This window comes from Streptomyces sp. NPDC058008, from assembly GCF_042886395.1.
Lineage (GTDB): Bacteria > Actinomycetota > Actinomycetes > Streptomycetales > Streptomycetaceae > Streptomyces.
In genome coordinates this window covers 57,672-147,977 of sequence record NZ_JBHVQX010000010.1, presented here as the reverse complement: position 1 = coordinate 147,977, position 90,306 = coordinate 57,672, and the positions used below count along the sequence as shown (strand labels likewise).

The following is a 90,306-nucleotide window of genomic DNA, read 5'->3' as shown; positions in this document are numbered from 1 at the left end:
GAAGGCGGGTGGCTGGTCGGTGGACCGGCATCCCCGGTTCCTCGCCGACACCACGGGGGACGGCAGGCTGGACATCGTCGGCTTCCACGACGACGGTGTCCGGGTGTCGCTCCAGGACGAGGAGGGCACGTTCGCACCGGTCGCCGACGAACCCGCTCTGCGGGCGTTCGGCCACGACGAGAAGGCGGGTGGCTGGTCGGTGGACCGGCATCCCCGGTTCCTCGCCGACACCACGGGGGACGGCAGGCTGGACATCGTCGGCTTCCACGACGACGGCGTCTGGGTCTCGTACCAGGACGAGGAGGGGACGTTCGCCGAACCCTTCTACGTCCACGACGACTTCGGGACCGACCAGGGATGGAGCTCCGCCGGGGAGAACCCCCGGTTCCTGCTCAGGACCACCGCCGACGGGGCACCGGACATCGTCGGTTTCGGTCCGCTGGGCGTCGTCGTGTCACGTGGACGCGGCGACGGCACGTTCGCACCGTCGAAGCTCGTCCTGAACGACTTCGGGACGGCCCAGGGCTGGACGGGCGGGAAGCACCTCAGATTCCTCGCCGACGTCACCGGAGACGGCGGCCCCGACATCGTGGGCTTCGGGAACGAGGGCGTCTGGGTGGCGCACGGCCTCGGCGGCGGCCGGTTCGAGCAGGCCCAGCTGGTGTGCCGGGGTTTCGGGTACGACGACGACGCGGGTGCCTGGCGGGTCGGCCGCCACCCCCGCTTCCTCGCCGACGTCACCGGTGACGGGCGCGTCGACATCGTCGGCTTCGGCGGCCCGGGGGTCTACGTGGCCCGCAACCTCCACCGCCGCTTCAGGACCCGGTAGCGCCGCCGCCCGGCTGCCTCCCACCGGTGCGGATCGGGCTTCGGCCCGGCTGCCTCCCACCGGTGCGGATCGGACTTCGGCCCGGCTGCCTTTCGCCGGTCCGGATCGGACTCCGGCCCGCCCGCGTCACCGGTCCGGATCGGACGCCGGTCGGGATCGGAAGGGGCGGGCCGTCCAGGTCCGGCCCGGCCGCGGGCGCCGGGGGCCACTCGTGTCCCCGGGCGCCCGCGCGTCCTACCGGTCCCGGTCCTCGGGAGCGGTGTGCCGGACGACGCTGTCGGGGCCCGGGGACCTGATCGATTCGTGCCCGTCCTCGAAGCGCAGGCGGTACGGGGGGCCGCCCCCGTCGCCCAGCACCTCGACGATCTCTGCGACCCGGTCGTGCTGCCCCACGGTCCTGCCGTGCGTCAGCAGACGGTCGCCCGCATGTGCCTCCATCGGGAGTGACCTCCTCACGGGTGGCGGTCCATGCCGTCAATTCTATGACCGGACGGGCGTGTCGGCTCCCGTGCGGCGCGTGCCTCGGCCCGCGCGCTGGGTGACGGCGATGCAGACCAGGACGGCTACCGCGGCCACCGGAGCGGCGGTGGACACCTCCTCACCCAGGGCGAGGAACGACCAGACCAGGGTGAGCAGCGGCTGTGCCAGCTGGAGCTGGCTCGCCCGGGGGACCCCGATCTCCGCCATGCCCCGGTACCAGACGTACAGCCCCAGGAAGGTCGACACGGCGGCCACCCAGACCAGACCGACGACCCCGTGCGCCGTGAGGCGCACCGGTTCGAAGGGCAGGGCCACGGCCGCGCCGGCCACCGCGAGGGGGAGGGTGAGGACGAGGGCCCAGCCGACCACCTGCCAGCCGGGCATCACCCCGGCCAGCCGGCCGCCCTCGGTGTAGCCCGCCGCGCAGACCAGCAGGGCCCCGAACAGGTAGAGGTCGCCGCCGGACAGCTTTCCGCCGCTCTGCTGCACCGTGAAGGCGATCACCACGGCCGCACCCGCGAACGCCGCGATCCAGAAGGCGCGCGGCGGGCGCGAGCCGGTGCGCAGGGCCGAGAGGAGCGCGGTCGTCAGGGGGAGCAGACCCACCACGACGGCCGCGTGCGAGCTCGTGGAGGTCTGGAGGGCCAGGGAGGTCAGCAGGGGGAAGCCCACCACCACGCCGCCCGCGACGACGGCGAGTCCCGTCCAGTGGCGCCGCTCGGGCACCGGGACCCGGCCCGCGAGCAGCGCGCCCCCCGCGATCAGTGCGGCGAGCACGCTGCGCAGCGCGACCAGGGACCAGGGGCCGAAGCTCTCCAGGCCCCACACCGTCGAGGGGAAGGTCAGGGAGAAGGCGAGAACGCCCAGCCCGGCGAGTACCACCCCGCTCCCGGGGCCACGGCGTACGAGCTGCCGGTCGGTGTCGACCGCTATCGCGGTATCGCCGGTAGCGCTATTGTCTGCTGTCATGCATGAGCGTAGCAGTGTGGCGGAGCTGGCCAACTCCCTCAGGGGTGAGCTGAACCGCTACTCGCCAGGTGGAAAGCTGCCGTCCAGTCGGGCGCTCGTCGAGCGTTTCAAGGTCAGCCCGGTGACCGTCTCCCGGGCCGTCGCGCAGCTCGCCGCGGAAGGCCTGGTCGTCACCCGCCCCGGTTCCGGGGCCTTCCGGGCCGGGGCCCGGGCCGCCGCACCCGCCCCGGGGGACACCTCCTGGCAGGAGGTCTCGCTCAGCGGGGACGGCGGACCCGAGGTCGTGCCGCGCACCGTCGACGCCTCGGGCGTCCTGGTCACCCTCGCCGCACCGCCGCCCGGGGTGATCGAGTTCAACGGCGGCTACCTCCACCCCGCCCTCCAGCCCGAGCGGGCCCTGGCCGCCGCCCTGGCCCGTGCCGGACGCCGGCCGGGGGCGTGGGGCAGGCCGCCCACCGACGGACTGGCCGAGCTGCGCGCCTGGTTCGCCCGCGAGATCGGCGGCACGCTCACCGGGTCCGACGTCCTGATCACGGCCGGAGGGCAGAGCGCCCTGGCCACCGCGCTGCGGGCGCTCGCCCCGCCCGGCGCCCCCGTCCTCGTCGAATCGCCGACCTACCCCGGCATGCTGGCCGCCGCCCGTGCCACCGGACTGCGACCGGTACCCGTGCCCGTGGACGCCGACGGGGTACGGCCCGACCTGCTGGAAGCCGCCTTCCGGGCCACCGGGGCCAGGGTCTTCGTCTGCCAGCCGCTCTTCCAGAACCCGACGGGCGCCGTCCTGGCCCCCGGACGCCGCGAACGGGTCGTGCGGGCGGCCCGGCAGGCGGGCGCCTTCGTCGTCGAGGACGACTTCGCCCGCCGTCTCGTCCACGCGGACTCCGGCCCGCTGCCCGAACCCCTCGCGGCCCACGACCCGGACGGCGTCGTCGTCCACGTGCGCTCCCTCACCAAGATCACATCGCCCAGCCTCCGGGTCGGCGCGCTCGCCGCCCGCGGCCCCGTCCTGGAACGGCTCCGCGCCATCCAGGTCGTCGACAGCTTCTTCGTCCCGCGACCCGTCCAGGAGGCCGCGCTCGAACTCGTCGGCTCCCCGGCCTGGGAGCGTCATCTGCGCACCGTCGCAGCCGAACTGGGCGCCCGCCGCACCGCCATGACGGCGGCGGTGCGCGACCGGCTGCCCGAACTCGCCCTGCCCCACGTGCCGTCGGGCGGCGGCAGCATCTGGCTCCGCCTCCCCGGCCCCGGAGCCGGCGAGCCCGTCCTGGTCTCCGCCGCCCTGCGGGCCGGCGTCGCCGTCGCACCCGGCCGCCCCTACCACTGCGCCGAACCGCCCGCGGGGCACGTCAGGCTGAGCTTCGCGGCCGTCTCGGGCGCCATCGAGATCGCCGAGGGGGTGCGCAGGCTGCGCACCGCCGTCGACGAGCTGCTGGGCGAGGGCGATAGCCTCCCGGGATGACCGACCACGACAGCGCCGAGCGGCGCTACGAGATCTCCGACGACCCCGCGCGGCTGGACCCGGCCCGCATACACCGCTGGCTGTCCACCGATGCCTACTGGGCCCTGGGCCGGACCCGCGAGAGCCATGACCGGATGATCGAGGGCTCGCTCAACTACGGTGCCTACGAACGCGGTTCGGGCGACCAGGCCGCCTACGCGCGCGTGGTGACCGACCGCGCCTCCTTCGCCTGGATCTGCGACGTGTACGTCGACCCCGCGGCCCGCGGTCACGGCCTCGGGACCCGGCTCGTCACCGCCGTGCGGGACGACCTGACGCGGCTGGGCGTGCGCAGGTTCCTGCTCGCCACGAAGGACGCCCACGGGGTCTACGCCAGGCTCGGTTTCACCCCTCTCCCCGAGCCGGACATGTGGATGTCCCTCCAGGCGGTCTGAGGACGGCCGGGCGGGCGGTCCGGGCGGCCCTCTTGACCGGCGGGGCGCGCGGCCCCACGATCGCGCCCATGAGTGTTCGGGTGTCCCTGGTCGCCGCAGCGCGCAGTTCCGCCCTCCTCGCCGAGCGTTTCGACGACGACCGGCCGCTGGACCACGCCGGCCGTCGCGAGGTCCAGCTCGCCGCGCACACGCTGGTGCGGCTCGGCGCCACGGCCGAGCTGCGCTACTGCTCGCCGGCGCCGCGCAGCCGTGCCACGGGTCACGCCCTCGGCTTCGCCCCGCTCGTCCAGCCCGCCCTGCGTGACTGCGACATGGGCCGCTGGCGGGGGCTGACCCTGTCCGAGGTCGCCGCGGGCGAGCCGGCCGGTGTGGACGCCTGGCTCGCCGATCCGCGCTCCGCCCCGCACGGGGGCGAGTCCCTGTTCGCCTTCATCACCCGGGTGGGAGGCTGGCTGGACACCCGCCCGGTCCGCGAGGGCACCGTGGTCGCCGTCGCCGAACCCTCCGTCGTGCGCGCCGCCCTGGTCTACGTGCTCAGGGCCCCGCCGCCGACCTACTGGAACATCGACGTCCGCCCGCTCGCCGCCGTGACCATCACCGGCCTGCCGGGCCGCTGGAGCCTCAGCCTCGAAGCCGCCCCGCGCTGAACGCCTCACCCGGTGGAAGGAACGGGCCGTACGGTGCCTTCCCGACGGTCCGACCAGTCGGTATGGTGCGGGGCACCGAGACGAGGAGGGATCCGTGCCGCAGATCCGAGGCCACTGCGACGACCGGTTCGCCGCGGTACGCGACGCGTTCGCGGAGAACTTCGCCGACCGTGACGAACTGGGGGCGGCGGTCACGGTCCTGCTCGACGGGCACCCCGTGGCCGACCTCTGGGGCGGCTGGGCCGACGGGGACCGCACGCGCCCCTGGGAGCGGGACACCGTGGTCAACGTCTGGTCCACGACGAAGGGCCCGACCGCGCTCTGCGCCCACATCCTCGCCGACCGGGGCCTCCTGGACCTGGACGCCCCCGTGGCCGCCTACTGGCCCGAGTTCGCCGCCGAGGGCAAGGGGGAGGTACGCGTACGCCACCTGCTCTCCCACCGCTCCGGGGTCGCCGGCCTGCGCGATCCGCACACCCTGGCCGAGCTCTACGACTGGGAGCTGACCACCGCCCGGCTCGCCGCCACCGAGCCCTGGTGGGAGCCGGGCACCCGCTCCGGCTACCACGCGATCTCGTACGGGTTCCTGGTCGGCGAGGTCGTCCGCCGGATCACCGGGCTGCTGCCCGGGGAGTTCCTGCGGCAGGAGGTCACCGGGCCGCTCGGCATCGACTTCACGGTGGGCCTCCCCGAGAAGGACGCGGACCGGGTCGCCGAGCTCGTCCAGCCGAGGGCCGTCTCCCACGAACAGGCCGCGCTCTTCGCCCGGATGGAACCGGTCGCCATCGCCTCCCTGCTCAACCCGGGCACCGGCACCGCCGCCGCCAACACCCCCGCCTGGCGGGCCGCCGAGATTCCCGCCGCCAACGGCCACGGCACCGCCCGCGCGGTCGCCTCCCTCTACGGCATCCTCGCCGGGCGCGGCAGTCTCGGCGGCACCCGGATCCTGTCGGAGGAGGCGGCCGAGCGGGTCCGCGAGGGGCAGGGCAGCTGCCGTGACCTGGTACTCGGAGCCGGCTTCGCCCACGAGACCGAGCTGGGACTCGGCCTCTGGCTGAGCGGCCCCACCGGCTCCTACGGCCCCAACCCGCGTGCCGTGGGCCACGACGGGGCGGGAGGCTCCTGCGGTCTCGCCGACCCCGAGGCCGGCATCGCCCTCGGTTACGTCATGAACCGCATGGGGCCGCACATCGCCGACGACCCGCGCAAGATGGCGCTGGTCGGCGCGGTGTACGACTCCCTGTGAGCCCCGGTCAGTAACCGGCCGGACGCACCAGCCCCGACTCGTAGGCGAACACCGCGGCCTGCGTCCGGTCGCGCAGGCCCAGCTTCACCAGGATCCGGCTCACATGGGTCTTCACGGTCTGCTCCGCGACCACCAGGGACACCGCGATCTCCGCGTTCGACAGGCCCTGCGCGATCAGCGAGAGCACCTCGGTCTCCCGTTCCGTCAGGTCGCCGACGCGCTCCCGGCCGGGCGCGCGGGGACGAGAGCTGACCCGGGAGAACTCGGCGATCAGACGCTTGGTGATGTTCGGCGCGAGCAGGGCGTCACCGGCCGCCACCACCCGTACGGCCTGGGCGAGTTCGGCGGCCGAGGCGTCCTTCAGCAGGAACCCGGAGGCACCCGCGCGCAGCGCCTCGTACACGTACTCGTCCAGGTCGAAGGTGGTCAGCACGAGGACCCGGACGGCGGCGCCCGGCGCCCGGGTGAGCCGGCGGGTCGCGTCGATGCCGCCGAGGCGGGGCATCCGTATGTCCATCAGGACCACGTCGGGGGCCAGTTCGGCCGCCCGGTCGAGGGCGTCCAGGCCGTCCACCGCCTGACCGACGACCTCGATGTCCGGCTCGGCGTCCAGCAGCACCGTGAAACCCTGACGGACCATCATCTGGTCGTCGGCGATCAGCACGCGGATGCTCATGCGGGGTCCTCCAGGGGGAGTGTCGCCACTACTTCGTAACCCCCGCCGGGGGTGCGGCCGTGGGTGAGGTCGCCGCCCAGCATCGCGGTGCGTTCCCGCATGCCGAGCAGCCCGTGCCCGACTCCGCCCGCCGGTGCGGGGGACGGGTCCGGGGCTGTGTTGGTGACCCGGACGGTGACGGCGGCGGAGTGGTAGCCGACCTCCACCCGGGCGTGGGCTCCGGGGGCGTGCCGCATCACGTTGCTCAGCGCCTCCTGCACGATGCGGAACGCCGAGAGGGCCACCCCGGGCGGCAGCGGCCGCCGTGTCCCCGTCGTCTCCTCCACCACGGTGACGCCGGCGGCCCGGACCTTTCCGACCAGTTCGCCGAGCCGGTCGAGCGTGGGCTGCGGGGCGTGCCGCAGCCCGTCCGCCACGGCGTCCTCCGAGCGCAGCACCCCGAGCACCCTGCGCAGCTCGGACAGCGCCTCCACGGCGTTCTCCCGTATGCCGGCGAGGTTCTCCCTGAGCTCGTCCGACGGGTTCTCGACCAGATGAGGGGCGACCTGCGCCTGGATGGAGATCACCGACATGTGGTGCGCGACCACGTCGTGCAGCTCGCGCGCGATCCGGTTGCGCTCCTCCAGGAGGGTGCGCCGGGCCCGCTCGCCCTCCGTGAGCCCGTACTGCTCGACCAGCTCGGTGCGGGCCACGCGCAGGGCGCGCAGTACGGCGCCGATCACCACGGCCGTGACGAAGCCCAGGGCGCCGGCCCCCAGGGAGAGGGGGTGGGCCCCGGTGGTGAGGCCGCCGGACAGCAGCCCCGCGAGCAGGCTCAGCGTGAGCGCGAGGGCCGCCCGGCGCGGATGGACCCGCAGCGCCAGCAGGAACAGCGCGCAGCTCTGGAGGGCGATCTCGGGACCGGTCCACGGGAACAGCCCGCCGGGCGCCATCGCCGACTCCACGACCCGCACACTGACGGTCATCAGGCCCAGCGAGGCCCACCAGGCGTACAGCGGGTGCCACATCGCGGTGAGGAGCGCCAGCGCCTGGGCCACGACGAGGAGCACCGCGTACTCGGGCACGGCGGCACCGTGGGGGACCAGGTCGGGCACGTGCCACACCGCCACGACCGTCACCCCGAGCGTCAGCAGCATCCCGAAGGCGGGCCGCCAGACCGGCGAGCCGGGCGCGCCCACGGGCGGCACCGGATCGACGGGAGCGCTCCACAGATCCTCGCGCAGCACGCCCGGCAGCCCGCGCAGCCCCGCCCTCACCCGGCCCCAGGCCCCCGCCCCCGTCATGGCGCCCAGCTTAGGCATGGTGCGTCTCCCCGGTCGGTACGGGGGGCCCGGACCGCACGGCCCTCCGAGGACCGCCCCGCCGGTGCTCGTACAGCCCGAACGCGGACCGCAGGAGCAGCAGCACCAGGGTGAACACCGGCAGCCAGGCCAGCCTGGCGAGCACCCAGCCGGGGCCGTCGGGTGCCGTGTGCAGGCCCGGCAGCGGACCGTACAGGAACAGGGCGGTCGAGGTGACCACGATCATCGCGGTCTGGTGCCACAGGAACACGGTCATCGCGGACAGGTTCAGCAGGGCCACCACCGCCCACACCGCGGGCCGGGCCAGGACCCGGCGCAGACGTCCGAGCAGCAGCAGCGCCGCACCGCACTGGGCGAGGCCGAAGGTGACGGCGGCGAGCGTCGGCGGGTCGAGGTTGGAGAGGGTACCGCCCGGCACCCCGACCATGGCGGCGGGATATCCGGCGAACAGCACCAGCCCCGCCGTGGCCGCCGCGCCCCCGGCGAGCAGGACCCAGCCGGTCCGCCGGTCGGCGAGAGCGCCCCGCGCCCACGCCGCCCCGAGGCAGTACGGGACCAGCCAGCCGGCCGCCACGTTGATCCAGCCGAGGGCGGCGGGGCCGTCGAGGCCGAGCCGGATGAGGTCGGCGTACAGGACGACGGCGAGCGGCCACAGCGGATGCAGCCGCGCCACCAGAGGGGTCGCGGCCGTCAGCGCCGCGAAGACCAGCAGGAACCACAGGGGCGACCACACCAGCTTGGCCAGCGCGCGTACCGTCGCCTCGTCCACGCCCGAGGCCAGCATCACCCCGGCCGCCACGGACCACACGGCGCACAGGGCGACGACCGGCCGGAACAGGCGGCCCGCCCGGGCCGCCAGCCAGTACCCGTAGGACTCGCCCCTCGCCCTCGCCGAGGCGTACCCCCGCGCGGCCACCCGGCCGCCCACCAGGAAGAAGACCGCCAGGGTCTGGAACACCCAGGAGACCGGGGCGAGTCCGGGCATGTGCCGGAGCGGGCTGGCGCCGTGCACCGTGCCGCTGTCGGCGACCAGCGCCGTCACCAGCCAGTGGCCGCACACCACGCCCAGGACGGCGAAGGCGCGCAGGGCGTCGACCGCCCGGTCGCGGTCCGGCGGCGTCACCCCCTCGATCCGCCGCACGAGCTCACGCACGACCGCCCCCGGCCGTACCCGAGACGATCGCGGCCAGGCCGCGCAGCGACACGGAGCCGGGTTCCAGATAGCCGCTGTGCCCCGCGCCGCCCGCGTCGAACACCTCGGCGCCGAACTCCGGCGACGTCGGGTCGGGCCCGAACCCGACCGTGACGAACGGCAGCGCGAGGGCGGTGTGCGGGACCCGGGCCACCCAGTCCTCCCCGCCCACGCCCGCGTGCACCGTGGCCCGGGTGCGCAGGGCGGCGGCGCTCCCGGCCCCGGTACCGGGACTCCCGTAGAGCACGATGTCCGCGACGTCGAGCCCGGACGCGGCCCGCGCGCAGACCACGGAACCGTAGGAGTGGCAGAGGAGGGAGATCCTGGCGGCGGGCAGGGCCGTGCCCAGTTCCCCCGCGAACGCCCGCAGCCCGGGGGCCGCCTCGTCGGCCCGCCCCGCCGTCAGGGACGAGGGGCCCAGCAGGGCGGGCGTCCGGTAACCGAGCCAGGCGACGACGGCGGAGCCGCCGCCCAGTCCGTCCAGGAGCGCCTCGGCGCCCCGCCGTAGGCGCCCGTAGTGATCGAGGTCCACACCGGCGCCCGGCACCAGTACGGCGATCCGGCGGGCCCCGGACAGGTCGCCGAAGACCTCCGCCCCGCGGCCGCCGTCCCGGCCGTCGAAGCTCAGGAAGGTGCGGTCCGGGCGCGCCATGTCCGCGAGGGCTGCCGCCCGCCGCCGGTCGCCGTGGCGGGCGGCCATGTCACGCGCCGCCCCGATCTCCGTCCGCGCCGCCGCGTACCTCGCCTCCAGCACCGGGGGCCGCGCCGAGGCCAGCGGCGCGGGAGTGGCCGGGACGGGTGCCGGAACGGCGGCGGGGCGGGCGGCCCCCGACACCGGCAGCGCCACGGCCGCCGTGACGAGTGCGGTGAGCAGGGCGCGCCGCGCGCGACCGCTCCATGGGCGGGACGCCATGGTGAAGTCCTTCCGTACCGGATGGTCTCGTTGAATCCGGTACAGAAGCTATGGAGAGGGCCGTGTGGTCGGCGTCCCGCTCAGGAGTGCACCTGGCGGGTAGCTCGCAAGTACTACGGGCGGGGGTGCCGTACGCGTTACGGCCTGCGGCGCGGCTTCCCGCGCCGGGCGCCGCCCTTGGGGTTCTTCGAGCCGCCGGAGCCGGCGGAGCCGCCCCGGGCGGTCCCGCCCGCCGCCGGCTTGTGCGGGGCCCCGCTCTTCTTCCCGGCGGGCTTCGCCTTGGGCTGCGGCGGTGTCGGCGGACGGCCCCGGGTGCTGTTCACGGTCCGTCCGCGGACGATCCCGATGAACTCCTCCACCAGGTCCGTGGTCTTCTCCTCGGGCCAGGACAGGGCGATCCGCGACTCGGGGACGCCGGTCAGCGGCCGGTAGGTGAGGTCCTTGCGGTGGTGGAGGCGGGCCAGCGACTGCGGGACGACGAGCAGTCCCACCCCCGCCGCCACCAGTTCGACGGCGTCGGCCGTGGTGGCGGGCCGCTCGAACGCGGGCCGGCCCGGCGGGCGCTCCCAGTCGAGGGTGTCGTCGAGGGGGTGGAGCACGATCTCGTCGGCGAGGTCCTCCACCGACATCTCCTCGACCGCGAACGCGGCGTGGTCCTTGGGGATCACGACGACCGTCGTCTCGGTGTAGAGGGGGATCGCGCTGAGGTCCGTACGGTCGACGGGCAGCCGCACGAACCCGGCGTCGGCGCCGCCGTCGCGCAGCAGGGCCGACGCGTCGGCCGCGGGTACGCCGACGAGGGTCAGCGGGGTACCGGGCAGCCGCTCGTTCCAGATCCGCACCCACTTGGTCGGGGTCACGCCCGGGACGTAGGCGAGCCGGAACGCGAGGGGTACTTCCGAGCCTGTCACCCCGCCAGGTTACCGGCCGTGGTCGGAGGCGCCGCACATGCTCGATACCCTGGACACCATGACGTCGCACCAGACCACCCAGACGATGAAGCCCGCCACCGCGGCGAAGAAGCTGGGTGTGTACCTCGAAGCCACCCCCGCCGAGTTCCAGGAGGGCGTCGTCTCGCGCGCCGAGCTGAACGCGCTGCAGTCCGACCCGCCCCAGTGGCTCCAGGAGCTGCGCCGCGACGGCCCGCACCCGCGGCCGGTGGTCGCCTCGAAGCTGGGCGTCTCCATCGCCGGCCTGGCGCGCGGCGGTGTCACGGAGCCCCTCACCACCGAGCAGATCGACGCCCTGAAGCAGGACGGCCCGGAGTGGCTGCTGAAGGAGCGCGCCACCCAGGCGGAGGTCCGCAAGGAGGCGGCACGCATCAAGGAGCGCGACGCCGCCCGTGCCGCGCAGGCCGCCGACCGCGACTGACGTACGGCGGCCGGGGACGGTGCCACGCGGACCGGAGGCCGCCGGTCCCGCCCCTGCGGCCCGCGGTCATTCCCCCGTGTAGAACGCGACCGTCGCCACGGTCGTCGCGGTGACGGTCTCCGCGTCCGCGCCGGACGCGGCGAACGCACGGCCCCATTCCTCCCCCGAGCGCGCCACGAAGGCCTTCGCCTCGGGCGAGGTCTGCCATTCCACCGCGTCCTCCTTGTCGATCCCGCCGCCCGTCAGGTGCCAGCCGAGCCCGAGGAGGGCCAGATCCCAGCCGACACCGACCGCGCCGGGACCGTACTGGCTGCGGAACTCCTCGGGCAGCACGGAGACGTGCTCCAGCTCCAGCACCGTCCGCCCGCCGTCCTCCGGCGCGAGGCGTACCTCCACCTCGCTGAAGCCGGGATCGGGGCCGATCAGCCAGGAGACGCGCAGCCGCTCCGGGGGGACGCACTCCAGGATCCCGCCCCCGGCGTTGCCCTCCAGCCGGTAGTTCCCGCCGGCCCGGAGATCCCCGGTCACCGGCAGGAACCACCGGGCGATCCGCTCCGGGGAGGTCACCGCGCTCCAGACCTCGGCGGCACCGGCGTCGAAGGTGCGCCGCAACAGCACCGTCCCGGCCTCCTCCGACCCCACACGGCGCGTGCCGACCTCCCGCCGCACCCGGCCGATCTCGTCGACGATCTCGCCCATGGCCGCCCATCCCTTTCCTGCGGGTCCGTTCCCGCCGTACTCCGCCGGGTCCCCAGGCCATGTAACCGAACTTCACCCGCGCCCGCCGCAGCAGGCGCCGGAGGCCACCCGGTCGCACCACCGGGTGACCGCCCCGGCGCATCCGGAGGCCCTGCGCGAGGCGCGTCACGCCGTGCGCACCTCCACCGCGCCACCGCCCCTGACCAGCCGGAGCCCCGAAAACTCTTTGCATAAAACTGCATAGATGCGTATAGTCATGCCATCGATGAGGAGGAATTCCGATGGTGGTACGTGCGGCAGTGGCAGGGGCGAGCGGGTACGCCGGCGGGGAGCTGCTCCGTCTGCTCCTCACCCACCCACAGGTCGAGATCGGGGCCCTCACCGCCCACTCCAACGCCGGCGAACGGCTCGGCGCGCTCCAGCCGCACCTCAGGCCGCTCGCGGACCGTGTCCTGGAGCTGACCACGGCGCAGGTGCTCGTCGGCCACGACGTCGTCTTCCTCGCCCTGCCGCACGGACAGTCCGCCGCCGTCGCCGAACAGCTCGGTGACGAGGTGCTCGTCGTCGACATGGGCGCCGACTTCCGGCTGCGGGACGCGGCGGACTGGGAGAAGTTCTACGGTTCGCCGCACGCCGGCACCTGGCCCTACGGCCTGCCCGAACTGCCCGGCGCCCGCGCGGCACTCGAGGGCAGCAAGCGCATCGCCGTGCCCGGCTGCTACCCGACGGCCGTCTCGCTCGCGCTCTTCCCGGCGTACGCGGCAGGCCTCGCCGAGCCCGAGGCCGTCGTCGTCGCGGCCTCCGGCACCTCCGGCGCGGGCAAGGCGGCCAAGCCGCACCTGCTCGGCTCCGAGGTCATGGGCAACATGACCCCGTACGGCGTCGGAGGGGTCCACCGGCACACCCCCGAGATGATCCAGAACCTCGCAGCCGCCGCCGGTGAGCCCGTGAGCGTGTCCTTCACCCCGACCCTCGCGCCCATGCCCCGCGGCATCCTCGCCACGTGCAGCGCGAAGGCGAGGCCCGGGGTGAGCGCCGAGTCCCTGCGCGCGGCGTACGGGAAGGCCTTCGCCGACGAGCCGTTCGTCGACCTGCTGCCCGAGGGGCAGTGGCCCTCCACCGCCGCGGTCCACGGATCCAACGCCGTGCAGATCCAGGTCGCCCACGACGAGGCGGCCGGCCGGATCATCGTGATCAGCGCCATCGACAACCTCGCCAAGGGCACCGCCGGAGGCGCCCTGCAGAGCATGAACATCGCCCTCGGACTCCCCGAGGACACCGGTCTCTCCACGATCGGAGTCGCACCATGAGCGACGCACGCGCAGCCGCCGGGCTGCGGCCAACGACCAGAGCCGCCCTGTCCCACCGCGTGGGCGGAGAAGCGAACGAGGAGATGCAGTGAGCGTCACGGCAGCCAAGGGATTCACGGCGGCGGGCATCGCCGCCGGGATCAAGGAGAGCGGTAACCCCGACCTGGCCCTCGTGGTCAACAACGGGCCCCGCCGCGCCGCCGCGGGCGTCTTCACCTCCAACCGCGTCAAGGCCGCGCCCGTCCTGTGGTCGGAGCAGGTGCTCAAGGGCGGCGAGGTGACCGCCGTCGTCCTCAACTCCGGTGGTGCCAACGCCTGTACGGGGCCCCAGGGCTTCCAGGACACCCACGCCACCGCCGAGAAGGCGGCCGAGGTCCTCACCGGCCACAGCGCCGGCGAGATCGCGGTCGCCTCGACCGGGCTGATCGGCCTGCTCCTCCCCATGGACAAGCTCCTGCCCGGCATCGAGAAGGCCGCGGCGGCGCTCAGCGAGCACGGCGGCGAGAAGGCCGCCATCGCGATCAAGACCACGGACACGGTGCACAAGACGGCCGTTGCGGGCGGCGAGGGCTGGACCGTCGGCGGCATGGCCAAGGGCGCGGGCATGCTCGCACCCGGCCTCGCCACCATGCTGGTCGTCCTCACCACGGACGCCGACGTCGAGGCGCCCGCGCTCGACACCGCGCTGCGCTCCGCCACCCGCACCACCTTCGACCGCGTCGACTCCGACGGCTGCATGTCGACCAACGACACCGTGCTGCTGCTCGCCTCCGGGGCGAGCGGGATCACCCCCGCGCCGGAGGCGTTCGACCAGGCCGTGCAGAGCGTCTGCGCCGACCTGGCCCGGCAGCTGATCGGTGACGCCGAGGGCGCCTCCAAGGACATCCGCATCGAGGTGATCAACGCGGCGACCGAGGACGACGCCGTCGAGGTCGGCCGGAGCATCGCCCGCAACAACCTCCTCAAGTGCGCCATCCACGGCGAGGACCCCAACTGGGGCCGGGTCCTCTCCGCGATCGGCACCACCCGGGCCGCCTTCGAGCCCGACCGCCTGAACGTCGCCATCAACGACGTCTGGGTGTGCAGGAACGGCGGCGTCGGCGAGGACCGCGATCTGGTCGACATGCGCTACCGGGAGGTCGCGATCACCGCGGACCTCGCGGCGGGGGACGAGTCCGCCGTCATCTGGGCCAACGACCTGACCGCCGAGTACGTCCACGAGAACAGCGCGTACAGCTCATGAGCGCCGCGAGGAAGCACACCGCGCTGCCGAAGGCCCAGATCCTCATCGAGGCGCTGCCCTGGCTCACCCGGCACAACGGCAGGACCGTCGTCATCAAGTTCGGCGGCAACGCCATGATCGACGACGAGCTGAAGGCCGCCTTCGCCCAGGACGTCGTCTTCCTGCGGCACGCGGGCCTGAAGCCCGTCGTCGTGCACGGCGGAGGTCCGCAGATCAACGCCCAGCTCGACAAGGAGGGCCTGGTCAGCGAGTTCAAGGCCGGGCTGCGCGTCACCACGCCCGAGGCCATGGACGTCGTCCGCATGGTGCTGGCCGGGCGCGTCCAGCGTGAGCTCGTCGGGCTGCTCAACGAGCACGGCCCGCTGGCCGTCGGCATGACCGGCGAGGACGCCCACACGATCACCGCGGTCCAGCACCGCCCGGTGATCGACGGAGAGGCGGTGGACATCGGACGGGTCGGTGAGATCACCGCCATCGACGCGGGGGCGATCCAGGCACTGCTGGACGACGGCCGGATCCCGGTCATCTCCTCCATCGCCCGCTCGGCCGAGGACAACCACGTCTACAACGTCAACGCCGACACCGCGGCCGCCGCACTCGCCGCCGCGCTGAACGCCGAGACGCTGATGGTCCTCACCGACGTCGAGGGCCTCTACGAGGACTGGCCCAACAGCGACGACGTCATCAGCCGCCTCACCGCCACCGAGCTGGAGAAGCTGCTGCCCCAGCTCTCCAGCGGCATGGTGCCCAAGATGCGGGGCTGCCTCCACGCCGTACGCAACGGTGTCGAGACCGCCCGTGTCATCGACGGCCGGGTCCAGCACTCGATCCTGCTGGAGATCTTCACCGACGAGGGGATCGGCACGATGGTCGTGCCCGACACCGCCCCCGTCGCGGTACGGCCCGACGCGCAGGGGGAGTCATGAGCAACCAGGAGTTCGCACAGCGCTGGCAGGGTGCGCTGATGGACAACTACGGCACCCCGCAGCTGCCCCTGGTGCGCGGCGCGGGCGCCCGGGTGTGGGACGCGGACGGGGCCGAGTACCTCGACTTCGTCGGCGGGATCGCGGTCAACGCGCTCGGCCACGCCCACCCCGCGGTGACCGAGGCCGTCTCCACGCAGATCGCCACCCTCGGCCACGTCTCCAACCTCTACACCGCCGAGCCCCCCATCGCGCTCGCCGAGCGGCTGCTTCAGCTCTTCGGCCGCACGGGCCGGGTCTACTTCTGCAACTCCGGCGCCGAGGCCAACGAGGCGGCCTTCAAGATCGGCCGGCTGACCGGGCGTACGCACATGGTCGCCACCGACGGCGGCTTCCACGGCCGGACCATGGGCAGCCTCGCCCTGACCGGACAGCCGGGCAAGCGCGACCCGTTCCTGCCCCTGCCCGGTGACGTCACCCACGTGCCGTACGGCGACGCCGAGGCGCTCCGGGCGGCGGTCACCACCGACACCGCGCTGCTGATCATCGAACCGGTGCAGGGCGAGAACGGTGTCGTCGTACCGCCCACCGGCTATCTGGAGGCGGCCAGGGAGATCACCCGGGCCACCGGCACGCTGCTCGTCCTCGACGAGGTGCAGACCGGCGTCGGCCGCAGCGGCCACTGGTTCGAACACCAGGCGCACCAGGGCGTCGAGCCCGACGTGGTCACCCTGGCCAAGGGCCTCGGCGGCGGCCTGCCGATCGGCGCCGCCGTCGCGTTCGGCGCCGCGGCCGACCTGCTGAAGCCCGGTCAGCACGGCACGACGTTCGGCGGCAACCCCGTCGCCTGCGCCGCCGGTCTGGCCGTGCTGGACACCCTGGCGGCCGACGGCGTCCTGGACGGCGTGAAGCGGCTCGGCGAGCGGATCAGGGACGGTGTCGAGGGACTGGGACACCCGCTGGTCTCCCACGTCCGCGGCACGGGACTGCTGCTGGGTATCGTGCTCACCGGGCCCCTCGCACCGCAGGTGCAGCAGGCGGCTCAGGGAGCCGGACTCCTGGTGAACGCACCCGCGCCGGACGTCGTACGGCTCATGCCGCCGCTGATCATCGGTGACGCCGAGGTGGACGCGTTCCTGCGGATTCTGCCGGGAGCCCTCGACGCGGCTAACGGGGACGGACGATCCGGCGAGTGACGAACCGGAGAATGAGGCGACGACGATGACCGAGGCGCAGGAATCCGACCACGGCGGGCCGTCGGTGCCACAGACCCGCACGGCACGCCACCGCAGGATCGTGGACATCCTGAACCGGCAGCCGGTGCGCTCGCAGAGCCAGCTGGCCCGGCTGCTGTCCGACGACGGGCTGAGCGTCACCCAGGCGACGCTCTCCCGCGACCTGGACGAGCTCGGCGCGGTGAAGATCCGCAACACCGGCGGCGAGCTCATCTACGCGGTGCCGAGCGAGGGCGGTTTCCGCACCCCGCAGGCGCCGCTGGGGGGCTCGGCCAAGGAGGAGCGGATGCGCAGGCTCTCCGCCGAGCTGCTCATCTCGGCGGAGGCGTCGGCCAACCTCGTGGTGCTGCGTACGCCCCCGGGCGCCGCCCAGTTCCTCGCCTCGGCCATCGACCAGGCCGAACTCCAGGCGATCCTCGGCACGATCGCCGGGGACGACACGCTGATGCTGATCAGCCGTGACCCCAACGGCGGCCAGGCGCTGGCCGACCACCTGCTGAGGCTGGCGCAGAACGACCGCGGCCCTCAGTAGCGGGTGATGGCGGTCGGGCCGGACGCCGTCCCGACCGCGATGTGCGGACGGCGGACCGGGTCGGCCCAGCGCAGGATCCGGTCCATGGCGGCCGCCGGCACGGACACACAGCCGGCGGTCGCCCCCTTCCCGTCGACGTGGAGGAAGATCCCCGCGCCCCTGCCCCGTACCGGCCGGTGGTAGTTGAAGCCGATGACGAGCGCGCGGGCGTACTGGGTGGCGTAGCTGACGAGGTGTTCGGCCTCGTCCGGGCGGCAGTCGGCGGGCCGCGGCTCCACCCAGCGGTTGTAGGACCGGGACGCGTTGTCCTGGCACCACCACGCGTCCTCACCCGCCCGGCGGTAGGGGTAGCGGATGCCGGGCGGCGCGCTCCCGGTCCCGAAGGCGTACGGCAGGTCGTACAGCCCCGTCGGCGTGGTGTTCGTGCCCTGGACGCGGGTGTCCCCGTCGGCCAGACCGTTCGCCCCGAAGCGGGCGGGCGCGGAGCCCGCCGCCACCCAGCCGCTCCCGCGCCGGTCCCACCAGGTGAGCGTGCCCGTGGTGGAGTCGGTGCCGGGGGCCTCGGCGGTGAGGAGCTGGGTGCCGCCGCCCGTGTCGGCCAGCCGCTCCGGCAGGGGCGGGGGACCGGCGGGCCGCGCCGCGAGCGAACCGGCCAGAGCCAGGAGGACCGATGCCGTCACCAGGAGTCTGCGCATGCTCCGGACCGTACGGGCAGCGGCGTACCGCCCCCACCGCGCCTGCTCCGTACGGCCCAGCCGTCCGCGTGCCCCGGGCCGTTCGCCGGAGCCGGCGGTGAAGGTGTCCCTCTTCCTCCGCGCCTGACCTGACCAGCCACTTTGACAACCTATACGAGATGCCGCATAGTTATGCCGTCCGTGGCGGTCAGGCGGACGCACACCCCTTGCACTCCCGAGGAGCACCGCAGTGAGCAACGGCACCGGAAACAGCGACGTACGCCTCTGGGGCGGCCGTTTCGCGGACGGCCCCGCCGAGGCGCTGGCCAAGCTGTCCGCCTCCGTCCACTTCGACTGGCGGCTCGCGCCGTACGACATCGCGGGCTCCCGGGCGCACGCGCGGGTGCTCAACGGCGCGGGACTGCTCACCGACGACGAGCTGACCCGTATGACCGACGGGCTCGACGCGCTCGAAGCCGCCGTCGCGGACGGCTCCTTCACTGGCACCGTCGCCGACGAGGACGTCCACACCGCGCTGGAGCGCGGGCTCCTGGAGCGCCTGGGCCCGGACCTCGGCGGGAAGCTGCGTGCCGGCCGGTCCCGCAACGACCAGGTCGCCACGCTCTTCCGCATGTACCTGCGCGACCACGCCCGGATCCTCGGCGGACTCGTCGCCGAACTCCAGGACGCGCTGGTCGGGCTCGCCGAGGCGCACCCGGACGTGGCCATGCCCGGCCGCACACACCTCCAGCACGCCCAGCCCGTCCTGTTCGCCCACCACGTCCTGGCGCACGTGCAGGCCCTGTCCCGGGACGCCGAGCGGCTGCGCCAGTGGGACCGGCGGACCGCGGTGTCGCCCTACGGGTCCGGCGCGCTGGCCGGATCGTCCCTCGGGCTCGACCCGCAGGCCGTGGCCGCGGACCTCGGCTTCGAGGGCGGCTCCGCCGCCAACTCCATCGACGGCACCGCCTCGCGTGACTTCGCCGCCGAGTTCGCCTTCATCACCGCGATGATCGGCGTCAACCTCTCCCGCGTCGCCGAGGAGATCATCATCTGGAACACGAAGGAGTTCTCCTTCGTCACCCTCCACGACGCCTTCTCCACCGGCTCCTCGATCATGCCGCAGAAGAAGAACCCGGACATCGCCGAGCTGGCCCGCGGCAAGTCCGGCCGCCTCATCGGCAACCTGACCGGGCTGATGGCGACCCTGAAGGCCCTCCCGCTCGCGTACAACCGCGACCTCCAGGAGGACAAGGAGCCCGTCTTCGACTCGCTGGACCAGCTGGAGGTCCTGCTGCCCGCCTTCACCGGCATGATGGCGACGCTCACCGTCAACCGCGAGCGCATGGAGGAACTGGCCCCGGCCGGCTTCTCGCTCGCCACGGACATCGCCGAGTGGCTGGTCAAGCAGGGCGTCCCGTTCCGGGTGGCGCACGAGGTCGCGGGCGAGTGCGTGAAGGTCTGCGAGCAGCAGGGCATCGAGCTGGACGAGCTCACCGACGAGCAGTTCGCGAAGATCTCCGAGCACCTCACCCCGCAGGTGCGCACCGTGCTGAACGTGCCGGGCGCGCTCGCCTCCCGCGACGGGCGCGGCGGGACGGCCCCCTCGGCCGTCGCCGTGCAGCTGGCCGAGGTGAAGGCCGACCTGGTGACGCAGCACGCCTGGGCGACCGCGCGCGGATGATTCGCAGGCATCGCGGGCTACGTTGACGGGAAGGCGTTCGGAACCGACCCAGAGGAGCCCGCGATGCCCTTCGCCCGCCTGAACCGAGCGACCACCCCGACCTCACACATCGGGCTCGGCCTGGCTGCCGTCGGCAGGCCCGGCTACATCACCCCGCACCGCGACCGCGACCTGCCCGGCGACCGCGGGGTGGACGCGCTGCGCGCCCGCACCCACGAACTCCTGGACGCGGCCTACGCCCAGGGCGTGCGCTACTTCGACGCCGCCCGCTCCTACGGCCGCGCCGAGGAGTTCCTCGCCGAGTGGCTGACCGCCCGACCCGACGCGACGGACGTGGTCATCGGCAGCAAGTGGGGCTACACCTACACCGGCGACTGGCGGGTGGACGCCGAGACGCACGAGGTGAAGGACCACGGGCTCGCCGCCTTCGAGCGCCAGCGCGCGGAGACGGCCGGACTGCTCGGCGACCGGCTCGACCTCTACCAGGTCCACTCGCTGACCGCCGACAGCCCGGCACTCGGCGACAAGGACCTGCACGCGCGCCTCGCGGAGCTGGCCGCCGAGGGGACCACCGTCGGCTTCTCCGCGAGCGGCCCGGGACAGGCCGACGCGATCCGGGCCGCCCTCGCCGTGACCGTGGACGGCGAGCCCCTCTTCCGTACCGTCCAGGCCACCTACAACGCCCTGGAGACCTCCGCCGGGGCGGCCCTCGCCGAGGCGCACGACGCGGGGGTCACCGTGATCGTCAAGGAGGCGGCCGCCAACGGACGGCTCGCCGGGACCGAGGCTCCCGCCGTCGTCCGGGAGATCGGGGCCGAGGCCGGACTGGACGCCGACGCCGTCGCCCTGGCGCTCGCACTCCACCAGCCGTGGGCCGGAGTCGTCCTGTCCGGCGCGGTCACCGCCACCCAGCTGGCGGCCAACCTGCACGCGCCGCTGCTCGACCTGGACCCGGACCGGCTGGACCGGCTGGCCGCCCTGGTGGAGGAGCCCGAGGCGTACTGGCGCCACCGCGCCTCACTGCCCTGGAGCTGATCCGCGCGCCGTACTCGCGCCCGCTCCGGAACCCGCCGCGCGGCGGGTCGGGCCCGGCCGGCTACGCCACCCACCCGGCGAGGGCCTCGAAGTCGGCCCGCGTCAGCCCCACCCAGGGGTCGATCCGCCGCAGGAGGGCGCGCCCCGGGTGGTGCGCGGCGACCCACGCCGTGTCGAGGCCGGATATCTCGTCGTCGATCCACGCGAACGGCCTGCCGTCCGCGTAGTCGACGACCGGACGCGTCTTCCAGTACGTACCGTCCGCCGGGACCACGGGCACGGCGGGCCAGTCGATGTACGGCAGCGGGGGCAGCCCGATGCGCGGGCCGACCCACTCGTTGGCCTCGTCCATCCAGGTGGTCGCCCAGACCAGTTCGTAACGGCGGGCGAGCGCCCGCAGTTCCTGCCCGTGCCCGGTGCTGAGCAGGACGGGCAGCGCCACCCCCTCCTTCCACCCGGTGGGCCGCATCCGGTGGAGGGTGTAGCCCTCGGGGGCGGTCGGGCGGGCCAGCGCCGCGTACGGGTTCAGCGGACCGTCGATGTCGATCAGCAGCAGCGGCTTCATGCCGCCATGGTGCCCCGCCCGCCGCCCGGGTGAAATGCGGGAGGGACACCGTCCGGCCCGCCCACGGGGGGTTATCCAGGAAGGGAAGCGGTCGGAAGCGCGTGGCGAATGAGACATCGACGTCTCAAGTGGGCTAATGTCGTCTCATGACTCTTGACCGCGAGCAGGTGCTGCGCAGCGCCGCCGCCCTGCTCAGCCGCAGATCCACGGCGACCATGGACGAGGTGGCCAAAGCCGCCGGAATCGGCCGTGCCACCCTGCACCGGCACTTCGCCGGGCGGGACGCCCTGGTCGGAGCGCTGGAGAACCTCGGCATCCAGGAATTCGAAGCCGCCCTCGACGCCGCGGGACTCGACGAGGGCAGTGCCGAGGACGGGCTGCGGCGGCTGATCGCCGCCGTCCAGCCGGGTGCCGGACTGCTGTCCTTCCTCGTCACCGAGAACCAGCTCTTCGAGGGCGATGACGTCAACGAGGGCTGGAGCCGTCTCGACGCCCGGGTCTCGGCGTTCTTCCGGCGCGGCCAGGAGCGCGGCGAGTTCCGGATCGACCTCACCCCGGCCTGGCTGACCGAGGCCCTCTACGGCCTCATCGGCAGCTGCGCCTGGTCCGTCCAGGCGGGCCGGGTCGCCGCGCAGGACTTCCCGTACATGATCGTCGAGTTGCTCCTGGGCGGAGCACGCCGGAGCGTGGAGAAATGAGCAGCACCCCTTCGAGGGCGGGCGTCACGGGCGACCCGCACCACCCCGGCCGGTGGATCGCCCTCGCCGTCCTCGTCCTGGCCGTGCTGCTGGTCGCCGTCGACGCGACCGTCCTCGGCCTGGCCACCCCGTTCCTCAGCGAGGACCTCGAACCGACCGCCACCCAGCTGCTCTGGATCGGCGACGTCTACTCCTTCGTGATCGCCGGACTCCTGGTCTCGATGGGCAGTCTGGGTGACCGCATCGGCCGCAAGAAGCTCCTGCTCACCGGCGCCACGGCGTTCGGAGCGGTCTCCGTGCTCAACGCCTACGCGTCGAGCCCCGAGATGATGATCGCGGCCAGGGCCCTGCTCGGTGTCGCCGGCGCCACCCTGATGCCGTCCACGCTCGCCCTGATCCGCAACCTCTTCCACGACCCGCGCGAACGCAGCCTCGCCGTCGGCATCTGGGGCGCCATGGCCTCGGCGGGCGCCGCCGTCGGCCCGGTCGTCGGCGGGCTGCTGCTGGAGCACTTCTGGTGGGGCTCGGTCTTCCTCATCAACCTGCCCGTGATGGCGGTCCTCGTCGCCGTGGGCATCAAGATGATCCCCGAGTCGAAGAACCCCGCGCCCGGCCCCTGGGACCTGCCCAGTGTGGGCCTGTCGCTGGTCGGCATGATCGGTGTCGTGTACGCGATCAAGGAGGCCGCCGCACACGGGGTGAGCTGGGAGAACGGGGCGGCGGGTGTCGGCGGTGTGCTGGCGGTCACCTGGTTCGTGCGCCGCCAGCTGAAGCTTCCCGCCCCGCTGCTCGACATGAGGCTCTTCCACCACCGGGGCTTCTCCGGCGCGGTCCTCGCCGACCTCCTGACCATCCTGGGCCTGTCCGGGATCGTCTTCTTCCTCTCCCAGTTCCTCCAACTGGTCCAGGGGAGGGGGCCGCTGGAAGCCGGCCTCGCCGAACTGCCCGCGGCCGTCGGCGCGGTGACGGCCGGGCTGCTGGCGGGAAGGGTGGCACGCCGCTACTCCGTGCGCTCCGTGGTCGCCCTCGGGCTCGGCGCCATCGGCGTGTCGCTCGCCGTCGTCACCGTGATCCACAAGGAGACCGGCTACCCCCTGATCGGGGTGCTCCTCCTGGTGGTGGGCGTCGGCGCGGGGTTCGCCTTCACGGTCACCTCCGACGTGATCCTCTCCAGCGTCCCGAAGGAGCAGGCGGGCTCGGCGTCAGCGGTGTCCGAGACGGCGTACGAGCTGGGCGCCGCCCTCGGCATCGCGCTGCTCGGGTCCATCGTCACCGGTGTCTACAAGGGCTTCGGAACACCCGAGGGCATCTCCGCCTCCGCCGCGGCAGCGGCCCACGAGTCGCTGGGCGGGGCCGTGGAGACGGCGCAGCACCTTCCCGCGCACCAGGGGAGCGAACTCGTCGTCGCGGCCCAGGAGGCGTTCGTCAACGGACTGCGGGTGTCGGCCGCGGTCGGCGCCGTCGTCCTGCTGGCGACCGCCGTCTCCGCGTGGTTCCTGCTGCGCGACCAGCGGCTGGAGGAGGGCATCATCCCCGACGAGTGAGCCGGCCGGGGGCGGCGGGGCGGGGCCGCCCCGGTCAGGCGGCCTTGGCCTTCGTCGCGTACATGTCCACGTACTCCTGTCCGGACAGCCGCATCACCTCGGCCATCACGGAGTCCGTGACCGCCCGCAGGACGTAGCGGTCGCGGTCCATGCCCTCGTAGCGCGAGAACTCCATCGGCTCACCGAAGCGGACCGTGACCTTGCCCGGACGGGGCAGTCCGGCGCCGCCCGGCTGCAGCTTGTCCGTGCCGATCATCGCGAACGGGACGACCGGCGCACCGGTCATCAGGGTCAGCCGCGCGATACCCGTACGGCCCCGGTAGAGCCGGCCGTCGGGGGAGCGGGTGCCCTCGGGGTAGATGGCGAAGGCGTTGCCCTCGTCCAGCACCCGACGGCCCGTCATCAGCGCCGCGACACCGCCGCGGCCGCCGTCCCGGTCCACCGGGATCATGCCGCAGCCCGTGAAGAACCACGCCATCAGCCGACCCTTGAGGCCCTTGCCGGTGACGTACTCGTCCTTGCCGATGTAGAACACCGGCCGGTCGCAGCAGACCGGCATGATCATCGAGTCGATGAACGTCAGGTGGTTGCCCGCGAGGATCACCGGACCGGACCCCGGGATGTTCTCCACGCCTTCCACCTGAGGCCGGAACAGCAGGCGCAGGATCGGTCCGAGCACTGCCTTGATGACCGTGAGTCGGGACAACGCATCCTCCGGTGTCGTGGCCGGATGGCCGGGGCGGTAATTCGCGAGGGTCTGTGCAGGTGAGGACGATACTCGCGGGTACCGCCTCCGCGCACATCGGGTTCACCGAGCCGATACGCAGTGTTGACGTGTGTTTCCGCCATGTTCGTCCACGGGCCGCCCCACCGATGGCGTAGCTGCCTACGATCAAGCCTCCCCCGAAGGTGCCGGACATCACAGGCGAGGAGCATTCATGACAGAGCGCGCGCAGACCGCACCCGGTCGGCGGACCCTCCTGGGGGCCGCCGTCCTCGGCACGACGGCCCTCGGACTCTCCGGCACCGCGCACGCCGCCGGGCGTGGCGCGCCGAAGGGACACGGCGGCGGACACGGCTCGTACCGGGACCTTCCCGTGCCCACCGTCATCGGCCACCGCGGCGCCAGCGGCTACCGGCCCGAGCACACCCTCGGCTCCTACCAGCTGGCCCTGGACATGGGGGCGCACCTCATCGAGCAGGACCTCGTGCCCACCAAGGACGGCCATCTGGTCTGCCGGCACGAGAACGACATCACCGGTACCACGGATGTCGCCGAGCACCCCGAGTTCGCGAACCGCAGGGCCACGAAGCTGGTCGACGGGGTGAAGCTCACCGGCTGGTTCACCGAGGACTTCACCCTCGCCGAGCTGAAGACGCTGCGCGCCGAGGAGCGGATCCCCGGCAACCGCCAGAGGAACACCCTGTACGACGGCCGCTGGGAGATCCCGACGTTCGAGGAGGTCCTGCGCTGGGCGGACACGGAGGGCCGCAGGCGCGGTACGCCCGTCTGGCTCTACGTCGAGACCAAGCACCCGTCCTACTTCAGGGGCCTCGGGCTCGGCCTGGAGGAGCCGCTCGCCCGGCTGCTGCGCCGCCACGGCCGCCACCGCGCGGACTCCGCGCTGATCCTCCAGTCCTTCGAACCCGGCTCGATCCAGCGGCTGGCCCGCCTGGTCGCCACCCCGCGCGTCGTCCTGCTGTCCGGACCCGCCGAGCGCCCCTGGGACTTCGTGGAGGCAGGCGACCCCCGCACCGTGGCCGATCTGGTGAAGCCCGCGGGGCTGAAGTGGATCGCGTCCTTCGCCCAGGGCATCGGCCCCACGCTGGACCTGGTCATCCCCAGGGACGGTGCGGGACGGCTGACCACCCCCACCAGCCTGGTCGCGGACGCGCACGCCCGGGGGCTGGTCCTGCACCCCTACACGATGCGCAACGAGAACACCTTCCTGCCCGCCGACTTCCGGCGGGGCACGGACCCGAACGCCTACGGCGACGCGTTCGGCGCCCTGCGCGCGTACTTCGAGGCGGGGATCGACGGCATCTTCTCCGACAACCCCGACACCGCCCTGCTCGCCGCCGCCGACTTCGCCGGCAGCTGAGACGGGGACGCGTCGCCCGCGCCCCCCTCGCGGAACGGGCCGGGGCGGACACCGCGGTCGGGGCCCCTCGGGTCCGCACGCGTCAGCCGTCCGGGCCGCGTGCCCCGGTCGGGTGGAGCTCCCGGCGCGCGGCAACCGGCCGCGCGCGGGGAGCGTTGAGGGGGCATGACTCTTCTTGATCATGCTCCCGCCCCCGCCGCCGCGGCCGGGAGGGCGGGCGACCGGGTACGGGAGGCCGTCCGCGTCCTGCGCCCCCTGGTGCGGGCCGAGGCGGGGGCCGAGGCCCAGGGCGCCGGTGTCGAGGCCGCGGACCTGGAACAGGCGGTGTGGGTACGGCTGTTGGAGCGGCCCGGTCCGCAGTTGCCCGCCGACCCCGCCCGCTGGGTCCGCGCCGCCGTCCGGGCCGAGGCGCGTACGGCCCGCCGCAAGGCCCGGCGCGAACGCGCCTACACGGCGGGCGGACCCCCGGATGACCGGGCCGGCTGCCCCGAACGGATCGCGGTGGGAGCCGACGAACGCAGGGCGCTGCGCGCCGCGGTGGGACGGCTGCCCGGGAGATGTCCTCGCTTACTCCAGGCGTTGCTGGCCGACCACGACCCGACGTACCGGGAAATCGCAGGGGAGTTGGGTATGTCACAGGGCAGTTTGGGCCCTATGCGTTCCCGATGCCTTGGATGTCTGCGCAGAATGCTCGCGGCGGAGGTTGTAGCTCCTGACCCGCGGGGAATGGAGCGGTAGACAACCGGGCGGACCAGGTGAGCGGGAGGCATGCACACATGGGCATGAGCGTGATCATCTCGGCGGCGACGGCACAGGACGTCGAGCAGATCTTCAGACTCCAGTACCTCTGTTTCCAGAGCGAGGCGGAGCTCTACGGCAACTACCGGATCGACCCACTCGTCCAGACCCTCGAATCGGTCCGGGACGAAGTGGGCACGGACCTGGTGTTCGTGGCCCGGCTCGGCGACGAAGTCGTCGGTTCGGTGCGGGGCTTCACCGACGCGGACGGCACCGGCCGGATCGGCAAGCTCTGCGTCCACCCCCGGCTCCGCAACCACGGCCTGGGCGGGCGCCTCCTGCGCGCCGCGGAATCCGGTCTGGCGGACGGGCGTTCGGCCACCCGCTTCCGGCTGCACACGGGGGAGCGCAGCGAAGGGAATCTGCGGCTCTACCGCAAGGCGGGCTACGCCCGGGTGGGCAACGCCACCGGAGGCGACGGCGTCCGGCTGGTCCTCCTGGAGAAGGACGCCACCGCGCCGGAGTACGCGGCGAGCGCCTGACCGGCTCCCGCGACCACGGCCCGGCCCGGGGTGCCCGACCGGCTCCCGTCACCGCGGGACCGGACGCCGCGGTCTCAGGCGGTACGGGAGCGGCGCAGCCAGATCATCCCGGTGACCGGAAGGATCACCGGGATGAACAGGTAGCCCATGCCGAATTCCGACCACACGGTGCTGTCGGGGAAGGCGGACGGCTCCAGGCGCGTCCAGGTGCCGACGACCAGTACGCCCGCGAGCTCGGCGGCGCAGCACAGCAGCGCCGCCCTGCGCGCCTTCTCCCCGCCCCGCACGAGTGAGTACGTGATGAAGCCGTATACGACGGCGGCCACGGCCGACAGGACGTACGCCAGCGGCGCCTTGCCGAAGTCCATGATCATCTCGACGACGGAGCGGGACGCGGCGGCCACGGTGAACACCCCGTAGAACCAGACCAGTACCCGCCCCGGCCCGGTGCCGAGCTCGAACTGCTGCTTCGGCGGAGGGGTGTCGTGCGGGGCGGGTGAGGCGGGCGCTCCCGTGCGGTCGGTGTCACTCATGGTCAGTTTCCCCAGATGTCGTAGAGCCGCACTTCGAGGACGGCGAGGACGACCGCACCGGCCGCCACCGTCGCCGAACCCCAGCGGGTCCGTTCCGACAGCGACAGGAAACCCGCCGCGGGCACGGCCGCGAAGGCGCCGATCAGGTAGGCGATGAAGATCGTCATGCCCTGTTCGGGCCGCTCGCCACGCGCCAGCTGCACGATCCCCACGACCAGCTGTGCCAGCGCCAGCACGGAGACGACCGCCATGCCGATGAAGTGCCAGTCCTTCGTGGGCTGGTCCCGGTAGGCGGCGAATCCGCACCAGGCGGCGAGGGCGAGCGCGGTCACGCCGACCGCGACCGTCAGGACGTCAAGCATGGAGTGAGGGTATTACGGACCGCCGGGGCCGCCGCGTGCGGGCCCGGCTCCCGGGCGTACGCGCACGGTGTCCAGGAATCGTGGCCTTTGCCACAGGGCACGTCGCGCATGATCCCGGAGCCACCGCTGCGACGGCCGGACCGGGGCGGCGTTCACGCAGGTCACGGCGGTGCACGAGGTGCTCGTGGCCCGGGGAGGCACACGGGGCACGCCGTCCGCTATACGGACACGGCGGGTTCGCCGAACGTTACGTCTGTTTTACTTGGGGCATGACCACGACGAGCTACCGCAGCCCTGCGACCGAGGCGATCCTGACGCCCGGTGCTCGTTGTATGTGTCGAATGCGCGCCTTCTGAGGGCCCCCGACCGAAACCCGCGCCCCGAAGCGGGACCGAGTCCGTGCCGTCCGCACCGGTGGACCCGGTCCGCCCGGCCACGCCCCGTGCCCGGCGGATCCGCCTGAGCCGGACCGTGCCGCGACTCCCACCGGTCGACCACCGAGAACGGTCCCACCAGACGAATGCCCCGTGCCCGGCGGACACCGCGCCGCGCACTCGACAGTGACGGAAACCCTGTGATCACCACTTCGGGCCTCACGAAGGTCTACCAGTCGCGCGGCCGGGAGGTCACCGCCCTGGACGGCGTGGACCTGCACGTCCGCGAGGGCGAGGTCTACGGCGTCGTCGGACAGAGCGGCGCCGGAAAGTCCTCCCTCATCCGCTGCGTCAACCTCCTCGAACGTCCCACCTCGGGGACGGTGACGGTCGCCGGCCAGGACCTCACGGCCCTCGCCGGCCGGGGCCGCCGCGCGGGCAAGGAACTCCGCCGGGCGCGCAGCCGCATCGGCATGGTCTTCCAGCACTTCAACCTGCTGGACTCGCGCACCGTCCGGGACAACGTCGAACTGCCCCTGGAGATCCTCGGGGTCTCCGGACAGGCCCGCACCCGCAAGGCGCTCGAACTCCTCGACCTCGTCGGACTCTCCGACAAGGCGAAGGCCTATCCGGGTCAGCTGTCCGGGGGCCAGAAGCAGCGCGTCGGCATCGCCCGCGCCCTCGCCGGCGACCCGAAGGTGCTGCTCTCCGACGAGGCGACCTCCGCGCTGGACCCCGAGACCACCCGCTCCATCCTCCACCTGCTGCGTGACCTCAACAAGGAGCTCGGCCTCACCGTCCTGCTCATCACGCACGAGATGGACGTCGTCAAGACCGTCTGCGACTCCGCCGCTCTGATGAGGAAGGGCCGCGTCGTCGAGTCGGGAACCGTCGGCGCGCTGCTGGCCACCCCCGGCTCCGAGCTCGCCCACGAGCTGTTCCCGGTCGGCGGCACCGCCTCCGGCCCCGGGTCCACCGTCGTCGACGTCACCTTCCACGGCGAGGCCGCCGCGCAGCCGGTGATCTCGCAGCTCTCCCGGACGTACAACATCGACATCTCGATCCTCGGTGCCGCGATGGACACCGTCGGCGGCAGGCAGATCGGCCGCATGCGCATCGAGCTGCCCGGCCGCTTCGAGGAGAACGTCGTACCGATCGGCTTCCTGCGCGAGCAGGGCCTCCAGGCCGAGATCGTGGACGGCGGCCCGGCCGCCGTCCCCGCCCCCGCCGCGATCACCGAGGAGGCCGCGAAGTGACCTGGTCCGAAATGCAGCCGCTGCTCTCGCAGGGCACCGTCGACACCCTCTACATGGTGCTCTGGTCCACGCTCGTCACCGTCGTGGGCGGGCTGCCGCTCGGCATCCTGCTCGTCCTCACCGACAAGGGCGGACTGCTCCAGAACACCGTGGTGAACAAGGTCATCGGCGTGATCGTGAACATCGGCCGCTCCCTGCCGTTCATCATCCTGCTGATCGCCCTGATCCCCTTCACCACCTGGGTCGTCGGCACCTTCATCGGCCCGTCCGCGATGATCGTCCCGCTCGCCGTCGGCGCCATCCCCTTCTTCGCGCGGCTCGTCGAGACGTCGGTGCGCGAGGTCGACCACGGACTCGTCGAGGCCGTCCAGTCGATGGGCGGATCCATCCCGACGATCGTCCGCAAGGTCCTGCTGCCGCAGGCGCTGCCCTCCCTCGTCTCCGGCGTCACCACCACGGTCATCGTCCTCATCGGCTACTCCGCGATGGCCGGCGCGGTCGGCGGCGAAGGGCTCGGCTCCAAGGCCGTCACCTACGGATTCCAGCGCTTCGACAACCAGTTCATGCTCATCACCGTCGTGCTGCTCGTCGTCATCGTGACCGTGGTCCAGCTGATCGGCGACGTGGCCGTGCGCCTGCTGGCCCGCCGGGGCCGCGCCACCTCCTGACTTCTCTCCCCCAGAAGCCCGAACTCCTTGTCCGGGCGCACCACCGTCACCACCGGAAAGAGGCACTCTTCGTGCGTAGGAACATCAAGATCACCGCTGCCGCCGCAGCCACCGCCGCCCTCGCCTTCGGGCTCAGCGCCTGCGGCACCGACTCCGACCCGGCCGCCAAGGGCGGCGCCGGCGCCGACACCTCCAAGGCCCTCGTCGTGGCCGCGTCCCCGACGCCGCACGCCGACATCCTCAACTACGTCAAGAAGAACCTGGCGGACAAGGCCGGCCTCAAGCTGGAGGTGAAGGAGTTCACGGACTACGTCCTGCCGAACACCGCCACCGAGAACGGCCAGGTCGACGCCAACTTCTTCCAGCACAAGCCCTACCTGGACGACTTCAACAAGAAGAACAAGACCCACATCGTCCCGGTGGTCGACGTCCACCTCGAACCCCTCGGCCTCTACTCCAGGAAGGTCAAGGACGTCAAGGACATCAAGCCCGGGCAGACCATCGCCGTCCCGAACGACACCACCAACGAGGGCCGCGCGCTCCAGCTGCTCGCCGAGAACGGGCTGATCACCGTCAAGGACGGCGTCGGCACCAACGCCAAGCTCAGCGACATCACGGACAAGAAGGGCCTGGAGTTCAAGGAGATCGAGGCCGCGACCGTGCCGCGCGCCCTGGACGACGTCGACGCCGCCGTCATCAACGGCAACTACGCGATCGAGGCCGACCTCAAGCCCGGCCAGGACTCCCTGGTGCTGGAGAAGGCGGACGGCAACCCGTACGCCAACTTCCTCGCCGTCAAGGAGGGCAACGAGGACGACCCGCGCGTCCAGAAGCTCGCGAAGCTCCTGAACTCCGACGAGGTCAAGAAGTACATCGAGGACACCTACAAGGGCTCGATCATCCCCGCCTTCGGCGAGCCCGCCAAGTCCTGACACACCGGCGCCACTTGCCCCACGAGCCCCGCACGCCCGCATCCGGGTGTGCGGGGCTCCGCCGTGCCGACCCGGCCATGCGCGCCCGCGGTCCGATGCTGCATGCTGGTGGCTTTACACGGTCTTCGGCATGGAGCTGCGCATGAATACCACCTTCCCGTCCATCTCCATCAGCACGGACAGGTTGGTGCTGCGCCCCTTCGACATGGCCGACGTCCCCGCGTACATCGAGATGATGAACGACGAGCTGGTCACCGCCTGGACCGACGCACCGCACCCCTACACCCAGGTCGACGCCGAACGGTGGGTCCGCAGGATCGCGCCCGCCGAACGCTCCCAGGGCAACGGCATCGTCTTCGCCGTCACCGAGTTCCTCACCCAGCGCCTGGTCGGTTCCGTGCGGCTCCTCAACACCGACCGGCGCACGCTGGCCGCCGAGGTCCGCTACATCACCGCCCCCTGGGCCCGGGGCGAGGGGTACGCCACCGAGGCCGTGCTGGCCGTCGCCGAGTGGCTCTTCCGCGACCAGGGCTTCGAGCGCATCGAGCTGCGCACCCCCGCCGGGAACACCGCCTCCCAGCAGGTCGCCCAGAAGCTGGGCTGCATCAGCGAAGGCGTCCTGCGCAACGCCCGCATAGCGAGGACCGCCACCGAGGACGGGGGATGGACCGACATCAGGACCGACCTCATCGTCTGGGGACTCCTGCCCGAGGACCTGGAGGGCGTGGCGGAGCAACTGGCCGACGCGGGCGGCTACGGCACGTACGACGACTGGAACTGACCCCACTCTCCCGGGCCCCGGGAGCCCCCGGCGGGCTGTTCGTACGGACCGGATACGCTCACCCTTGCTCCGCCCGTCCCGCGCGGAGATCCCGCCTGCTCACACCCCAGGAGACTGACGACGATGGCCGACCGGGTCACGGTGATCGGCTGGGACGGCTCGCCACTGACCAGGGCGGCCACCGCCGCGCTCTCGGCCGCCACGCTCGTCGCCGGTGCCGGCCACCACCTCGCGCTCCCCGAAGTCCCCGAGCGCGCGGAACGCATCCGCCTCGGCAGCGTCGACCTGGCCGCCCGCAGGATCGCCGGCCACCGGGGGAGCGCGGTGGTCCTCGCCGACGGCGACCCCGGCTTCTTCGGCGTCGTACGCACCCTGCGCAAGCCCGAACACGGCCTCGAGGTCGAGGTCGTCCCCGCCGTGTCGTCCGTGGCCACCGCCTTCGCCCGCGCCGGAATGCCCTGGGACGACGCCCAGATCGTCGTCGCCCACCCGCGCACCCTGCGCCGCGCGGTCAACGTCATCCGCGCCCACCACAAGGTCGCCGTCCTCACGTCCCCCGGGGCGGGCCCCGCCGAGCTCGCCCTGCTGCTCGACCACGTCCACCGCACCTTCGTCATCTGCGAGGAGCTGGGCACCGCACGCGAGCGGGTCACCGTCCTGACCTCCGACAAGACGGCGGACCACACCTGGCGCGACCCCAACGTGGTCATCGCGATCGGCGGCGGCCCCGAGACCGCCGCCGCCGGAGCCTGGATCGCGGGCCGCCGGCCCGCCGGGCCCGAAGGCGTCCGCGGCTGGGCCCTGCCCGCCACGGCGTACGGCTCGGCGGGGGAGCGGGGCGAGGGGGAGTCGCCCGGTCTGCGCGCCGCCCAGCTGGCCCGACTCGGTCCCCGTACCGGTGACCTGGTCTGGGACATCGGCTGCGGCGGCGGCGCCCTCGCCGTGGAGGCGGCCCGCTTCGGCGCCGCGGTCCTGGCCGTGGACAGCGACCCCGAGGCCTGCGCGCGCACCGCGGAGGCCGCCCGCACCTTCCAGGTGGGCCTCCAGATCGTCAGGGGCACGGCCCCGCACGTCCTGGAGAGCCTCCCCGAACCCGATGTCGTACGGATCGGCGGCGGCGGGGCCCGTGTGGTCACGGCGGTCGCCGAGCGGCGGCCGGAACGCATCGTCACCCACGCCTCCCACCGTGACGAGGCCGAGGTGCTGGGCGCCGCCCTCACCGAGAACGGATACACGGTCGAGTGCGCGCTGCTCCAGTCCGTCGAACTGGACACCTCCGCCTGGGCGGAACGCGAGCGCTCCGTCGTGTTCCTGCTCTCCGCGGTGCGTTCCGACCTCGCCCCCTGAACCGTTCGCGGGGGAGCGCGAGGTAGGCTGACCGATTGTTGTACCGCGCCCGGCTGTTCGACGGTTCGTTCGTCAATGTCCGGAAAAGTGGACCGTTTTGGTCCGCGATGTGGTACGGCGCAGCCGGGGGACGCGCAACGTGGCGCAGTCCACAGCGAGCCGGGGCAGAACTGTCTGCCGCGGCGGCGAACGACCGCGAGAATGTATACCTCCGCGCGCGTTTCGTGCCGCGCGGGGAGCCCGCTCGTTCTTGTTGACGAGCACCGGCGTCCCGTGGTTCGGGCATCCCGGGCTAAGGGCGAAGGAGCACTGACGATGGGCGAGGGGTACGCATGACTGACACCGGCCAGATCCCGGGCGAGGGACTGCCGGAGAACGCAGGCATGGTGGAGCAGCCGGGCATCCCCGCCCCGGGCGCGTACACCTACCTCGAACCCTCCGAGCACGCAGCCGAGGACGACGACCTCCTCCTGATGCCCGCGGCCCAGGGCGCCTGGAGCGACGCGCCCGCCGCACCGGTGGGTGCGCACGAGCAGATCCCCGCGCAGGGCCACGCCGCGCACGGCACGCACGGGTCCGGTGTCACGGACGTCAACGGCGTACGGATCCCCGCGCACACGCCCGTCCAGGTCCCCGTGGCGGCCGCGCCGGCCCGGCGCCCGCTGCACCGTGGCCCCTCGTCCACCGAGGCGCCCACCTACGGGGGGCCGCCGACCGGCGGTGTGGTCCGCTCGCTCGCGGACCGGGGACCGGCCGGCCCGCAGCACCCCGCGCCCGTGCGGCACGCCGGACCGCCGACGGCGGGCCCCGAGTACCTCGACGTCCCGGTGGCCGACGCGTCCGCGCTGCCGGGTCCCCAGCTGGGGGAGATCCCGCCCCAGGGCGCTCCCGCCTGGGACTCGCCCGAGCCGGCCGTGGCACCGGAGCCGGTCGCGGCGCCCGCGCCGGCCGTCGTTCCCGAGCAGGCGGCGGAGCCGGAAGCGCCCGCCGCCCCCGTCGAGCCCGAAGTGCCCGCCGCTGTCGCCCCCGAGGCGCCCGCCGCTGTCGCCCCGGTCGAGCCCGAGGCGCCCGCTGTCGTGGCCCCGGTCGGGCCCGAGGCCGCCGCGCCGGTCGAGCCCGAGGCGGCCGTACCCGCCGAGCCCGCCGCATCCGCAGAAACGGTCGCCCCGCAGCCGGCGGCTGCCGCGCCGGAGGTACCGGCCGAGCCTTCGCAGGCCCCGGTCGAGCCTTCGCTGGTCCCGATAGTGGCCCTCGCCGAGGAACAGCCCCCCGCGGCCCTCGCCGAGGCCCCCGCCGCCGTACCGGCCGAGGCTCCCGTCGAGACCGCCGTCGAGCAGCCGGGCGAGGTCCCCGTCGAGGCCGCAGCCCCGGCCGAGCCGGTGGTTCCCGCCGCGCCCGCGGAGGTTTCCGGAGCGACCGTCGCCGAGCCCGACCCGGCACCCGTGGCCGAGCAGGCCGCCCCCGCGCCCGCACCGGACCCCGTCGCCGTGGCGGAGCCCGAGCCGGTCGCCGTCCCCGAACCGTCGGCGCCGGAGGTGCCGGAGGTGCCGGAAGCGGCCACCGCCGAGCAGCCCGCGGCCGAGGCCGCGCCGGCTCCCGAGCCCGTCGACGTACCGCAGGCCGGTCCGGGGGCCCCCGCCGAAGCGGAGCCCGGCACCGCACCCGAGGCCGTCGGGATTCCGCAGGCCGAGGTCCCGGAGGACGGGACGGCCGAGGTCCTGCCCCAGGAGGCGGAGACCCCGGTGGCGGAGACCCCGGCAGAGGTCCCGGACGCGGAGGTCCCGGCCGGGGCCACCGCCGAGGAAGCCCCGGCCGACGAGGCCGTGGACCGGCCCGCGGCCGCCGGGTCCGAGGCCGCCGAAGCAGGGGCGGCGCCCGCCGACGGAGCCCAGGCCGGGCCCGAAGAGGCACCCGCCGAAGCCGAGGAGCCCCCCTTCTCCCCTCCGGCCCCGGGCTACGACGACGCCGAGCGTGAGGCCGTCCTGCGGGTGATGCGGGAGCGCCGCGACATCCGCAACGGCTTCCGCGGCGACCCCATCCCGCACGAGGTCCTGCTGCGGGTCCTGGAGGCGGCGCACACCGCACCGAGCGTCGGCCACTCCCAGCCCTGGGACTTCGTCGTCATCCGTTCCGCGGAGACGCGCCGCTCCATGCACGAACTGGCCCAGCGCCAGCGCGAGGCGTACGCCAAGTCGCTGCCCAAGGCCCGCGCCAAGCAGTTCAAGGAACTGAAGATCGAGGCCATCCTCGACACCCCGGTGAACATCGTCGTCACCGCCGACCCCACCCGCGGCGGCCGGCACACCCTCGGCCGGCACACCCAGCCGCAGATGGCCCCGTACTCCTCGGCGCTCGCCGTGGAGAACCTCTGGCTCGCCGCCCGTGCCGAAGGCCTCGGCGTCGGCTGGGTCAGCTTCTTCGACGAGCGGGAGATGGTCCGCGCGCTCGGCCTGCCCGAGCACCTCGAGGTCGTCGCCTACCTGTGCGTCGGATACGTCGACGAGTTCCCCGAGGAACCCGAGCTGATGCAGGCGGGCTGGTCCAAGCGCCGCCCGCTGTCCTGGGTCGTCCACGAGGAGACGTACGGCCGGCGTGCCCTGCCCGGTGAGGAGCCGCACAACCTCCTCCAGGAGACCATCTCCAGCATCCGCCCCCTGGACGCCAAGGCACTGGGCGAGGCGTGGGAACGCCAGAAGCGGATGACCAAGCCCGCCGGCGCGCTCGGCATGCTGGAGATCATCTCCGCCCAGTTGTCCGGGCTGTCCCGGCTGTGCCCGCCGCCCGTTCCGGAACCCGCCGCCGTGGCGATCTTCGCGGGCGACCACGGCGTTCACGCCCAGGGCGTGACGGCGTGGCCGCAGGAGGTCACCGGCCAGATGGTCGCCAACTTCCTCGGTGGCGGCGCCGTGTGCAACGCCTTCGCCGCCCAGGTCGGCGCCGAGGTCTGTGTCGTCGACGTGGGTGTGGCGACCGAACTCCCCGCCACGCCCGGCCTGCTGCCCAGGAAGGTCCGGCCCGGAACGGCCGACTTCACCACCGGCCCCGCGCTCACCCGCGAGGAGGTGCTCGCGGCGATCGAGGTGGGCATCGAGACCGCCCGCGATCTGGTGGCGGCGGGCAACAAGGGCCTGCTCACCGGTGAGATGGGCATCGCCAACACCACCGCGTCGGCCGCACTGATCTGCGTCTACACCGGCATGGACCCGGCCGAGGTGACCGGTCGCGGCACCGGGATCAACGACGAGATGCACGCCCGCAAGGTCGATGTCGTCCGCCGTGCCCTGGACCTCCACCAGCCCGACCCGACCGACCCGATCGGGGTGCTGGCCGCGGTCGGCGGCCTGGAGCACGCCGCCATGGCGGGCTTCCTGCTGGGCGGCGCCTCCCTGCGTACGCCGGTGATCCTGGACGGCGTGAGCGCCGGTGCGGCCGCCCTGGTCGCCCGGGCCATCGCACCCGAGGCGCTCGCCGCGTGCATCGCGGGCCACCGCAGCGCGGAGCCCGGTCATGTCGCCGCCCTCAACAAGCTGGGGCTGCGCCCGCTGGTCGACCTGGACCTCCGTCTCGGTGAGGGCACGGGCGCGCTGCTCGCGCTCCCCATCGTGCAGAGCGCGGCCCGCGCGATGCACGAGGTGGCGACGTTCGACTCCGCGGGCGTCACGGAGAAGTAGCCGACGCCCTGCCCGGACGTGCCCGACCGGCCGTTCCGGGCAGCCGTCCGGCGTCCCGCCGGTCCGTTCCCGTGGGGCATGCGGGCCCGCCCGGCCACCACCCCGCCTCGCGGGGCGCGCGGGTGCCTCGGCGAGGCTCTGCGCGGGGTGCGGACCGGCCCGCGGTCACCGGGACCGGCCGCGCGGGGGTCCGGCCCGCCACCGGGGCCGGACGGAGGCCTGTCGCCACGGCCCGGACGAAGCCCGTTCCGCGGTGCGTCACGCACCCGGTCCGGGGTGTGTCACGGGCCGGGTCCGGGGTGCGGCGTCGCAGCCCGTTCCGGGCGTGCCACGGGTCCCCGACCAGGGGTGCCACGGATCCCGGACCAGGGGTGCCACGGATCCCGGACCAGGGGTGCCACGGATCCCGGACCAGGGGTGCCACGGAGCCCAGGTGGGCGGCCCGCGGCCCCTTCGTACCGCCCCGGTACCCGCCCCCGCCACCCCGTATCGTGGTCCCACGCGCTACCGCCCCACCCCGCCCACGTCACCGCCGCTCCACCGCCGCAGCGGCCCGCAGCACACCGCACCCTGCACGAGGAGCCCGCACGACCATGGCCGAGCATGACGATCACCCTGCCTACCCCGTCGGACTGCGCCTGAACGGGCGCCGCGTCGTCGTCGTCGGCGGCGGCCAGGTCGCGCAGCGCCGGCTGCCCGCCCTCATCGCGGCAGGGGCCGACATCACCCTGGTCTCCCCGTCCGCGACCCCGTCGGTCGAGGCGATGGCCGACACCGGTGAGATCCGCTGGGAGCGGCGCAGGTACCAGGACGGCGACCTCACCGACACCTGGTACGCCCTCGTCGCGTCGTCGGACGCCGAGGCCAACGACGCCGCGTCCGCCGAGGCCGAGCGCACCCGCACCTGGTGCGTCCGGAGCGACGACGCGGAGGCGGCCACCGCCTGGACCCCCGCCACCGGCCGCAGCGAGGGCATCACGGTCGCCGTCCTCACCACCACCTCGCAGGGGCGCGACCCGCGCCACTCCGCTGCGGTCCGCGACGCGATCGTCGAGGGGCTGCGCGACGGCACCCTCGCCGCCCCGCACCACCGCACCCGGGCTCCCGGCGTCGCGCTGGTGGGCGGCGGCCCCGGCGACCCCGACCTGATCACGGTCCGGGGCCGGCGCCTCCTCGCCGAGGCCGACGTCGTCATCGCCGACCGGCTCGGCCCGCGCGATCTCCTCGACGAACTCCCGCCGCACGTCGAGGTGATCGACGCCGCGAAGATCCCGTACGGCCGGTACATGGCGCAGGAGGCGATCAACCAGGCGCTGATCGACCACGCCAAGGCCGGCAGATCCGTGGTCCGCCTCAAGGGCGGCGACCCGTTCGTCTTCGGGCGGGGCATGGAGGAGGCGCAGGCGCTGGCCGCCGAGGGCATCGCCTGCACGGTCGTCCCGGGGATCTCCAGCTCGATCTCCGTACCGGGCGCGGCCGGGATCCCGGTCACCCACCGGGGTGTGGCGCACGAGTTCACCGTGGTCAGCGGCCATGTGGCGCCGGACGATCCGCGCTCCCTCGTCGACTGGAAGGCCCTCGCGCGACTGCGCGGCACCCTGGTCCTCCTGATGGCCGTCGACAAGATCGGCCCCATCTCACAGGCCCTCATCGCCCACGGGAAGTCCCCCGACACCCCGGTGGCCCTGGTCCAGGAGGGCACCACGGCAGCCCAGCGCAGGGTCGACGCGACCCTCGCCGACGTCGGTGAGAGGGCCGTCGCGGAAGAGGTCCGCCCCCCGGCCGTCATCGTCATCGGCGACGTCGTCGCCGTCGGCACGGACCGGCCCGTCGGCACGGACCGGCCCGTCGGCACGGACCGGCCCGTCGGCACCGAGGACTGAGCGGCGGACCTCCCGGCCCGGCCGGGCGGCACCCCCCTCCCTCACCCCACACGATCCCGACAAGGCAGTGGCAACCCCGTGGCTGAACTCATCACCGTCGACGACCCCGACGACCCGCGTCTGGGCGACTACACCGGCCTGACCGACGTCGAGCTGCGGCGCAGGCGGGAACCCGCCGAGGGACTCTTCATCGCCGAGGGCGAGAAGGTGATCCGGCGCGCGGCGAACGCCGGGTACGCGATGCGGTCGATGATGCTCTCCGCCAAGTGGACCGACGTCATGCGCGATGTGATCGACGAGGCCACGGCACCGGTCTACGCGGTCACCCCCGCCCTCGCCGAGCGGGTCACCGGGTACCACGTCCACCGCGGTGCCCTCGCCTCCATGCAGCGCAAGCCGCTCCCCGGCGTCGGCGCACTGCTGTCCCCCGAGGAGGGCGACGTACGGCGGGTCGCCGTGTTCGAGGACATCGTCGACCACGCCAACCTCGGAGCGGCCTTCCGCAACGCGGCCGCACTGGGCGTCGACGCCGTCCTGCTCACCCCGCGCTGCGCCGACCCGCTCTACCGGCGTGCCGTGAAGGTCTCGATGGGATCCGTCTTCCACGTCCCGTGGACGCGTCTGACGTCCTGGCCCCAGGACATCGCCCTGCTGCGTGAGGCCGGTTTCACCACCGCGGCGCTCTGCCTCAGTGACACGTCGATCACGCTGGACGAACTCGTGGCACGGCGGCACGAGAAGCTCGCGCTGGTCTTCGGCACGGAGGGCGACGGCCTCACGCCCGGAGCGCTCGCCGCCGCCGACGCCCACGTACGGATCCCGATGGACGCCGGGGTCGACTCGCTCAACGTCGCCGCGGCCTCCGCCGTCGCCTTCTACGCGACCCGCGCAGCGGCCTCCTGACCTACGAGGGTGCGTCCGCCCGCGACACCGGGTGGACCGCATCCCCGTCGTACGTCCGTGACGGTGTGTGCTCCGCCCCGCGCGCCGGGCCCTGGCAGCCCTGGGCGGCGGCGATCCCCAGCGCGACCAGCAGCGTCACCACGACGAAGACGACGAGCCTCTGCCGCAGCAGCCGCGGATTGGCGGGCCGCCTCTTGCCGCCCTTCCCGGCCGAGGTCGTCCGGACACCCGCCCGTGAGGCCTGCCTGCCGTTCGTTCCCTTCGGAGCGTGGTCCTGCCGTCCGGGCCGGGACCCGTTGCGCGGCGCCCGGGACTGCGAACCACCGGTGCGCGGGGGCGCCGGGCGTGAGGAGGCCGGGCGCCGCCCCGGGCGCGACGCCTGCGCGGGCCCTCCGGCCGTGCGCCGCGTCGGCTGCTCGGTGTACGGGCCCTCCAGCCGGCCGGTCGGCCGGTCCAGCTCCTGCGCGCTCCGCTGGGCGGGCGGCCGGCGCTCCTGGAGGCCCTGGGCCTCACGCGCGGCGATCTCCTTGAGCCGCATCGAGAGCTGGAGCGTGCTCGGCCGGTCCTCGGGGTCCTTGGCCAGACACGCCCGTACGAGTGGGGCGAGCGCGTCGTGCACGTCGTACAGGTGCGGTTCCTCGTGCACCACGCGGTAGAGCATCACCTCGGAACTGCCGTGCCCGAAGGGCGAGTCGGCCGTCGCCGCGTAGGCCAGCGTGGCGCCCAGCGAGAAGACGTCCGTCGCGGGCGTCACAGCCGCTCCGCGCACCTGCTCGGGCGCGAGGAAGCCGGGCGAGCCGACAGCCGTACCGACATGGGTGAGGGTGCTGGCCCCGGTGGACCACGCGATGCCGAAGTCGATGATCCGGGGGCCCTTGGGGGAGAGGAGGATGTTCGACGGCTTGAGGTCGCGATGGACGACACCCGCCTCGTGCACCGCCACCAGGCCCTCCGAGAGCGCGGCCCCGATCGACGCCACCTCGGCGGCCGGCAGAGGACCCTCCTCGGCGACCTTGTCGTGGAGCGAGGGGCCGGGCACGTACTGCGTCGCGAACCACGGGCGGTCCGCCTCCAGGTCGGCCGCCACCAGGCGGGCCGTACACCCGCCCCGGATCCTCCGGGCGGCGGACACCTCGCGCGCGAAGCGCGAACGGAACTCCTGGTCCTCCGCCAGATCCGGGCGGATCACCTTCAGCGCCACCCGCTGGCCCCGCCGGTCGGAGCCCAGATAGACGACACCCATGCCACCCGCGCCGAGCCGCCGGTGCAGCCTGAACGAGCCGACGACACGCGGGTCCTCGCGCCGGAGCCGCATCATCGCCATCGTCTGCCCATCCCCGCTGCCGGTCCGCCTGACGAGGCACAGCTTACGTATCCCTGGCGCGGCGCGCTCAGAGGCCGCGCCCTCGCCGCCCCACCGATTGTCAGTGCCCGGTGGGAGAATTGAAGAGTGGTCAGGGAGCCGGAGATCCAGGCCCCGTGGCCCGTGCGAGATCTCAAAGGACCGTCGCAGAAGGGGGATTGGATCAATGAAGGGCGATCGTGTGGAAATAGTCGTGGACGCCGGTGACACGACCAGGACGTACGAAGTGGTGGCCTCCAGGGCAGGCCGCCGGGTGGAGACAGCGGTCCGCCGGGGGGTGGTGGAAGTGAGTGAAGTCACCCGAAGTGGATCAGTTGTCCGTACCGCCCGCTTCATGGCGACCAGGGTGCTCGCCCTGGTCGAACAGCCGGTCCCCCGGGAGGACGCCTCCGAACGCCCCGTCACGGGCGCCGCCTCCTAGACACGCGCTCCGGTGCCCGCCGGGCCGGGCACGGACACCCGCACCGGCCCGGCGGGGTGATCCTCTCGGTAGCGATCCGCAGCCCCCGGACCACCACGGCCGGTGGACCGGGGGCCGCGCCCGTCCCACGAGGACCTCCGTCGCGCGACCGGGCGGGACGCCTCCGCCGCACCGGAAGGCTTCGCGTGACGGGGGTTGTCGCGCCACTGCGACGGCCCCCGTCACGCGGATCCCGGGACACGGCCCCGCAGGCCCGGCCCCCGACGTGCACCCACGCCGCCGATTCCCCGACGAGGCCGCCTCCGATCCGGCCCAGGCTGCCCGGCCCGTGCCCTGCGCAGGCCGCGAGGCCCGTGCCCGGCCCAGGCCTCCGGCCCCGCATCCGGCCCGGCCGGTATCCCGGCCCCGCAGTCCCTGCCCGCAGGCTCCAGCTCGTGCGGGCAGGCTGCGAGGCCCGTGCCCGGCCCAGGCCTCCGGCCCCGCATCCGGCCCGGCCGGTATCCCGGCCCGCAGTCCCTGCCCGCAGGCTCCAGCTCGTGCGCCTGCCGAGCCCGCGTGCACGTCGACGGGAACGCCTTGAACGCCCCGTTGCCGCCCGCGCGCCTGCCGAGCCCGCCGCGTGCGCGGCGCCCGGCCTGCCTTCGGTTCGTCCGTACCCCGGCCGCGTGCCGGGTCGCGGCCCCGCTGCCCTTGGTCGCCCGTACTCGGGCCCCGTACCCGGGCTGCCGGCCGGCCCCGCGCTGCCCGCGCCCCTGGCGCGCCCTCCCGGCGCCTTGCCAAGCCGCGACCGGCCGGTACGCACCCGAGCGTGCCCGGCCGGTACGCACCCGAGCGTGCCCCTGCCCTGCCGGTGGGCGCCGGGCCGCGCCCTGCCGCTACGCGCCCGACCGTGCTCCGCCGTTATCCGCCCGACCGCGCCCCTGCCCTGCCCTGCCGCTACGCGCCCGGCCCGCGCCCTGCCGGCCCGCGCCCGACCGTTGCCCCAGTCAAGGACGTCCCGGGCCGTGCCTTGCCGACCCGTTCCCTGTCGGCCCGCGCCGCGCCCGACCGTCGCCCCGCTCAAGGACATCCCGGCCCGCGCCCGGCCGCGCCCCGCTCAAGGACCGCCCGATCCCATCGCGCCCGAGGCCGGCCCGGGACCGGCACACGCCGTGGGGACGAATCTCCGGCACACCCTTGACACCTGGTCGACGCACCCGCATTCTTTCGCCAGAAAACGCAACGGCGTTGCGATTTCCGCACCGATATCCCGGTCGGCGACAGCCGACGGCACCCGTCGGGGCACGAACCACCAGCACGGAACGAAGGAGGCCGGCCCATGGCGGACCACGGCGCTGACACCACCACGGTCGAAGCCGCGCCCACGGTCGAAGCCGCGCCCCAGGCGCCCGGCGTCCTACAGACCGTGGACCGGGCCCTGGCCGTCCTGCTCACCTTCACCGAGCAGCGTCCGGAGTGGGGCGTCAGCGAACTCTCGCGCCACCACGGCTGGGACAAGGCGGTCGTTCAGCGGCTGCTCACCACCCTGACCGCCCGCGGGTTCCTGATCTGCGACGACATCAGCCGCCGCTACCGCCCCGGTCCCGCCCTCTCGCGGCTCGCACGGGTCGGCGAACACAGCGGTGTGCTGCCCTCGCTCGCCCGCCCGATACTCGCGCGGCTGCTGCGCGAGACGGGCGAGAGCATCGTGCTGAACGTTCCGCACGGCTCCAGCTACCGCTGCGCCGCCGCGGTCGACGGAACCGGACCCGTCCGCTACACCGCCATCATCGGGGCGGTCATGCCCGGCCACGCGGGAGCGTCCGGCCACACCGTCTTCGCGTACCACCCCGAACGCGAGATCCGGCAGATGTTCGGCCCCACGGGTCTCGCCCGGTTCAACGACCGCACCATCACCGACCTGGACGCGCTGCTCACCTGCTACGCCCAGGTCCGCACCGAGGGGTACTGCGTCAGTTACGGCGAGTACGACGAGGCCGTCACCGCCGTGTCCGCCCCCGTCCTCCAGGGCGGTGCCGTCGCGGCCTCCCTCACCGTGATCGGCCCCTCCCACCGTGTGGACCGGGCCGTCGACACACTCGTACCGCTGGTGCGCGCCGGGGCCGCGGAGATCTCCGCGGCGCTCGGCGGCTGAACCGGCCCCACCGCATACCGCTCGATCCCGCGGCGCCGCGCGCCGACGGTGCGCCCCGCCCTGCCCGCGCACCGCCAGGGGACAGCCTCTCCCCAGTCCTGCTCACCGAAGGGGGTGCCCAGTGGCGCACCAAGCCTCCGCCCCGCACCGCGTACCGCCGCCGTCCGGATCCCAGCCCGACGACAACGGGTCCCATCCCCGGGTCTTCGAACCCGTGCTGCTGGTCATCCTGGTGCTCCTCGCCGCCGTCGGTGCCGTCATCGGTATCGACCTCGTCTCCAAACTGGGCATCTCCGCCAACACCTCGGTCGTGGGCGCGCTCGTCGCCATGCTGATCGGCCGCATCCCGCTCGGCTTCCTGCGCCGGATGCGGTCCGTGCACCGCCAGAACCTCGCCCAGAGCGCCATCTCCGCCGCGACCTTCGCGTCGGCGAACGCGCTGCTGACGTCCGTGGCCATCCCGTACGTCTTCGGACGCCAGGACCTGGTCTGGCCGATGCTCGCCGGATCGTTCATCGGCCTGCTCGTGGACGCCTGGGTCCTCTACCGGGCCTTCGGGTCCCGGCTGCTGCCCGCCGACGCGGCCTGGCCGCCCGGAACGGCCGCCGCCGAGACCATCAAGGCCGGCGACCGGGGAGGCCGCCGGGCACTGATCCTGGCCGGCGGCACCGCCGTCGGGCTCGCCGGGACGCTCCTCAGCCTGCCGCTGTCCGCCGCGGGCGTGGCCTTCCTGGGCAACGTCTGGGCTCTGATGATGTTCGGTATCGGCCTGATGCTGCGCCAGTACAGCCCCAGCCTCTTCGACACCGACCTCGGAGCCGGGTTCATCCCGCACGGCGTCATGGTCGGCGCGGGCGTCGTCGCCCTGGGACAGGCCGTCCACATGCTGGTGGGCCGCCGTGCCCGCCGGACGCAGAAGGACAAGGAGAAGGCCGCCGCCGAGTCCGCGAGCACCGTGGCCGTGGCCGACCCGACCGTGGAGTACACCGTCGACGAGCGTGCCCTGCGGCTCGCACTGATCCGCGGCTACGCGCTGTTCACCGCGGGCGCCGTCGTCCTCGCGGTCCTCGGCGGCCTGATCGGGGACATGAGTCCGCTCGGGATCGTCGGCTGGGTCCTCTTCGCCGCCTTCGCGGCGCTGGTCCACGAGCTGATCGTCGGTCTCGCCGCCATGCAGTCCGGCTGGTTCCCGTCCTTCGCGGTCACCCTGATCTTCCTCATCCTCGGGCTCGCCATGGGCATCCCCTCCGTCCCGCTGGCCCTCCTCATCGGATACGTCTCCGCCACCGGCCCCGCCTTCGCCGACATGGGCTACGACCTCAAGGCCGGCTGGCTGCTGCGCCGCGACCACCGCCCCTGGGACCCGTACGAGCGCGAGGGCCGCCGCCAGCAGTTCCTCGCCGCCCTCATCGGCTTCGGCGTCGCCCTCCTCGTCGTCGCCGTCGCCTGGCGCTCCTACTTCGGCCAGGGCCTCATCCCTCCCGTCGCGAAGGTGTACGCCGACACGATCAAGAGCGGCCTCAGCGACCCCGACGCGGTGCGCACCATGCTGCTCTGGGCCATCCCCGGCGCGGCCATCCAGCTGATCGGCGGCACCCGGCGCCAGATGGGCGTCATGCTCGCCACCGGCCTGCTCATCCTCACCCCGCAGGCCTGCTGGCTGGTCCTCGGCGCCCTGGCGGTCCGCGTCGTCTACCGCAGGCTGCGCGGCCCCTCCGCCGACGAGGAACTCAACCTGATCGGCGCCGGTGTGATCGCGGGCAGCTCGCTCGGAGACTCCGCCCAGATCCTCAAGACCTGACCCCAAGCCACCACCCGCACCACCCCGCACCACCCGCAAGGCAAGGAGAACCCCACCGTGGACATGTACAGCAGGCTCGAACCGCGTCCCGAGTACCTCAGCTTCGAACTGGCCCTGGCCGCCCGCAAGCTCGTCGAGGAGGTCATGCTCGTCAAGCGCGGCGAGCACGTCGTCCTCACCGGTGACACCAGCAGCGACCGCCGGGTGGTCGAGGCCACCGCGCAGGCGGTCGCGGCGGCGGGAGCCCACCCCGTCATCGTCTGGTACGAGACGATGCCCGGCGCTTCCATGGAACCTCCCCGCCCCGTGGCCGGCGCGATATCCGACGCGGACGTGTGGATCGAGTTCGCCGTCTCCTACGTCATGCACTCCGACGCCTTCCGCGCCGCCATGGCGAACGGCTGCCGCTACACGAACCTCACCGCCATGGACGTCCAGATGCTGGTCGCCACCGTCGGCCGACCCGACTTCCAGGGAGTCATCCGCCTCGGCAAGGCACTGGTCGCACTGCTGGAGGCCGCCGACGAGGTGCGCATCACCTCCGCCAACGGCACCGACCTCGTCGGGCGCAACGGCGACCGGCCGATCAACCTGCGCGGCAAGCCCGCCGAGAAGCCCGGTGAGACGGTCATGCTGTCCGGCCAGATCTCCTGGAACCCCCTGGAGGAGACCCAGGACGGCGTCCTCGTCTTCGACGGCGCCCTGTGGCCGCCGGACGAGATCGGGCTGCTGCGTTCCCCGGTCCGCTGCACCGTCGAGAAGGGTGTCGTCACCAGGATCGAGGGCGGCGCCGACGCCGACACCTTCCGCCGGTGGATGGAGTCCTTCGACGACCCGAACATGTTCCGCGTGGCGCACTGGTCCCTCGGCTTCAACCCCGGGGTGCTCGCCCCGACCGGCCGCATCGTGGAGGACGAGCGCGTCTTCGGCTGCGTCGAGCTGGGCATCGGCACCAAGGGCGCCTGGATCGGAGGCGAACCCTGGGTCGCCGCCGCGCACACCGACGGCAGCGTGCTCGGCCCGTCCATCTACCTGGACGGGGTCGCCATCGAGGAGAACGGCCGCTACGTGCACCCCGAACTCGTGGAGATCTGCCGCGAGCTCGGCGTCGCCGGCTACTGACCGACGCGGGCGCGGGCGACCGGCATCCCGGCCTGCCCGCGGCCGCACCTCCACGTACGCGTACCGTCCTCGACGGAGCACGCACCGTTCCCGACGGAGCACGCACCCGGCCGAAGGCCCTGGCCCGGGGCTGGGTGCGCGCTCCGTCGTGAACGCCCCTGCCCGGGCGGGGCGCGCATTGCGTCCTGAACGCCCTCACCCGGGCCGGGCGCGCACTCCGCCGAACGCCCCTGCCCAGGCAGGGCGCACCCCGCCGACGGTCCGCACCCCGGCGGGTCCGCACCCGACCCGACCGGGCCTGCCCAGCCGGGCCGCACCGGGCCGGTGCCTCTGGCCGGCGGGGCCCGCCCCCGGCCGACTCCGCCGACGGTCCCGACCCCGGGCCCGCCCCGACCCCGGGCCCGCCCCGACCCCGGGCCCGCCCCGACCCCGGGCCCGCCCCGAACCCGGGCCCGCCCCGAACCCGGGCCCGTCCTCACCCGCCCCTCCCCGTGACAAGGAGCGCCCATGCCGACGCCACCGCCCGTCTCCTACCGCCACGGCGGCCTGGTCTGCACGGACCACACCCTCGACGTGCCGCTCGACCACCAGGACCCCGCGTCCCCTGCCATCAGCCTGTTCGCCCGCGAAGTCGTGGCCGAGGGCCGGGAACACGAGAACCTGCCCCGGCTCCTCTGGTTGCAGGGCGGCCCCGGCGGCCGGGCCGAGCGGCCGAACGCGGCGGGTGCCTGGCTCCGGCGCGCCCTCGTCGGCCACCGCGTCGTCCTGATGGACCAGCGCGGTACCGGACGCTCCACGCCCGCCGACCGGCTCACCCTCGCCCGGTTCGGCACGGACCACCAGGCCGCCGCCCGCCACCTCGGCCTCTTCCGGGCCGACTCGATCGTCCGGGACGCCGAACTGCTGCGCAGCCACCTCCAGGACGAACGGCCCTGGAGCGTGCTCGGGCAGAGCTTCGGCGGCTTCGCCACCCTCACCTACCTCAGCCTGGCCCCCGAGGGACTGGCCCAGGCCTACATCACCGGGGGTCTGCCGACACTGACCGGCCACGCCGACGACGTGTACCGGGCGGCCTACGCGCGCACCCTCGCCCACAACGAGCGCTACTTCGCGCGCTACCCGGGCGACCAGCGGCTCGCCGACACCGTGGCCGCGCACCTGGAGGCGCACGACGTGCGCATGCCGACCGGGGAACGGCTCACCGTGCGCCGTTTCCAGACGCTCGGCATCACCTTCGGCACCTCGGCGAAGTTCGACTCGCTCCACTACCTCCTGGAGACGGCGTTCACCGACGGCGCCCGGGGCCCCGAGCTCACCGACACCTTCCTGCGGGGCGTGGACGCCGCGGTGTCCTTCGCCGAACGCCCGCTCTACGCCGCGCTCCACGAACCGATCTACGCCCAGGGCTCCCGCGCCACCGCCTGGTCCGCGCACCGGGTCCGGGAGGAGTTCCCGGCCTTCGATCCGGCACCCGGCAGCCCCGTCCGCTTCACGGGCGAGATGGTCTACCCCTGGCAGTTCGACGAGGACCCGTCGCTCGTCCCGTTGCGGGGCGCCGCCGAAGTCCTCGCCGCACGCACCGACTGGCCCTCCCTCTACGACCTCGCCCGGCTGGCCGACAACGAGGTGCCCGTGGTGGCCGCCGTCTACCACGACGACATGTACGTCGACCGCGAACAGGCCCTCGCCACCGCCGGAGCCGTCCGCGGACTCCGCACCTGGGTCACCCCCGACCACGCCCACGACGGTGTCCGCGCCGACGCGGCCGTCTTCGACCGCCTCCTCGCCATGGCGAACGGGAAGGACTGACCGGGCGAAGAGGCCGCCGCCATCCCGAGGGTGAGGGGAGGCGGCGGCCTCTTCGCGCACCGCCGGTGCGGAGGGGCGGGCGTACGCCGCTCACGCGCGCCCCTGTGGCCGCCCCCTAGGTGCCGGGCGCGGTGACCACCGCTGTTTCTCCACCCAGGGGAGTACACGGGAGGTGGCCGGCTCATCCTCCGGGAGGCCCGGCATTCGGTACGCGGGCATGACGCCGGACGGGTTCCGTCTCCGTAATCTTGGAGTCAAGCGGCGGGCGTGGAACTCGTCCCCCGAGGCCAGACGCCCGCCGCTCCGGAACAGGTCAGGAGAGGAACCATGGCGGACACGGCCACGCGGAGCGTCATCCGCACGCGAGGACGCAAGGCGTACACGTCGTTCGGCGTACGCCCGTCCGGCACGCGCCACCCACTGGTGGCGACGGCCATGGTCCTTCCCCTGGCGGCCCTGCTGGTCGTCGTGTTCGGCGGCTGGGAAGCGGTGGTCACACAGGCGTCGTCCGTGGGCGTGATGCTGGGGCGCTGAGCGGCGCCCCGGGTCCGGCAGAGCGGTCCGGACCGGGACATCCGGCCAACAGCCCCGTGGGGACGGGGGTGCGGCGGGCGGCAGCGTTTGTCCGGCCAGCTGGGGAGCTGGCCGGACATCGCGCTGTCCGGACCCTTTCCTGAGCGGCTGGGGCCGTGGCAGGACCGCCGCCGGGACCGGCCGCGCACGACCGTCGGCGCAGACAGGCCCACCCCCGCCACGGGGACCGGCCGCGCACGGACCACCCGCAAGGCATGGCCCCCGTCCGGACGGGAGTGCAGGGCCCGGCGTAGCTCCAAGACCGGCCGGTGACGACCGCCGCCCCGTACCGGCCGGCCACGGCCCCCGCCGGGACCAACCACGCACGGTGACCGTCGGCCCTCGCCATCGGTACGGGCCGCACGGTCACCGTCGGGGGAGACAGGCCCGCCCCGCCACCGGGACGGGCCGCGCACGGTCACCGTCGGGGGAGACAGGCCCACCCCGCCACCGGGACGGGCCGCGCACGGTCACCGTCTGCGGAGACAGGCCCGCCCCGCCACCGGGACGGGCCGCGCACGGTCACCCTCTGCGGAGACAGGTCCACCCCGCCACCGGGACGGACCGCTCACGATCACCGCCGCCGCCCGGGACCGGCCGCGTACGATCACCGCCGGGGCCGGCCGCCGGGCCGGCCGATCACCTTCGCGGGGAGCCGAGCCGATGACCAGCACCCCTGTCGTACGCGCGCTGGGCGGCCTCGCCCACGACACCGCGCACCCCGGACCGGCCCCGTGCCTCTGCCCCCCGGCCCAGGTGCTCGCGGACCGGCCCGACGGCACGGTGGTCCGCAGCGGACGGGTCGTCGCCAAGGCCCACGCCCCCGACTCCGACCCCGGCACCCTGACGGCCCGGCTCGCCCTGGCCGCCTCTCCCGCACTGTCCGGGATCCTGCTCCCGCCGCTCCCCGCCCAGGACGGGCCGCCCGGCAGCGCCGAGGGCCGCACCGTGAGCCTCTGGCCGTACGGTGTGCCGGTCGATCCCGCGGACCCCGACGCCGCGCCCTGGGAGGAGGCCGCCGCCCTCCTGGCCCGGCTGCACCGCACACCGCCGCCGCTGTCGCTCCCGCCGATGCGCGGCCCGGTCAAGGCCGCCCGGGCCGTCGCGCGGATGTGCGCGGCCCGGCCGGGGGAGCAGGCCACCGCATCCGTGCTGGCCGCCTGGCAGGGGCTGCCCGGCTGGGCCCGCGCCGAGCGCCCGGTGCCCCGGCACCGGGACGGCTTCCTCTGCCACGGCGATCTGCACCTCGGCCAGCTCGTGCGGCACCCCGCGCCGCACGGCCCCTGGCTGCTGATCGACATCGACGACGCGGGCCTGGGCGATCCCGCCTGGGACCTGGCGCGTCCCGCCGCCTGGTACGCGGCCGGGCTGCTGCCGTCCGCCGTCTGGCTCCGCTTCCTCGACACCTACCGGGCGGCCGGCGGCCCGGCCGTACGGGCCGGGGGAGACCCGTGGCCCGAGCTCGACGTGGCGGCGCGGGCGCTCACCGTGCAGACGGCGGCCGTCGCCCTGGCCAAGTCCGCTGCGGAGGAACGCAGTCCGGATGAGGTGGAACGGTTGATGATCGACGCATGCGCCCGAATTGCCTCCCTCCCGCCCGAGTTGGCGTCCGAATCCCCGTCGTAGGGTGAGGCGACCGCCGCCGGGCACGCACTCCGGCGATGTCGCCACGACCTGAGGAGCCGACCCGATGATCCAGTGCCCCAAGTGTCATGCCCAGATGCACACCTACAACCGCAACGGTGTCCAGATCGAGCAGTGCAGCGGCTGCCGGGGGATCTTCCTCGACTACGGCGAGCTGGAGTCCCTGACCCGCCTGGAGTCGCAGTGGGCGCAGCAGGCCCCGCCCCCGCAGGCCTACCCCGCCGCGCCGCCCGCCCCGCAGGCCTACCCCGCCGCGCACGCCCCCGCCTGGGGAGCGCCCCACCAGGGCGGACACCACGGCGGCCACCACCGTCAGAAGAGCTTCGGCCGGATGCTGTTCAGCTCCTGATCCCGCCCGCTGGGCGGGCGGCGCCGCGGGGCGGGTCCGGGTCCCGCGGCGCCGACCCGCACCGCACACGGGCGCCCCACTTGCGTTCATGATCTAGTCATGGCCATGGCTGATGCCTAGAGTGCGGGTCCATGAACTTCCTCGACAGGTCCCGAACTGTCGCGCCCCCGGGGTGGAGCCGCTGGCTCGTACCACCCGCCGCGCTCGCCGTACACCTCTCCATCGGACAGGCCTACGCCTGGAGCGTGTTCAAGCCACCGCTGGAATCCGCGCTCGACCTCTCGGGCACCGCCAGTGCACTTCCGTTCCAGCTCGGCATCGTCATGCTCGGCCTCTCCGCCGCCTTCGGCGGCACGCTCGTCGAACGCAACGGCCCCCGCTGGGCGATGTTCGTCTCCCTCGTCTGCTTCTCGTCGGGCTTCCTCGTCGCCGCGCTCGGCGCCGCCACCGGCCAGTACTGGCTGGTCGTCCTCGGCTACGGCTTCATCGGCGGCATAGGGCTCGGCATCGGCTACATCTCGCCGGTGTCCACCCTCATCAAGTGGTTCCCCGACCGCCCCGGGATGGCGACCGGCATCGCCATCATGGGGTTCGGAGGCGGCGCGCTCATCGCCTCGCCCTGGTCCACCGGGATGCTGGAGAGCTTCGGTACGGACCGCTCCGGCATCGCCTCGGCCTTCCTCGTCCACGGCGTCGTCTACGCCGCCTTCATGGCCCTGGGCGTGCTCCTCGTGCGGGTGCCGCCGGACGGCTGGCTCCCCGACGGCTGGGAGCCGAAACAGGAGACCCGCAAGCTCGTCACCAGCGCCCAGGTCTCCGCCCGCAACGCCCTGCGCACACCGCAGTTCTGGTGCCTGTGGGTGGTCCTCTGCATGAACGTCACCGCGGGCATCGGCATCCTGGAGAAGGCCGTGCCCATGATCCAGGACTTCTTCGCGGACACCTCCACCCCGGTCTCGGTCTCCGCCGCGGCGGGCTTCGTCGCCCTGCTCTCCCTGGCCAACATGGGCGGCCGACTCCTGTGGTCCTCCACCTCGGACCTGATCGGCCGCAAGAACATGTACCGCGTCTACCTCGGCGCCGGCGCGCTGATGTACGTGATCATCGCCCAGCTGGGCAACGGCTCCAAGCCCCTCTTCATCTGCTGCGCGCTCGTGATCCTCTCCTTCTACGGCGGAGGGTTCGCGACCGCGCCCGCCTACCTCCGGGACCTCTTCGGCACCTACCAGGTGGGCGCCATCCACGGCCGTCTGCTGACCGCCTGGTCCACGGCCGGAGTGCTCGGCCCACTGATCGTCAACCGGGTCGCGGACGCGGGGGAGCGCGCCGGACACAGCGGCCCGAGCCTCTACACGACCTCCCTGACGATCATGATCGGGCTGCTGATCGTGGGCTTCGTCGCCAACGAGTGCATCCGCCCCGTCCACGCACGCTTCCACGAGGCACCGGAAGGGAGCCCCCGTGTCCACCAGCAGTCGTAAGCCGCTCATGGTGTTCGTCTGGCTCTGGGTCGCCGTCCCCTTCGCCTACGGGCTGTACGAGCTCGCCCGCAAGGCCACCCAGCTCTTCACCGGCTGAGACCCGCCACCCACGACGAAACCCCCGGTCGTCGAGACGACCGGGGGTTTCGGATGGTGCGCGATACTGGGATTGAACCAGTGACCTCTTCCGTGTCAGGGAAGCGCTCTCCCGCTGAGCTAATCGCGCAGGGTGAACCCGCGTGTACTGCGTGCGCGATACTGGGATTGAACCAGTGACCTCTTCCGTGTCAGGGAAGCGCTCTCCCGCTGAGCTAATCGCGCGGGGATCCTTGCGGACCGGTGGACGATACTGGGATTGAACCAGTGACCCCTTCCGTGTCAGGGAAGTGCTCTCCCGCTGAGCTAATCGTCCTTGGAGGTGGAGACGGGATTTGAACCCGTGTAGACGGCTTTGCAGGCCGTTGCCTCGCCTCTCGGCCACTCCACCAGGGATGGGGGTTCGGGAAGGATCCCCCATCTTCTGCGAGCGGACGACCAGGTTCGAACTGGCGACCTCAACCTTGGCAAGGTTGCGCTCTACCAACTGAGCTACGTCCGCTTGTCTTTCCCGGTCCGCTTGCGCGTCCCGGCGACGTGTTGAACTCTAGCGGATTCCCGGGCCAGTACAAAAACGCGTTTGCGCAGCGTGCTGCGCCACCACCGCCCGCCGCAGGTCACCGGGGCGCCGTCCTAGACTCGGTCACGTGCGCGACCTCACTCCCCTCGCCCGCTTCGGCGGCCTCGTCGCCTCCGGTCTGCGGGATGTCACCAGCGATCCGGCGGCCCTTGAATCGTCAGGCTTCTGGGCGGTATGTGCTGATTTCGAAGGGCGGCTGGTGTGCGCCCGCTTCGCCACGGTCCGGGCGGAGGAGGTCCCCCTCCCGGTGCCCGGCGCCTGGCGCGGACCCGGCCCGGACGACTGGACGTCCTCGCTCGACGAGCACGCCTACATGGCGGGCGTGCGGCGGATCCGTGAACACATCGCGGCCGGTGAGGTCTACCAGGCCAACCTCTGCCGGGTCCTGTCCGCGCCGCTGCCCGGCCCGCGGGCCGACGTCGACGCCCTCACCTCGCTGCTCGCCCGGGGCAACCCGGCCCCGTACGCGGGAACGATCCGGCTCCCGGAGCACGGTGTGGAGATCGCCACCGCCTCGCCCGAGCTCTTCCTCTCCCGCGACGGCCGGACCGTCGAGTCCGGGCCGATCAAGGGCACCGGACGCACCGAGGACGACCTGCTGGAGAAGGACCACGCGGAGAACGTGATGATCGTGGACCTGGTCCGCAACGACCTGGGGAGGGTCTGCGCCCCCGGCAGCGTGAGCGTTCCCGACCTCTGCGCCGTCGAGAAGCACCCGGGGCTGGTCCACCTCGTCTCCACCGTGCGCGGACGGCTCGCCGACGGCGCCGGGTGGCCCGAGACGCTCACCGCCGCGTTCCCGCCCGGATCCGTCACCGGCGCGCCCAAGTCCAGCGCGCTCGGCATCATCGGCGCCCTGGAGACCGCACCCCGCGGCCCGTACTGCGGAGCGGTCGGCTGGGTGGACGCCGACCGGGGCACCGCGGAACTGGCCGTCGGCATACGGACCTTCTGGATCGACCGCACCGGCCCCGCGCCCCTCCTGCGCTTCGGCACCGGCGCCGGCATCACCTGGGGATCAGATCCGGCGCGCGAATGGGCGGAGACGGAACTCAAGGCCTCACGGCTGCTCGCTGTAGCGTCGGGCACCTACGAGGAGACAGGAAGGGCCGCGTCATGAGGATCTGGGTCAACGACGGACTGAGGGACGCCGATGACGCCCGGCTGTCCGTGCTCGACCACGGGCTGACCGTGGGCGACGGCGTCTTCGAGACGGTCCGGGTCGCCGGGGGCCGCCCCTTCGCGCTCACCCGGCACCTCGACCGGCTGACCCGCTCGGCCAGGGGCCTGGGCCTGCCCGCTCCCGACCACGGCGCCGTCCGCCACGCGGTCGCCGCCGTCGCCGAGGCCAACCCCATGGAGCTCGGCCGGATGCGGATCACCTTCACCGGCGGCCTCTCACCGCTCGGCTCCGACCGCGGCGACGCCCCGCCCAGCCTGGTCGTGGCCCTGGGCGAGGCCGCCCGCCGGCCCGACAGCACCGCCGTCGTCACCGTCCCCTGGACCCGCAACGAACGCGGCGCGGTGACGGGCCTCAAGACCACCTCGTACGCCGAGAACGTGGTCGCCCTCGCGCGGGCCCACGAGCACGGCGCGTCGGAGGCGCTCTTCCCCAACACGGTCGGGCAGCTCTGCGAGGGCACCGGTTCCAACGTCTTCGTCGTCCTCGACGGCCGGATCCACACCCCGCCGGTCGCCTCGGGGTGCCTCGCCGGAATCACCCGCGCCCTCACCGTCGAGTGGACGGGCGCACAGGAGACCGACCTCCCGCTGGACGTGCTGGAGCGGGCCGAGGAGATCTTCCTGACCTCGACGCTCCGCGACATCCAGGCCGTACACCGGGTCGACGGACGGGAACTGCCCGGCGCCCCGGGGCCCGTGACCGCGAAGGCCGCGCGGATCTTCGACGAGCGGTCGGCGGCCGATATCGATCCGTGAGCCGGGGCCCGTGCGGGCCCGGCCGCGAGAACCGGATCCGTAAAACGGGTGACGACCCGCCGTCCAGCGGATAGAACACCCTGATGACCACGATCATCCGGCCGGCCGGGCCGGTCCAGCAGGGCGCCGACGGCGCGCGGGAACGCACGTACGACGTGTGCGACAACGGGCGGCCCGTGGGGTCCGTCGCCATCTCCACGGACCCGGCGTTCGGCGCCTCGGCGGGCATACTCCGCTCGCTCGCCGTCGAGGAGGCGCACCGCAGGCGCGGACGCGGGACCATCGCCGCCCTCGCCGCCGAGGAGGTGCTCCGCGACTGGGGGTGCACCCAGGTCCGCCTGGTGGCGCCCGCGGACAACCCCGCCGCCCAGGCCCTCGCGGCCGCCCTCGGCTACACCGAGCGCAGCCGGAACATGCTGAAGACCCTGCGGCGGACCGCCCCCGCCCTGCCCGCCGGGGTCACCGGGCGTCCTATGACGCAGGGGGAGTACGAGGCGTGGGCGGCCACCAGCGTCGAGACGTACGCGCTGAGCTGGGTGGAACGCGGTGTCCCCGAGGAGCAGGCCCGGCGCAAGTCCGAGACGGACCACGCCACGAACCTGCCGCACGGCCTGGCCACCCCGGGCATGTACTTCCACGTCCTCGTGCACGAGGACGCCGTCGTCGGCCACGTCTGGGTGGCCCGGCGTGAGGAACCGGACGGCGACGACCTCGGCTACGTCTTCGACGTCGAGGTGCGCGAGGAGCACCGGGGGCGGGGCTACGGGCGGGCGCTGATGCACCTCGCGGAGGACATCACGCTCGACGCCGGTCTCGGCCTGCTCGGCCTGCACGTCTTCGCCTCCAACACGCCCGCGCTGCGGCTGTACGAGTCGCTCGGCTACGAGGTGACGCAGTACAACCTGGCCAAGGCGCTGTAGCGGGCCCGGGTCAGCCCCGGCCGGCGAGCAGGCGGTCGGCGATCTCCTCGATGCGCTCGCGCAGCCCCTCCTGGCTCTTCCCGCCGTCCAGCCGCTCGTCGCCGATCACGTACGTCGGGGTCCCGGTGACGCCGATCGCCTTGCCCTCGGCCTGGTCCGCGTCCACGATCAGCAGATGCCGGCCGTCGATCAGCGCGGTGTCGAACTCCTCCGCGTCGAGGCCGAGTTCGTCCGCCACCTCGATCAGGAGGGGCTCGCCGGAGCGGGCGAGATCGGCCGTGCGGGCCAGTACGGCCTCGATGTACGGCCACCCCTTGCCCTGGACGACGGCCTCCTCGGCGGCCTGCGCCGCCGCATAGGCGTGCTTGTGCTTCTCGAGCGGGAAGTGGCGCAGCCGGACCTCCAGGCGGTCGCCGTAGCGGGCGCGCAGGGCGTGGACGTCGGACAGCGCCTGATGGCAGTCGGGGCACTCGAGCTCGCACCAGACGTCGAGGACGACCGGCGCTGCGGAGGAGGAATCGCTCATGGAATCAGTCTTCCAGGCCGGACCTGCCCGTCCCAATCGGGACCTGGGGAGGAGCGGGGCCCTGAAAAGTCCCTGATGTGGTCCGGCGTCGTGGCTCCCCGGGCGGTGTCCGGTGCAGGATGGAAGGGACGTACACCGATTGCTGGAGGCTCCGATGCTTGCCGAGACCATCTGTTCCGCGGTGTCGGCGGCCGGTTTGGGCATCGCCGCGATCACCGCGTACCGAAAGCGGTTCCTCACGGCCACCCGGATCGCCGCCTACTCCCTGGTGCCCGTGGGGCTGGTGATGACGGGTGTCGTCCAGTGGGTCTCGGGCATCGTCTTCAAGCCCGGCGTCTGGATCGGCTTCGGCCTGCTGGCCGTGGCCTGGCTGCTCTTCATGATCACGCGCGCCGTGGAGCGCCGCGGCGGCCCGACCCGCAAGGAGCGCAGGGCCGCCGCGGCCGCGGAACCGGGCGCCGCCGTCGAGCCGGCCGCGTCCTCGCCCTCGCTGACCTCCGGGGCCGGGGCGACGGCTCCGCAGGCGCAGGGCAGGGGGAAGAAGAAGCAGGACCCGGCGGCCGCGCCCGGTGACGACTTCAGCGACATCGAGGCCATCCTGAAGAAGCACGGGATCTGAGCGCGGCGACCGGGCCCGGGACCGGGGCGCGGGATCCGGCGGGCCCGCCGGGGGCGGGGGCCCGGGACGTCCGGGGCGCGGAGCGGGGCGGTAGAGTGGGTGTGAATCGATTCATGCCGAGCCGTGGGCATCGAAAGGCCGGTGTGGCCCCGATGCCTCGGTATATTCGAGCCGCGTCGCCTCGATCTTGACGGTGTCCCGTGGATGCGGTTAGCGTCCCGAGCGGATTGAAACAATTCAATCCAGCGGAGGCGCGGTCCGGGCGACGGCGCGACGGAGCAGGCCGTACGTCCGTCGGTGGACCAGGGGACCCGGCGCCCGCGCGCGGCGGGCCGAACGCATCAGTGGGGCAGGGCAAGTGGGGCGTGTGGCAGGGATCAAGGACGTGGCCCGGCAGGCCGGAGTCTCGGTGGGCACCGTCTCCAACGTGATCAACCGCCCCGAGGCGGTGCTTCCCGACACCAGGGCCCGGGTGCTGGCGGCGATCGAGGAGCTCGGATACGTACGCAGCGAGTCCGCCCGGCAGCTCAGGGCGGGCCGCAGCCGCATCATGGCCCTGCTGGTGCTGGACATGGGCAACCCGTTCTTCGTCGACATCGCACGCGGCGCGGAGCGCGCGGCACGGGAGGCCGGCCTCGGGGTGATGGTCTGCAACAGTGACCAGAGCCAGGAGGAGGAGGCCGAATACCTCGGGCTCTTCGCCGAGCAGCGGGTCTGCGGCGTGCTGGTCACCCCGGCCGACGCCACCGGCGGCAACCTCGAGGCCTTCGCCCGCCACCGGATCCCCCATGTGCTGGTCGACCGGGTGGCACCGTCGACCGACAGCTGCGCCGTCTCCGTGGACGACGTGCGCGGCGGCATGCTCGCCGTCGGGCACCTCGTCTCGGCGGGCCACCGCTCCGTCGCCTATGTGAGCGGGCCCGGCGACCTCTACCAGGTCAGGGACCGCCGTGAGGGTGCCCTCGCGGCGCTCACCGAGGCGGGGCTCGGCCCCGAGGCGCTCGTCGAGATCCCCTCGGACCGCCTGGACGTGGCGGCGGGCCGGGACGCCGGGGCCAGACTGCTCGGTCTCGTACCCAGGCCCACCGCCGTCTTCTGCGCCAACGACCTCCTGGCGCTCGGCGTCCTCCAGTCGCTGTACGCCGCGGGCGTCAGGGTGCCGCAGGACATCGCCATCGTCGGCTACGACGACATCGAGTTCGCCGCCGCGGCAGCCGTACCCCTCACCTCGGTGCGGCAGCCCGCCGTGGTGATGGGCCGGATGGCGGCCGAACTCCTCCTGGAGGAGGCGGACGACGAGGACGGCACCCACCGCCACCGCAGCGTGGTGCTCCAGCCGGAACTCGTGGTGCGCGCCTCCAGCGCCGCCCCGCGCTGATCCGGGCCACGCCCACGGGACGGTCACACGCCCGGCCGGGGTACGGACGGCGAGGCTGTCACGCGCCGGGCCCGCAGTTGCGCGCACGGGGCTGTCACGCGCCGGGCCGCAGGGCGTACGCGGGGCCGTCAGGCGTCGGCCCGGGATGCGCGCAGGCAGCTTTCACAGCCCCGGCCGGCCGGGGACGCGCCCGGGGCTGTCACATGCGGGCCCGGGGTGCGCGCACGCAGCTGTGGCGCGGCCTCCCGGGGTGCGCGCACGGAGCCGTCACGCGTCGGCCGGGAGGTGCCGCTCGCGGCGCCCCCGCCCGCCGGGTCGCGGTGTCCCCCTCGCGCCTGCCCCCGGTCGGCGTCCCCCGTTCGCAGCCGCCGGGTCCGTTCCGCTGGCCGCACCTGACGCCCCCGGCGGGAGGCCCGCACCCGACGCGCCCCGCCCGTCCGTCCTCCCTACGGGGGAGTCCTGTGCGAACGTGCGACCGGTCTTCGGGCCCCAGGGCGAATCCGTTCATCCCGGAGTGGGTGAACTACCCCTGCGAAAGGCTTTGTTGATCGCCAAGGGGACCGCGTCTGCGTCATGATCGCTACGAGATGGTGGACACATTCCGGGGCGATGTCCCCGCACCCCCCGCCGAAGAGCCGCGTGGCTGCCTCTTCGCGCTTTCGCAGCCGCCGCTGATGATCTTTCTGACGGTGGTCGGCGGCCTGTTGCTGATGGCCGCACTGCACGACCTCTTCCTCCTGTGAGCGGCCGTCCCGCCCGCACGCCCGTCGCCCCGAAGGGCCGTCCCCCTCCCGGTGAGCGGTACGGGGCGGGGGCCACGGATGCGGCGGATCAGCCCGCCGCCTCCCTGCGCCGGGCCCGGTACGCGGCGACGTGGAGCCGGTTGCCGCAGGTGCGGCTCGAGCAGTAGCGGCGGGAGCGGTTGCGCGACAGGTCGACGAAGGCGTCCCGGCAGTCCGGGGCCTCGCAGCGCCGCAGCCGGTCCTGCTCCCCCGCGACCACGATGAAGGCCAGCGCCATCCCGCAGTCGGCCGCGAGGTGGTCGGCGATGGAGGCGTCCGGCGCGAAGTAGTGCACGTGCCAGTCGTAGCCGTCGTGGTCCGTGAGCTGCGGGGTGGTGCCGGCCGCGGCCACCAGGCCGTTGACCAGGTCGGCGACGGTACGGGCGTCGGGCGCGGCGAAGATCTCGGCGAACCGGCTCCGGACGTCCAGCACGGCGCGCAGGTCCTTGTCGCCGAGGGTTCCGACGCCGCTGATGTGGTGCCGCTCCGCGAAGGCGTAGAGCGCGGGGAGCTCCGCGAGCCCGTCGCCCGCCCCGTCCTCCGGTGCGGTGTTCACCAGATCGACCACCACTTCGAGGGCGATCCGGGTGTCGTGTGGGATCAGCACGCTTCGCTCCCTGGCCTCCGGCGGACGGGCGCCCGCCGATGCCGGCTGACTCTACTGGCTCGGCGGAGGCGCCCACGGCCCGGTGCGGGCTCGGCGGGGGAGGGCGGCCCCTGTTCCGCGCCGGGCGCACCGGTGGAGGACAGAGGCCCTTCCCGTGGCCGGAGGCGGTTCCGGTGGCCGGGGCGTCGGCCGCCCGCGTCCGCACACACCGGCGCCGCCGCCGCGGTGGGTTCCGCGGCGACGGCGCCGGTGTGTGCCCTATGAGGTTGTCCGCGCGACGCCGTCTCCCCGAGTCGGACGGCGTCCCGCAGCTCTCTGCCTGGCTCAGCTCTCGGCCAGGATGTGTGAGAGCTCCGTATCGAGGTCGAAGTGACGATGCTCGGTGCCGGGCGGGACCGCGGCGTCGGTCCTCTTCAGGAACGACTCCAGGGCCCTCGCCGGGGCTTCCAGCAGGGCTTCGCCCTCCGGGGAGCTCAGTGCGATGCAGACGACGCCTTGGCCGTGACTTCGAGAGGGCCAGACGCGGACGTCTCCGGTGCCGGTGGGCCGGTGCAGCCCCTCGGCAAGGAGGTCACGGGCGAAAACCCATTCGACCGTCTCCTCCGCTCCGGTGTGGAAGGTGGCGTGCACGGCATAGGGATCGGCCGTGTCATACCGCAGGCCCGCGGGTACAGGCAGTGAGGACTCGCTCGACACAACGAGGCGCAGGTGCAGCTCGCAGCTGACCGTGGTGTTCATAAGCGCCAGGGCCTTTCGCTCAGTGTGCGCTCGGGGATTCGCACGTCGGCGAAATCGACATGCCACCTACGGTGGCGTTGTAAACCCCTCTGACCTATTTGTGATGCTTCAGGTCCCTCGTCCAGCGGTGTGTAACTTTGGGTCATGCGTCCATTCCAGTGACGACCACGGTTCCGGTAGGTTGGGATCCATGAACGCGGAGAGTGACGAGCGGAAGGAGGCCACCGTGACGGTGGCCCCCGATTCCGCTGCGGGGGACGGACGCCCGGCGGAGCGTGAGCTGGGCTCGCGGGCGCCCGGGTTCATCAAGGGGTCGCGGGTCCTGCACCTGAGCTGGCAGGCCGGGATCTTCGTCGTGGGCCTGGCCGTGGTCGTGACGGGCATCGTGATGCTGCCGCTCCCCGGCCCGGGATGGCTGGTGATCTTCGGGGGCATGGCGATCTGGGCGACGGAGTTCGTCTGGGCGCAGCTCGTCCTGCGCTGGACCCGGCGCAAGGTCACCGAGGCCGCCCAGCGCGCCCTCGACCCCGAGGTCCGGCGGCGCAACATCGTCCTCACCACGGTGGGGCTCGTGATCATCGTGGTGCTCGCCGGGATCTACTTCTGGAAGTTCGGCCTCGTGATGCCGTGGAAGATCGAGCAGTGACCCCGCGGTGGTCCCGGGGCGCCGCTGACATGGGGTAATGTTTGCGATGCGCCGGGGCGATTAGCTCAGTGGGAGAGCGCTTCGTTCACACCGAAGAGGTCACTGGTTCGAACCCAGTATCGCCCACCCCGTACCGAAGGCCCGGAAGCTTCCTCGAAGCTTCCGGGCCTTCGGCGTTCCCGCGTGCGACCGGCGTCGCGGCCCGCCCCGGCTGTTCGGCCGGTCGTCAGGCCATCGAAATTTCGTCCTAACCGTTGACGCGCCCGGTGCCGCTCCTTACTTTGACCCAGCAAGCGCTTTCTAAAACGATTCAATGCGAATGGTGGGGGCGAGCTATGTCTCGGAACAACGGCATGGACAGGCGGCAGCTGCTGAAGCTGGCCGGCCTCTCGGCGGCCGGTCTCGGGCTGACCGCGGCCGGCTGCGTCTCGGGCGGCAGCGGTTCCGGCGGTCCGGTCACCATCCGGCACTCGTGGTGGGGTGCGGACGACCGTGCCAAGAAGATCCAGCAGTGCGTCGGCCTCTTCGAGAAGAAGCACCCGAAGATCAAGGTGAAGACGGACTTCCAGCAGTACCCGGACTTCTGGAAGAAGTTCAACACGCAGGCCGCCGGCGGCAACCCCCCGGACGTCATCCAGAACGCCGTGACCTTCCTGCGCAAGTACGAGGCGAAGAACGTCCTCCTCGACCTCGGCCCCCAGGCGGAGAAGGGCAACCTCGACCTCGGCGGCTTCCGCTCCGGGCTCGAGAAGTTCGCCGAGATCGACGGGAAGCTGCTCGGCGTGCCGGTCGGCAGCAACTCGATGGCTCTGGTCATCGACGAGAAGGTCTACGAGAAGGCGGGCATCGCACCGGAGATCGGCTGGACGTGGGACGACTGGTACGCCGGCCTGCAGAAGATCAGGAACGGGCAGAAGCTCGCCGGTGACGCCGGGCCGCACGGCGTGATGTACCTCTACGACCTGATCCTCCGCCAGAACGGCAAGGCCTTCTTCACCGAGGACGGCATGGGCTTCGGCGAGGCCGAACTGCTGCCCTACTGGACCGAGGCCCTCGACCGCGTCAAGGCGGGGCTCTACGCCGACCCCAACAAGGTCGAGCAGATCAAGCCCGCCTCCGCGACCGCCAAGGGCCTGTCCGCCGGGGAGTTCACCTGGGACAACTTCTCCGTGCGCTACAGCGCGGAAGGCAAGAGCAGTTACGGTCTCGCCCCCATCCCGAGCACCGACGGCAAGAAGACCGGCCAGTACCTGGGGTCCCTGATGCTGAGCGGCACGGCGCGCACCAAGCACCCCGCCGAGGTGGCCACCTTCATCAGCTTTATGACGCACGACCCCGAGGTCGCCCGGATCATGGGATACGACCGCGGCGTGCCCGCCACCACCGCGCAGTTCGAGGCCTTCCAGCCCACCGACGCCCCCAGCAAGGCCATCGCCGCGTACGAGACCGCCATCGCCGACGCGGGAGTCCTGGAACCCATCACCCCGCACCCGGCCGGCGCCGACGTCATCGAGGCGGCCTTCCTGCGCATCGGCGCGGACCTGGCCCTGGGCAAGACCTCGCCGAAGGACTCGGTGAAGCAGTTCTTCTCCGAGGCGAAGACCGCGCTCGCCGCGAACTGAGAGGACTGCGGTGACTCACATCCAGATCTCCCCGGGCGCGGTCGCCTCCGGGGCCGACCGCTCCGCCCCCGGGCGGGGCGGGGAGCGGGAGGCCCCTCCCGCGCACGGCGGGGAGCGGCCCGCCCGCCGCGAGAACCTGGCCGGCTACCTGTTCATGTCGCCCTGGATCGCCGGCTTCCTGTTCCTGATCGCCGGCCCCATGGTCTTCTCGCTGTACCTCTCGTTCACCGAGTACAACCTGTTCGACGCGCCCCGCTGGATCGGCCTCCAGAACTTCTCCGACATGTTCGCCGACCCCCGCTGGCGCCAGTCGGTGAAGGTCACCTCCTGGTACGTGCTGATCGGCACCCCGGTCAAGCTGGCCGCGGCACTCGCCGTCGCCATGCTGCTCGCCCAGAAGCGGTGGGGCCAGTCCTTCTACCGGGCGGCCTTCTACGCCCCGTCCCTGATCGGGGCCAGCGTCTCGGCGGCCATCGTCTGGCGCGCGCTGTTCTCGGACGACGCGATCGTCGACCGTACGCAGAAGGTGTTCGGCGTCGAGGTCGGCGGCTGGATCGGCGACCCCGAGATGATCATCTACGCGCTGATCGCCCTCACCGTCTGGCAGTTCGGCGCCCCGATGGTCATCTTCCTGGCCGGACTCAAGCAGGTCCCGAGGGAGCTGTACGAGGCGGCCGAGGTGGACGGCGCCGGCCCGTGGCGCAGGTTTTTCCACATCACCCTGCCGATGATCTCGCCTGTGCTGTTCTTCAACGTGCTGCTGGAGACCATCCACTCCTTCCAGATCTTCGGCTCCGCCTACATCGTCAGCAACGGCAGCTGCGGACCGGCCGACGCGACGCTCGTCTACACCTGTTACCTGTACGAACAAGGCTTCGTGAACAGCCGCATGGGATTCGCCTCGGCCATGGGATGGCTGCTGCTGCTCGCGGTCGGCCTGGTCACCGCCGTGCTGTTCTGGTCCCAGAAGCGCTGGGTGCACTACGAGGAGGGCGGCCGATGAGTCTCCTGACAGCTGCCGTACGGCGCCGGGGACCCGGCGCGCTCGCCTGGCACCTCGGTGCGCTCGTCATCCTCGCCGTGGTCCTCTACCCGGTGGTGTGGACGATCGGGGCCTCGTTCAAGCCCAGCTCCGAGATCATCGGCGCCCTGGACCTGTTCCCCGCCGACCCGATCGGCGACAACTACGCCCGGCTCACCGAGGGCATCGCCGACATCCCCGTCTCGACGTTCTTCCTGAACTCGGCCTACATCGCCGTCGGTTCCGTGGTCGGCGTGGTGCTGTCCTGCTCGCTGACCGCCTACGCCTTCGCGAAGGTGCGGTTCGCCGGCCGCAACATCATGTTCGCCGTCATGATCGGCACCCTCCTGCTGCCGTACCACGTGCTGATCATCCCGCAGTACGTCCTGTTCCAGAAGCTGGAGCTGATCAACACCTTCACCCCGCTGCTGATCGGCAAGTACCTCGCCACCGACGCCTTCTTCGTCTTCCTGATGGTGCAGTTCATGCGCGGACTGCCCAAGGAGCTCGACGAGGCGGCACGGCTGGACGGCTGCGGGCACCTGCGGACGTACTGGTCCATCGTCATGCCGCTCTGCCGGCCGGCGCTCGTCACCAGCGCGATCTTCACCTTCATCAACGCCTGGAACGACTTCATGGGTCCCCTGCTCTACCTCAACGAGCCGGACAAGTACACGGTCTCCATGGGGCTGAAGATGTTCATCGACCAGGACGCGGTGGCGGACTACGGCGGCATGATTGCCATGTCGCTGGTGGCCCTGCTGCCGGTGCTGGCCTTCTTCGTGGCCTTCCAGCGGTACCTGATCGACGGCATGGCCACCTCGGGCCTGAAGGGCTGACGCGCCGTGGCGACGAAGACCCGCGCCCAGGGCAGGCGTTCGCGCGTCATGGACCGCTTCGCCCTGTTCTCCGAATGCCTGCTCACCGGGGTGTGGATCGCCTGCGCCGCGCTGCCCGTGGTCACGTTCCCCGCGGCCTTCGCCGCGGGGACCCGGCACCTGCGCCGCCACCTGGCCGGAGAGCACGGCGGCCTGCGCGAGTTCGCGGCCGACGCCCGGACCGCCGCCCGGGGCGGCTGGGCCGTCGGCGTGACCGTCCTGGCCGCCGGCGCCCTGCTCCTGCTGGACCTCCGGGCCGTCCGGGCCGGGCTCCCCGGCGGCCCGTTCGTCGGCGCCGTCGGCATCCTCGCGATGATCGGCCTCCTGGTCGCCGTCCTGCGCGCGGCCTCCTGCTGGGAGCCCGGCACCTCCTGGCGCACCCTCCTCGCCGAGGGCGGCCGGGACACGGTCCGCGACCCGGCCGGCTCCCTGCTCCTGGTCTGCGGGATGGCCGTCGTCGTGCTGTCCGGCGCCCTGGTGCTGCCGCTGGCCGTCCCCGTGGCCGGGGCCGTCGCCGCCGCGGCCACCGCGGTGCGGGAGCGCCGGCTCTCGCGCTGACCCCTTTCGACCCGCTCCTGTTCCTTCCCTGTCCCGAATCCCGCACGGAGAGAGGCACACCCATGTCCAGGATGCCCCGCAGAACGCTCCTGAAGGCCGCCGCGGCGGCCGGCGCGGCCGCACAGCTCAGCTGGTCCCTCGGTCCGGGCCCCGCGTCGGCGGCGGACCGGAGCGCGGAGCGCACCGGTGAACCGGTCGCCCTGACCTGGCTGGAGTCCGGCGGCCTCGGCGCGGCCCCCGGCTCCACGCTCGGCGTGCCCTGGCCCAAGGGGCGGTACGCCGGGGACCAGACGTTCGCGCTGTCCACCGAGGACGGCAAGGCCGTACCCGTCCAGACGTGGCCCATCGGCTACTGGCCGGACGGCTCCCTCAAGTGGACCGCGCACGCCGTGGGACCCGAGGCCACCGCGAAGAAGTTCTCCCTCACGGCCGGCACCCCGGCCGCCCCGTCGAAGAAGGTCACCGCGGTCCGCAAGGGCGGCACCGTCACCGTCTCCACCGGGGTGATCACCGCCAGGCTCGGGACGAACGGCTCCGCCCTCGTCAAGACGGTCACCCGCGGCTCCACCGAGATCGCCCGCGACGGCCGGCTGGTCCTGGTACGCCAGGGCGAGATCGAGGACGGCGACCAGGGCAACGAGAAGTACGAGCGCTTCGAGAGCGTCGTCGAGGAGACCACGGTCGAACAGGACGGGCCGGTCAGGGCCGTCGTCCGCATCGACGGCAAGCACCGCAAGGGCTCACGGTCCTGGATGCCGTTCTCCGTACGCCTCTACTTCTACGCCGGGGCCGACTCGTTCCGGATGGTGCACACCATCACCTACGACGGCACCGTCGAACCCGGCAAGGCGAGCGGCGACTTCGTGCGCGGCCTCGGGGTCCGCTTCACCGTGCCCCTGCGCGACGCGGCCTACGACCGCCATATCCGTATCGGCGGCGACGGCACCGGACTGCTGCGCGAAGCCGTGAAGGGCGTCACCGGACTGCGCCGCGACCCCGGGGCCGCGGTGCGCGAGGCGCAGTTCGCCGGACAGAAACTGCCCGATCCCGCCACCTGGGACCAGCGGGTCACCACCCGGCTCCCCTACATCCCCGAATGGGGCGACTACACCCTCTCCCAGCTGTCCGCGGACGGCTTCGGCCTGCGCAAGCGCACGAAGAAGGGACACGGCTGGATCGGCGCGGGCGGCGGCAGACGGGCCTCCGGGTTCGGGTACGTCGGCGGACCCAGCGGCGGATTCTCCTTCGGGCTGCGCGACTTCTGGGAGAAGCACCCCGCCCAGCTCGACATCCGGGGCGCGCACACCGACGAGGCCGAGGTCACCCTCTGGCTCTGGTCGCCCGAAGCGCAGCCCATGGACCTGCGCTTCTACCACGACGGGATGGGACAGGACACCTACGCCGAGCAGCTCGAAGGCCTCAACATCACCTACGAGGACTACGAGCCCGGCTTCGGCACCCCGTACGGCATCGCGCGGACCAGTGAACTCCTCTTCTGGGCCAACGGGTCCACCCCGGCGCCCGAGGTGCTCGCCCAGCAGGTCGACGCCGTACGCACCCCGCCCCAGCTCGCCGCCCCGCCCCGGCAGCTCGTCGAGGCGAAGGTCTTCGGCGGGCTGTTCTCCGAACCCGACCGCTCCACCGCGGCCAAGTCGAAGATCGAGGACCACCTGGACTTCCTCTTCACGTACTACAAGGACCAGGTGGAGATGCGCCGCTGGTACGGCTTCTGGGACTACGGCGACATCATGCACACCTACGACCCCACCCGCCACCAGTGGTGCTACGACGTCGGCGGCTACGCCTGGGACAACTCCGAACTCTCGCCCGACCTCTGGCTCTGGTACGCCTACATGCGCTCCGGCCGCGCCGACATCTACCGCTTCGCCGAGGCCATGACCCGGCACACCGGCGAGGTCGACGTCTACCACCTCGGCACCTGGGCCGGACTCGGCACCCGCCACGGCGTACAGCACTACGCCGACAGCGCCAAGCAGCAGCGCATCGCCAACACCACCTACCGGCGCATGTTCTACTTCCTCACCGCCGACGAACGCGTCGGCGACCTCATGCGCGCCAACGTCGACTCCGACGAGACCTTCCTCGCCCTCGACCCCATCCGCAAGATCCGCACCGAGCCCTACACCCCCGACCGCCACGCGCTGTCCATCGGCTTCGGTACGGACTGGAGCGGCCTCGTCTCCGCCTGGCTCACCGAGTGGGAGCGGCGCGGCCCCACGTGGGAGAAGGCCAGGGACCGGGTCCTGTCCACCATGGAGACCATCGCCGCCCAGCCGAACGGCTTCGTGCAGGGTGTCGGCCTCTACGACCTCGACACCGGGAAGTTCGCCGTGGCCGAGAAACCCGAGGTCGGCGTCTCGCACCTCTCGGCCATGTTCGGCCTGGTCGAGCTCAACGCCGAACTCATCGACATGATCGACATGCCGGCCTTCGAGGCCGCCTGGATCGACTACTGCCGCTACTTCAACGCCACCAAGGCCGAACAGGCCGCCCGCTACGGCAGCAACTTCGGCACCCTCCTGCTGTTCCAGGGCCACTCGCGCCAGGACGCCTACGCCGCCGTACGGACCGGCGACGTCACCCTGGCCACCCGGGCGTGGAAGCAGTTCTACAGCAGCGCCGACACCTGGGACTACCGCGAGAGCACCGACTGGAGCACCCGGAGGATCGACGGGCCCACCGGGCCCGTACCGGGCAGTGAGGCGGCCTGGGTCAGCACCAACACCACCGCCCTGTACGGCCTGGCGGCCATCCAGAACCTCGCGCTCGTCGGCGACCGGATGCCCTAACGCATCCGGCCGAAGCTCTCCCGCACCCGGCGCGCGTCGCGCAGCCGCTGCTCGTAGGTAGCCCCGACCGCGAGCAGCAGCAGCCCGGCGAGCGCCGGGGGCGCCCAGCGCGGGAGCGCGTCGAAGACCTGGACCACGTGCGGGGCCAGTTCGTGCAGCCCGTCCAGCGCCAGCACCGAACCGCCCAGGACCAGGGGTGCCCGCAGCCGCAGCCGGGCACCCGCCAGGGTGACCACCAGTGCCGCGGCGCCCAGCAGCAGGGGGCGCAGCCAGTGCGGGTCACCCCAGGCCACCACGAGACTCGGCACCATCGTGAGGGACAGCGCGGGGCCGTACGCCACCCACGAGGAGGCGGCCGGATCCCTGCGGCGCCGCAGATGCCCCACCGCGAACGCGGCCACGGACACCGGCAGCGTGTACGCCTCGGGGTCCGTCACCCCCGAGGCCGCCAGCCGCACCCACGCCGCCGCGACGAACAGCGCGGACGCCGGGTACCCCGCCACGCGCCGGCGTTCCGGCCGCAGCGCCGTGGCCGCGGCCAGCACCCCGCACAGCCCCAGCACCAGGGCCAGGAACGGCGCGTCCGTCACCGCGAGAGCCACGGCGGCCACCGCTGCGAACGCCCCCGCGAGTTCCACCGGCTCCGCCACCCCGGGCACCCGTGACCGCGCCCCGAACAGCACCGTCGCCGCCGTCACCACCAGCAGCAGGGGGGCCGTGTGCGGGGCGCTCCACCCCAGCGAAGCCCCCACGGCACAGGCGAGGGCGGTCGCGCAGAGCACCGCGGCGCAGGCGAGCGCCGACCGCACCGCGGGCACCCGGGACCCGGTCGCCGAGCCGGCGGACAGCACGGCCAGCGAGCCGCACACGGCGTAGGTCGCCGGTTCGGAGGCCAGCCCCAGGAGCCCCACGCTCACCGCCCCCGCCAGGGCGCACACCAGGCAGGTCACCGCCACGGCGTCGGCCGCGCGGCGTACGGCCGCCGCCAGCAGCCCCGCGACCAGCAGGAGTTCCACGCCCACCGCCACCGCGTACGGGGCGTCGGCCACCGCGAGCAGCGCCGTCACCGCCGCCCAGCCCAGCACCACCGCACCGGCCGCGGCGGCGACGCGCGGGCCCTTCCGCGGGAGGGCCCGCAGCCACCTCGGGCACAGCGCGGCGAGCAGACCCGCCGCCACCGCCAGGACCAGCGGAGCCGAAGCGTCCGGCCACGGCACCGTGAGCCCCGGGACACTCCTCAGCCCCTCCGGAGCCCCGGACCACACCCCCGCCGTCATGGACGCGGGCCCCAGCAGCACCGCGGCCACCACGGGCGCCGCCCACAGCACCGCGCCCGCCACGACCGCGGCCGACGCCCCCAGGGCCCCTCGTACGACCGGTCGCGGGACCCGGAACCAGAGGACGGCCGGCAGGGCCGCGCCGCACAGCAGGTACACCACGACCGCCCGGTCCCACGGCAGACCCGCAGCCGGCACACCGCCCACCGCGGCCACCGCCGCCAGGCCCCCCACGGCACCCCCGAGGACGGCGGTCGCCTCCGGCGCACGCCAGGCCCCGGCCACCGCCACCACCGCACCGGCCAGCAGCAGCGCGCCCGGCCTGACGGCCTCCGACGCGCCCCCGGCCGACACGGACAAGCCCAGCCCCAGGGCCATCGAGACCGTTCCCGTCACCACCGCACCGGCGTACGCCGTCGCCTTCACCGCGAGTCCCCGGCCCCACGTCGCCACGGCGACGTCCGCCGCCGCCGTGGCCAGGAGCGCCCAGCCGAAGCCGGCCGTGGACGCCCCGGCGGCCCAGGCCGTGAGCACCAGCGGCAGCTGTCCCGCCACCACGGCCGCGGGCAGCGGTGTGCGCAGACCGCCGAGCAGCAGCCCGTACAGGGTCCACACCGCCACCAGCACCGCGGAGGCGGCCGCCGAGAACGCGACCCCGTCCGTGTCCGGTGCCGCGACCGCGTGCAGCGCCACCGCGTCCAGCACCGTCAGCACCAGGGCAAGGGCGGCCACCGCCTCCGCCGTCGAGGGCAGCCCGCGGCGCAGCAGCGGTCCCGGCGCCACCAGCGCGCCCGCCGTGACCAGGGACAGCACCGCCGAACGGCCCGCGATGCCCATCTCGCCCCAGCTGAACAGGGTGAAGGCGATGGCCGCGACCGTCAGCAGCAGACCGCCGAGCACCAGCAGCACGTTCTGCGTGCCGTGCGCGGGAGCGGCGGCGGGGGCGTACGGCCGGGCGGTCGCGGGCCGGGGGAGCGGGGCAGGAGGAGGCGACGGCGCCGCGGGCGCCCGCAGCACGTTCACCAGCCAGGCGCGACGGCTGAGCAGTTGCAGCCGGCGGGCGTCCAGCCGGGCCAGTTCATGATCGAGGAGGGCCAATTCCTCGGCGGGCGGCGGCACATGTCTCATGTACCGGAGTGTGGCGGCGGCCACATGCGCGTGCATGGGCTCACCTACTCAGTTCCGCCCCTGAGTAGGAGTTTGAACCCAGGGCTCCGAGCCCTGTATGGTTCAACCCGTTCCCGGGCGATTAGCTCAGTGGGAGAGCGCTTCGTTCACACCGAAGAGGTCACTGGTTCGAAACCAGTATCGCCCACCCGGGAAGAGCCGGTCCGTCAGTGTCATCGACGGACCGGCTCTCGCGTACCCGGTGCCGGTCAGGCCGCCGCGGACACCTCCGGGCGCAGCGGCCACGCCGGATCCACCGCCTCCGGCGCACCGTTCTTCTCGAACCACGCCTGGAGCCCCCGTGCCTGAGCGGCGTGCCACACCGCCTGGAGCGAGTGCACCTCCGGCGGTGAGAGCCTCTCCAGCCGGGCGGAGAACCGCCGCCCGACCGCGCGCACCAGTTCGAGCGCGGCCGCCGCGTCGGCCGCCGCGTCGTGCGCGCCGTCCAGCGTGACCCCGTACAGCTCGCACAGGTCCGTCAGCGTGCGGCGGCCCTTGCGGTAGCGGTCCAGATGCTTGTCCAGCACCCGTGGGTCCAGCACGCACAGCGGTTTGTTCCGCAGGTAGCCGTCCAGCGAGGACGCCCGGTGGCGCCTCAGTTCCCGGTCCAGCAGCGTCAGGTCGAACGGCGCGTTCATCACGACCAGCGGCCGTCCCGTCGCGCACTGCTCCGCCAGCGCCCGGGCGATCTCCTCGACGACCGGCGAGGGCCACCGGCCGTTGCGCTGCAGGTGGTCGTCGGTCAGGCCGTGGATCTCGGTGGCGCCGGGCGGCACCGGTATCCCCGGGTTGACCAGCCAGCGGGTGACACGGAGCCGCCCGCCCGCCGCGTCCTGGACGACGAGGGCGGCCGAAACGATCCGGTCCTCCTCGACGTCGACGCCTGTCGTCTCGGTGTCAAAAGCGGCCAGCGGCCCCTCGAACCAATGCGTCATCCCCGAACTCCTCGTGCCTGTACGGCAGATGGCGGGATCCCTCTGCCCGGTTCGGTGATACCCGCACCCTATGCCTGATACGCCGTTTACGGTCCGGCTCCTGCGGTGACAACACAGGGGACGGGCAAGGAAGTCGGCCGGCCCGTCAGCGGAGACCGGGCAACCGGTCGGCACAGCCCGGAAGGCACGGAGCCATGGCGCTCGCGCAGCCGAACCCAGGGAGTCCCGCCCGCACCGAGGACCACGGGGGGAAACCACCGCGGCAGCGGAGCACGCCACCGCTGCGCGGCTCACTCGCCACCACCGCCTGCATGGAGACCCTCCAGGTGGGCTACCTCCACGCGGTGGCGGCCGCGGCGGGCTGCTCGCTGTCGCAGCCCTTCCCCGACAACGGCATCGACTGGCACGTCAGTCACGGAGCCCCCGGCCACACCGTCGACGACGAGGTCACCATCAAGGTGCAGCTCAAGTGCACCTACCAGATCCCTCCGCACCCGCCCGGCCCCACGTTCGCCTTCACCCTCGACAACGCCCATCTGGCCAAGCTCGCGCGCACCCCCGTGTCGGTGCACAAGATCCTCGTGGTGATGCTCGTGCCCCGCAGCCAGGACGACTGGCTGCGGGCCGGACACGACCGGATGGACCTGCGGCACTGCTGCTACTGGACGAACCTCGCCGGCCACCCCGCGACGGGCCGGCACCGCACCACCGTGCGGATCCCGACCTCGCGGATCTTCGACGACCGCGCACTCTGCGACATCATGGCCCGAGCCGGGGCGAGAGGGAGACCGTGATGCGGCGGTCGACGGACGAGCCCGCCGGAGGGGCGGCCCCGGCGGGCGGCCGCACGCACCCCTGCGCGGAGGTGCCCCTGCCCGACCCCGCCCGCGTCGATCCCGCCGTCCTCGTGGCCCTGCTGACGCGCCACGGATGGCACCGGCGCGGCGGCGCCCGGGGGCGCTACAGCCGGTGGATCCCGCCCGGCCCCCGGGCCTCGGGGACCAGCCTGCTCGTGCCGGACACCACCGCCCTCCCCGACAGCGAGGACCTGCTCGCCGAAGCCCTCACCGCGCTCGCCCGCAGTGCGGCCCCCTCCGCCCGCGACATCCTCATCGCCCTCACCGTGCCCAGCGACGAGATCACCTGGTGGCGCGACGTCCCCGAAGGCGTTCCGGGAGCCGCCGACTGGGCCGGCGGCGACCAACTGCGCACGGCGGCCCGGCAGATCCTGCTCGCCGGATCCCTCGCCGTGCGCGGCCGGGCCGGCCACCACGGCGCCCGGCACCGCCGGAGGGCCCGGAGCGCCCTGGACGGCACCCTGGCCCGGCCCACCGCGGACGGGCGCGGCCTCACCGCGTTCGTCCCCGTCCCCGCGGGCCGGCCCGTCGCCGTGCGGCTCCACGAGGCGCTGCACGCGACCCGGGAAGCCGTCGACTACCAGCGGGCCACCGGCGGGACGGAGGCGTTCGACGCCGCGGTCGCCGCGGGCGTCAGCCGGGAGCTGACCGAGGCGGTCGTCGCCCTCGTCCGGGGAGCGGAGTGCGCCACGATCACCCTGGCCTGGTCGCCCGCCGGGGGAGTCCCCGAAGGCTGCCCCGCCCGTCCCGAGCCCGTCGAGTTCTCCCCGGGCGACCTGCCGGCCCTCCGGCTGGCGGGCGCGCGGTACCTCCAGGACGAGCCCGCCGTCCCGGTACGGATCACCGGAGCCGTCGTACGGCTGCGCCGCTCCGGGCCGCGCGGACCCGGCACCGTACGGCTGCGGGTGCTGACCGGGGCGGAGATCGCGCACGTACGGATCGAGCTGGACGAGGAGGCCTACCGCATCGCGGGCCACGCCCATCTGGTCGGGCTCCCGCTGCGGGTGGAGGGCGTGCTGGAGAACCGGGGCGGATTCCGCCGGCTCACCGGTGCCTCCCAGGTCGCTCCGGTCCAGGTGGACGAGGCGGAGCGGGACCGGCTGATGAAGTCGCTCCAGGAGAACGTCGACTCCTTCGAGGAGGCGTGCACCGGGGAGGAGGGGTAGCCGCGGTATCCCTTTCGCGTCGAGGCCCCCCGGCTCGGTACGATTCCTCTTGCGCGCGCAAGAGGAAAGCGACGCACCCCCTCAGTCAGGAGAGACCGGTGTCAGACGTCCGTGTGATCATCCAACGCGATTCCGAGCGGGAAGAGCACGTGGTGACGACGGGCACGACGGCCGCCGAGCTCTTCCCCGGGCAGCGCACCGTCGTCGCCGCGCGGGTCGCGGGCGAGCTCCGGGACCTCGCGTACGAGCTCGTGGACGGCGACGTCGTCGAGCCCGTCGAGATCTCCTCCGAGGACGGCCTGAACATCCTCCGGCACTCCACCGCGCACGTGATGGCGCAGGCCGTGCAGGAACTGCACCCCGAGGCCAAGCTGGGCATCGGCCCGCCGGTCAAGGACGGCTTCTACTACGACTTCGACGTCGAGAAGCCGTTCACGCCCGAGGACCTCAAGGCCATCGAGAAGAAGATGCAGGAGATCCAGAAGCGGGGCCAGAGGTTCTCCCGCCGGGTCGTCACGGACGAGGCGGCCCGCGAGGAGCTCGCCGACGAGCCGTACAAGCTGGAGCTCATCGGCATCAAGGGCTCGGCCTCCTCGGACGACGGCGCGGACGTCGAGGTGGGCGGCGGCGAGCTGACCATCTACGACAACCTCGACGCCAAGACCGGCGACCTGTGCTGGAAGGACCTCTGCCGGGGCCCGCACCTGCCCACCACCCGCTTCATCCCCGCGTTCAAGCTGATGCGGAACGCGGCGGCGTACTGGCGGGGCAGTGAGAAGAACCCGATGCTCCAGCGCATCTACGGCACCGCCTGGCCCACCAAGGACGAGCTGAAGGCGCACCTGGAGTTCCTGGAGGAGGCCGCCAAGCGCGACCACCGCAAGCTCGGCAACGAGCTGGACCTCTTCTCCTTCCCCGACGAGATCGGCCCCGGTCTCGCCGTCTTCCACCCCAAGGGCGGCGTCATCCGCCGGGCCATGGAGGACTACTCGCGGCGCCGCCACGAGGAGGAGGGCTACGAGTTCGTCTACAGCCCCCACGCCACCAAGGGCAAGCTCTTCGAGAAGTCCGGCCACCTGGACTGGTACGCCGACGGCATGTACCCGCCCATGCAGCTCGACGACGGGGTGGACTACTACCTCAAGCCGATGAACTGCCCCATGCACAACCTGATCTTCGACGCGCGCGGCCGCTCCTACCGCGAGCTCCCGCTCCGCCTCTTCGAGTTCGGCACGGTCTACCGGTACGAGAAGTCGGGCGTCGTGCACGGCCTGACCCGCTCGCGCGGCTTCACGCAGGACGACGCGCACATCTACTGCACCAAGGAGCAGATGGCGGAGGAGCTCGACCGGACGCTCACCTTCGTCCTGAACCTCCTGCGCGACTACGGCCTGACCGACTTCTACCTGGAGCTCTCCACCAAGGACCCGGAGAAGTTCGTCGGCTCGGACGAGGTCTGGGACGAGGCCACCGAGACCCTGCGCCAGGTCGCCGAGAAGCAGGGCCTCCCGCTGGTCCCCGACCCGGGCGGCGCCGCGTTCTACGGCCCGAAGATCTCGGTCCAGTGCAAGGACGCCATCGGCCGCACCTGGCAGATGTCGACCGTGCAGCTCGACTTCAACCTCCCGGAGCGCTTCGACCTGGAGTACACCGGTCCGGACGGCACCAAGCAGCGCCCGGTCATGATCCACCGCGCCCTGTTCGGCTCCATCGAGCGCTTCTTCGCGGTGCTGCTGGAGCACTACGCGGGTGCGTTCCCGGTCTGGCTCGCGCCCGTCCAGGCCGTCGGCATCCCGATCGGCGACGCCCACGTCCCGTACCTCCAGGAGTTCGCCGCCACGGCGCGCAAGCAGGGGCTGCGGGTCGACGTGGACGCCTCCTCCGACCGCATGCAGAAGAAGATCCGCAACCAGCAGAAGGCCAAGGTCCCCTTCATGATCATCGCGGGCGACGAGGACATGGCCAACGGCGCCGTCTCCTTCCGCTACCGCGACGGTTCCCAGGAGAACGGCGTCCCGGTCGCCGACGCCATCGCCAAGATCGCGAAGGCCGTCGAGGACCGCGTCCAGGTCTGACCCGGACACGCGGGGCCCCCGGGGAGCGCTACGGCGCGCTCCCCGGGGGCCTCTGCTCGCCCTCCCGGGCGAACACCTGCACCAGCCACGACGAGAACGAGCCCGTCACCGCCCCCAGCAGGGCGAGCCCGCAGGCCATCAGCAGCGCCGCGATCAGCCGCCCCAGCGGGGTGACCGGTACGGCGTCCCCGTAGCCCACCGTCGTGAGCGTCGCGCACGCCCACCACACCGAGTCGCCGAACGTACGGATCGACGCGCCCGGCGCGTCGTGCTCCTGGTGGTAGACCGCGAGCGCCGCCGAGACGCCGAGGAGTACGGCCGTGAGGCTCGCGTACGCCATCACCCGGGCGTAGAGGCTCAGCCGGGGCCGTTCCCGCCGCTTCTGGACCGCCGTGTACACCTGCACGATGCGCAGCGGGCGCAGCAGCGGCAGCACCAGGACGACCGTGTCCAGCCAGTGCGCGCGTACGAAGTGCCTGCCCAGGCCGCTCAGCCGGAGCCGCACCCCGTAGTCCACGGCGAAGAGCAGCCAGGTCGCGCAGACCAGGGCGAGGGCGAGGTCGCGCACGGTGCCCTCGTCGTGCGGGGCGAGGACACGGACCGCGTAACCGGTGAGGAAGACCAGGGCCGCCAGGAAGAGCGGCACCTCCGTGCGCTGCTCCCACTCCTGGAGGCGAGGGGGGACGGGGGCCGAGGGACGGTCGCTCATGGCGCCAGCATCGCGGTGCGCCGACGGCGTCGGCCCCGGCGACACGCGCGCCGGGAGTGACGCAATATGCTGACCGGCATGACGAGTGAGCCGGAACAGCAGATCGGAGTGGGGACGCCCGACGCGTTCCAGCGCCTGTGGACGCCCCACCGGATGGCCTACATCCAGGGTGAGAGCAAGCCGAGCGGCCCGGGAGCCGGCGACGGCTGTCCGTTCTGCGAGATTCCGTCGAAATCCGACGAGGACGGGCTCATCGTCGCCCGCGGCGAGAAGGTCTACGCGGTCCTCAACCTGTACCCGTACAACGGCGGGCACCTGATGGTGGTGCCCTACCGGCACGTCGCCGACTACACCGGGCTGGACGGCCCCGAGACCGTGGAGCTGGCGGACTTCACCAAGCGGGCGATGGTCGCGCTGCGGGCGGCCTCCGGGGCGCACGGCTTCAACATCGGGATGAACCAGGGCGCGGAGGCGGGCGCCGGCATCGCGGCCCACCTCCACCAGCACGTGGTGCCCCGCTGGGGCGGGGACACCAACTTCATGCCGGTCGTCGGGCACACCAAGGTGCTCCCGCAGCTGCTGGGGGACACCCGGACGATGCTCGCCGGTGTGTGGCCGGCCGGCCCGCTGTCCTCCTGAGCCGGCCCGCCGCCCCGGGCGGGGTCACGCGTCGTAGACGTCGGCCTTCTTCGGGGCGGGGTCCTGGACCATGCCGCTGAGGACCATGGAGCGGTTGTCGAAGCGCTCGATGTCGACGCCGTGCTCCTTCAGGACCCGCATGGTCGCGGAGTGCACGACGCGCAGGACCGGGGTGGCCGTCCGCATGGCGTCGTCTGCCATGAAGCGGTGCCCCCAGGGCTTGGCCGCCCAGGCGTGGCGCAGGCCGAACGGCTCGGGCAGGACGATCTTGCCGCCCAGGTAGTCCAGCAGCGGCGGGTACCAGGTCAGGGGCGCGCGCAGGGCGAGCCTGACGACCTCGGTCGCCTTGACGAGCGGCAGCGAGACGCTCCGGGTCTCCCAGAACCTGACGGCCTTCTTGACCGTCTTGGTCGGTGCCTCCGGCTTGCTGAGGAAGAGACCGTGGACCGGCCCCAGCGCGTGTCCGGTGACCTCGATCCTGAGGGTCTCGTGGAGCACGGTGACGGTGATCAGCATGGTGATCACCAGCTGGCCGTCCCAGAGGGTGAACTGGACGCCCAGGTAGTGCCGGTCGCCGCTGCCGAACTGCTGGTGGTTGCAGATGCGCTGTATCTCGTGCGGCTTGATCTGGAAGGTGGCGACGTCCTCACCGTCGGGACGGGAGACGGACCCCGCGTTCTCACCGACGGGGGAGACGATCCAGTGCTTCACGGACGGCGTGGGGAAGCCGCCGGTGTTCAGCGGCCCGCGCTCCAGCATCTTGAGCTGGTCGTGGATGGCCCGCACGACGTCCCAGCTGCGGAACTGGTGGATCTCCTTGGCGGGGTCCTCCGGGGTGAGCTCCTCGGCGAGCTGCCAGCTGCCCCAGCGGGTGCCCATGCCGAGGATGCCCTTGGGGCCCGCGTAGAACACGGAGTTGGACTGCTGCTCGGCGGAGAGCTTCTCCAGCCCCTGGCGCAGGGTCTCCCGGGCGGTCTCGTTGGGGTTCTTGGGCACCGCCTCGGGGATCTTCGCGCTGACCCCGGAGCCGGAGAGCAGGCCCTCCCAGCGGGCACGCAGGTCCTTGACCGAGGATTCCGCGATCCGTTTGGCGAGCAGCCAGCCGATCAGCGGGGCGACGGCCGCGGCGCGCAGGTAGAGCGCCAGGAAGCCGGTCAGCGGCATGGTGATCAGGAAGAACGCGGCGGCCCCGCCCAGCACGACGAGCAGGACACCGCCCAGCGCCTGGAAGAACTTGTCCTTGGACTTGTTGAGGACGTCGCGCAGCCGGAAGGCGAGGACCCACAGGATCAGGCCGGGCAGGAACACGATGCCGAAGAGGCCCGTGACCAGGGTCAGTTTCGTGTCGCGCGTCTTGCGCAGCCGGGACGCGGACAGGCAGTGCTCGACGACGGTCTGCGGGTCGGTGCCGAAGGACTGGATGAGCGCGCCGCGACCGCCGCCGAGCATGCGCTCCTGTACGGCCCTGGAGAACGCCTCGCCCAGATTCGGCTTGAAATAGTCGGACTTGAACAGCGTGGAGCTGCCCGGTTTCACCTCGGACTTGTGCCACTCGCTGTTGGCCTTGAGGATCTCCGACACGTCGCTGTCGCGGTACGCGGCCGAGGCGAGGGCGTTGGTCACCACCGCCTGTGCTCCCGCACCCTGGAGCGGGATCTGCGCTCCAGGAGAGAAATCGAATCCGTCGTTGGCCACTCTCGCCCCCACTCACCCGCACGGTCTGCTTCTGCGGCTGTTCCCAACTACCGTACGTCGCACACCTTCTGAGCTGGGCCCACAGCGTAGCGTCCGGACGGCCGGTACGCCCGGACGATGCGCCCGGTGCGGCCGCGGGGAGCCAGATCCAGTCAGTCAGCCCGACTTTGCGTCGTTCCGTCCCGCTTCGCGCAGGCGGTCGGCGAGCTGCGGGGGCATCGGTTCGTGCCGGGCGTACGCCCGGTCGAAGCGCCCGGTGCCGTGCGTCAGCGAGCGGAGGTCCACGGTGTACCTGCCGATCTCGATCTCCGGAACCTCGGCGCGTACGAGCGTGCGCTCCGCGTCCACCTGTTCGGTGCCGACCAGCCGGCCGCGCCGCCCCGCGAGATCACTCATGACGGCGCCCACGTAGTCGTCGGGGACCAGGACGCCGACCTCCGCGACGGGTTCCAGGAGCTGGACGCGCGTGTCCGCCGCGGCCTCGCGCAACGCCAGCGCTCCGGCGGTCTGGAACGCGGCGTCGGAGGAGTCCACCGAGTGCGACTTCCCGTCGAGCAGGGTGACGCGCACGTCGACGAGCGGGTGCCCGGTCGCGACGCCCCGGGCGGCCTGGGCGCGCACTCCCTTCTCCACGGAGGCGACGTACTGCCGCGGCACCGATCCGCCGACCACCTTGTCGACGAACTCCACGCCCGTGCCGGGCGGCAGCGGCTCCACCTCGATCTCGCAGACGGCGTACTGGCCGTGACCGCCGGACTGCTTGACGTTCCGGCCCCGCCCGACGGTCCGGGAGGCGAACGTCTCGCGCAGCGGCACGCGGTGGGGTTCGGCGTCCACCCGCACGCCGTACCTGCTGCGCAGGCGCTCCAGCGCCATGTCCGTGTGGGCCTCGCCCATGCACCACAGGACGACCTGGTGGGTGTCCTCGTTCTGCTCCAGGCGCATCGTCGGATCCTCGGCGACCAGGCGAGCCAGGGCCTGCGAGAGCCGGTCCTCGTCGGCCTTGCCGTGGGCCCGGACCGCCAGCGGGAGCAGCGGGTCGGGCAGGGACCACGGCTCCATCAGCAGCGGGTCGCCGCCGTCCGAGAGGGTGTCGCCCGTCTCGGCCCCGCCGAGCTTGGAGACACAGGCCAGGTCCCCCGCGACGCAGCGGTCCACGGGGCGCTGCTGCCCGCCGAAGGGGGTGGAGAGGGCGCCGACGCGCACATCGGCCTCGTGGCGGGGCCGCGTGCCGCCGCCGGGCCCGTCGAGTCCCCGGCCGCACACGTGCACCGTGTCGTCGGGGCGCAGGGTGCCGGAGAAGACCCGCACGAGGGAGAGCCGTCCGACGTAGGGGTCGGACGAGGTCTTGACGACCTCGGCGACCAGGGGCGCCCCGGCGTCCGGGACGGGTGCCGGGCGCGGGGTGCCGTCCGGTGTGGTCACGGCGGGCAGGGCGCGTTCCGCGGGGGAGGGGAAGCCCCGCGTGACCAGGTCGAGGAGCTCCACGGTGCCGATGCCCTGACGGGCGTCCCCGGCGGGGGGCGCGGCGGCGAGGACGGGGTGGAAGGAGCCGCGTGCGACGGCCTTCTCCAGGTCCCCGACGAGGGTCGCGACGTCGATCCCGCCGCCCCCGAGGTAGTGGTCCATCAGGGTCTCGTCCTCGCTCTCGGCGATGATCCCCTCGATGAGCCGGTCGCGCGCCTCCTGGAGGGGGCCCCGCTGCTCGGCGGAGGGCGGGACCTCGCGCCGCTCCCCCGAGGAGTGGTCGAAGACCTTCCCGGTGAGGAGCCCGGTGAGCCCGGTGAGCGGGGCGTGTCCGTCCGGGCCCTCGGGCCCCCGCACCGGCAGGTGGAGGGGGAGCACCGTGTCGGGGCGGTCGTGCCCGGAGAGGCGGCCGCAGACGCGGGTCATCTCCTCGAAGGAGGTACGCGCGGTGTCCAGGTGGGTGACGACGACGGCCCGTGGCATCCCGACGGCCGCGCACTCCTCCCACACGGCGCGGGTGACGCCCTCCACGGCGTCGGCCTCCTGGGCCGCCGAGACGACGAAGAGGGCCGCGTCCGCCGCGCGCAGACCGGCCCTGAGCTCCCCGACGAAGTCCGCGTAGCCGGGGGTGTCCAGCAGGTTGATCTTGCAGCCGTCCCATTCGACGGGCACCAGCGAGAGCTGCACGGAACGGTGCCGGCGCTGTTCGGTCTCGTCGTGGTCGGAGACGGTGGCGCCGTCCTCGACCCGCCCCGCCCGGTTCAGGGCACCGGCCGTCAGCGCGAGCGCCTCGACCAGGGTGGTCTTGCCCGAGCCGCTGTGGCCGACCAGCACCACGTTCCGTACGGAAGCGGGCCCGCCGGCCGTCGCCGCCCTGCCGGCGGCTCCGGTGTGCGTGTGTGTCCTGTCGCCCATGACGCGTGCCTCCCGATCGGTGGCGCTGTACCGCAAGAGCTGGCGAGCGGATGCACGGGCGGGGCGGCGGCTGCGGCGACGCCCGCGGTCCTTCGAGCTTTTCACCCGTGGCGGACGCCGTCCACACAGGGCACCGGGCGAAGCGTGACTTCCGGGACATCCGGCGGGACGGGGTGCCCCGCCGGTACCCGGCACGGCTCGTGACTACGATGGGCCAGCCGGTGGCCGACAGGGCCGCGGCGCCCACCGAACCCCCGGGAAGGCCATGCTGAACAAGTACGCGCGTGCATTTTTTACGCGTGTCCTCACACCGTTCGCCGCTCTGCTGCTCCGCCTCGGGGTCAGCCCCGACGCGGTCACGCTCATCGGCACGGCCGGGGTGATGGCAGGTGCGCTGGTCTTCTTCCCGATGGGGGAGTTCTTCTGGGGCACCATCGTGATCACGGTCTTCGTCTTCTCGGACCTGGTCGACGGCAACATGGCCCGGCAGGCCGGGATCTCCAGCCGGTGGGGCGCGTTCCTGGACTCCACGCTCGACCGGGTCGCGGACGGGGCGATCTTCGCCGGGTTCGCCCTCTGGTACGCCGGCAACGGTGACGACAACGTGCTGTGCGCGGTCGCGATCTTCTGCCTGGCCAGCGGCCAGGTGGTCTCGTACACGAAGGCGAGGGGCGAGTCGATCGGCCTGCCCGTCGCGGTGAACGGACTGGTGGAGCGCGCCGAGCGGCTCGTGATCTCGCTGGTCGCCGCCGGACTCGCGGGGCTGCACGGCTTCGGGGTGCCGGGCATCCAGGTCCTGCTGCCGATCGCGCTGTGGATCGTCGCCGCGGGCAGCCTGGTGACGCTGGTCCAGCGGGTGGTGACCGTGCGCAGGGAGTCCGCCGAGGCCGACGCCGCGGCCGCCGCCCAGGGCGGGGCGGCGGAACAGGGGAGCGAGGCCGCGCAGTGAGCGGCGGCGGATCCGATCTGAGGGGACGGCTGACCGACGGGCTCTACGGCCTCGGCTGGGCGGCGGTCAGGAAGCTCCCCGAGCCCGCGGCCGCCGCACTCTTCCGCACCCTGGCCGACCAGGTGTGGAAGCGGCGCGGGAAGTCCGTCCTGCGGCTGGAGTCCAACCTCGCCCGGGTGGTGCCCGACGCGGACGCCGCCCGGCTCGCCGAGCTGTCGAAGGCCGGCATGCGCTCGTACATGCGCTACTGGATGGAGTCCTTCCGGCTGCCGACCTGGAGTCCGGGACGGATCAAGGAGTCGATCAACGTCCGGGACGCCCACCGGCTCACCCAGGGACTGGACACCGGCCGGGGCGTCGTCCTCGCGCTGCCGCACCTGGGCAACTGGGACCTGGCGGGCGCGTGGGTGACCACGGACCTGAAGGTCCCGTTCACCACGGTCGCCGAGCGGCTCAAGCCGGAGACCCTCTACGACCGCTTCGTGGCCTACCGCCAGGGACTGGGCATGGAGGTCCTGCCGCACAGCGGAGGGGCCGCCTTCGGGACCCTGGCGCGCCGGCTGCGCGCCGGCGGCCTGGTCTGCCTCGTCGCCGACCGCGACCTGTCGGCCTCCGGTGTCGAGGTGGACTTCTTCGGTGACACCGCCCGCATGCCCGCCGGGCCCGCGCTGCTGGCCCAGCAGACGGGAGCGCTGCTGCTGCCCGTCACCCTCTGGTACGACGGCACGCCCGTCATGCAGGCCCGGGTCCACCCGCCGGTCACCGAACCCGGGACAGGTACCCGCGCCGAGAAGACGTCCTCCATGACACAGGCGCTGGCCGACGCCTTCGCCTCCGGGATCGCCGAGCATCCGCAGGACTGGCACATGCTGCAGCGGCTCTGGCTCTCCGATCTGGACCCGCAGGGGGAAGCTCCGTGAAGATCGGCATCGTCTGCCCGTACTCCTGGGACGTTCCCGGCGGGGTGCAGTTCCACATCCGCGACCTGGCCGAGCACCTGATCCGCCTCGGCCACGACGTCTCGGTGCTGGCGCCCGCCGACGACGAGACACCCCTCCCGCCGTACGTGGTGTCGGCGGGCCGCGCCGTACCCGTCCCGTACAACGGCTCGGTCGCCCGGCTGAACTTCGGGTTCCTCTCCGCCGCGCGGGTCCGCCGCTGGCTGAACGACGGCACCTTCGACGTCATCCACATCCACGAGCCCACCTCGCCCTCGCTGGGCCTGCTCACCTGCTGGGCGGCCCGGGGGCCGATCGTGGCGACCTTCCACACGTCCAATCCGCGCTCCCGGGCCATGATCGCCGCGTACCCGATCCTCCAGCCGGCGCTGGAGAAGATCAGCGCGCGGATCGCGGTGAGCGAGTACGCGCGGCGGACCCTGGTCGAGCACCTCGGCGGCGACGCGGTCGTCATCCCCAACGGCGTCGACGTGGACTTCTTCGCCCGCGCCGAGCCGAAGGCCGAGTGGCAGGGCGGCACGCTCGGCTTCATCGGACGCATCGACGAACCGCGCAAGGGGCTGCCCGTCCTGATGAAGGCGCTCCCCGCGATCCTCGCCGCCCGCCCGGAGACCCGGCTGCTGGTCGCCGGGCGCGGGGACGAGGAGGAGGCGGTCGCCTCGCTGCCCGCGGAGACGCGCGCGCGCGTCGAGTTCCTCGGCATGGTCAGCGACGAGGACAAGGCCAGGCTGCTGCGCAGCGTGGACGTGTACGTCGCGCCCAACACCGGCGGCGAGAGCTTCGGCATCATCCTGGTCGAGGCGCTGTCGGCGTCGGCGCCCGTACTCGCCAGCGACCTGGACGCCTTCGCGCAGGTGCTCGACCAGGGTGCCGCGGGCGACCTGTTCGCCAACGAGGACGCGGACGCCCTGGCCGCCGCGGCGATCCGGCTGCTGGGCGACCCGGAGCGGCGCGACGGGCTGAGGGAGCGCGGCAGCGCGCATGTGCGCCGCTTCGACTGGACGACGGTCGGCGCGGACGTCCTGGCGGTGTACGAGACGGTCACGGACGGGGCGGCGGCCGTGGACACCGACGAACGCACGGGGCTCCGCGCGCGCTTCGGCCTCGCCAGGGACTGAGGCGGGGCCCGGGCCGGCGGGTCCGGGCCGGTAGGGCGGGGGCGCACCGGCGGGTCCGCCCCGCCCCCGCCGACGGTAGCCTTGCCGCCCGTGATCGAAATCCTCATCTGGACCGTCGTCGCGCTCGTCGCGATCGGCCTGTACCTCAGCTGGACCGCCGGGCGCCTGGACCGGCTCCACGCCCGCATCGACGCCGCCCGCGCGGCGCTGGACGCCCAGCTGCTGCGCCGCGCCTCGGTCACCCAGGAACTGGCCACCTCCGGGGTCCTGGACCCCGCCGCGTCGATCGTGCTGTACGAGGCGGCGCACGCGGCACGGCAGGCCGAGGAGGAGCAGCGCGAGGTCGCCGAGAGCGAGCTGAGCACCGCCCTGCGGGCCGTCTTCGGCGAGGCGGCGCAGGTCGAGGCGGTGAAGGAGTACCCGGGCGGGGAGGACGCGGCGAAGGAGCTGGCCGCCTCCGTACGCCGCGTACCGATGGCGCGCCGCTTCCACAACGACGCCGTGCGCGCCGCCCGCGCGCTGCGCAGGCACCGCACCGTGCGGCTGTTCCGGCTCGCGGGCCACGCCCCGTTCCCGCTCGCGTTCGAGATGGACGACGAGCCGCCGGTGGCGCTGGCGGACCGGCCCGGCAGCTGAGAGCGGACGGACCACGCCCGCCCGGCCCGCCCTGCGGACCGCGAGGGGGCCCGGAGCGGGGGACCGCCGGGGTGGAGCGGGGCCGGGGTTTCGTCCTGCCCCGTGTGGCGCCCGGGGGGTGCAGATCCGGTGGAGCGCGAGGGGGTGCCGGAGTGCGGGGCCGTGGGCCCCGTTGGTTCTGTCCTGCGCGCGGTGCCCGGGCGAGCGGAACCGGTGGGCCGCGAGGGGGTGCCGGAGCGCGGGACCGTGCGAGGACTTGGGCCCCGTTGGTTCTGTCCTGCGCGCGGTGCCCGGCGAGCAGAAGCGGCGTACCGAGCGAGCGGCGCCGGAGCGCGGGACCGCCGGGCCGTGCCGTCGCCCGGGTTCCGTCCTGCCCTGTGCGGCGGGCGGGCAGAACGATCCACGGCCTGCCCATTGGCCCTTGCTGTGGACTGCTCCCGGGGCGTTTGCTCAGGAGCGCAGCATCCCGTTGCCTTCTCCGCCCCCAGTGAGGTCGATCCGTGTCCACGCTTCCCAGCACCCCGCAGTCCGCCGAGACCCCGGCCACCGGTACCGCCCGAGTCAAGCGCGGCATGGCCGAGCAGCTCAAGGGCGGTGTGATCATGGACGTCGTCGACGCCGAGCAGGCGAAGATCGCCGAGGACGCCGGAGCCGTGGCCGTGATGGCCCTGGAGCGCGTCCCCGCCGACATCCGCAAGGACGGCGGCGTCGCCCGCATGTCGGACCCCGGCATGATCGAGGAGATCATCGGGGCCGTCTCCATCCCCGTCATGGCCAAGTCCCGCATCGGCCACTTCGTCGAGGCCCAGGTGCTCCAGTCCCTCGGTGTCGACTACATCGACGAGTCCGAGGTCCTCACCCCGGCCGACGAGGTCAACCACAGCGACAAGTTCGCCTTCACCACCCCCTTCGTCTGCGGTGCCACCAACCTGGGCGAGGCCCTGCGCCGCATCGCCGAGGGAGCGGCGATGATCCGCTCGAAGGGCGAGGCGGGCACGGGCAACGTCGTCGAGGCCGTGCGTCACCTGCGCCAGATCAAGAACGAGATCGCCCGGCTGCGCGGCTACGACACCAACGAGCTGTACGCCGCCGCCAAGGACCTCCGTGCCCCGTACGAGCTGGTCAAGGAGGTCTCCGAGCTCGGCAGGCTGCCCGTCGTCCTGTTCTCCGCCGGCGGCGTGGCCACCCCCGCCGACGCGGCGCTGATGCGCCAGCTAGGCGCCGAGGGCGTCTTCGTCGGTTCCGGCATCTTCAAGTCCGGCGACCCGGCCAGGCGCGCGGCCGCCATCGTGAAGGCCACCACCTTCTACGACGACCCCAAGGTCGTCGCGGACGCCTCGCGCAACCTCGGCGAGGCCATGGTCGGCATCAACTGCGACACCCTGCCCGAGGGCGAGCGCTACGCCAACCGCGGCTGGTAAGCACCGATGACCGACACCCCTGTCATCGGCGTCCTGGCCCTCCAGGGCGACGTACGGGAGCACCTGACCGCCCTGGCCGTGGCGGACGCCCTGGCCAGGCCGGTCAGGCGGCCCGAGGAGCTCGCCGAGGTCGACGGGCTCGTCATACCCGGCGGCGAGTCCACCACGATGTCCAAGCTGGCTGTCCTGTTCGGCATGCTGGAACCCCTCCGCGAGCGGGTGGCGGCCGGGATGCCCGTCTACGGGACCTGCGCCGGAATGATCCTGCTCGCCGACAAGATCCTCGACCCGCGCTCCGGCCAGGAGACGGTCGGCGGCATCGACATGATCGTGCGCCGTAACGCTTTCGGGCGGCAGAACGAGTCCTTCGAGGCGGCCGTCGAGATCGCGGCGGTACCGGGCGGCCCCGTCGAAGGGGTCTTCATCCGGGCACCCTGGGTGGAGTCCGTCGGCGCCCGCGCCGAGGTCCTCGCGGAGTACGGCGGCCACATCGTGGCCGTACGCCAGGGAAACGCCCTGGCCACCTCGTTCCACCCGGAGCTGACCGGGGACCACCGTGTGCACGCGCTGTTCACCGACATGGTGCGCGCCGTGGGCTGATCCGATCCCGGTAGGATCTCTCGGGTTCGGATCGATTTTGGTGACGCGAAGGAGAAGGCAGATGTCCGGCCACTCTAAATGGGCTACGACGAAGCACAAGAAGGCCGTGATCGACGCCAAGCGCGGCAAGCTCTTCGCGAAGATGATCAAGAACATCGAGGTCGCGGCCCGTACGGGCGGCGCCGACGTGTCCGGTAACCCGACCCTCTTCGACGCCATCCAGAAGGCCAAGAAGAGCTCGGTCCCGAACAAGAACATCGACTCGGCGGTCAAGCGCGGCGCCGGCCTGGAGGCCGGTGGCGCCGACTACGAGACGATCATGTACGAGGGCTACGGTCCGAACGGCGTCGCGGTGCTCATCGAGTGCCTCACCGACAACCGCAACCGTGCCGCGTCCGACGTCCGCGTCGCCATGACCCGCAACGGCGGTTCGATGGCGGACCCGGGCTCGGTCTCGTACCTGTTCAACCGCAAGGGCGTCGTGATCGTCCCCAAGGCCGAGCTGTCCGAGGACGACGTCCTCGGTGCCGTGCTCGACGCGGGTGCCGAGGAGGTCAACGACCTCGGCGACACCTTCGAGGTGCTCAGCGAGGCCACCGACATGGTCGCGGTCCGCACCGCGCTCCAGGACGCCGGCATCGACTACGACTCGGCCGAGGCCAACTTCGTCCCGACCATGCAGGTCGAGCTCGACGAGGAGGGCGCGCGCAAGATCTTCAAGCTCATCGACGCGCTGGAGGACAGCGACGACGTGCAGAACGTCTTCGCCAACTTCGACGTCTCCGACGAGGTCATGGAGAAGGTCGACGCCTGAGGGCGGCGGTACGCGCCGCTCCGACGGGCCGACGGGACACACCCCGTCGGCCCGTCGCATTGTCGGTGGGACCCGATAGCCTGCGGGAACAGGTGACCGAGCGGCGGAGGGGGCCCTTTCGTGCGGGTGTTGGGCGTGGACCCGGGGCTGACCCGGTGCGGTGTCGGAGTCGTCGAGGGAGTCGCCGGCCGGCCGCTCACCATGATCGGCGTCGGCGTCGTGCGGACCGGGCCCGACGAGGAGCTCGGCCGCCGGCTCGTCGGGATCGAGCAGGGCATCGAGCAGTGGCTCGACGAGTACCGGCCCGGATTCGTCGCCGTGGAGCGGGTCTTCAGCCAGCACAACGTCCGTACGGTCATGGGCACCGCCCAGGCCAGCGCGGTCGCCATGCTCTGCGCCGCCCGCCGCGGCATCCCCGTCGCCCTGCACACCCCCAGTGAGGTCAAGGCCGCCGTCACCGGATCGGGGCGTGCGGACAAGGCGCAGGTCGGGGCCATGGTGACCCGGCTGCTACGGCTCGACGCACCCCCCAAGCCCGCCGACGCGGCCGACGCCCTGGCCCTCGCCATCTGCCACATCTGGCGCGCACCCGCGCAGAACCGACTGCAGCAGGCCGTCGCCGCCCATCGCACGCTGAAAGGCCGTACCGCATGATCGCCTTCGTCTCCGGCCCGGTGGCCGCCCTCGCCCCGACCACGGCCGTGATCGAGGTCGGCGGGATCGGCATGGCCGTCCAGTGCACCCCCGACACCCTCGCCGGCCTGCGGATCGGCAAGGAGGCCAGGCTGGCCACCTCCCTGGTCGTCCGGGAGGACTCGCTCACCCTCTACGGCTTCGCCGGCGACGACGAGCGGCAGGTCTTCGAGCTGCTCCAGACCGCCAGTGGTGTGGGCCCCCGGCTCGCCCAGGCCATGCTCGCCACCCACAGCCCCGACGCCCTGCGCATCGCGGTCGCCACCGGTGACGAGAAGGCCCTCACCGCCGTGTCCGGGATCGGCAAGAAGGGCGCCCAGAAACTCCTCCTGGAGCTCAAGGACCGGCTCGGCGAACCGGTCGGGGCACACATCGGGCAGCAGGGCATCGGCGCGGCCGTCAGCAGTTCCTGGCGCGACCAGCTGACGGCCGCCCTGATCGGCCTCGGCTACGCCACCCGTGAGGCCGACGAGGCGGTGGCCGCCGTGACACCGCAGGCCGAGGCCGCGCTCGCCGACGGCGGCGCGCCCCCCGTGCCGCAGCTGCTGCGCGCAGCCCTCCAGACACTCAACCGCGCACGCTGACCCCAGGGGCCCCACACGCCCCTCACGCCGGCCGGAACACCGCACGGACCGGCACCGAAACACCCGAGGCGGGACTGACGAGATGAACTGGGACGACACCGGGACCGACACCGGCGACCTCACCGACGAGCGGCTGGACGACCGCCTGGTCGACGCCGGGGCGGACGGCGAGGACACCGCGGTCGAGGCCGCCCTGCGCCCGAAGGACCTCCACGAGTTCGTCGGTCAGGAGAAGGTGCGCGAACAGCTCGACCTGGTCCTCAAGGCCGCCCGCGCCCGGGGCGCGACCGCCGACCACGTCCTGCTCTCCGGCGCCCCCGGCCTGGGCAAGACCACCCTCTCCATGATCATCGCGGCGGAGATGGGCGCACCGATCCGGATCACCTCCGGACCGGCGATCCAGCACGCGGGGGACCTCGCGGCGATCCTCTCCTCCCTCCAGGAGGGCGAGGTCCTCTTCCTCGACGAGATCCACCGCATGTCGCGGCCCGCCGAGGAGATGCTCTACATGGCGATGGAGGACTTCAGGGTCGACGTCATCGTCGGCAAGGGCCCCGGCGCCACGGCCATCCCGCTGGAGCTGCCGCCCTTCACCCTGGTCGGCGCCACCACCAGGGCGGGACTGCTGCCGCCCCCGCTGCGGGACCGCTTCGGCTTCACCGGCCACATGGAGTTCTACGCCCCGACGGAGCTGGAGCGGGTCATCCACCGCTCCGCCGGTCTGCTCGACGTGGCCATAGACACCGCGGGCGCCGCCGAGATCGCCGGACGCTCCCGGGGCACGCCCCGCATCGCCAACCGGCTGCTGCGCCGTGTCCGGGACTACGCCCAGGTCAAGGCCGAGGGCAGGATCGACCGCGACATCGCCGCCGCCGCCCTGCGGGTGTACGAGGTCGACGCACGCGGGCTCGACCGGCTGGACCGCGCGGTGCTGGGCGCCCTGCTGAAGCTCTTCGGCGGCGGCCCGGTGGGGCTCTCCACCCTCGCGGTGGCCGTGGGGGAGGAGCGCGAGACGGTCGAGGAGGTCGCCGAGCCCTTCCTCGTACGGGAGGGGCTGCTCGCGAGGACCCCGCGCGGCCGGGTCGCCACCCCCGCGGCGTGGGCGCACCTCGGGCTCGTGCCTCCGCAGCACGGCGCAAAGGGACAACAGGGCCTGTTCGGGGCGTGAGACAGGACGGGTTGGCCAGGAGGGGAACCCCGGTGCCATGCTGGACGTTGTTCCAATGATGCGGACTCGCTTAGACTCCGCCGATGCCGCCCTTACAGGGTCGGTGTACCCACCCCCGTAGACCAGGCCGCGTGAATCAGCGTGGTCGTGCGAAGGAAGTTCGTCCCGTGAGTCTCGTGACCCTCCTCCCCTTCATCGTGCTCATCGGGGCCATGTTCCTGATGACCCGGTCCGCCAAGAAGAAGCAGCAGGCCGCTGCGCAGATGCGCGACGACATGCAGCCGGGCACCGGCGT

84 protein-coding genes and 7 tRNA genes (1 of these 91 cut by a window edge) are annotated in these 90,306 nt (G+C 73.0%); 64 read left to right on the top strand and 27 right to left on the bottom strand.

What is annotated here, in order from left to right:
* Positions 1–829, top strand: an 829-nt coding sequence (locus ACFVS9_RS12875; RefSeq protein WP_389931771.1) for an FG-GAP repeat domain-containing protein, incomplete at its 5' end; no start/stop codon positions are given.
* A gap of 234 nt (positions 830–1,063) precedes the next feature.
* Here the strand turns inward: ACFVS9_RS12875 and ACFVS9_RS12870 are convergent.
* Both ACFVS9_RS12870 and ACFVS9_RS12865 read right to left on the bottom strand, forming a co-directional pair.
* Entirely contained in the window at positions 1,064–1,267 is a 204-nt protein-coding gene (locus ACFVS9_RS12870) for a DUF1918 domain-containing protein (protein ID WP_383114560.1), read from the bottom strand.
* A 42-nt stretch (positions 1,268–1,309) separates the two neighbouring features.
* Positions 1,310–2,278 (bottom strand): DMT family transporter, encoded by a 969-nt coding sequence (locus ACFVS9_RS12865; RefSeq protein WP_383114561.1) that lies wholly within the window; start codon positions 2,276–2,278, stop codon positions 1,310–1,312.
* Between ACFVS9_RS12865 and ACFVS9_RS12860 the strand changes: the two genes are divergently transcribed.
* From ACFVS9_RS12860 to ACFVS9_RS12845, 4 genes are all read left to right on the top strand, one after another.
* Entirely contained in the window at positions 2,277–3,737 is a 1,461-nt protein-coding gene (locus ACFVS9_RS12860) for a PLP-dependent aminotransferase family protein (protein WP_389931769.1), read from the top strand. The two genes, ACFVS9_RS12865 and ACFVS9_RS12860, sit on opposite strands and share 2 nt — an antisense overlap.
* Positions 3,734–4,171, top strand: coding sequence for a GNAT family N-acetyltransferase (locus ACFVS9_RS12855; RefSeq protein WP_383114563.1), 438 nt, complete (start codon positions 3,734–3,736; stop codon positions 4,169–4,171). The genes ACFVS9_RS12860 and ACFVS9_RS12855 overlap by 4 nt, the downstream gene beginning before the upstream one ends.
* A 68-nt stretch (positions 4,172–4,239) precedes the next feature.
* Positions 4,240–4,818: a histidine phosphatase family protein gene (locus ACFVS9_RS12850; RefSeq protein ID WP_383114564.1), complete on the top strand. Its 579-nt coding sequence runs from the start codon at positions 4,240–4,242 to the stop codon at positions 4,816–4,818.
* Positions 4,819–4,912: 94 nt separating this feature from the next.
* Positions 4,913–6,064, top strand: a complete 1,152-nt coding sequence (locus tag ACFVS9_RS12845; RefSeq protein WP_389931767.1) for a serine hydrolase domain-containing protein — start codon at positions 4,913–4,915, stop codon at positions 6,062–6,064.
* Between the two features lie 7 nt (positions 6,065–6,071).
* On the opposite strand, the gene ACFVS9_RS12840 is transcribed toward ACFVS9_RS12845, so the two are convergent.
* The 5 genes from ACFVS9_RS12840 to ACFVS9_RS12820 all read right to left on the bottom strand — a co-directional run bounded on the left by ACFVS9_RS12840 (position 6,072) and on the right by ACFVS9_RS12820 (position 11,057).
* Positions 6,072–6,740, bottom strand: coding sequence for a response regulator (locus ACFVS9_RS12840; RefSeq protein ID WP_383114566.1), 669 nt, complete (start codon positions 6,738–6,740; stop codon positions 6,072–6,074).
* Positions 6,737–8,041: a sensor histidine kinase gene (locus tag ACFVS9_RS12835; RefSeq protein ID WP_389931766.1), complete on the bottom strand. Its 1,305-nt coding sequence runs from the start codon at positions 8,039–8,041 to the stop codon at positions 6,737–6,739. Before ACFVS9_RS12835 ends, ACFVS9_RS12840 begins: the two co-directional genes overlap by 4 nt.
* Positions 8,034–9,194 carry an acyltransferase gene (locus ACFVS9_RS12830; RefSeq protein WP_389931764.1) on the bottom strand — a complete coding sequence of 387 codons (1,161 nt, stop codon included), beginning with the start codon at positions 9,192–9,194 and terminating at the stop codon, positions 8,034–8,036. Before ACFVS9_RS12830 ends, ACFVS9_RS12835 begins: the two co-directional genes overlap by 8 nt.
* On the bottom strand, positions 9,187–10,146 hold the full coding sequence (locus tag ACFVS9_RS12825; RefSeq protein WP_389931763.1) for an alpha/beta hydrolase: 960 nt from the start codon (positions 10,144–10,146) through the stop codon (positions 9,187–9,189). Before ACFVS9_RS12825 ends, ACFVS9_RS12830 begins: the two co-directional genes overlap by 8 nt.
* Positions 10,147–10,283: 137 nt before the next feature.
* Positions 10,284–11,057, bottom strand: a complete 774-nt coding sequence (locus ACFVS9_RS12820; RefSeq protein ID WP_389931761.1) for a LysR family substrate-binding domain-containing protein — start codon at positions 11,055–11,057, stop codon at positions 10,284–10,286.
* A gap of 37 nt (positions 11,058–11,094) precedes the next feature.
* Here ACFVS9_RS12820 and ACFVS9_RS12815 point away from each other — a divergent pair, with 37 nt between their 5' ends.
* A complete protein-coding gene (locus ACFVS9_RS12815; protein ID WP_383114571.1) occupies positions 11,095–11,517 on the top strand; it encodes a DUF5997 family protein in 423 nt (140 codons plus the stop codon).
* Between the two features lie 66 nt (positions 11,518–11,583).
* Here ACFVS9_RS12815 and ACFVS9_RS12810 read toward each other — a convergent pair whose 3' ends face one another.
* Entirely contained in the window at positions 11,584–12,216 is a 633-nt protein-coding gene (locus tag ACFVS9_RS12810) for an SRPBCC family protein (protein WP_389931759.1), read from the bottom strand.
* 281 nt (positions 12,217–12,497) lie between these two features.
* Here ACFVS9_RS12810 and argC point away from each other — a divergent pair, with 281 nt between their 5' ends.
* From argC to ACFVS9_RS12785, 5 genes are all read left to right on the top strand, one after another.
* Positions 12,498–13,526 carry an N-acetyl-gamma-glutamyl-phosphate reductase gene (argC, locus tag ACFVS9_RS12805; RefSeq protein WP_389931758.1) on the top strand — a complete coding sequence of 343 codons (1,029 nt, stop codon included), beginning with the start codon at positions 12,498–12,500 and terminating at the stop codon, positions 13,524–13,526.
* Between the two features lie 88 nt (positions 13,527–13,614).
* Positions 13,615–14,769: a bifunctional glutamate N-acetyltransferase/amino-acid acetyltransferase ArgJ gene (argJ, locus tag ACFVS9_RS12800; RefSeq protein WP_389931756.1), complete on the top strand. Its 1,155-nt coding sequence runs from the start codon at positions 13,615–13,617 to the stop codon at positions 14,767–14,769.
* Complete coding sequence (gene argB / locus ACFVS9_RS12795) at positions 14,766–15,695, top strand: acetylglutamate kinase (protein ID WP_383114575.1); 930 nt, start codon at positions 14,766–14,768, stop codon at positions 15,693–15,695. The genes argJ and argB overlap by 4 nt, the downstream gene beginning before the upstream one ends.
* Positions 15,692–16,888: an acetylornithine transaminase gene (locus ACFVS9_RS12790; RefSeq protein ID WP_389931755.1), complete on the top strand. Its 1,197-nt coding sequence runs from the start codon at positions 15,692–15,694 to the stop codon at positions 16,886–16,888. The genes argB and ACFVS9_RS12790 overlap by 4 nt, the downstream gene beginning before the upstream one ends.
* A 25-nt stretch (positions 16,889–16,913) precedes the next feature.
* Positions 16,914–17,459 (top strand): arginine repressor, encoded by a 546-nt coding sequence (locus ACFVS9_RS12785; RefSeq protein WP_362929380.1) that lies wholly within the window; start codon positions 16,914–16,916, stop codon positions 17,457–17,459.
* Here the strand turns inward: ACFVS9_RS12785 and ACFVS9_RS12780 are convergent.
* Positions 17,453–18,154: a L,D-transpeptidase gene (locus ACFVS9_RS12780; RefSeq protein ID WP_389931753.1), complete on the bottom strand. Its 702-nt coding sequence runs from the start codon at positions 18,152–18,154 to the stop codon at positions 17,453–17,455. The genes ACFVS9_RS12785 and ACFVS9_RS12780 overlap by 7 nt on opposite strands.
* Before the next feature lie 229 nt (positions 18,155–18,383).
* On the opposite strand from ACFVS9_RS12780, the gene argH reads away from it, so the two are divergent.
* Together argH and ACFVS9_RS12770 are read left to right on the top strand one after the other, a co-directional pair.
* The gene (argH, locus tag ACFVS9_RS12775) at positions 18,384–19,817 is read left to right on the top strand and encodes an argininosuccinate lyase (RefSeq protein ID WP_383114578.1); all 1,434 of its coding nucleotides are present in this window, start codon (positions 18,384–18,386) and stop codon (positions 19,815–19,817) included.
* A 63-nt stretch (positions 19,818–19,880) separates the two neighbouring features.
* Positions 19,881–20,852 carry an aldo/keto reductase gene (locus ACFVS9_RS12770; RefSeq protein WP_383114579.1) on the top strand — a complete coding sequence of 324 codons (972 nt, stop codon included), beginning with the start codon at positions 19,881–19,883 and terminating at the stop codon, positions 20,850–20,852.
* Between the two features lie 61 nt (positions 20,853–20,913).
* Here the strand turns inward: ACFVS9_RS12770 and ACFVS9_RS12765 are convergent, their stop codons facing one another.
* Positions 20,914–21,417 (bottom strand): hypothetical protein, encoded by a 504-nt coding sequence (locus ACFVS9_RS12765; RefSeq protein ID WP_389931752.1) that lies wholly within the window; start codon positions 21,415–21,417, stop codon positions 20,914–20,916.
* A 146-nt stretch (positions 21,418–21,563) separates the two neighbouring features.
* Between ACFVS9_RS12765 and ACFVS9_RS12760 the strand changes: the two genes are divergently transcribed.
* A complete protein-coding gene (locus ACFVS9_RS12760; protein ID WP_383114581.1) occupies positions 21,564–22,115 on the top strand; it encodes a TetR/AcrR family transcriptional regulator in 552 nt (183 codons plus the stop codon).
* The gene (locus ACFVS9_RS12755; protein WP_383114582.1) at positions 22,112–23,659 is read left to right on the top strand and encodes an MFS transporter; all 1,548 of its coding nucleotides are present in this window, start codon (positions 22,112–22,114) and stop codon (positions 23,657–23,659) included. Before ACFVS9_RS12760 ends, ACFVS9_RS12755 begins: the two co-directional genes overlap by 4 nt.
* A 34-nt stretch (positions 23,660–23,693) precedes the next feature.
* On the opposite strand, the gene ACFVS9_RS12750 is transcribed toward ACFVS9_RS12755, so the two are convergent.
* A complete protein-coding gene (locus tag ACFVS9_RS12750; protein WP_383114583.1) occupies positions 23,694–24,365 on the bottom strand; it encodes a lysophospholipid acyltransferase family protein in 672 nt (223 codons plus the stop codon).
* 232 nt (positions 24,366–24,597) lie between these two features.
* On the opposite strand from ACFVS9_RS12750, the gene ACFVS9_RS12745 reads away from it, so the two are divergent.
* The 3 genes from ACFVS9_RS12745 (at position 24,598) to ACFVS9_RS12735 (ending at position 27,041) form a co-directional block, all read left to right on the top strand.
* On the top strand, positions 24,598–25,761 hold the full coding sequence (locus ACFVS9_RS12745) for a glycerophosphodiester phosphodiesterase (RefSeq protein WP_389931750.1): 1,164 nt from the start codon (positions 24,598–24,600) through the stop codon (positions 25,759–25,761).
* Positions 25,762–25,926: 165 nt separating this feature from the next.
* On the top strand, positions 25,927–26,499 hold the full coding sequence (locus ACFVS9_RS12740; protein WP_389931748.1) for a sigma-70 family RNA polymerase sigma factor: 573 nt from the start codon (positions 25,927–25,929) through the stop codon (positions 26,497–26,499).
* A gap of 38 nt (positions 26,500–26,537) precedes the next feature.
* Positions 26,538–27,041 (top strand): GNAT family N-acetyltransferase, encoded by a 504-nt coding sequence (locus ACFVS9_RS12735; RefSeq protein ID WP_383114586.1) that lies wholly within the window; start codon positions 26,538–26,540, stop codon positions 27,039–27,041.
* A 74-nt stretch (positions 27,042–27,115) separates the two neighbouring features.
* On the opposite strand, the gene ACFVS9_RS12730 is transcribed toward ACFVS9_RS12735, so the two are convergent.
* Both ACFVS9_RS12730 and ACFVS9_RS12725 read right to left on the bottom strand, forming a co-directional pair.
* A complete protein-coding gene (locus ACFVS9_RS12730; RefSeq protein WP_389931746.1) occupies positions 27,116–27,574 on the bottom strand; it encodes a hypothetical protein in 459 nt (152 codons plus the stop codon).
* Between the two features lie 2 nt (positions 27,575–27,576).
* Positions 27,577–27,936, bottom strand: a complete 360-nt coding sequence (locus ACFVS9_RS12725; protein ID WP_383114588.1) for a hypothetical protein — start codon at positions 27,934–27,936, stop codon at positions 27,577–27,579.
* Between the two features lie 574 nt (positions 27,937–28,510).
* On the opposite strand from ACFVS9_RS12725, the gene ACFVS9_RS12720 reads away from it, so the two are divergent.
* The 8 genes from ACFVS9_RS12720 (at position 28,511) to ACFVS9_RS12685 (ending at position 39,751) form a co-directional block, all read left to right on the top strand.
* Positions 28,511–29,566: a methionine ABC transporter ATP-binding protein gene (locus tag ACFVS9_RS12720; RefSeq protein WP_389931745.1), complete on the top strand. Its 1,056-nt coding sequence runs from the start codon at positions 28,511–28,513 to the stop codon at positions 29,564–29,566.
* Entirely contained in the window at positions 29,563–30,234 is a 672-nt protein-coding gene (locus tag ACFVS9_RS12715; RefSeq protein WP_383114590.1) for a methionine ABC transporter permease, read from the top strand. The genes ACFVS9_RS12720 and ACFVS9_RS12715 overlap by 4 nt, the downstream gene beginning before the upstream one ends.
* A 71-nt stretch (positions 30,235–30,305) precedes the next feature.
* Positions 30,306–31,166, top strand: coding sequence for a MetQ/NlpA family ABC transporter substrate-binding protein (locus tag ACFVS9_RS12710; RefSeq protein WP_383114591.1), 861 nt, complete (start codon positions 30,306–30,308; stop codon positions 31,164–31,166).
* Between the two features lie 142 nt (positions 31,167–31,308).
* Positions 31,309–31,947, top strand: a complete 639-nt coding sequence (locus ACFVS9_RS12705; protein ID WP_383114592.1) for a GNAT family N-acetyltransferase — start codon at positions 31,309–31,311, stop codon at positions 31,945–31,947.
* A 123-nt stretch (positions 31,948–32,070) separates the two neighbouring features.
* Entirely contained in the window at positions 32,071–33,294 is a 1,224-nt protein-coding gene (gene cbiE, locus ACFVS9_RS12700; protein ID WP_389931743.1) for a precorrin-6y C5,15-methyltransferase (decarboxylating) subunit CbiE, read from the top strand.
* A 332-nt stretch (positions 33,295–33,626) separates the two neighbouring features.
* Positions 33,627–36,965, top strand: coding sequence for a nicotinate-nucleotide--dimethylbenzimidazole phosphoribosyltransferase (gene cobT, locus ACFVS9_RS12695; RefSeq protein ID WP_389931741.1), 3,339 nt, complete (start codon positions 33,627–33,629; stop codon positions 36,963–36,965).
* Positions 36,966–37,558: 593 nt separating this feature from the next.
* A complete protein-coding gene (gene cobA / locus ACFVS9_RS12690) occupies positions 37,559–38,848 on the top strand; it encodes a uroporphyrinogen-III C-methyltransferase (protein WP_389931740.1) in 1,290 nt (429 codons plus the stop codon).
* A gap of 78 nt (positions 38,849–38,926) precedes the next feature.
* Positions 38,927–39,751, top strand: a complete 825-nt coding sequence (locus tag ACFVS9_RS12685) for a TrmH family RNA methyltransferase (RefSeq protein WP_383114596.1) — start codon at positions 38,927–38,929, stop codon at positions 39,749–39,751.
* A gap of 1 nt (position 39,752) precedes the next feature.
* Here the strand turns inward: ACFVS9_RS12685 and ACFVS9_RS12680 are convergent, their stop codons facing one another.
* Positions 39,753–41,075 (bottom strand): protein kinase, encoded by a 1,323-nt coding sequence (locus tag ACFVS9_RS12680; RefSeq protein ID WP_389931738.1) that lies wholly within the window; start codon positions 41,073–41,075, stop codon positions 39,753–39,755.
* A gap of 205 nt (positions 41,076–41,280) precedes the next feature.
* On the opposite strand from ACFVS9_RS12680, the gene ACFVS9_RS12675 reads away from it, so the two are divergent.
* From ACFVS9_RS12675 to ACFVS9_RS12635, 9 genes are all read left to right on the top strand, one after another.
* Positions 41,281–41,535, top strand: a complete 255-nt coding sequence (locus tag ACFVS9_RS12675) for a hypothetical protein (protein WP_383114598.1) — start codon at positions 41,281–41,283, stop codon at positions 41,533–41,535.
* Positions 41,536–42,853: 1,318 nt separating this feature from the next.
* Positions 42,854–43,669 (top strand): IclR family transcriptional regulator, encoded by an 816-nt coding sequence (locus tag ACFVS9_RS12670; RefSeq protein ID WP_389931737.1) that lies wholly within the window; start codon positions 42,854–42,856, stop codon positions 43,667–43,669.
* A gap of 214 nt (positions 43,670–43,883) precedes the next feature.
* The gene (locus ACFVS9_RS12665; protein WP_383114623.1) at positions 43,884–45,470 is read left to right on the top strand and encodes an OPT/YSL family transporter; all 1,587 of its coding nucleotides are present in this window, start codon (positions 43,884–43,886) and stop codon (positions 45,468–45,470) included.
* A 63-nt stretch (positions 45,471–45,533) separates the two neighbouring features.
* Positions 45,534–46,592: a hypothetical protein gene (locus ACFVS9_RS12660; protein WP_383114624.1), complete on the top strand. Its 1,059-nt coding sequence runs from the start codon at positions 45,534–45,536 to the stop codon at positions 46,590–46,592.
* A 507-nt stretch (positions 46,593–47,099) separates the two neighbouring features.
* Entirely contained in the window at positions 47,100–48,401 is a 1,302-nt protein-coding gene (locus tag ACFVS9_RS12655; RefSeq protein WP_389931735.1) for an alpha/beta fold hydrolase, read from the top strand.
* A 327-nt stretch (positions 48,402–48,728) separates the two neighbouring features.
* The gene (locus ACFVS9_RS12650; RefSeq protein ID WP_383114601.1) at positions 48,729–48,935 is read left to right on the top strand and encodes a hypothetical protein; all 207 of its coding nucleotides are present in this window, start codon (positions 48,729–48,731) and stop codon (positions 48,933–48,935) included.
* Between the two features lie 702 nt (positions 48,936–49,637).
* Positions 49,638–50,600, top strand: a complete 963-nt coding sequence (locus ACFVS9_RS12645; protein WP_383114602.1) for a phosphotransferase family protein — start codon at positions 49,638–49,640, stop codon at positions 50,598–50,600.
* Positions 50,601–50,664: 64 nt separating this feature from the next.
* Complete coding sequence (locus tag ACFVS9_RS12640) at positions 50,665–50,967, top strand: zf-TFIIB domain-containing protein (protein ID WP_383114603.1); 303 nt, start codon at positions 50,665–50,667, stop codon at positions 50,965–50,967.
* Positions 50,968–51,098: 131 nt separating this feature from the next.
* On the top strand, positions 51,099–52,448 hold the full coding sequence (locus ACFVS9_RS12635; protein WP_383114604.1) for an OFA family MFS transporter: 1,350 nt from the start codon (positions 51,099–51,101) through the stop codon (positions 52,446–52,448).
* A 151-nt stretch (positions 52,449–52,599) separates the two neighbouring features.
* Here ACFVS9_RS12635 and ACFVS9_RS12630 read toward each other — a convergent pair.
* From ACFVS9_RS12630 to ACFVS9_RS12610, 5 genes are all read right to left on the bottom strand, one after another.
* Positions 52,600–52,674: transfer RNA gene (locus ACFVS9_RS12630), tRNA-Val, on the bottom strand.
* Between the two features lie 23 nt (positions 52,675–52,697).
* A tRNA-Val gene (locus ACFVS9_RS12625) sits at positions 52,698–52,769 on the bottom strand.
* A gap of 19 nt (positions 52,770–52,788) precedes the next feature.
* Positions 52,789–52,860, bottom strand: a tRNA-Val gene (locus tag ACFVS9_RS12620).
* A gap of 1 nt (position 52,861) precedes the next feature.
* Positions 52,862–52,935, bottom strand: a tRNA-Cys gene (locus ACFVS9_RS12615).
* Between the two features lie 38 nt (positions 52,936–52,973).
* A tRNA-Gly gene (locus tag ACFVS9_RS12610) sits at positions 52,974–53,046 on the bottom strand.
* A 145-nt stretch (positions 53,047–53,191) separates the two neighbouring features.
* On the opposite strand from ACFVS9_RS12610, the gene ACFVS9_RS12605 reads away from it, so the two are divergent.
* The 3 genes from ACFVS9_RS12605 to ACFVS9_RS12595 all read left to right on the top strand — a co-directional run bounded on the left by ACFVS9_RS12605 (position 53,192) and on the right by ACFVS9_RS12595 (position 55,982).
* Positions 53,192–54,244: a chorismate-binding protein gene (locus ACFVS9_RS12605; protein ID WP_389931733.1), complete on the top strand. Its 1,053-nt coding sequence runs from the start codon at positions 53,192–53,194 to the stop codon at positions 54,242–54,244.
* A complete protein-coding gene (locus ACFVS9_RS12600; protein WP_389931732.1) occupies positions 54,241–55,062 on the top strand; it encodes an aminotransferase class IV in 822 nt (273 codons plus the stop codon). Before ACFVS9_RS12605 ends, ACFVS9_RS12600 begins: the two co-directional genes overlap by 4 nt.
* Before the next feature lie 83 nt (positions 55,063–55,145).
* Complete coding sequence (locus tag ACFVS9_RS12595; protein ID WP_383114607.1) at positions 55,146–55,982, top strand: GNAT family N-acetyltransferase; 837 nt, start codon at positions 55,146–55,148, stop codon at positions 55,980–55,982.
* A gap of 10 nt (positions 55,983–55,992) precedes the next feature.
* Here ACFVS9_RS12595 and ACFVS9_RS12590 read toward each other — a convergent pair whose 3' ends face one another.
* Complete coding sequence (locus tag ACFVS9_RS12590; protein ID WP_383114608.1) at positions 55,993–56,508, bottom strand: DsbA family protein; 516 nt, start codon at positions 56,506–56,508, stop codon at positions 55,993–55,995.
* 154 nt (positions 56,509–56,662) lie between these two features.
* Between ACFVS9_RS12590 and ACFVS9_RS12585 the strand changes: the two genes are divergently transcribed.
* The 3 genes from ACFVS9_RS12585 (at position 56,663) to ACFVS9_RS12575 (ending at position 59,248) form a co-directional block, all read left to right on the top strand.
* Complete coding sequence (locus tag ACFVS9_RS12585) at positions 56,663–57,127, top strand: hypothetical protein (protein WP_383114609.1); 465 nt, start codon at positions 56,663–56,665, stop codon at positions 57,125–57,127.
* 358 nt (positions 57,128–57,485) lie between these two features.
* On the top strand, positions 57,486–58,505 hold the full coding sequence (locus tag ACFVS9_RS12580; protein WP_383114610.1) for a LacI family DNA-binding transcriptional regulator: 1,020 nt from the start codon (positions 57,486–57,488) through the stop codon (positions 58,503–58,505).
* Between the two features lie 587 nt (positions 58,506–59,092).
* The gene (locus ACFVS9_RS12575) at positions 59,093–59,248 is read left to right on the top strand and encodes a hypothetical protein (protein ID WP_383114611.1); all 156 of its coding nucleotides are present in this window, start codon (positions 59,093–59,095) and stop codon (positions 59,246–59,248) included.
* Between the two features lie 88 nt (positions 59,249–59,336).
* Here the strand turns inward: ACFVS9_RS12575 and ACFVS9_RS12570 are convergent, their stop codons facing one another.
* Both ACFVS9_RS12570 and ACFVS9_RS12565 read right to left on the bottom strand, forming a co-directional pair.
* On the bottom strand, positions 59,337–59,894 hold the full coding sequence (locus ACFVS9_RS12570; RefSeq protein ID WP_383114612.1) for a CGNR zinc finger domain-containing protein: 558 nt from the start codon (positions 59,892–59,894) through the stop codon (positions 59,337–59,339).
* Positions 59,895–60,218: 324 nt separating this feature from the next.
* A complete protein-coding gene (locus tag ACFVS9_RS12565; RefSeq protein ID WP_003959770.1) occupies positions 60,219–60,632 on the bottom strand; it encodes an SsgA family sporulation/cell division regulator in 414 nt (137 codons plus the stop codon).
* A 190-nt stretch (positions 60,633–60,822) separates the two neighbouring features.
* Here ACFVS9_RS12565 and ACFVS9_RS12560 point away from each other — a divergent pair, with 190 nt between their 5' ends.
* The 7 genes from ACFVS9_RS12560 to ACFVS9_RS12530 all read left to right on the top strand — a co-directional run bounded on the left by ACFVS9_RS12560 (position 60,823) and on the right by ACFVS9_RS12530 (position 68,167).
* On the top strand, positions 60,823–61,278 hold the full coding sequence (locus ACFVS9_RS12560) for a TIGR02611 family protein (RefSeq protein WP_383114613.1): 456 nt from the start codon (positions 60,823–60,825) through the stop codon (positions 61,276–61,278).
* Positions 61,279–61,332: 54 nt separating this feature from the next.
* Positions 61,333–61,404: transfer RNA gene (locus tag ACFVS9_RS12555), tRNA-Val, on the top strand.
* A 209-nt stretch (positions 61,405–61,613) separates the two neighbouring features.
* Positions 61,614–62,900: an ABC transporter substrate-binding protein gene (locus tag ACFVS9_RS12550; RefSeq protein ID WP_389931729.1), complete on the top strand. Its 1,287-nt coding sequence runs from the start codon at positions 61,614–61,616 to the stop codon at positions 62,898–62,900.
* A gap of 10 nt (positions 62,901–62,910) precedes the next feature.
* The gene (locus ACFVS9_RS12545; protein ID WP_383114615.1) at positions 62,911–63,903 is read left to right on the top strand and encodes a carbohydrate ABC transporter permease; all 993 of its coding nucleotides are present in this window, start codon (positions 62,911–62,913) and stop codon (positions 63,901–63,903) included.
* Positions 63,900–64,760 carry a carbohydrate ABC transporter permease gene (locus ACFVS9_RS12540; RefSeq protein WP_383114616.1) on the top strand — a complete coding sequence of 287 codons (861 nt, stop codon included), beginning with the start codon at positions 63,900–63,902 and terminating at the stop codon, positions 64,758–64,760. Before ACFVS9_RS12545 ends, ACFVS9_RS12540 begins: the two co-directional genes overlap by 4 nt.
* Positions 64,761–64,808: 48 nt before the next feature.
* Entirely contained in the window at positions 64,809–65,357 is a 549-nt protein-coding gene (locus tag ACFVS9_RS12535; RefSeq protein WP_389931840.1) for a hypothetical protein, read from the top strand.
* Positions 65,358–65,419: 62 nt separating this feature from the next.
* Complete coding sequence (locus ACFVS9_RS12530) at positions 65,420–68,167, top strand: Tat pathway signal sequence domain protein (protein ID WP_383114617.1); 2,748 nt, start codon at positions 65,420–65,422, stop codon at positions 68,165–68,167.
* Here ACFVS9_RS12530 and ACFVS9_RS12525 read toward each other — a convergent pair.
* A complete protein-coding gene (locus ACFVS9_RS12525) occupies positions 68,164–70,572 on the bottom strand; it encodes an SCO7613 C-terminal domain-containing membrane protein (RefSeq protein ID WP_389931727.1) in 2,409 nt (802 codons plus the stop codon). The genes ACFVS9_RS12530 and ACFVS9_RS12525 overlap by 4 nt on opposite strands.
* Positions 70,573–70,687: 115 nt before the next feature.
* Between ACFVS9_RS12525 and ACFVS9_RS12520 the strand changes: the two genes are divergently transcribed.
* Positions 70,688–70,759 (top strand) — tRNA-Val (locus ACFVS9_RS12520).
* Positions 70,760–70,820: 61 nt separating this feature from the next.
* On the opposite strand, the gene ACFVS9_RS12515 is transcribed toward ACFVS9_RS12520, so the two are convergent.
* Complete coding sequence (locus ACFVS9_RS12515) at positions 70,821–71,546, bottom strand: 3'-5' exonuclease (protein ID WP_383114619.1); 726 nt, start codon at positions 71,544–71,546, stop codon at positions 70,821–70,823.
* 194 nt (positions 71,547–71,740) lie between these two features.
* On the opposite strand from ACFVS9_RS12515, the gene ACFVS9_RS12510 reads away from it, so the two are divergent.
* From ACFVS9_RS12510 to thrS, 3 genes are all read left to right on the top strand, one after another.
* Positions 71,741–72,340, top strand: a complete 600-nt coding sequence (locus tag ACFVS9_RS12510) for a DUF4365 domain-containing protein (protein ID WP_389931726.1) — start codon at positions 71,741–71,743, stop codon at positions 72,338–72,340.
* Entirely contained in the window at positions 72,340–73,569 is a 1,230-nt protein-coding gene (locus tag ACFVS9_RS12505; protein ID WP_389931724.1) for a hypothetical protein, read from the top strand. The genes ACFVS9_RS12510 and ACFVS9_RS12505 overlap by 1 nt, the downstream gene beginning before the upstream one ends.
* Before the next feature lie 98 nt (positions 73,570–73,667).
* Positions 73,668–75,644: a threonine--tRNA ligase gene (thrS, locus tag ACFVS9_RS12500; protein ID WP_383114622.1), complete on the top strand. Its 1,977-nt coding sequence runs from the start codon at positions 73,668–73,670 to the stop codon at positions 75,642–75,644.
* Between the two features lie 28 nt (positions 75,645–75,672).
* On the opposite strand, the gene ACFVS9_RS12495 is transcribed toward thrS, so the two are convergent.
* Positions 75,673–76,353 (bottom strand): potassium channel family protein, encoded by a 681-nt coding sequence (locus ACFVS9_RS12495; RefSeq protein WP_389931723.1) that lies wholly within the window; start codon positions 76,351–76,353, stop codon positions 75,673–75,675.
* Positions 76,354–76,419: 66 nt separating this feature from the next.
* Here ACFVS9_RS12495 and ACFVS9_RS12490 point away from each other — a divergent pair, with 66 nt between their 5' ends.
* Positions 76,420–76,992, top strand: coding sequence for an HIT family protein (locus ACFVS9_RS12490; RefSeq protein ID WP_383116279.1), 573 nt, complete (start codon positions 76,420–76,422; stop codon positions 76,990–76,992).
* Positions 76,993–77,016: 24 nt separating this feature from the next.
* Here ACFVS9_RS12490 and ACFVS9_RS12485 read toward each other — a convergent pair whose 3' ends face one another.
* Positions 77,017–78,687: a hypothetical protein gene (locus tag ACFVS9_RS12485; RefSeq protein ID WP_383116278.1), complete on the bottom strand. Its 1,671-nt coding sequence runs from the start codon at positions 78,685–78,687 to the stop codon at positions 77,017–77,019.
* 156 nt (positions 78,688–78,843) lie between these two features.
* Positions 78,844–81,069: an elongation factor G-like protein EF-G2 gene (locus ACFVS9_RS12480; RefSeq protein ID WP_389931721.1), complete on the bottom strand. Its 2,226-nt coding sequence runs from the start codon at positions 81,067–81,069 to the stop codon at positions 78,844–78,846.
* 265 nt (positions 81,070–81,334) lie between these two features.
* On the opposite strand from ACFVS9_RS12480, the gene pgsA reads away from it, so the two are divergent.
* The 11 genes from pgsA to yajC all read left to right on the top strand — a co-directional run.
* On the top strand, positions 81,335–82,018 hold the full coding sequence (gene pgsA / locus ACFVS9_RS12475) for a phosphatidylinositol phosphate synthase (RefSeq protein ID WP_383116276.1): 684 nt from the start codon (positions 81,335–81,337) through the stop codon (positions 82,016–82,018).
* Positions 82,015–82,938, top strand: a complete 924-nt coding sequence (locus ACFVS9_RS12470; protein WP_383116275.1) for a phosphatidylinositol mannoside acyltransferase — start codon at positions 82,015–82,017, stop codon at positions 82,936–82,938. The genes pgsA and ACFVS9_RS12470 overlap by 4 nt, the downstream gene beginning before the upstream one ends.
* Complete coding sequence (locus ACFVS9_RS12465) at positions 82,935–84,095, top strand: glycosyltransferase family 4 protein (RefSeq protein WP_383116274.1); 1,161 nt, start codon at positions 82,935–82,937, stop codon at positions 84,093–84,095. Before ACFVS9_RS12470 ends, ACFVS9_RS12465 begins: the two co-directional genes overlap by 4 nt.
* Before the next feature lie 90 nt (positions 84,096–84,185).
* Positions 84,186–84,731: a hypothetical protein gene (locus tag ACFVS9_RS12460; RefSeq protein WP_383116273.1), complete on the top strand. Its 546-nt coding sequence runs from the start codon at positions 84,186–84,188 to the stop codon at positions 84,729–84,731.
* 500 nt (positions 84,732–85,231) lie between these two features.
* Entirely contained in the window at positions 85,232–86,152 is a 921-nt protein-coding gene (pdxS, locus tag ACFVS9_RS12455) for a pyridoxal 5'-phosphate synthase lyase subunit PdxS (protein ID WP_389931719.1), read from the top strand.
* 6 nt (positions 86,153–86,158) lie between these two features.
* Entirely contained in the window at positions 86,159–86,752 is a 594-nt protein-coding gene (pdxT, locus tag ACFVS9_RS12450; RefSeq protein ID WP_383116271.1) for a pyridoxal 5'-phosphate synthase glutaminase subunit PdxT, read from the top strand.
* A 61-nt stretch (positions 86,753–86,813) separates the two neighbouring features.
* On the top strand, positions 86,814–87,566 hold the full coding sequence (locus ACFVS9_RS12445) for a YebC/PmpR family DNA-binding transcriptional regulator (RefSeq protein ID WP_383116270.1): 753 nt from the start codon (positions 86,814–86,816) through the stop codon (positions 87,564–87,566).
* A gap of 120 nt (positions 87,567–87,686) precedes the next feature.
* Positions 87,687–88,220: a crossover junction endodeoxyribonuclease RuvC gene (gene ruvC, locus ACFVS9_RS12440; protein ID WP_383116269.1), complete on the top strand. Its 534-nt coding sequence runs from the start codon at positions 87,687–87,689 to the stop codon at positions 88,218–88,220.
* Positions 88,217–88,843 carry a Holliday junction branch migration protein RuvA gene (ruvA, locus tag ACFVS9_RS12435; RefSeq protein ID WP_383116268.1) on the top strand — a complete coding sequence of 209 codons (627 nt, stop codon included), beginning with the start codon at positions 88,217–88,219 and terminating at the stop codon, positions 88,841–88,843. Before ruvC ends, ruvA begins: the two co-directional genes overlap by 4 nt.
* Before the next feature lie 82 nt (positions 88,844–88,925).
* Complete coding sequence (gene ruvB / locus ACFVS9_RS12430) at positions 88,926–90,011, top strand: Holliday junction branch migration DNA helicase RuvB (RefSeq protein WP_383116267.1); 1,086 nt, start codon at positions 88,926–88,928, stop codon at positions 90,009–90,011.
* 167 nt (positions 90,012–90,178) lie between these two features.
* Positions 90,179–90,306, top strand: the beginning of a protein-coding gene (yajC, locus tag ACFVS9_RS12425; RefSeq protein WP_389931717.1) for a preprotein translocase subunit YajC. The gene runs 361 nt beyond the window's last position; only the first 128 of its 489 coding nucleotides appear in the window; the start codon lies at positions 90,179–90,181; its stop codon lies beyond the right edge, outside the window.

Bases quoted from the DNA above. Each gene is read 5' to 3' on its own strand.
- ruvA (WP_383116268.1), top strand. From the start codon at position 88,217: ATGATCGCCTTCGTCTCCGGCCCGGTGGCCGCCCTCGCCCCGACCACG.
- ACFVS9_RS12445 (WP_383116270.1), top strand. From the start codon at position 86,814: ATGTCCGGCCACTCTAAATGGGCTACGACGAAGCACAAGAAGGCCGTG.
- ACFVS9_RS12735 (WP_383114586.1), top strand. From the start codon at position 26,538: ATGGGCATGAGCGTGATCATCTCGGCGGCGACGGCACAGGACGTCGAG.
- pgsA (WP_383116276.1), top strand. From the start codon at position 81,335: ATGCTGAACAAGTACGCGCGTGCATTTTTTACGCGTGTCCTCACACCG.
- ACFVS9_RS12515 (WP_383114619.1), bottom strand. From the start codon at position 71,546: ATGACGCATTGGTTCGAGGGGCCGCTGGCCGCTTTTGACACCGAGACG.
- ACFVS9_RS12565 (WP_003959770.1), bottom strand. From the start codon at position 60,632: ATGAACACCACGGTCAGCTGCGAGCTGCACCTGCGCCTCGTTGTGTCG.
- ACFVS9_RS12725 (WP_383114588.1), bottom strand. From the start codon at position 27,936: ATGCTTGACGTCCTGACGGTCGCGGTCGGCGTGACCGCGCTCGCCCTC.
- argC (WP_389931758.1), top strand. From the start codon at position 12,498: ATGGTGGTACGTGCGGCAGTGGCAGGGGCGAGCGGGTACGCCGGCGGG.
- ACFVS9_RS12550 (WP_389931729.1), top strand. From the start codon at position 61,614: ATGTCTCGGAACAACGGCATGGACAGGCGGCAGCTGCTGAAGCTGGCC.
- ACFVS9_RS12510 (WP_389931726.1), top strand. From the start codon at position 71,741: ATGGCGCTCGCGCAGCCGAACCCAGGGAGTCCCGCCCGCACCGAGGAC.
- ACFVS9_RS12495 (WP_389931723.1), bottom strand. From the start codon at position 76,353: ATGAGCGACCGTCCCTCGGCCCCCGTCCCCCCTCGCCTCCAGGAGTGG.
- argB (WP_383114575.1), top strand. From the start codon at position 14,766: ATGAGCGCCGCGAGGAAGCACACCGCGCTGCCGAAGGCCCAGATCCTC.
- ACFVS9_RS12525 (WP_389931727.1), bottom strand. From the start codon at position 70,572: ATGAGACATGTGCCGCCGCCCGCCGAGGAATTGGCCCTCCTCGATCAT.
- ACFVS9_RS12740 (WP_389931748.1), top strand. From the start codon at position 25,927: ATGACTCTTCTTGATCATGCTCCCGCCCCCGCCGCCGCGGCCGGGAGG.
- ACFVS9_RS12855 (WP_383114563.1), top strand. From the start codon at position 3,734: ATGACCGACCACGACAGCGCCGAGCGGCGCTACGAGATCTCCGACGAC.
- ACFVS9_RS12745 (WP_389931750.1), top strand. From the start codon at position 24,598: ATGACAGAGCGCGCGCAGACCGCACCCGGTCGGCGGACCCTCCTGGGG.
- ACFVS9_RS12680 (WP_389931738.1), bottom strand. From the start codon at position 41,075: ATGGCGATGATGCGGCTCCGGCGCGAGGACCCGCGTGTCGTCGGCTCG.
- ACFVS9_RS12790 (WP_389931755.1), top strand. From the start codon at position 15,692: ATGAGCAACCAGGAGTTCGCACAGCGCTGGCAGGGTGCGCTGATGGAC.
- ACFVS9_RS12865 (WP_383114561.1), bottom strand. From the start codon at position 2,278: ATGACAGCAGACAATAGCGCTACCGGCGATACCGCGATAGCGGTCGAC.
- ACFVS9_RS12810 (WP_389931759.1), bottom strand. From the start codon at position 12,216: ATGGGCGAGATCGTCGACGAGATCGGCCGGGTGCGGCGGGAGGTCGGC.
- ACFVS9_RS12835 (WP_389931766.1), bottom strand. From the start codon at position 8,041: ATGCCTAAGCTGGGCGCCATGACGGGGGCGGGGGCCTGGGGCCGGGTG.
- ACFVS9_RS12575 (WP_383114611.1), top strand. From the start codon at position 59,093: ATGGTGGACACATTCCGGGGCGATGTCCCCGCACCCCCCGCCGAAGAG.
- cobA (WP_389931740.1), top strand. From the start codon at position 37,559: ATGGCCGAGCATGACGATCACCCTGCCTACCCCGTCGGACTGCGCCTG.
- ACFVS9_RS12870 (WP_383114560.1), bottom strand. From the start codon at position 1,267: ATGGAGGCACATGCGGGCGACCGTCTGCTGACGCACGGCAGGACCGTG.
- ruvB (WP_383116267.1), top strand. From the start codon at position 88,926: ATGAACTGGGACGACACCGGGACCGACACCGGCGACCTCACCGACGAG.
- pdxT (WP_383116271.1), top strand. From the start codon at position 86,159: ATGACCGACACCCCTGTCATCGGCGTCCTGGCCCTCCAGGGCGACGTA.
- ACFVS9_RS12755 (WP_383114582.1), top strand. From the start codon at position 22,112: ATGAGCAGCACCCCTTCGAGGGCGGGCGTCACGGGCGACCCGCACCAC.
- ACFVS9_RS12660 (WP_383114624.1), top strand. From the start codon at position 45,534: ATGTACAGCAGGCTCGAACCGCGTCCCGAGTACCTCAGCTTCGAACTG.
- ACFVS9_RS12670 (WP_389931737.1), top strand. From the start codon at position 42,854: ATGGCGGACCACGGCGCTGACACCACCACGGTCGAAGCCGCGCCCACG.
- ACFVS9_RS12675 (WP_383114598.1), top strand. From the start codon at position 41,281: ATGAAGGGCGATCGTGTGGAAATAGTCGTGGACGCCGGTGACACGACC.
- ACFVS9_RS12560 (WP_383114613.1), top strand. From the start codon at position 60,823: ATGAACGCGGAGAGTGACGAGCGGAAGGAGGCCACCGTGACGGTGGCC.
- ACFVS9_RS12585 (WP_383114609.1), top strand. From the start codon at position 56,663: ATGCTTGCCGAGACCATCTGTTCCGCGGTGTCGGCGGCCGGTTTGGGC.
- ACFVS9_RS12600 (WP_389931732.1), top strand. From the start codon at position 54,241: ATGAGGATCTGGGTCAACGACGGACTGAGGGACGCCGATGACGCCCGG.
- ACFVS9_RS12815 (WP_383114571.1), top strand. From the start codon at position 11,095: ATGCTCGATACCCTGGACACCATGACGTCGCACCAGACCACCCAGACG.
- ACFVS9_RS12530 (WP_383114617.1), top strand. From the start codon at position 65,420: ATGTCCAGGATGCCCCGCAGAACGCTCCTGAAGGCCGCCGCGGCGGCC.
- ACFVS9_RS12785 (WP_362929380.1), top strand. From the start codon at position 16,914: ATGACCGAGGCGCAGGAATCCGACCACGGCGGGCCGTCGGTGCCACAG.
- ACFVS9_RS12640 (WP_383114603.1), top strand. From the start codon at position 50,665: ATGATCCAGTGCCCCAAGTGTCATGCCCAGATGCACACCTACAACCGC.
- ACFVS9_RS12860 (WP_389931769.1), top strand. From the start codon at position 2,277: ATGCATGAGCGTAGCAGTGTGGCGGAGCTGGCCAACTCCCTCAGGGGT.
- ACFVS9_RS12635 (WP_383114604.1), top strand. From the start codon at position 51,099: ATGAACTTCCTCGACAGGTCCCGAACTGTCGCGCCCCCGGGGTGGAGC.
- ACFVS9_RS12705 (WP_383114592.1), top strand. From the start codon at position 31,309: ATGAATACCACCTTCCCGTCCATCTCCATCAGCACGGACAGGTTGGTG.
- ACFVS9_RS12655 (WP_389931735.1), top strand. From the start codon at position 47,100: ATGCCGACGCCACCGCCCGTCTCCTACCGCCACGGCGGCCTGGTCTGC.
- ACFVS9_RS12840 (WP_383114566.1), bottom strand. From the start codon at position 6,740: ATGAGCATCCGCGTGCTGATCGCCGACGACCAGATGATGGTCCGTCAG.
- ACFVS9_RS12770 (WP_383114579.1), top strand. From the start codon at position 19,881: ATGCCCTTCGCCCGCCTGAACCGAGCGACCACCCCGACCTCACACATC.
- ACFVS9_RS12780 (WP_389931753.1), bottom strand. From the start codon at position 18,154: ATGCGCAGACTCCTGGTGACGGCATCGGTCCTCCTGGCTCTGGCCGGT.
- ACFVS9_RS12850 (WP_383114564.1), top strand. From the start codon at position 4,240: ATGAGTGTTCGGGTGTCCCTGGTCGCCGCAGCGCGCAGTTCCGCCCTC.
- ACFVS9_RS12765 (WP_389931752.1), bottom strand. From the start codon at position 21,417: ATGAAGCCGCTGCTGCTGATCGACATCGACGGTCCGCTGAACCCGTAC.
- ACFVS9_RS12540 (WP_383114616.1), top strand. From the start codon at position 63,900: ATGAGTCTCCTGACAGCTGCCGTACGGCGCCGGGGACCCGGCGCGCTC.
- ACFVS9_RS12480 (WP_389931721.1), bottom strand. From the start codon at position 81,069: ATGGGCGACAGGACACACACGCACACCGGAGCCGCCGGCAGGGCGGCG.
- ACFVS9_RS12760 (WP_383114581.1), top strand. From the start codon at position 21,564: ATGACTCTTGACCGCGAGCAGGTGCTGCGCAGCGCCGCCGCCCTGCTC.
- ACFVS9_RS12490 (WP_383116279.1), top strand. From the start codon at position 76,420: ATGCTGACCGGCATGACGAGTGAGCCGGAACAGCAGATCGGAGTGGGG.
- ACFVS9_RS12535 (WP_389931840.1), top strand. From the start codon at position 64,809: ATGGACCGCTTCGCCCTGTTCTCCGAATGCCTGCTCACCGGGGTGTGG.
- ACFVS9_RS12650 (WP_383114601.1), top strand. From the start codon at position 48,729: ATGGCGGACACGGCCACGCGGAGCGTCATCCGCACGCGAGGACGCAAG.
- ACFVS9_RS12505 (WP_389931724.1), top strand. From the start codon at position 72,340: ATGCGGCGGTCGACGGACGAGCCCGCCGGAGGGGCGGCCCCGGCGGGC.
- ACFVS9_RS12590 (WP_383114608.1), bottom strand. From the start codon at position 56,508: ATGAGCGATTCCTCCTCCGCAGCGCCGGTCGTCCTCGACGTCTGGTGC.
- cbiE (WP_389931743.1), top strand. From the start codon at position 32,071: ATGGCCGACCGGGTCACGGTGATCGGCTGGGACGGCTCGCCACTGACC.
- ACFVS9_RS12825 (WP_389931763.1), bottom strand. From the start codon at position 10,146: ATGGCGTCCCGCCCATGGAGCGGTCGCGCGCGGCGCGCCCTGCTCACC.
- ACFVS9_RS12730 (WP_389931746.1), bottom strand. From the start codon at position 27,574: ATGAGTGACACCGACCGCACGGGAGCGCCCGCCTCACCCGCCCCGCAC.
- cobT (WP_389931741.1), top strand. From the start codon at position 33,627: ATGACTGACACCGGCCAGATCCCGGGCGAGGGACTGCCGGAGAACGCA.
- ACFVS9_RS12595 (WP_383114607.1), top strand. From the start codon at position 55,146: ATGACCACGATCATCCGGCCGGCCGGGCCGGTCCAGCAGGGCGCCGAC.
- ACFVS9_RS12645 (WP_383114602.1), top strand. From the start codon at position 49,638: ATGACCAGCACCCCTGTCGTACGCGCGCTGGGCGGCCTCGCCCACGAC.